The sequence below is a fragment of the Sphaerisporangium rhizosphaerae genome (assembly GCF_042665155.1).
GTDB classification, from domain to species: domain Bacteria; phylum Actinomycetota; class Actinomycetes; order Streptosporangiales; family Streptosporangiaceae; genus Sphaerisporangium; species Sphaerisporangium rhizosphaerae.
In genome coordinates, this window is sequence record NZ_JBHTCG010000011.1 from 115,344 (window position 1) to 227,137 (window position 111,794).

At 71.7% G+C, this 111,794-nt stretch carries 107 protein-coding genes and 2 pseudogenes (2 of these 109 cut by a window edge); 58 read left to right on the plus strand and 51 right to left on the minus strand.

Going from position 1 to position 111,794, the window contains the following annotated elements; genetic code table 11:
* Window positions 1-9, plus strand: the 3' portion of a protein-coding gene (locus tag ACFQSB_RS18590) for a medium chain dehydrogenase/reductase family protein (protein WP_380827926.1). The gene continues 1,035 nt to the left of window position 1, outside the view; the window shows 9 of its 1,044 coding nt (coding positions 1,036-1,044); its start codon lies off the left edge, out of view; it ends in the stop codon at window positions 7-9.
* A gap of 324 nt (window positions 10-333) precedes the next feature.
* Window positions 334-1,746, plus strand: coding sequence for a M1 family metallopeptidase (locus ACFQSB_RS18595; RefSeq protein ID WP_380827928.1), 1,413 nt, complete (start codon window positions 334-336; stop codon window positions 1,744-1,746).
* A gap of 112 nt (window positions 1,747-1,858) precedes the next feature.
* Here the strand turns inward: ACFQSB_RS18595 and ACFQSB_RS18600 are convergent, their stop codons facing one another.
* Entirely contained in the window at window positions 1,859-2,137 is a 279-nt protein-coding gene (locus ACFQSB_RS18600; protein WP_380827929.1) for a hypothetical protein, read from the minus strand.
* Window positions 2,138-2,271: 134 nt separating this feature from the next.
* Between ACFQSB_RS18600 and ACFQSB_RS18605 the strand changes: the two genes are divergently transcribed.
* The 3 genes from ACFQSB_RS18605 to ACFQSB_RS18615 are packed head-to-tail and all read left to right on the plus strand — an operon-like array spanning window position 2,272 to window position 5,532.
* On the plus strand, window positions 2,272-3,447 hold the full coding sequence (locus tag ACFQSB_RS18605; protein WP_380827930.1) for a tyrosine-type recombinase/integrase: 1,176 nt from the start codon (window positions 2,272-2,274) through the stop codon (window positions 3,445-3,447).
* Window positions 3,437-5,128, plus strand: coding sequence for a tyrosine-type recombinase/integrase (locus tag ACFQSB_RS18610; protein ID WP_380827931.1), 1,692 nt, complete (start codon window positions 3,437-3,439; stop codon window positions 5,126-5,128). Before ACFQSB_RS18605 ends, ACFQSB_RS18610 begins: the two co-directional genes overlap by 11 nt.
* Complete coding sequence (locus ACFQSB_RS18615; RefSeq protein ID WP_380827933.1) at window positions 5,125-5,532, plus strand: DUF6262 family protein; 408 nt, start codon at window positions 5,125-5,127, stop codon at window positions 5,530-5,532. Before ACFQSB_RS18610 ends, ACFQSB_RS18615 begins: the two co-directional genes overlap by 4 nt.
* A 95-nt stretch (window positions 5,533-5,627) precedes the next feature.
* Here the strand turns inward: ACFQSB_RS18615 and ACFQSB_RS18620 are convergent, their stop codons facing one another.
* The 5 genes from ACFQSB_RS18620 to ACFQSB_RS18640 form a co-directional block, all read right to left on the minus strand.
* Window positions 5,628-6,710: a protein kinase family protein gene (locus ACFQSB_RS18620; RefSeq protein WP_380827934.1), complete on the minus strand. Its 1,083-nt coding sequence runs from the start codon at window positions 6,708-6,710 to the stop codon at window positions 5,628-5,630.
* A 156-nt stretch (window positions 6,711-6,866) separates the two neighbouring features.
* Window positions 6,867-7,265: a hypothetical protein gene (locus ACFQSB_RS18625; protein ID WP_380827936.1), complete on the minus strand. Its 399-nt coding sequence runs from the start codon at window positions 7,263-7,265 to the stop codon at window positions 6,867-6,869.
* Between the two features lie 326 nt (window positions 7,266-7,591).
* Window positions 7,592-9,250: a carbamoyltransferase C-terminal domain-containing protein gene (locus tag ACFQSB_RS18630; RefSeq protein WP_380827938.1), complete on the minus strand. Its 1,659-nt coding sequence runs from the start codon at window positions 9,248-9,250 to the stop codon at window positions 7,592-7,594.
* Window positions 9,251-9,737: 487 nt separating this feature from the next.
* Window positions 9,738-10,964 carry an arabinan endo-1,5-alpha-L-arabinosidase gene (locus ACFQSB_RS18635; protein ID WP_380827939.1) on the minus strand — a complete coding sequence of 409 codons (1,227 nt, stop codon included), beginning with the start codon at window positions 10,962-10,964 and terminating at the stop codon, window positions 9,738-9,740.
* Between the two features lie 748 nt (window positions 10,965-11,712).
* Window positions 11,713-12,141, minus strand: coding sequence for an HflX-like GTP-binding protein (locus ACFQSB_RS18640; RefSeq protein ID WP_380827940.1), 429 nt, complete (start codon window positions 12,139-12,141; stop codon window positions 11,713-11,715).
* A gap of 302 nt (window positions 12,142-12,443) precedes the next feature.
* Between ACFQSB_RS18640 and ACFQSB_RS18645 the strand changes: the two genes are divergently transcribed.
* On the plus strand, window positions 12,444-12,632 hold the full coding sequence (locus tag ACFQSB_RS18645; RefSeq protein ID WP_380827941.1) for a hypothetical protein: 189 nt from the start codon (window positions 12,444-12,446) through the stop codon (window positions 12,630-12,632).
* 250 nt (window positions 12,633-12,882) lie between these two features.
* Here ACFQSB_RS18645 and ACFQSB_RS18650 read toward each other — a convergent pair whose 3' ends face one another.
* From ACFQSB_RS18650 to ACFQSB_RS18665, 4 genes are all read right to left on the minus strand, one after another.
* Window positions 12,883-13,284 carry a DUF3147 family protein gene (locus tag ACFQSB_RS18650; RefSeq protein ID WP_354845685.1) on the minus strand — a complete coding sequence of 134 codons (402 nt, stop codon included), beginning with the start codon at window positions 13,282-13,284 and terminating at the stop codon, window positions 12,883-12,885.
* The gene (locus ACFQSB_RS18655; protein ID WP_380827943.1) at window positions 13,281-13,622 is read right to left on the minus strand and encodes a DUF3147 family protein; all 342 of its coding nucleotides are present in this window, start codon (window positions 13,620-13,622) and stop codon (window positions 13,281-13,283) included. Before ACFQSB_RS18655 ends, ACFQSB_RS18650 begins: the two co-directional genes overlap by 4 nt.
* Before the next feature lie 247 nt (window positions 13,623-13,869).
* On the minus strand, window positions 13,870-14,715 hold the full coding sequence (locus tag ACFQSB_RS18660) for an SDR family oxidoreductase (protein WP_380827944.1): 846 nt from the start codon (window positions 14,713-14,715) through the stop codon (window positions 13,870-13,872).
* On the minus strand, window positions 14,712-15,011 hold the full coding sequence (locus ACFQSB_RS18665) for an antibiotic biosynthesis monooxygenase (protein WP_380827946.1): 300 nt from the start codon (window positions 15,009-15,011) through the stop codon (window positions 14,712-14,714). The genes ACFQSB_RS18660 and ACFQSB_RS18665 overlap by 4 nt, the downstream gene beginning before the upstream one ends.
* 93 nt (window positions 15,012-15,104) lie before the next feature.
* Here ACFQSB_RS18665 and ACFQSB_RS18670 point away from each other — a divergent pair, with 93 nt between their 5' ends.
* On the plus strand, window positions 15,105-15,572 hold the full coding sequence (locus ACFQSB_RS18670; RefSeq protein ID WP_380827948.1) for a MarR family winged helix-turn-helix transcriptional regulator: 468 nt from the start codon (window positions 15,105-15,107) through the stop codon (window positions 15,570-15,572).
* 34 nt (window positions 15,573-15,606) lie between these two features.
* On the opposite strand, the gene ACFQSB_RS18675 is transcribed toward ACFQSB_RS18670, so the two are convergent.
* Entirely contained in the window at window positions 15,607-16,089 is a 483-nt protein-coding gene (locus tag ACFQSB_RS18675; protein ID WP_380827950.1) for a metallophosphoesterase family protein, read from the minus strand.
* Window positions 16,090-16,319: 230 nt separating this feature from the next.
* On the opposite strand from ACFQSB_RS18675, the gene ACFQSB_RS18680 reads away from it, so the two are divergent.
* Window positions 16,320-17,018: a TetR/AcrR family transcriptional regulator gene (locus ACFQSB_RS18680; protein ID WP_380827951.1), complete on the plus strand. Its 699-nt coding sequence runs from the start codon at window positions 16,320-16,322 to the stop codon at window positions 17,016-17,018.
* Window positions 17,015-17,803, plus strand: a complete 789-nt coding sequence (locus tag ACFQSB_RS18685) for a VOC family protein (protein WP_380827952.1) — start codon at window positions 17,015-17,017, stop codon at window positions 17,801-17,803. Before ACFQSB_RS18680 ends, ACFQSB_RS18685 begins: the two co-directional genes overlap by 4 nt.
* 137 nt (window positions 17,804-17,940) lie before the next feature.
* Here the strand turns inward: ACFQSB_RS18685 and ACFQSB_RS18690 are convergent, their stop codons facing one another.
* From ACFQSB_RS18690 to ACFQSB_RS18700, 3 genes and pseudogenes are all read right to left on the minus strand, one after another.
* Window positions 17,941-18,144, minus strand: a complete 204-nt coding sequence (locus ACFQSB_RS18690; protein ID WP_380827954.1) for a DUF397 domain-containing protein — start codon at window positions 18,142-18,144, stop codon at window positions 17,941-17,943.
* A pseudogene (locus tag ACFQSB_RS18695) lies at window positions 18,134-18,603 on the minus strand (Scr1 family TA system antitoxin-like transcriptional regulator). Before ACFQSB_RS18695 ends, ACFQSB_RS18690 begins: the two are co-directional and overlap by 11 nt.
* A gap of 168 nt (window positions 18,604-18,771) precedes the next feature.
* Window positions 18,772-19,461, minus strand: coding sequence for a GntR family transcriptional regulator (locus tag ACFQSB_RS18700; RefSeq protein WP_380827956.1), 690 nt, complete (start codon window positions 19,459-19,461; stop codon window positions 18,772-18,774).
* Between the two features lie 187 nt (window positions 19,462-19,648).
* On the opposite strand from ACFQSB_RS18700, the gene ACFQSB_RS18705 reads away from it, so the two are divergent.
* The 5 genes from ACFQSB_RS18705 to ACFQSB_RS18725 all read left to right on the plus strand — a co-directional run bounded on the left by ACFQSB_RS18705 (window position 19,649) and on the right by ACFQSB_RS18725 (window position 24,281).
* On the plus strand, window positions 19,649-20,932 hold the full coding sequence (locus ACFQSB_RS18705; RefSeq protein WP_380827957.1) for an MFS transporter: 1,284 nt from the start codon (window positions 19,649-19,651) through the stop codon (window positions 20,930-20,932).
* A 31-nt stretch (window positions 20,933-20,963) separates the two neighbouring features.
* Window positions 20,964-21,776 (plus strand): LamB/YcsF family protein, encoded by an 813-nt coding sequence (locus tag ACFQSB_RS18710; protein WP_380827958.1) that lies wholly within the window; start codon window positions 20,964-20,966, stop codon window positions 21,774-21,776.
* A complete protein-coding gene (locus ACFQSB_RS18715) occupies window positions 21,773-22,504 on the plus strand; it encodes a 5-oxoprolinase subunit B family protein (protein ID WP_380827960.1) in 732 nt (243 codons plus the stop codon). Before ACFQSB_RS18710 ends, ACFQSB_RS18715 begins: the two co-directional genes overlap by 4 nt.
* A complete protein-coding gene (locus ACFQSB_RS18720; RefSeq protein WP_380827962.1) occupies window positions 22,497-23,393 on the plus strand; it encodes a 5-oxoprolinase subunit C family protein in 897 nt (298 codons plus the stop codon). The genes ACFQSB_RS18715 and ACFQSB_RS18720 overlap by 8 nt, the downstream gene beginning before the upstream one ends.
* A 105-nt stretch (window positions 23,394-23,498) precedes the next feature.
* A complete protein-coding gene (locus tag ACFQSB_RS18725; protein WP_380827964.1) occupies window positions 23,499-24,281 on the plus strand; it encodes a putative hydro-lyase in 783 nt (260 codons plus the stop codon).
* 397 nt (window positions 24,282-24,678) lie between these two features.
* On the opposite strand, the gene ACFQSB_RS18730 is transcribed toward ACFQSB_RS18725, so the two are convergent.
* A complete protein-coding gene (locus ACFQSB_RS18730) occupies window positions 24,679-25,542 on the minus strand; it encodes an SGNH/GDSL hydrolase family protein (RefSeq protein WP_380827965.1) in 864 nt (287 codons plus the stop codon).
* Between the two features lie 216 nt (window positions 25,543-25,758).
* On the opposite strand from ACFQSB_RS18730, the gene ACFQSB_RS18735 reads away from it, so the two are divergent.
* From ACFQSB_RS18735 to ACFQSB_RS18755, 5 genes are all read left to right on the plus strand, one after another.
* A complete protein-coding gene (locus ACFQSB_RS18735; RefSeq protein WP_380827966.1) occupies window positions 25,759-26,739 on the plus strand; it encodes a (2Fe-2S)-binding protein in 981 nt (326 codons plus the stop codon).
* Window positions 26,736-27,578 (plus strand): helical backbone metal receptor, encoded by an 843-nt coding sequence (locus tag ACFQSB_RS18740; protein ID WP_380827968.1) that lies wholly within the window; start codon window positions 26,736-26,738, stop codon window positions 27,576-27,578. The genes ACFQSB_RS18735 and ACFQSB_RS18740 overlap by 4 nt, the downstream gene beginning before the upstream one ends.
* A gap of 61 nt (window positions 27,579-27,639) precedes the next feature.
* The gene (locus ACFQSB_RS18745) at window positions 27,640-28,359 is read left to right on the plus strand and encodes an MgtC/SapB family protein (protein WP_380827969.1); all 720 of its coding nucleotides are present in this window, start codon (window positions 27,640-27,642) and stop codon (window positions 28,357-28,359) included.
* 111 nt (window positions 28,360-28,470) lie between these two features.
* Window positions 28,471-28,974 carry a DUF6789 family protein gene (locus ACFQSB_RS18750; protein WP_380827970.1) on the plus strand — a complete coding sequence of 168 codons (504 nt, stop codon included), beginning with the start codon at window positions 28,471-28,473 and terminating at the stop codon, window positions 28,972-28,974.
* A 133-nt stretch (window positions 28,975-29,107) separates the two neighbouring features.
* Window positions 29,108-30,559 carry an N-acetylmuramoyl-L-alanine amidase gene (locus ACFQSB_RS18755; RefSeq protein ID WP_380827973.1) on the plus strand — a complete coding sequence of 484 codons (1,452 nt, stop codon included), beginning with the start codon at window positions 29,108-29,110 and terminating at the stop codon, window positions 30,557-30,559.
* An 84-nt stretch (window positions 30,560-30,643) separates the two neighbouring features.
* On the opposite strand, the gene ACFQSB_RS18760 is transcribed toward ACFQSB_RS18755, so the two are convergent.
* Complete coding sequence (locus tag ACFQSB_RS18760; RefSeq protein ID WP_354921747.1) at window positions 30,644-30,886, minus strand: hypothetical protein; 243 nt, start codon at window positions 30,884-30,886, stop codon at window positions 30,644-30,646.
* Window positions 30,887-31,090: 204 nt separating this feature from the next.
* Between ACFQSB_RS18760 and ACFQSB_RS18765 the strand changes: the two genes are divergently transcribed.
* From ACFQSB_RS18765 to ACFQSB_RS18775, 3 genes are all read left to right on the plus strand, one after another.
* Window positions 31,091-31,300 carry an EF-hand domain-containing protein gene (locus ACFQSB_RS18765; protein WP_380827974.1) on the plus strand — a complete coding sequence of 70 codons (210 nt, stop codon included), beginning with the start codon at window positions 31,091-31,093 and terminating at the stop codon, window positions 31,298-31,300.
* A 204-nt stretch (window positions 31,301-31,504) separates the two neighbouring features.
* Window positions 31,505-32,104 (plus strand): RNA polymerase sigma factor, encoded by a 600-nt coding sequence (locus tag ACFQSB_RS18770; RefSeq protein WP_380827976.1) that lies wholly within the window; start codon window positions 31,505-31,507, stop codon window positions 32,102-32,104.
* Window positions 32,097-33,245 (plus strand): CU044_5270 family protein, encoded by a 1,149-nt coding sequence (locus ACFQSB_RS18775; RefSeq protein ID WP_380827978.1) that lies wholly within the window; start codon window positions 32,097-32,099, stop codon window positions 33,243-33,245. Before ACFQSB_RS18770 ends, ACFQSB_RS18775 begins: the two co-directional genes overlap by 8 nt.
* Here the strand turns inward: ACFQSB_RS18775 and ACFQSB_RS18780 are convergent.
* The 4 genes from ACFQSB_RS18780 to ACFQSB_RS18795 all read right to left on the minus strand — a co-directional run bounded on the left by ACFQSB_RS18780 (window position 33,200) and on the right by ACFQSB_RS18795 (window position 37,482).
* Window positions 33,200-33,895, minus strand: coding sequence for a hypothetical protein (locus ACFQSB_RS18780; protein ID WP_380827980.1), 696 nt, complete (start codon window positions 33,893-33,895; stop codon window positions 33,200-33,202). The two genes, ACFQSB_RS18775 and ACFQSB_RS18780, sit on opposite strands and share 46 nt — an antisense overlap.
* Window positions 33,896-34,008: 113 nt before the next feature.
* Window positions 34,009-35,286: a hypothetical protein gene (locus tag ACFQSB_RS18785; protein ID WP_354845614.1), complete on the minus strand. Its 1,278-nt coding sequence runs from the start codon at window positions 35,284-35,286 to the stop codon at window positions 34,009-34,011.
* Window positions 35,287-35,560: 274 nt separating this feature from the next.
* Window positions 35,561-36,169 (minus strand): histidine phosphatase family protein, encoded by a 609-nt coding sequence (locus ACFQSB_RS18790; RefSeq protein ID WP_380827982.1) that lies wholly within the window; start codon window positions 36,167-36,169, stop codon window positions 35,561-35,563.
* Between the two features lie 128 nt (window positions 36,170-36,297).
* A complete protein-coding gene (locus ACFQSB_RS18795) occupies window positions 36,298-37,482 on the minus strand; it encodes a PEP/pyruvate-binding domain-containing protein (RefSeq protein ID WP_380827983.1) in 1,185 nt (394 codons plus the stop codon).
* 58 nt (window positions 37,483-37,540) lie between these two features.
* Here ACFQSB_RS18795 and ACFQSB_RS18800 point away from each other — a divergent pair, with 58 nt between their 5' ends.
* Complete coding sequence (locus ACFQSB_RS18800) at window positions 37,541-37,936, plus strand: DNA-binding protein (RefSeq protein WP_380827984.1); 396 nt, start codon at window positions 37,541-37,543, stop codon at window positions 37,934-37,936.
* Complete coding sequence (locus ACFQSB_RS18805) at window positions 37,933-38,568, plus strand: transcriptional regulator (RefSeq protein ID WP_380827985.1); 636 nt, start codon at window positions 37,933-37,935, stop codon at window positions 38,566-38,568. Before ACFQSB_RS18800 ends, ACFQSB_RS18805 begins: the two co-directional genes overlap by 4 nt.
* Before the next feature lie 17 nt (window positions 38,569-38,585).
* On the opposite strand, the gene ACFQSB_RS18810 is transcribed toward ACFQSB_RS18805, so the two are convergent.
* Window positions 38,586-39,230: a helix-turn-helix domain-containing protein gene (locus ACFQSB_RS18810; protein ID WP_380827986.1), complete on the minus strand. Its 645-nt coding sequence runs from the start codon at window positions 39,228-39,230 to the stop codon at window positions 38,586-38,588.
* A gap of 325 nt (window positions 39,231-39,555) precedes the next feature.
* Between ACFQSB_RS18810 and ACFQSB_RS18815 the strand changes: the two genes are divergently transcribed.
* The 3 genes from ACFQSB_RS18815 to ACFQSB_RS18825 all read left to right on the plus strand — a co-directional run bounded on the left by ACFQSB_RS18815 (window position 39,556) and on the right by ACFQSB_RS18825 (window position 42,372).
* The gene (locus ACFQSB_RS18815) at window positions 39,556-40,374 is read left to right on the plus strand and encodes a hypothetical protein (RefSeq protein WP_380827987.1); all 819 of its coding nucleotides are present in this window, start codon (window positions 39,556-39,558) and stop codon (window positions 40,372-40,374) included.
* Between the two features lie 83 nt (window positions 40,375-40,457).
* The gene (locus tag ACFQSB_RS18820; protein WP_380827989.1) at window positions 40,458-41,231 is read left to right on the plus strand and encodes a hypothetical protein; all 774 of its coding nucleotides are present in this window, start codon (window positions 40,458-40,460) and stop codon (window positions 41,229-41,231) included.
* 4 nt (window positions 41,232-41,235) lie between these two features.
* A complete protein-coding gene (locus tag ACFQSB_RS18825; RefSeq protein ID WP_380827991.1) occupies window positions 41,236-42,372 on the plus strand; it encodes a radical SAM protein in 1,137 nt (378 codons plus the stop codon).
* Between the two features lie 104 nt (window positions 42,373-42,476).
* On the opposite strand, the gene ACFQSB_RS18830 is transcribed toward ACFQSB_RS18825, so the two are convergent.
* Window positions 42,477-42,821: a hypothetical protein gene (locus tag ACFQSB_RS18830; RefSeq protein ID WP_380827992.1), complete on the minus strand. Its 345-nt coding sequence runs from the start codon at window positions 42,819-42,821 to the stop codon at window positions 42,477-42,479.
* Complete coding sequence (locus ACFQSB_RS18835) at window positions 42,818-43,141, minus strand: hypothetical protein (protein ID WP_380827993.1); 324 nt, start codon at window positions 43,139-43,141, stop codon at window positions 42,818-42,820. Before ACFQSB_RS18835 ends, ACFQSB_RS18830 begins: the two co-directional genes overlap by 4 nt.
* Window positions 43,142-43,407: 266 nt before the next feature.
* On the opposite strand from ACFQSB_RS18835, the gene ACFQSB_RS18840 reads away from it, so the two are divergent.
* Window positions 43,408-44,775: a helix-turn-helix domain-containing protein gene (locus ACFQSB_RS18840; protein WP_380827995.1), complete on the plus strand. Its 1,368-nt coding sequence runs from the start codon at window positions 43,408-43,410 to the stop codon at window positions 44,773-44,775.
* A 370-nt stretch (window positions 44,776-45,145) separates the two neighbouring features.
* Here the strand turns inward: ACFQSB_RS18840 and ACFQSB_RS18845 are convergent, their stop codons facing one another.
* Window positions 45,146-45,583 carry a TIGR03618 family F420-dependent PPOX class oxidoreductase gene (locus ACFQSB_RS18845; protein ID WP_380827996.1) on the minus strand — a complete coding sequence of 146 codons (438 nt, stop codon included), beginning with the start codon at window positions 45,581-45,583 and terminating at the stop codon, window positions 45,146-45,148.
* 360 nt (window positions 45,584-45,943) lie between these two features.
* On the opposite strand from ACFQSB_RS18845, the gene ACFQSB_RS18850 reads away from it, so the two are divergent.
* The 3 genes from ACFQSB_RS18850 (at window position 45,944) to ACFQSB_RS18860 (ending at window position 50,667) form a co-directional block, all read left to right on the plus strand.
* The gene (locus ACFQSB_RS18850; protein WP_380827998.1) at window positions 45,944-49,243 is read left to right on the plus strand and encodes a glycosyl hydrolase family 95 catalytic domain-containing protein; all 3,300 of its coding nucleotides are present in this window, start codon (window positions 45,944-45,946) and stop codon (window positions 49,241-49,243) included.
* Window positions 49,244-49,480: 237 nt separating this feature from the next.
* Window positions 49,481-50,047, plus strand: a complete 567-nt coding sequence (locus ACFQSB_RS18855) for an RNA polymerase sigma factor (RefSeq protein ID WP_380827999.1) — start codon at window positions 49,481-49,483, stop codon at window positions 50,045-50,047.
* Window positions 50,048-50,049: 2 nt separating this feature from the next.
* Window positions 50,050-50,667 carry a hypothetical protein gene (locus tag ACFQSB_RS18860; protein ID WP_380828000.1) on the plus strand — a complete coding sequence of 206 codons (618 nt, stop codon included), beginning with the start codon at window positions 50,050-50,052 and terminating at the stop codon, window positions 50,665-50,667.
* Here the strand turns inward: ACFQSB_RS18860 and ACFQSB_RS18865 are convergent.
* Window positions 50,664-51,446 carry a GbsR/MarR family transcriptional regulator gene (locus ACFQSB_RS18865; RefSeq protein ID WP_380828002.1) on the minus strand — a complete coding sequence of 261 codons (783 nt, stop codon included), beginning with the start codon at window positions 51,444-51,446 and terminating at the stop codon, window positions 50,664-50,666. The genes ACFQSB_RS18860 and ACFQSB_RS18865 overlap by 4 nt on opposite strands.
* A 287-nt stretch (window positions 51,447-51,733) precedes the next feature.
* On the opposite strand from ACFQSB_RS18865, the gene ACFQSB_RS18870 reads away from it, so the two are divergent.
* The 5 genes from ACFQSB_RS18870 to ACFQSB_RS18890 all read left to right on the plus strand — a co-directional run bounded on the left by ACFQSB_RS18870 (window position 51,734) and on the right by ACFQSB_RS18890 (window position 58,197).
* Complete coding sequence (locus ACFQSB_RS18870) at window positions 51,734-52,963, plus strand: serine hydrolase domain-containing protein (RefSeq protein ID WP_380828003.1); 1,230 nt, start codon at window positions 51,734-51,736, stop codon at window positions 52,961-52,963.
* A gap of 176 nt (window positions 52,964-53,139) precedes the next feature.
* Window positions 53,140-54,315, plus strand: a complete 1,176-nt coding sequence (locus ACFQSB_RS18875; protein WP_380828004.1) for a homogentisate 1,2-dioxygenase — start codon at window positions 53,140-53,142, stop codon at window positions 54,313-54,315.
* An 860-nt stretch (window positions 54,316-55,175) separates the two neighbouring features.
* Complete coding sequence (gene fahA / locus ACFQSB_RS18880) at window positions 55,176-56,381, plus strand: fumarylacetoacetase (RefSeq protein WP_380828091.1); 1,206 nt, start codon at window positions 55,176-55,178, stop codon at window positions 56,379-56,381.
* A 293-nt stretch (window positions 56,382-56,674) separates the two neighbouring features.
* A complete protein-coding gene (locus ACFQSB_RS18885) occupies window positions 56,675-57,106 on the plus strand; it encodes an NfeD family protein (RefSeq protein WP_354845546.1) in 432 nt (143 codons plus the stop codon).
* Between the two features lie 2 nt (window positions 57,107-57,108).
* Window positions 57,109-58,197 (plus strand): SPFH domain-containing protein, encoded by a 1,089-nt coding sequence (locus tag ACFQSB_RS18890; protein ID WP_380828006.1) that lies wholly within the window; start codon window positions 57,109-57,111, stop codon window positions 58,195-58,197.
* Window positions 58,198-58,575: 378 nt separating this feature from the next.
* On the opposite strand, the gene ACFQSB_RS18895 is transcribed toward ACFQSB_RS18890, so the two are convergent.
* On the minus strand, window positions 58,576-60,357 hold the full coding sequence (locus tag ACFQSB_RS18895) for a GTPase (RefSeq protein WP_380828008.1): 1,782 nt from the start codon (window positions 60,355-60,357) through the stop codon (window positions 58,576-58,578).
* Window positions 60,354-62,210 (minus strand): ABC transporter, encoded by a 1,857-nt coding sequence (locus tag ACFQSB_RS18900; protein WP_380828009.1) that lies wholly within the window; start codon window positions 62,208-62,210, stop codon window positions 60,354-60,356. Before ACFQSB_RS18900 ends, ACFQSB_RS18895 begins: the two co-directional genes overlap by 4 nt.
* A 561-nt stretch (window positions 62,211-62,771) precedes the next feature.
* Between ACFQSB_RS18900 and ACFQSB_RS18905 the strand changes: the two genes are divergently transcribed.
* From ACFQSB_RS18905 to ACFQSB_RS18945, 9 genes and pseudogenes are all read left to right on the plus strand, one after another.
* Window positions 62,772-64,064 carry a condensation domain-containing protein gene (locus ACFQSB_RS18905; protein WP_380828010.1) on the plus strand — a complete coding sequence of 431 codons (1,293 nt, stop codon included), beginning with the start codon at window positions 62,772-62,774 and terminating at the stop codon, window positions 64,062-64,064.
* Window positions 64,065-64,142: 78 nt separating this feature from the next.
* Window positions 64,143-66,629, plus strand: coding sequence for an ATP-grasp domain-containing protein (locus ACFQSB_RS18910; RefSeq protein ID WP_380828011.1), 2,487 nt, complete (start codon window positions 64,143-64,145; stop codon window positions 66,627-66,629).
* Window positions 66,626-67,912, plus strand: coding sequence for an MFS transporter (locus tag ACFQSB_RS18915; protein WP_380828012.1), 1,287 nt, complete (start codon window positions 66,626-66,628; stop codon window positions 67,910-67,912). The genes ACFQSB_RS18910 and ACFQSB_RS18915 overlap by 4 nt, the downstream gene beginning before the upstream one ends.
* A gap of 63 nt (window positions 67,913-67,975) precedes the next feature.
* Window positions 67,976-68,326, plus strand: a complete 351-nt coding sequence (locus tag ACFQSB_RS18920; protein WP_354845528.1) for a hypothetical protein — start codon at window positions 67,976-67,978, stop codon at window positions 68,324-68,326.
* Window positions 68,327-68,392: 66 nt separating this feature from the next.
* A complete protein-coding gene (locus ACFQSB_RS18925; RefSeq protein WP_380828014.1) occupies window positions 68,393-69,079 on the plus strand; it encodes an SDR family NAD(P)-dependent oxidoreductase in 687 nt (228 codons plus the stop codon).
* A 1-nt stretch (window position 69,080) separates the two neighbouring features.
* Window positions 69,081-70,439: an ANL family adenylate-forming protein gene (locus ACFQSB_RS18930; RefSeq protein WP_380828016.1), complete on the plus strand. Its 1,359-nt coding sequence runs from the start codon at window positions 69,081-69,083 to the stop codon at window positions 70,437-70,439.
* Window positions 70,436-71,080: an LbetaH domain-containing protein gene (locus ACFQSB_RS18935; RefSeq protein ID WP_380828018.1), complete on the plus strand. Its 645-nt coding sequence runs from the start codon at window positions 70,436-70,438 to the stop codon at window positions 71,078-71,080. The genes ACFQSB_RS18930 and ACFQSB_RS18935 overlap by 4 nt, the downstream gene beginning before the upstream one ends.
* Before the next feature lie 26 nt (window positions 71,081-71,106).
* Window positions 71,107-72,807: pseudogene (gene cmlS / locus ACFQSB_RS18940) on the plus strand (chloramphenicol-biosynthetic FADH2-dependent halogenase CmlS); the annotation flags it as partial.
* 2 nt (window positions 72,808-72,809) lie between these two features.
* Window positions 72,810-73,379: an RBBP9/YdeN family alpha/beta hydrolase gene (locus ACFQSB_RS18945; protein ID WP_380828019.1), complete on the plus strand. Its 570-nt coding sequence runs from the start codon at window positions 72,810-72,812 to the stop codon at window positions 73,377-73,379.
* An 83-nt stretch (window positions 73,380-73,462) separates the two neighbouring features.
* On the opposite strand, the gene ACFQSB_RS18950 is transcribed toward ACFQSB_RS18945, so the two are convergent.
* From ACFQSB_RS18950 to ACFQSB_RS18980, 7 genes are all read right to left on the minus strand, one after another.
* The gene (locus ACFQSB_RS18950) at window positions 73,463-73,981 is read right to left on the minus strand and encodes a hypothetical protein (protein WP_380828020.1); all 519 of its coding nucleotides are present in this window, start codon (window positions 73,979-73,981) and stop codon (window positions 73,463-73,465) included.
* Window positions 73,982-74,099: 118 nt separating this feature from the next.
* Complete coding sequence (locus ACFQSB_RS18955) at window positions 74,100-75,665, minus strand: sensor histidine kinase (RefSeq protein ID WP_380828022.1); 1,566 nt, start codon at window positions 75,663-75,665, stop codon at window positions 74,100-74,102.
* Between the two features lie 48 nt (window positions 75,666-75,713).
* The gene (locus ACFQSB_RS18960) at window positions 75,714-76,403 is read right to left on the minus strand and encodes a response regulator transcription factor (RefSeq protein WP_380828023.1); all 690 of its coding nucleotides are present in this window, start codon (window positions 76,401-76,403) and stop codon (window positions 75,714-75,716) included.
* A gap of 117 nt (window positions 76,404-76,520) precedes the next feature.
* The gene (locus ACFQSB_RS18965) at window positions 76,521-77,168 is read right to left on the minus strand and encodes a hypothetical protein (RefSeq protein WP_380828024.1); all 648 of its coding nucleotides are present in this window, start codon (window positions 77,166-77,168) and stop codon (window positions 76,521-76,523) included.
* A gap of 27 nt (window positions 77,169-77,195) precedes the next feature.
* A complete protein-coding gene (locus tag ACFQSB_RS18970; RefSeq protein ID WP_380828026.1) occupies window positions 77,196-78,500 on the minus strand; it encodes an ABC transporter permease in 1,305 nt (434 codons plus the stop codon).
* Window positions 78,497-79,255, minus strand: coding sequence for an ABC transporter ATP-binding protein (locus ACFQSB_RS18975; RefSeq protein ID WP_380828093.1), 759 nt, complete (start codon window positions 79,253-79,255; stop codon window positions 78,497-78,499). Before ACFQSB_RS18975 ends, ACFQSB_RS18970 begins: the two co-directional genes overlap by 4 nt.
* Before the next feature lie 95 nt (window positions 79,256-79,350).
* A complete protein-coding gene (locus ACFQSB_RS18980) occupies window positions 79,351-80,544 on the minus strand; it encodes an efflux RND transporter periplasmic adaptor subunit (protein WP_380828027.1) in 1,194 nt (397 codons plus the stop codon).
* A 224-nt stretch (window positions 80,545-80,768) separates the two neighbouring features.
* Here ACFQSB_RS18980 and ACFQSB_RS18985 point away from each other — a divergent pair, with 224 nt between their 5' ends.
* Window positions 80,769-83,270, plus strand: a complete 2,502-nt coding sequence (locus ACFQSB_RS18985) for an efflux RND transporter periplasmic adaptor subunit (RefSeq protein ID WP_380828029.1) — start codon at window positions 80,769-80,771, stop codon at window positions 83,268-83,270.
* Window positions 83,271-83,360: 90 nt separating this feature from the next.
* On the opposite strand, the gene ACFQSB_RS18990 is transcribed toward ACFQSB_RS18985, so the two are convergent.
* The 4 genes from ACFQSB_RS18990 to lhgO form a co-directional block, all read right to left on the minus strand.
* Window positions 83,361-84,425, minus strand: a complete 1,065-nt coding sequence (locus ACFQSB_RS18990) for a cobalamin-independent methionine synthase II family protein (protein WP_380828030.1) — start codon at window positions 84,423-84,425, stop codon at window positions 83,361-83,363.
* A gap of 264 nt (window positions 84,426-84,689) precedes the next feature.
* Entirely contained in the window at window positions 84,690-86,447 is a 1,758-nt protein-coding gene (locus ACFQSB_RS18995; RefSeq protein ID WP_380828031.1) for a sensor histidine kinase, read from the minus strand.
* Complete coding sequence (locus ACFQSB_RS19000; RefSeq protein ID WP_354845490.1) at window positions 86,444-87,145, minus strand: response regulator transcription factor; 702 nt, start codon at window positions 87,143-87,145, stop codon at window positions 86,444-86,446. The genes ACFQSB_RS18995 and ACFQSB_RS19000 overlap by 4 nt, the downstream gene beginning before the upstream one ends.
* A gap of 23 nt (window positions 87,146-87,168) precedes the next feature.
* Window positions 87,169-88,353, minus strand: coding sequence for an L-2-hydroxyglutarate oxidase (gene lhgO, locus ACFQSB_RS19005; protein WP_380828032.1), 1,185 nt, complete (start codon window positions 88,351-88,353; stop codon window positions 87,169-87,171).
* 160 nt (window positions 88,354-88,513) lie between these two features.
* On the opposite strand from lhgO, the gene ACFQSB_RS19010 reads away from it, so the two are divergent.
* The gene (locus ACFQSB_RS19010) at window positions 88,514-88,906 is read left to right on the plus strand and encodes a hypothetical protein (protein WP_354845485.1); all 393 of its coding nucleotides are present in this window, start codon (window positions 88,514-88,516) and stop codon (window positions 88,904-88,906) included.
* A 160-nt stretch (window positions 88,907-89,066) separates the two neighbouring features.
* Window positions 89,067-89,939 (plus strand): hypothetical protein, encoded by an 873-nt coding sequence (locus ACFQSB_RS19015; RefSeq protein ID WP_380828033.1) that lies wholly within the window; start codon window positions 89,067-89,069, stop codon window positions 89,937-89,939.
* 238 nt (window positions 89,940-90,177) lie between these two features.
* On the opposite strand, the gene ACFQSB_RS19020 is transcribed toward ACFQSB_RS19015, so the two are convergent.
* Window positions 90,178-91,335: a hypothetical protein gene (locus ACFQSB_RS19020; protein ID WP_380828035.1), complete on the minus strand. Its 1,158-nt coding sequence runs from the start codon at window positions 91,333-91,335 to the stop codon at window positions 90,178-90,180.
* A 196-nt stretch (window positions 91,336-91,531) separates the two neighbouring features.
* Here ACFQSB_RS19020 and ACFQSB_RS19025 point away from each other — a divergent pair, with 196 nt between their 5' ends.
* Window positions 91,532-92,503: an aldo/keto reductase gene (locus tag ACFQSB_RS19025; protein WP_380828036.1), complete on the plus strand. Its 972-nt coding sequence runs from the start codon at window positions 91,532-91,534 to the stop codon at window positions 92,501-92,503.
* A gap of 261 nt (window positions 92,504-92,764) precedes the next feature.
* Here the strand turns inward: ACFQSB_RS19025 and thpR are convergent, their stop codons facing one another.
* From thpR to ACFQSB_RS19050, 5 genes are all read right to left on the minus strand, one after another.
* On the minus strand, window positions 92,765-93,328 hold the full coding sequence (thpR, locus tag ACFQSB_RS19030) for an RNA 2',3'-cyclic phosphodiesterase (protein WP_380828037.1): 564 nt from the start codon (window positions 93,326-93,328) through the stop codon (window positions 92,765-92,767).
* Window positions 93,282-94,766 carry an MFS transporter gene (locus tag ACFQSB_RS19035; RefSeq protein WP_380828039.1) on the minus strand — a complete coding sequence of 495 codons (1,485 nt, stop codon included), beginning with the start codon at window positions 94,764-94,766 and terminating at the stop codon, window positions 93,282-93,284. Before ACFQSB_RS19035 ends, thpR begins: the two co-directional genes overlap by 47 nt.
* A complete protein-coding gene (locus tag ACFQSB_RS19040; protein WP_354928474.1) occupies window positions 94,763-95,224 on the minus strand; it encodes a MarR family transcriptional regulator in 462 nt (153 codons plus the stop codon). Before ACFQSB_RS19040 ends, ACFQSB_RS19035 begins: the two co-directional genes overlap by 4 nt.
* Before the next feature lie 168 nt (window positions 95,225-95,392).
* Window positions 95,393-96,664 carry an MFS transporter gene (locus ACFQSB_RS19045; protein ID WP_380828094.1) on the minus strand — a complete coding sequence of 424 codons (1,272 nt, stop codon included), beginning with the start codon at window positions 96,662-96,664 and terminating at the stop codon, window positions 95,393-95,395.
* 282 nt (window positions 96,665-96,946) lie between these two features.
* Complete coding sequence (locus ACFQSB_RS19050; RefSeq protein ID WP_380828041.1) at window positions 96,947-97,573, minus strand: TetR/AcrR family transcriptional regulator C-terminal domain-containing protein; 627 nt, start codon at window positions 97,571-97,573, stop codon at window positions 96,947-96,949.
* Window positions 97,574-97,728: 155 nt separating this feature from the next.
* Here ACFQSB_RS19050 and ACFQSB_RS19055 point away from each other — a divergent pair, with 155 nt between their 5' ends.
* Together ACFQSB_RS19055 and ACFQSB_RS19060 are read left to right on the plus strand one after the other, a co-directional pair.
* On the plus strand, window positions 97,729-98,340 hold the full coding sequence (locus ACFQSB_RS19055; RefSeq protein WP_380828043.1) for a peroxiredoxin-like family protein: 612 nt from the start codon (window positions 97,729-97,731) through the stop codon (window positions 98,338-98,340).
* 182 nt (window positions 98,341-98,522) lie between these two features.
* On the plus strand, window positions 98,523-99,740 hold the full coding sequence (locus ACFQSB_RS19060) for a cellulose binding domain-containing protein (protein WP_380828045.1): 1,218 nt from the start codon (window positions 98,523-98,525) through the stop codon (window positions 99,738-99,740).
* 59 nt (window positions 99,741-99,799) lie between these two features.
* Here ACFQSB_RS19060 and ACFQSB_RS19065 read toward each other — a convergent pair whose 3' ends face one another.
* Genes ACFQSB_RS19065 through ACFQSB_RS19075 form a run of 3 tightly spaced genes read right to left on the minus strand, consistent with a single transcriptional unit; the run spans window position 99,800 to window position 101,813 of the window.
* The gene (locus ACFQSB_RS19065) at window positions 99,800-100,855 is read right to left on the minus strand and encodes a PIN-like domain-containing protein (protein WP_380828047.1); all 1,056 of its coding nucleotides are present in this window, start codon (window positions 100,853-100,855) and stop codon (window positions 99,800-99,802) included.
* Window positions 100,856-100,881: 26 nt separating this feature from the next.
* Window positions 100,882-101,310, minus strand: a complete 429-nt coding sequence (locus tag ACFQSB_RS19070) for a VOC family protein (protein ID WP_354845454.1) — start codon at window positions 101,308-101,310, stop codon at window positions 100,882-100,884.
* Entirely contained in the window at window positions 101,307-101,813 is a 507-nt protein-coding gene (locus ACFQSB_RS19075; protein ID WP_354928490.1) for a helix-turn-helix transcriptional regulator, read from the minus strand. Before ACFQSB_RS19075 ends, ACFQSB_RS19070 begins: the two co-directional genes overlap by 4 nt.
* 194 nt (window positions 101,814-102,007) lie before the next feature.
* On the opposite strand from ACFQSB_RS19075, the gene ACFQSB_RS19080 reads away from it, so the two are divergent.
* The 3 genes from ACFQSB_RS19080 (at window position 102,008) to ACFQSB_RS19090 (ending at window position 104,984) form a co-directional block, all read left to right on the plus strand.
* Window positions 102,008-102,571, plus strand: coding sequence for a PadR family transcriptional regulator (locus ACFQSB_RS19080; protein ID WP_380828049.1), 564 nt, complete (start codon window positions 102,008-102,010; stop codon window positions 102,569-102,571).
* Between the two features lie 56 nt (window positions 102,572-102,627).
* Window positions 102,628-103,440, plus strand: a complete 813-nt coding sequence (locus ACFQSB_RS19085; RefSeq protein WP_380828051.1) for an SGNH/GDSL hydrolase family protein — start codon at window positions 102,628-102,630, stop codon at window positions 103,438-103,440.
* Between the two features lie 125 nt (window positions 103,441-103,565).
* Window positions 103,566-104,984: a B12-binding domain-containing radical SAM protein gene (locus ACFQSB_RS19090; RefSeq protein ID WP_380828053.1), complete on the plus strand. Its 1,419-nt coding sequence runs from the start codon at window positions 103,566-103,568 to the stop codon at window positions 104,982-104,984.
* Here the strand turns inward: ACFQSB_RS19090 and ACFQSB_RS19095 are convergent.
* Window positions 104,958-105,398 carry a GNAT family N-acetyltransferase gene (locus ACFQSB_RS19095; protein ID WP_380828054.1) on the minus strand — a complete coding sequence of 147 codons (441 nt, stop codon included), beginning with the start codon at window positions 105,396-105,398 and terminating at the stop codon, window positions 104,958-104,960. The two genes, ACFQSB_RS19090 and ACFQSB_RS19095, sit on opposite strands and share 27 nt — an antisense overlap.
* A 231-nt stretch (window positions 105,399-105,629) precedes the next feature.
* On the opposite strand from ACFQSB_RS19095, the gene ACFQSB_RS19100 reads away from it, so the two are divergent.
* On the plus strand, window positions 105,630-106,043 hold the full coding sequence (locus ACFQSB_RS19100) for a VOC family protein (RefSeq protein ID WP_354845437.1): 414 nt from the start codon (window positions 105,630-105,632) through the stop codon (window positions 106,041-106,043).
* 42 nt (window positions 106,044-106,085) lie between these two features.
* Here ACFQSB_RS19100 and ACFQSB_RS19105 read toward each other — a convergent pair whose 3' ends face one another.
* The gene (locus ACFQSB_RS19105) at window positions 106,086-106,841 is read right to left on the minus strand and encodes a GNAT family N-acetyltransferase (RefSeq protein ID WP_380828057.1); all 756 of its coding nucleotides are present in this window, start codon (window positions 106,839-106,841) and stop codon (window positions 106,086-106,088) included.
* Window positions 106,842-106,845: 4 nt separating this feature from the next.
* Window positions 106,846-107,838, minus strand: coding sequence for an RNA polymerase sigma factor (locus ACFQSB_RS19110; protein ID WP_380828059.1), 993 nt, complete (start codon window positions 107,836-107,838; stop codon window positions 106,846-106,848).
* Window positions 107,839-108,036: 198 nt separating this feature from the next.
* On the opposite strand from ACFQSB_RS19110, the gene ACFQSB_RS19115 reads away from it, so the two are divergent.
* Window positions 108,037-108,582, plus strand: a complete 546-nt coding sequence (locus ACFQSB_RS19115; RefSeq protein WP_380828061.1) for a PadR family transcriptional regulator — start codon at window positions 108,037-108,039, stop codon at window positions 108,580-108,582.
* A 48-nt stretch (window positions 108,583-108,630) separates the two neighbouring features.
* The gene (locus ACFQSB_RS19120) at window positions 108,631-109,953 is read left to right on the plus strand and encodes an FAD-dependent oxidoreductase (protein WP_380828063.1); all 1,323 of its coding nucleotides are present in this window, start codon (window positions 108,631-108,633) and stop codon (window positions 109,951-109,953) included.
* A gap of 33 nt (window positions 109,954-109,986) precedes the next feature.
* On the opposite strand, the gene ACFQSB_RS19125 is transcribed toward ACFQSB_RS19120, so the two are convergent.
* A complete protein-coding gene (locus tag ACFQSB_RS19125; protein ID WP_380828065.1) occupies window positions 109,987-111,177 on the minus strand; it encodes a hypothetical protein in 1,191 nt (396 codons plus the stop codon).
* A gap of 328 nt (window positions 111,178-111,505) precedes the next feature.
* On the opposite strand from ACFQSB_RS19125, the gene ACFQSB_RS19130 reads away from it, so the two are divergent.
* Window positions 111,506-111,794, plus strand: the 5' end (the start) of a protein-coding gene (locus tag ACFQSB_RS19130; RefSeq protein WP_380828067.1) for a hypothetical protein. Its footprint extends 374 nt past the window's final position; the window shows 289 of its 663 coding nt (coding positions 1-289); the start codon lies at window positions 111,506-111,508; its stop codon lies beyond the right edge, outside the window.

The window sequence follows — 111,794 nt, forward strand, 5'->3', positions numbered from 1 at the left end:
TCGGAGTGAGATCCGGCGAGGGGCGGCGGCCCGGCCGAGGACGTAACGAGAAGTTCACAACCGGCGGGACGGGGTGCGGTGACCCATGGGAGCCTGGACGCCTCGGGGTGCCGTACCCCCTGCGGACCAGCGCTTCTCGCGGACCGCACCCGTGCGGGCGACCATCCGTTCTGGGGTAGAAAGCGGGGAAAGTTGCTTTTCGGGGGGTTCAGTGGATCTTGACCGGTTTAAGGGGGGTTTGTACGATCCGACCTGGATCGCACGTGGCGTCCACATGCTCCGCTCCCTCAGGAACCGGCCGGTTCCGGCCGGGAGCGTCCAGAGAGGAATTCGATGAGGTCTCGTGGTCTGCGGGGAGCCGCCGTCGTGGCGGGGCTGTCCGTCCTGGTCTGCGCCCCACCCGCCTTCGCCGCCCCCGGCGACCCCGGCGGGCCGCGGTACTCGGCTGGCGCGCCCAGCGTCGGGGACCCGTACTTCCCCTCCGAGGGCAACGGCGGCTACGACGTACGGCACTACGACGTCGTCTTCTCCTACGACCCGGCCACCAAGCGCATGGACGCCACCACGACGATCACCGCGGTGGCGACCCAGGACCTCGACCGGTTCGACCTGGACTTCCGCGGCCCCGAGATCGGCTCCCTCACCGTCGGCAAGCACCCGGCGTCGTTCAGGCGGGAGGGACAGGAGCTCGTCGTCACCCCGCGGCCCAAGCTGAAGAACGGCGAGCGGTTCACCGTCCAGGTCAAGTACGCGGGCACGCCGCCGGTCATCACCGACCCCGACGACTCCATCGAGGGCTGGGTGCCCACCGACGACGGCGCGTTCGTCCCGGGCGAGCCGCAGGGGTCGCCGGCCTGGCTGCCCGGCAACGACCACCCGACGGACAAGGCGACGTTCACCTTCCACGCGACCGTGCCCGAGGGCATCACCGTCGTCGGCAACGGGCAGTTGCTGTCGCAGACGACCACCGGCGGCAGGACGACCTTCGTGTGGGACTCCACCGAGCCGATGGCGACCTACCTGGCCACGGTGACCCTCGGCAGATTCCAGGTCGCCAGGTCGGTCACCCCGAGCGGCGTCCCGGTCTACACCGCCGTGGACCCGCAGCTCGCGAGCCAGTCGGCGGCCACCGTCGCCCGCATCCCCGACATCGTCGAGTACTTCTCCTCGCTGTTCGGCCCCTACCCCTTCGCCTCGACCGGCGCGATCATCGACAAGGCGCCGGACGTCGGCTACGCCCTGGAGAGCCAGACCAAGCCGATCTTCTCCAGCGCGCCGAGCCTCGGCACCATGGCCCACGAGCTCGCCCACCAGTGGTTCGGCGACAGCGTGTCGCTGAAGCGCTGGTCCGACATCTGGCTCAACGAGGGCTTCGCGACCTACGCCCAGTGGCTGTGGACCGAGCACAACGGCGGCGCCACCGCGCAACAGACCTTCGACAGCGCGAGCAACTACGGGCGCGCGGCCACCTCGTCGTTCTGGCAGACCGTCCTGACCGACCCCGGGCCGGTCGACATGTTCGGCAACGTGCCCTACAACCGGGGCGCGATGACGCTGCACGCGCTGCGCGGCAAGATCGGCGACGCGGCGTTCTTCACGCTGCTCAAGGACTGGGCCACCACGCACAAGTACGGCAACGCCACCACCGCCGACTTCGTGGCCGCGGCGCAGAGCGCGTCCGGCAAGGACCTCAAGGGCTTCTTCGACGTGTGGCTGTACCAGAAGGGCAAGCCGGCCACCTGGTGACCGCCGGCCCCCGCGCGACGGCGTCCCGCACGAGCGGGGCGCCTTTCGCCTTCCACGGGCAGGCGCCGCCCACCCCTCGCGGGCGTGGGCGGCGCCGCGGCGTCCGGGACGGTCAGCAGGAGTTGAGCATGGAGGTGAGCGCGGACTTCTCGGCGCTCTGCAGGGTGAGGCTGTAGTACCACTTCACCTGGATCCAGGCGCGGGCGTAGGTGCACCAGAACGCGGTGCGCGAGGGCTTCCACGTGGTCGGGTCCTGGTCGCCCTTGGCCTGGTTGACGTTGTCGGTGACCGCCCACAGCTCGGGCCCGCCGAGGTCGTTGGCGTAGGTCTGCCGCTGGGCCGTGGTCCAGGCCCACGCCCCGGACCGCCACGCCTCGGCGAGGGGCACCATGTGTTATCCGCACCCTCGTACTGCTGCCGTTGACGTATGTGACGGCCACCTTAGCCGTCGATTGCTCTCTGTGAGCGTTGCGTTATCCGGTGTAGCGATATGCTCCGCTGACAGCGACGACATGGGGAGCGGAGTTGGCAACCACACAGCGGGTGACAACCGGGGAGGGACCTACGTGGACGGTCCTCGCCGGCGACTTTCGAGTCGCGGAGCCGGTCGAGCAGTACTTGGAGTACCTGCGGTCGACTGACTGTTCACCCAACACGATCAAGAGCTACTCGAAGGGCCTTGCGCTGTGGTGGTCCTTTCTGGAACAGCGTGTGCAAACGTGGGACGCGGTCGGCGTGACAGAACTCGGCACATTCGTCGGGCACTTGCGTCGTAAGAGCGTGGCGGAGGATGTCGTTCTTCTTCGTAGTCAGGAGCGGGTGGCTGACGCGACGGTGGCGAGCCGGGTTCGGGCGGTAATGGGTTTCTACCGGTACCACGCTGCGCGTGGCGTGGAGGTCGCGGGCCGGTTGTACGAGACGGTGCACTCCCGTCCGGGAAGCTACCTGCCGTTCCTGGAGCATGTGGCGCGCAAGCATGGCCGACGTTCGAGCGTGGTGAGGGTACGGGTCAGGACGAAACCCGTCCCGATCCTCCTGCCGGAACAGATGGCGTCACTGCGAACAGCGGAGGCGTCCTGGGATGCCGCTGAGGGGGCGTGGTCGGGCGAACTGCGGTACCGGTTGCTGTGGACGCTGCTGGAGGAGACCGGACTGCGACTCGGCGAGGCTCTCGGGCTACGCCATTGTGACTGGAAGACCGGTACGGGTACGACTGCGCAGGTCGAGGTCGAGCGACGCGAGGACCACCCACGCGGGCTGCGAGCCAAGAGCGGCTACCGGCGGATCTTCATCGGCTCGGCACTGGACCGTCTCTACGGCGACTGGGTGTGGGCGCTGTGCGAGGCAGGCGCCGACGTGGAGCTGGATAACTGGGACAGAGCGTACATCTTCTGCAATCTCCACCGTGGGCGTCGTTTCGCCCCGCTGAGTCCCGAGAGCGTCTACAAGCATCTGGGCGCCAGGAAGCGCCAACTGCCTTCCCTGCCGGCGCAGATGACGCCTCACTGGTATCGCCACACGCATGCTACAGCGCTGCTGTTGGCGGGAGTGCCGATGCACGTGGTCAGTCGGAGACTCGGACACGCCGACATCCAGACCACGATCAACGCCTATGCCCACGTGACCGAGGACGCAGAGCTTCGAGCGTGTGCGGACTGGCAGAAGATCACCGAGTCCTGGGGAAGCTCGCATGAAGGCTGAACCGACCATCACGTCTGCCGCACGGGCTCGAGCGCTGCCGTCGCCGCGGACCGCGGAGCGCAAGCGGCACGACAAGCGGGATCCGCGCCTGCCGATCGCCAAGCTCTTCACCGAAGAGAGCACGGATTGGTTCCGTGAGGCCGCTCAGTGGTGGCTGTCGGTGCAACTCTCGACGGAGCGGTACGTATGGTCGTCCGTGAAGAGCAGGCTGGACCATCTCAAGTGGTTCCAGTGGTACATCGACCAAGTCGGATGTGCCGGGCCTCAACTCGTTGACTCCCCGGAGAAGCTGCGGCCGTGGCTACGTGGATTCGTGGACTCCCTGAACAGCCACACCGCGATGACCGGGCCGAACAAGGGCGGCAAACTCGCGAAGAACAGCCGCCGGGGCCCGCTGGTGACCGTCGAAGCGTTCTACCGCTGGATGTACGACAATCGCGCTGAGGCCGTCTCGGTGCTCGGCGATCCGCGCTGGTCCAGACTCGGACTCCAGCACACCGTCCTGTTCCGGCTGGAGGACAAGCCCAGGCTGACCAACAAGCTCCCGGACGACATGGTGCTGGAAGACGAGGTGATCAGCCAGATCGCCGCAGGCTCTGGCGTCCTGGCCGCCCCTAAGGACGAGGACGGCCAGGACGATCGGCAGGCATTTCACGCGCTCATGTTGCTGATCCGGACCGGCCGCCGGATGAACGAGATCCTGATGATGGACTTCGAACCCCTGCTGCCGCTCCTTACCGTGGGCAAGCAGGACGGCAAGGAGCCGGACGGCTTCGTCGCCCGGCTCAAGTATCAGCAGACGAAGATCGTCGGCGGTGATCCGCCGACGATCCCAGTGGACCAGGAGATCGTCGACATCATCCGCCTCCAACAGCAGTGGGCCCGCGAGTTCATCGCTGCGCACGGCGCTCCGGAGGCCACGGACCCGCGCTACCTCTTCCTGCAGACCAAGAACAATCGCCTCGGACTCAGGCCCTATGCCTCAGCCACGTTCCACAGTCGGCTCAGCGCGCTGACCGAGAGGCTGTCGATCATCGACAGCGTCGGCCGCGCGGTCAAGATCTCCAAGACGCACACCTTTCGGCACACCCGAGCGACCGACCTGATCAACGCCGGAGTTCCGATCCACGTCGTCATGCGCTACCTCGGGCATCTCACGCCGACCATGACCATGCACTACGCCAAGACTCTCGCGGTCACCGCGGAGCGCGAGTTCCTGCGCTACAAGAAGGTCACCGCCGACGGCAGGACGGCCGCCGTCGAGCCGAGTGACCTCTACGACCTCCTCCACTTGAACCAGCGCGCTGACAGAGTGCTCCCGAACGGCTGGTGCATGCTGCCACCCAAGCAGGTCTGCTCCAAGGGAAACGCCTGCTTGACCTGCGACAAGTTCGTCACTGACGCCAGCCATCGCGACGAACTCGGGCACCAACTGGCCCAGACGGAGGCCCTGATCACCCACCGCCAGACACAGTTCACCGCCCGCCACGGCCAACCCATGGGCGAGGACAACATCTGGCTCGCCAGCCGCCTCGCGGAGATGCGTGCCCTGAACAAGGTGCTGGTCACTCTCGACCAGATCGGCGTCCACGACGACGGACAACTCCGTGCGCTCCGGGGAGCGGGCGCGAGCGACCGGCCAGAGCTACCCACCGCGCAGACGAGGGAGCCCACCGTATGAGCCCGCTGCCGGAGCACCTGCAACAGGCCACCCGCTCGCGCACCGAGGCAGCGGAGAAGCACGCCCGCGCCGCTCTCACGCAACTGGCCAAGGCCGGGGAACCCGTCACTTTCACCGCGGTCGCCCGCGAAGCAGCGGTGAGCACCGACTTCCTCTACAAGCATCCGGAACTCCGCACCCTGATCGAACGGCACCGCATGAAGGGTGGTCACGTCCCCGGCACACGTCCTCCCGAGACCGGGCCTCCATCGACATCGGCCGCCGTACGAGCGCTGAGCGCTCGTCTCGCTCAGCAACGGCAGGCCTACCAGGAGGAGGTCTCCCTGCTGCGCAAGGCCCTGGAGGTCGCGCAGGGCGAGAACCTCACGCTGCGGCGGCGACTCGCTCAATACGAGGCGGACTGACTGCCCGCTGCGTTTCGCCGCTGTTCAGGCATGGCCCTGCGGAGACCTGCGGGCCCGGCGCGGCCATGCCGTGCACGAGCCCAGAAGATCTCGCCTCAGTGGGGAGCTGTGGCCACCGTGTCCAGGGCGCGCTTGATCTGGGCGGCCGGAAACGGCGTCCGCTTGCTCTCTACGTGCAGACGGCGATGGAACTCGTCCAAGATGACGACGGCTCGAGCATGCCGGTCGATGATCGCGGCGATCTCGAGCGGGACGCCATCGGGCTGCCGGCCCGTGACCCACTCACGGAGGTATGCCTCGTGTCCCGTCTCGCCGCGCAGGCCCTCGAGCAGATGGTGGCGGAGGAGATGACTCGCGGTGTAGCAGCGGTCGTAGGCCAGATGGCTCGACAGGAACTCGGCCTCAACCGGTGAGAGTTCGAATCCGGAGCTCAAAGCAAGTCCGAAGTCCGCGAAGTAGAGAAGTCGGCCGTCGGTCAGGACATTGGAGAAATGGGCGTCGAAGTGGATGAGCCCACGCGAGCTCATGAAGGCGCTCCCACGGGCCAGGGCTTGCTCCACCCACGTGTAAGGCGAGCCGTCCCCACCCTCGGTCGCGGCATCCCTGTGGCCGTCCAGCCATGCGGCGAGTGTCTGCGGTACGTGTTCCAGGAAGAGCACCAGGCTGGACGAAGACAGGCTGATGGCCTCCAAGCGCCGGCGAACGGCCGACGAACCCTCCCAGTGCGTGACCATCCCGTCGACACCCCCGAACTCGTCAGCGAACCCCCCGGGAGGAGAGTCGGGCAGGATCCGCCAGTGGTACATCAGCGGAAAGCCCTCGTACTCGTTTCCGAGGACCCAATTGGTGGTCATGCTGTGTACAGCCAGTTCCCGCCAGGCCCCGAACCCGGCCGAGCCCACCCCGTACTGATAGAACATCGGCAGCCCGAAGAGGTTCGCCGTCGACCGTGCGTTCTCCGGCCGCAACTCGATGTCCGTCAATGGAACCCGCTTGACGAAGACCCGCGTCCCATCGATATCCAGCTCCGCCGACCTGCCGCCGATGCCGGACCCGAGCGGGGCGGCGGCGGCCACGATCTCGGCGAGCCGGCGGTCACTCAGCAGGGACAGGCGTGTGGCTACGGTCCCATAAGCAGCGAGGCGCGCGGCATACCGCAGGTCTGAGCGGTGCGACATCGACGGCCCCTCGGTGCCCCAACCAGGGCGTCGGTGATCTCGCGAACGTGACCGACCGTATCAATCGAGGTGCCGTTCAGGCGCCGGCCGCCGTGCTCGCTCTTGCGTATGGGCCTACTCGGCAGAGTTGTCAGCGGTATGCCGACGAGACTCTGATCAGGGTAAATGCATGATCCAAACTGTCGCAGGCACAGATACCATGTGGTCGATGTCGACGTCCGCGGCCGAGCTCCAGGTGGCCCCGTCGTAGGGGCTGTACCAACTGCCCGAGACGGCGGCGCAGCTCGAGTCGGTGCCCACGTTCGTGCCGTCGCGCTTGAGCACGGTCTCCCGGGTGTTGCAGGCGCCCGAGATGGTGATCCAGTGCGGGAACAGGTCCCGGTTGTAGGTGGACTGGTGGGACTCGGCCGCGACGGTCAGCGCGGCCAGTCGCGAGGCGGCGGTGGCGGCGGAGGGGATGTTGGGCGGGGTGGCCCCGGCGGGGCCGGTGGTGAGGGTCAGGGTGAGGACGACGGTGGCGAGGGCGGCGAGGGCGCCGGTGAAGACCCGTCTCACGAGCCTCTCCTTCTGCCTGCTCTCCGGCCAGGTGGGGGGTCCTGGTCGTGAACGGAGAAGTCAGACAGCTCGGAGAGTCGCTAAATCTGACAGACGTTGAAATGTCAGCTTTTTATTGCGCAAGCGCTCCACATTCATTACATATCGCCCTTAACCGTCAGACCACCACAACTGGCCTCGTCATTCGCATGATGCGGCGCCCGCCGCGCGCCGCCGGGAGCGGCCAACGGCATGTGAAAGTTGGGTGAACCGGCGGTCGCCGGCCGCCCCGAGCGCCGCCCGGCGGCGTCCGGGCGGTGCGACGGGTGCGTGGCGCCTCGCGCCGGTCAGCCGTCGCCGCTCAGGTCCACCAGGCGGTCCTCCAGGATGAGGAAGTCCAGGCCGATCGCCCGGGCGGAGCGCACGGCGCCCTCGGCGTCGTCGACGATCGGCTCTTCCCGGGTGTTGAAGGAGGTGTTGATCGCCACGGCCGGTGCGCCGCTCGCGCGCAACCGGTCGAGCACGTCCCACACCACCCCGTCCTCACGGCCGATCATCTGCGGGCGCGCGGTGCCGTCGACGTGCACGCCGGCCGGGGCCTCCTTGGCGCCGAGGTCGGTCATCAGGCTGGCGCCCACCATGTAGCGGTGCAGCGGGCTGGCCTCCCAGTGTCGTCCCTCGCTCTCGGCCAGGCCCACCGGGCCGAGCGGCCGCCACAACTCGCGGCCCTTGGCGCGGTTGAGCCGGTCGCGCATCCGGTCGTCGGTGGCCGCCGCGATGATCGAACGGTGGCACAGCGCGCGGGGGCCGATCTCGGCCCGCCCGGTGACGACGCCGCCCATCCGGCCGGCCAGCAGCCAGCGGGCGACGGTCTCGGGCAGCACCTCCCGGGCCGCGAGCCCGTGCCGCGCGAGCGCCTCGTCGATCTCCCGGGGCCGCACCCGCCGGCCCAGGTACGGGCTGAGCGGGGCGCGGGGACGGGCGGGCGGCGCCACCGCCCAGGCCGAGCCGAGCGACACGCCCGCGTCGTGCGGCACCGGCGGCACGTACACCGGCGGCGGCAGCAGGCCGTTGGAGGAGCAGTTCAGCGCGACGCCGCCGGACAGGCACAGGACGTCGTGCCCGGTCACCTCCCTGGCCCGGCGCGCGAGCATCGCCATGACCTCCTGCAGGCTCGCCTGGGCGCTCCAGGCGAGCCGGACGGCGTCCTCGTCGCCGTCCAGCGTGGCCGGGTCGCCGTCGCGCCGCCGGAAGCCGATGCGGGCGAAGTGGTCCCACCAGGCGCGCATCACGTCGCGGTGCGGAGCGCCGGACGGCAGGTGGAAGGGAGGCGAGAAGGCGCCGGCGCACACCTCGAAGATCGGCCAGCGGTCGGCGCCGCGGGCCTTGCCGTACGCGGCGAGCCCCATGGTCTTGCCCGCCTCGAGGAACGACAACCCGATGGTCCTGGAGACCGCGTCGTACATCAGCCCCAGCGAGTGCGGGATGGGCCAGCGCTCGCGACGCACCAGCATCCGGCCGTAGCGGGCGTCGTAGATCGAGACGCTCTCGTCGTCGCCGTTGCCGTCGACCACCAGGACGGCCGCCTCGGCGTGCCCGGAGGCGTAGAAGGACGCGCAGGCGTGGGCGAGGTGGTGCGGGACGAAGACGACCTCGGGGTGGCGGGCCGCGTCGACCCGCCATCCGAGCGCGGTGGCGAGCCAGTCGCGGCTGTCGCCGAACCGCCACGGCCGGCCGAGCACCGGCGGGTCGAGGCCGAGGTCGTCGCGCGCCGAGTGCCGGGGCATGTCCCAGCCGACGGTGACGACGTCCACGTCGGCCGCGGTGATGCCGGCCATGTCCAGGCACGCCTGGGCCGCGCGGGCGGGGTACTCGCGCAGGCCGTGCTTGACGCGGCTGACCCGCTCCTGTTCCACCAGCGCGTGGACCACCCCGTCGCCGTCCACCAGGCAGGCGGCCACGTCGTGCCAGCCGACCGCGGGTGCGTTGAGCCCGAGGACCCACATGTCACTGGGGCGCGCGGACGTGGCCGCGGGAGGGGAGGTGGAGCGCCACCGTGAAAGGCTCTCCGCTTTCCGGCGTCGCCAATTCGGGCCGGTCGATTTCATGCACGAGTCGAAGCACCCCTGTGTCGGGAGAATCGGAGGGCGGGCACGAAGAAAGCGCCGGCCGTCGCACTGTCAAGGCGGAGGCGGGCACCCTGTCGGAGGGCGATCATCCCGAGGCTACTCCGCATCGAGGGATCATAACGACGGCGTCACGCTCCGAGCAATATGGATATGACACAGGAAAAGCGATATGTGTTGCATTCATGGTCAAAGGGGTGGTGGACGGCGCCGTCCGATGAAAACTACATGCGGCCGGACACCGTGCGGGTTCGTGGCCGCGTCGGTGATCGCCACCTGGTGGCCGGCCACCGTCCCGGCCGGCCATGGCAAGGGCGTCGGCCGGGGCAACGGGGGACCGGACCGGGCCCGGTCCCCCTCATCCCGGTCAGTAGACGTAGGGCCAGCCGGCGGAGTCGTAGGCGAGAAGGTTGATGCCGAGCCGCGAGGCGCCGTTGTCGGCGTAGTAGTGGTAGACCAGCACGTCGGCGTCGACGTCGGTGAAGACGGCCTGGTGGCCGGGGCCGTGGATGCTCCCGTGCCCGGCGAGGATCTCGGTGCCGCCCCCGGAGGTCATCGCCACCCCGTTACGGTCGACGTAGGGTCCGGTGACGCTGGTCGAGCGGCCGACCATGACGCGGTAGGTGCTGGACGCGCCCCGGCAGCACAGGTCGAACGACACGTACAGGTAGTAGTACGAGCCGCGCCTGAAGATGTACGGCGCCTCGATCGCGCCGCCGTTGCGCCCGGCGATGGACCGGATGGTGGAGTCGGCCCGCTTGCCGGTGGCCGGGTCGATCCGGACGAGCTTGACGCCCGACCAGAACGAGCCGAACGACAGCCACCAGGCGCCCTGGCCGTCGACGACCAGGTTGGGGTCGATGGCGTTGAAGTTGTCGGAGGTCCGGGACTCGATGACCAGGCCCTGGTTGGTCCAGCTTCCCGAGGCGCCGGTCGTGCTGGTCGCCAGGAAGATCGCCGAGTGGTTGGAGCCGAAGGTGGAGGCCGAGTAGTACAGGTAGTACCGGCCGTTGCGGTAGGAGATGTCCGGCGCCCACAGGTTGCGGCTGCCGCCGGTGTAGGCCGTCGTCCAGGACGCGCCGCCCGGGAACACCGTGCCGGCGTCGCGGAAGGCCGTCCGGTCGGTGGAGGTCTTGATGGCGATGTTGTCGCCGGTGTGCACGAGGATGTAGCCGCCGGCGGGCGTCTTCACCATGGACGGGTCGTGCACCGAGATCGATCCGGTGACGTACCCGGGGTTGGGGTAGGCGGCGCGGGCCGCGAAGGGGGCGCCCCCGGCCGTGGTCCGCCGAGCGGCCTGTCCGAGGGGCGCACCGGCCGCCGACGCGGCGGTCGTACCTGCCGCACCCGTCGCGGACGCGGGCAGCGCAGCGGTCGCCTTCCCGGGCAGCGCAGCGGTCGCCTTCCCGGGCAGGGCAGCGGTCGCTTTCGCGGGCAGCGCAGCGGTCGCCTTCGCGGGCAGGGCGGGCGCGGACGTCGCGGCGTGCGCCGGGGCGGAGCCGCACAGGGCGGCGACCGCGACGGCCGCCGCCGCGAGCGTTCGGCGGAGGCGGCGGCGCGGGCCGGTTCTGGGCATGGAAGTCGAGGAGTTCATCCCTGGTCCTCATCCGTGGTTCGAGCGGCGCCGCCCGCGCCACGGCACAGGGCGAAGCGGGGCGGCAGGGACTCACCGGGGCAGGACGGCGGTCCGGCGCACAGGCGTGCCCGCGCGGGCACGCCGGGTCGGCGCCGGAGGAGGCGCGCCGCAGGTGGCGGGGCGTCGTGCCGGTGCCCGGCTTCCCGCGCCAGGCCGTCGCCCGCGGCCGTCGGTGCGGCCGGAGGGCGCCGTGAAGGGCCCGCCCCTGTCGGTGGAGGGGTGAGGCGGTGGCGACTGTACGTCCGCGATCACCGGCGCGCAACGGCCGGCGTGCCCCCGTCCCGCCATGCCCGCGTCGTCGCCCAGGCATGAGCCCAGATGCCGCCGGGGCGGCGCGCAGGCGGTGAGCGGCGGGTTCTCCGGCCGTCGGCGGCGCGTTCCGCGTGCGCCCGCAGGCGGCGCCGCGGCCGGGCACGGCCCGGCCGGCGGCTGTAAATTTCAGCCGCGGCGGACGGCGGGTTGACAGGCGCGCCGAGCCCGGGTTACGAAAAGGGCCCGCGCCAGGAAAAACGACGCACCTCGAGACTCTCGAATGTTAGCGCTAACAAAGCCGGTGTGACCCACCGGTCAGCGCCTACGCCCACCGGGACCCGTCCATCACGGCGTCCCCGGCGGGCGTCCCCCGGCTCCCGGCCGAGACCGGCCGCGACGGCGGCGCCGCTCGCCGTAGCCGCGTTCCCGGCAGTGCCCCCGTGAGGACGCCCGCCTATGGCACCAGGTCCTGCGAGGAGAGCACGGGGCAGTTGAACAGACCGGTGAGGGTCTCGACCTGGTGCGCGGTCAGCGGGTTGAGAAAGATCACAGCGTCGGCACGGGTCCTCTCCCGCACCAGCGCGATCTCCTCCACCTTGCCGGCGCTGACCAGCGTGCGGGACGAATAGGGCGCGTCCATCGTCCGCGCCCCGCCGTCCGAGACGCCCCGGCGCTGGACGAAGCGTCCCACCACCTGCGCGCCCAGGGCCGCCACCGCGCTCGCGAACTCGTCCATGATCACCAGGTAATGCCGCTCCTTGGCGGAGAAGTAGCCGACGAGCACGACGTCCATGCCCGTCAGCTCCCCCGGCGGCGGCACCTTCGCCGGCCGGGCGCCGCGCTCCGCGCGGCCACCGCGCCGCATGCGTCGATGTGGCTTCACGACCGACACGGTAGCGACCGGACGACCGGCCTCCTACCTTCCTCGCCCAGCTCCCTGCCGCCGTCGCCCGTCATCGCCGTTCCCCGACCTGGGGCGCGACGCCCATGGCCGACCTTCCCCCGCGGCGCGACGCCCCCCGGAAAAAGGCATTCGATAACCGCTATCGCCGCCCCCTACTTCGGCGGTGGTGAAACAGAAGCGGAGCGATAAGGCATGGATAGCGACCCCCCATACCTTCGTAAATGTCACCAGGAAAACGGTGAGGGAAACAAGCCGAAGGCCACAAAAAAGGGGTCAGCGAAATGATGAAGAACATGAAGTCCGCCGCCGCCCGCATCGCCGTCATCGCCATCTTCGCCACCGCCGGAAGCGCCGCCGTCGCGGGCATGTCCATGGCCGACGCGACGCCCCCGGCGGACACGCAGACCCAGAGCTCGACCCCGACTCCCACCCCCACCCCCACCAGTGACAACAGCACTCCCTGGATCTGATCGACCGCTCGTGGCAGACGGCTGAGGTGCGGCCGGAGACAACGTCTCCGGCCGCATCAGTCATTTTCCGGGAATTATTGGGGGAACAGCCGAGCAGTTCCACGGAAACAGCGCATCGCACTCTTATCGCCGACCACCCCTACCGCGCTATCGGGCCCCCTATTCGCCCGGCGCCCAGCGTTTTCCCACCTTCGGTTCCCGGCGCCCTGAGGTGAGGGATCTCCATCCTCCCGGTGACAGCCCGGCACACCTATCTCGTGTGACGCCGCACCGCCAGGTAGAGGACCGCGGAGACGATCATCCAGGCCACGGTCGCCAGCGCCAGCGCCGGCACCGCCGGGACGCGGCCGGCCAGCGCCCAGACGCACACCGCGAAGACGATCATCCCGATCGCGCCCAGCACCGCGCCCCTGGCGTCCTGCGCGACCGGGACCCGGCTGTGCTCCTCGTCCTGGATCAGCGTGAGCGTGGCGGCCATGACGGCGGGAAAGGCCAGGAACACCCCGCCCGCGGTGACCCCCCAGCGCTGCCCCACCAGGCCGGCGATCACGGAGACCACCATGCCGAAGGCGAAGCGCAGCCCCATCCCGGGCAGCGAGATCTCGCGGATCTTCTCGGGGTGCACGCGGATCCTGCCGGGATCGTCGTTCACGTGATCAGCTCCCAGCCGAGGGCCGCGACGGCCGCCCAGATCACCATCGCCACCGCGCTGCCGGCGGTGGCGCCGAGCCGCCGCGTCAGCGGGACCGCCGAAGCGCAGTAGGCGACCAGCGCCACCGCCCCGACGACCATGCCGTGCCCCGCCTCGGCCACCTGGCGCTCCCCCAGCACCAGCAGCGTCACGGCCATCCCCGCGAGCGCGACGGCGGGGCCGGCGGCGAAGATGCCGGCGAACCGCTTCGGGCTCACGATCTCGCCGACGAGGGCGAAGGCCATGACCAGCAGCCCCCCGCACAGCCCGCGCACGGCGATCGTCCACACCTCGCCCATCCGCCCACCTCCCCCGGCCGGGAGCCGCCCCTCCCGGCTCGATCCCGGGTACATTCCCCTCCCGGCGCCACGGATCCGCCCGGCGGAGCCCATCGATGCTCCGGAACCGATGGACGGGAGCACGGAACCGCCGGACGAGCGTCGCGGAACGGCCGGCGAAAGGCTCAGCGCCGCGGAACCGGTCGGACTCCTCGGGCGCCGCGGAACCGGTCGGACTCCTCAGGCGCCGCGGAACCGGTCGGACTCCTCAGGCGCCGCGGATCCGGTCGGCGTAGTCGCGGGCGAAGTCGCCGAACGACCGGGCGGGCCGCCCCATGACGTCGGGGAAGTCCGATGTGGTGAAGTCCCCCCAGCCACGTGCGTACGCGGTGCCGTACTCGGCGTTGACCGCGGCGATCCAGTCGGGCAGCCCGGCGCCGAGCATGGCCTCGTAGGCCTCCCTCTCGCTCAGCGCGTGGTAGTCGACCGGCGTGCCATAGATGATCTGGAGCCGCTCGGCGGCCTCCTTGAGCGAGATGCCGGCCGGCCCGGTCAGGGTGTAGACCTTCCCCTCGTGGGACTGCGGCTCGGTGAGGACGCGGGCGGCGAAGTCGCCGATGTCCCGCACGTCGATCATGCCGACCCGCCCGTCGCCGAGGCCCCCGTACAGGGTGCCGCCGTTCACCGAGCCGAACAGGTTCTGCATGAAGAAGTGCGGCCGGATGATGGTCCATCGCAGGCCGGAGGCCATCAGCTCGGCGTCGGACAACGCGTGCAGCCGGCCGTTGCGGGTGGGGGCGTCATGGCCGGCGCCGACGGCGGACATGCGCACGATGTGGCGCACCCCCGCCTGACGGGCGGCCCAGACGGCGTTCATGGAGGCGTGCGGGGCCTGCGGGCCCATCGCGGTGAGCAGCCACACGGTGTCGGCCCCGTCGAACGCCGGGCCGAGGGTGCGGGGCTGCTCCAGGTCGCCGACGACGACCTCCGCCCCGGGAAGGTCGGGCGCCTGGCTAGGGTCGCGCACGAGCAGGCGGACGCCGTCCGTGGTCGGCAGCGAGCGCAGGAGCGCGCTGGAGACGGCGCCGGTGGCGCCGGTGATCAGGGTGGTCATGACTGTTCCTCGTCTTCGATGGTGCCCTCCTCGGCGGACACCACGTGGTCGATGGCCTCGAAGAAGGCCTTGATGCCGGGCAGGTTCGCACCCTTGGCCCGCGATTCGGCGAAGTCCTCGGCGGTCCGCCAGTGCACGATGTCCAGCCAGTCGTCGCCGGGCAGGCGCACCAGCCGGGCGCCGAGGAAGCCGGCGCGGTCGGCGCGGAAGTCGGCGAGCATGGCCGGACGGGCGGCGAGCAGGCGGCGCACCTGATCGGGTGCCACATGGAATCTGGTCAGTTCTACGGTTGTCATCGCTGTCTCCTGATGTGAGCAGGCGACTTCGACGTTATAGTAAGAATCAGTGACTATCAAGTTCAGTGACTAGTTGACGGACGGATGGCCCCCATGCGGCGCAGCGAACGCAAGAAGACCGACCCCGATCTCGGCATCATGGCCGGCCAGATGCTGTTCGCCGTCCAGCGGGAGATGTTCGAGACCCTCGCCCTGCACGGCCACCCCCACCTGCGGCCACGGCACGGCGCCGTCCTGGCGTACCTCGACGAGGAGGGCAGCCGCGCCACCGACCTGTCACAGCAGTCCGGCCAGCACAAGCAGGTGATCGGCACACTGGTGGACGAACTGGTCGAGCTCGGCTACGTGCGCCGCGAGCCCGACCCGCAGGACCGGCGGGCCAAGCTCATCGTCCCCACCCCGCTCGGCCTGGACGAGATGCGACGGTCGGACGCCATCGTCGCCGACATCGAGCGCCGGCACGCCGAGGCCGTCGGCGAGGACGTCTACACCGTCTTCAAACAGGCCTTCCGCCAGATCGTCCACCTCCAGCGCACCCACCCCCCCGCCTCCGCCGACTAACGGGCACGGCAGGGCGGACGCGGCCGCGTGTTCGTCAGGTGACCGGGATGATTTCGGCGGTCAGCAGGCGGCCGTCTTCGATGTGGAGGACGCCGATGGTGCCGTGGGGCTGGCGGCGGCGGTCGGTGGGGGAACCGGGGTTGAAGACGCGCAGCCCTTCCTCGGCGTGGTCCAGCGGGATGTGCGAGTGGCCGAACACCACCAGATCGGCGGACGGGAAGCGCCTGCGCATGCGGGCCCAGCGCCCCTTGGCCGCGCCGCTGTCGTGGATCATGGCCACCCGCAGCCCGCCGAGGTCGAGTTCCAGCGTCTCGGGGGCGTCCACGTCCGGGCCGTCGTTGTTGCCCTTCACCGCGTGGACCGGCGCGTACGCGGCCAACTCATCCAGGACGCCGGCCGTGCACACGTCCCCGGCGTGCAGGATGACGTCGGCGCCCCGCAGGTGATCGGCCACCCGAGGCGGACACGACTTCCAGAACCGCGGAGCATGCGTGTCGGACAGAACGACGACCCTCATGAGACACCCCTTGCCCCACGCACCCACCCCCCACTCCCGAGCGCCCCGGCACGATGACCGTCATCAGCCCACTGAGCCATGCCGTGCGATTATTCGTGACTTTCGGTAGCTGTTGAGTTCGATCGTCCAGCAGAGCCTTCATGTGGATACCGCTCACCCGGGACCGGGGCGTCGATGTCGCTCTGCGTCAGAGATTGACTATGGGGCAGCCATAGTCAATTCTGTCGTCTGTGGAACCAGTACCACCAGGCGAGCAGGCACCGGCGCGTTCCTATCGTTCGAGCCGCCGGGAGGAGCAGGCACGCCGCACCGAGCGCCGGGTGATCGAGGCCGCGACCTCGGTGTTCGTGGCGAAGGGATATGCCGGCACCACGATGCGCGCCGTGGCGGCGGCGGCCGGTGTCTCGGTGCCGACCGTCGAGTTGCTGTTCGGCACCAAGGCGCGCCTGCTCAAGGCCGCCATCGACGTCGCGATCGCCGGTGATGATGAGGCGGTCCCGGTGCTGGAACGCGGCTGGACGGTGGCAGCGCTGAACGCCGCCGGCGCGGAGGAGTTTCTCGATGTCGTCGCCGGCGTGCTCGGCCCGGCCCAGGCGCGTTCCGCCGGCCTGGTTCTGGCGGTGTTCGAGGGATCCGCGGCCGATCCCGGGCTGGCCGACGTCGCCGAGCAGATGATCGCGCAGCGCGAGATCACCGCCGACTGGGTCGTCGACGGGCTGACCGCCAAGGCGGCCCTGCGCAGCGGCCTGGGCAGGCAGGACGCCATCGACACCGTGTGGATCCTGATGGACCCCGCACTGTTCGACCGACTGGTCCGTCGCCGTGGCTGGACGGTCGAGCGCTATCAGGACTGGTTCGCCCGCTCCGCCGGCCGGCTGCTCATCGACGACACCCCCGGATCCGTCCACCACCGAAGGAGAACGACGTGACCCGACCCACCCCCGCCATGGGCCAGTACCCGCCCGAGGGCGGCATCGCCTACCTGCAACTGCCCGCCACCGACGTGGCCCGCTCCGCGGCCTTCTACCAGGCGGCCTTCGGCTGGTCCGCCGACAGCGAGCACGGCGGCTTCGAAGCACCCGGGATGATCGGCCAGTGGACCACCGATCTGACGCCGGCCCGCGATGCCGGGCCGGTCGTCTGGGTCTGGGTCGACCAGTTGTATCCCGCGCTGCAACGGGTGGAGGCCGCCGGTGGCCGGGTTCGTGGCCGCCCCCAGCCGGACGGCGGCGAACGCTGGCTGGCTGAGATCGACGACCCCGCGGGCAACCGGCTCGGCGTCGTCGCGCCGGCCCGCACCGCCCAGGCCCAGACGATGCTCGCCGTCAGCGACGTCGAGGCATCCAGCCGCTGGTACCAGCAGCTCCTCGGCCTGCGCAGCGACCACGGCGGGCCGGAGTACGAACGCCTGCTCGCCGACGGCGTCCTCGTGCTCCAACTCCACCAGCGGCGCGTCGAGCACCACCACGGCCTGTTCACCGACGTCGGCGGCGACGTCGGCAACGGCGTCCTGGTGTGGTTCGGGGAAGTCAGCGACTTCGACGGCGTACTCCAACGCGCAGCCGACCTCGGAGCCACGGTGGTCCGACCGCCGCACCGCAACCCCCCGCAGGGCCAGGGCAACGGGCCGGGCCACCGCGAAATCTGGCTCAAGGACCCCGACGGCTATACGGTCGTGGTCGCCAGCACCGATGGCGAGGCGTACGAGGTGTGATCACCGTCGTCGATCACGAAGCGCTGCACATCGTTGCGCGGAAAGGCTCACTGGGACGAGAGCCGGACTGCCAGAACGGCGGACGAGAGCCCTCGTCGTTGAGAGCTCTCGTCCTGGGGACGGACGCTCCGGAGGGATCAGCCGTCGAAACGGCCGGCCCTCACGCCGGCCAGGAAAGCGGACCACTCGCCGGAGACGCAGGCCAGTACGCCACCGCCGGGATTCTTGCTGTCGCGCACCCCGACCAGACCGGGAACGTCCGAGGCCACCTCGACACATTCTCCGGAGTCGCTACTGAAACTGCTCTTACGCCACCGCGCGTTCGAAAGATCAGGCGCCAATGCGGTTCACCGCTTCCTCTATCAGCCGGAGGGACTGTTTAAACGGTACGGCCTCCGCCCGGATCGCGTCATATCTCTGGATCAATTCAGATATGAGTCGGCGGTCATCGAAGGTGCGACCGAGCGGCTGAGCGTCGGCGAAAGCGGCATAGGGATGACCGTTGCGTTCGGCGATGATGAACCCGCCCATCGCGCCGCAATGCGGCCTGGCCGCGTACGGGACGACCTGGAGCGTCACCTGGGATGACGGGCTATCTCCAGCAGGTGCGTGAGCTGCTCGCGCATGATCTTCGCGTCGCCGATCACATGGCTGATCACGTCCTCGTCGATGACGACGGTGAAGTCCAGCGGCATCTCATTGATCGCACAATGATCGCGAATCGCATATGACACGGATGCGTGCAGGACGATTTCATGAACAAAGGAATGGGACACAGAGCGCTGGGAGGGCTCACCCATCGGCGGAAATACACCCCCGACGGGAATCGCGGCTTGGACCGAATGGCGGGGAGCTCGAGGGGCGGGCCCCTCGATCGGGGGTCGAAGGGGGCTTGCCCCTGGGAAATACAGCCCGAGCCGGAGCGCCCCCAGGGCGCGGAGGCGAGGACCATGGGTGACCGGTGGCGGTCAGGTGTGGGCGGTGACGAGTTGGTGTTCGGCGTCGGTGAGGTAGTCGCTGAGGGCGCGTTCGGCGCCTTCGGTGTCGCCGGTCTCGATGAGCTGGAGGATGTCGCGGTTGCGCCACAGGTACGGCTCGTGGAAGGCGCGGGGGTTGGCCATCTCCAGGAAGCTCAGCCGTAGCTCGGCGAGCAGGCGGCGCATGGTCTCGTCCAGGCGGGGACTGCCGGTGAGGTGCACGATCGCCTGGTGGAAGCGGATGTTGGCGGTGCCGACGTCCTCCCACCGCTCCTCGGCCGCCGCGCGCCCGGCGGCGGCGACGGCCTCGCGCAGGTCGGCGAGTGCCTCGGCGGAGGGGCGGCCGGACTGGCGGATCGCCGAGCATTCGATCAGGCGCCGGACGCGGTAGAGGTCGACGACGTCCTCGGCGGTGAGCCGGCGGACGAACACGCCCCGGTTGAGTTCGTGGACGAGCAGCCGTTCGTGGGACAGCAGGCGGAATGCCTCGCGCAGCGTGTTGCGGGACACCCCGAGCGCCGCGCCGATCGACTCCTCCGACAGGCGGGTGCCGGGCGAGAACATGCCCTCGGTGATGCGCTCGCGGAGGATGGCGGCGACGCGCTCGGCCGTGCTGGTGCGCCCGAGCAGGGCGCGGTCCTCGGCGAGGCGCTCGGTGACCCCCGCGGCACCATCGGTCACGACGGTTCAGCCCCTTCAATCCCATCGGTGTGAGGTGAAATCCTAGCACGAGGCTATTGCCAGATCGTTGAACGATCCTTATGTTGAATCCACTGGCTCACAGAGCCATGAGGCGCTCGGGGACACCGCTCCGGCCCGCCGGATCCGGTGGCGCCTCCCGTCTGGCAGAGTGGCAGCGAGGTGCGCCATGACGACGTCCAAGCCGGAACCAGCCGCATACCTCCCCCACGACGAGCAGCCCCACAAGGGCGCGTTCGCCTGGTACTCCACGCTCAGCACCAAGGGCCGCAAGGCGTTCGCCGGGGCCTTCCTCGGCTACAGCCTCGACTCCTACGACTTCTGGGTGCTCCCGCTCGGCCTGGTGGCCATCGCGGGCACCTTCGGCCTCGGCACGGCCCAGACCGGGCTGCTCGCCACGGCCACGCTGGTCTGCTCCGCGCTCGGCGGCGTCATCGCGGGCGTGCTCGCCGACCGGGTCGGCCGCGCCCGCACGCTCATGATCACCGTTTCGGTCTACGCGCTGTTCACCGCGCTGTGCGGCATCGCGCCCAACTACGAGACCCTGCTCGGGTTCCGCGCTCTGCAGGGCCTCGGCTTCGGCGGCGAGTGGGCGGCCGGGGCCATCCTGGTCGCCGAGTACGCCCAGGCGCGCCACCGGGGGCGGGCCGTCGCGGTCATCCAGAGCTCGTGGGCCATCGGCTGGGGCCTCGCCGTCCTGGTGTACACGCTGGTGTTCCAGTTCCTGGACGAAGACCTGGCCTGGCGGGTGCTGTTCTGGACCGGCGCGCTCCCGGCGCTGGCGGTGATCTACGTACGGCGCAACGTCACCGACGCGCCGATCTTCACCGAGCAGCGCGCCACCGGCGACCGGGTGTCACCGCTCGCCGTCTTCGGCGACGGCCTGCTGCGCACCACGGTCTTCGCGACGATGCTCGCCACCGGCGTGCAGGGCGGCTACTACACCCTGGCCACCTGGGTGCCCACCTACCTCAAGACCGAGCGCGGCCTGTCGGTCATCGGCACGGGCGGCTACCTGGTCTTCCTCATCACCGGCGCGTTCTGCGGCTACCTGACCGGCGGCTACTTCACCGACAAGATCGGGCGCAAGCGGACCTTCGCCATCTTCTCGGTGCTCAGCGGCGCGCTCATCCTGCTGTACACACAGCTTCCGAGCTCGGCCGGCGAGTACGTGATGTTCCTCGGCTTCCCGCTCGGATTCTGCTCCTCGGCCATCTTCTCCGGCTTCGGGGCCTACCTGGCCGAGCTGTACCCGAGCGCCATCCGCGGCACCGGGCAGGGCTTCACCTACAACGTCGGCCGCGGCCTCGGCGCCTTCTTCCCCACGATCATCGGATACCTCGCGACCGCCTACAGCGTCGGTGGCGCCATGGCGTTCGGCGCGCTGGCGTACGGGCTCGCGGTCGTGGCCCTGCTGGGACTGCCCGAGACCCGGGCCCGGCGCCTTTCCTGACCCACCCGCACGAGTCAATTGGGAGCCCATCGTGTCAGGCCCGATCGCGACGGCCGGCCGCCCAGGCCCGGTCACGACCGTCGACCTCAACTCCGACCTCGGTGAGGGGTTCGGCCGCTGGAGCCTCGGCGACGACGAGGCGCTGTTGTCGGTCGTCACCAGCGCCAACGTGGCCTGCGGCTTCCACGCGGGCGACCCGACGATCATGCGGCGCACGTGCGCGACCGCGTCCGCGCTCGGCGTCGCGATCGGCGCCCAGGTGAGCTACCGCGACCTGGCCGGCTTCGGGCGGCGCTTCATCGACGTGCCGCCCGAGACGCTGACCGACGAGATCGTCTACCAGATCGGGGCCCTGGACGCGTTCGCCCGGCTGGCCGGGACGCGGGTGAGCTACGTCAAGCCGCACGGCGCCCTGTACAACGCGATCGTCCACCATGAGGAGCAGGCGGCCGCGGTCGTCGCGGCCGTCCGCGCCTACGATCCCACGCTGCCGGTGCTCGGCCTGCCCGGCTCGCAGTGGCTGCGCCTGGCCAGGGAGGCGGGCCTGACCGTCGTCCCCGAGTGCTTCGCCGACCGGGCCTACACTCCCCAGGGCACCCTGGTCCCGCGCGGCGAGCCGGGCGCTGTGCTGGACGACCCCGGCGAGGTGGCCGAACGCTGCCTGCGCATGGCGCGCGGCGAGCCGATCACCGCGATCGACGGCACGCCGCTGACGGTCACGGCCGCGTCGATCTGCGTGCACGGCGACACCCCCGGCGCGGTCGCCATGGCCCGGCGGGTACGGGCCGCGCTGGCCGCGGGCGGCGTCGAGGTGGCGCCCTTCATCGGGAACCGGGCGCCATGAGCCCGCGCCTGCGCAGGTGCGGGGACAGCGCCGTACTGGTCGAGCTGGACGGGGTCGAAGAGGTCCTGGCCCTGTACGAAGCGCTCGCCGCCGACCCGCCGCCCGGGGTGACCGACCTGCTCCCGGCGGCCGGGACGCTGCTGGTCCGCTTCGACGGGCCCCGGCGCCGCGAACCGGTCGAGTCGGCGATCCTGCGTGCCCGTCCGGCGGCCGGCCGGCGCGGGACGGCCGGGGAGGTGACCGTCCCGGTCGTCTACGACGGCGCCGACCTCGCGGACGTGGCGGCCCTGACCGGGCTCTCGGAACGCGAGGTGGTCCAGGCGCACACCGGGACGCCGTGGACGGTGGCCTTCTCCGGCTTCGCCCCCGGCTTCGGGTACCTGGTCGGCGGCGACCCGCGGCTGCGGGTGCCGCGCCGCACCGAGTCGCGGGTGCGGGTCCCCGCCGGGGCGGTGGCGCTGGCGGCCGGGTACAGCGCGGTCTACCCGCGCGAGTCGCCCGGCGGCTGGCGGCTCATCGGCCGCACGCCGCTCTCCGTGTGGGACCTCGCCGCCGACCCGCCCGCCCTCCTGCGCCCCGGCATGCGCGTGCGCTTCACCGAGACCGCGACCGGGATACAGACCGAGGCCGCCCCTGGCCGCGGGGAGGCCCGTACCAAGGTCACCCCCGGCCGCGGGGAAGTCCGGACCGAAGTCGCCCCCGGCCGCGGGGAGGTCCGTCGTGGGTGAGGTGGAGCGGCCGGGGTGGCTGGAGGTGCTGGCCACCGGGCCGCTCACGACCGTGCAGGATCTCGGGCGTCCGGGCCGCGGCGACCTCGGCGTGGGACGGTCAGGCGCGGCCGACCGGGCGGCGCTGCGCCTGGCGAACCGCCTGCTGGCCAACCCCGAGGGCGCCGCCGCGCTGGAGGTCACCCTGGGCGGGCTCCAGGTGCGCGCCCACGGCGACCTGACGATCGCGCTGAGCGGGGCCCCATGCCCCGCGACCGTCACCGACGCCGCCGGCCGGGCGCGGGGAGCCGGCCACCAGGCCGTCGAACGGCTGCCCGACGGAGCCACGCTACGGCTCGGCGTACCCGGGCGCGGCCTGCGCACGTACCTGGCGGTGCGGGGCGGGCTGGACGTGCCGGAGGTCCTCGGGTCCCGGGCGACCGACATCATGGCCGGGGTCGGCCCCGACCGGCCGGCGCGCGGCTCGGCGCTGCCGGTGGGGCCCCCGCCGGAGAGGTTCCCGATCGTGGACCTCGCCCCGGTGACCCCCCTGTACGCCGGGGAGCCCGTCCTTTCCGTCCTGCCCGGACCCCGGGACGACTGGTTCGCCCCCGGAGCGCTCCAGGCGCTGTGCGCCGAGCCGTACGAGGTGACCGTCGACAGCAACCGGGTCGGCATGCGGCTGCGCGGGCCGCGCCTGGAGAGGGTCCGGGAGGGCGAGCTTCCGCCCGAGGGCATGGTGCCGGGCGCGCTGCAGGTGCCGCCGTCGGGGCAGCCGACGCTGTTCCTGGCCGACCACCCCGTCACGGGCGGGTACCCGGTGATCGCGGTGGTCCGCACGTCCGACGTGGACCGGGCGGCGCAGGTCCGCCCCGGCCAGCGCGTCCGGTTCCGCCTGGTGCGCGCGTGACGCACGAGGCCCGCCCATGAAGCACGAGAGCCGCCCCCATGAGGCACGAAGCCCACCCGTGAAGCACGAGAGCCGTCCATGAGGCGCGAGGAAGGAGACGAAGGCATGCTGGATCCCGCTCTGCTGACGCCCGGCGAGGCCCGGTCGCTGTTCCGCGACGGGCTGGTGACGCCCACGTCCGGCTGGTCGGCCGGCTGGACGCAGGCCAACCTGCTGGCGCTCCCCCGGGACCGCGCGTACGACTTTCTGCTGTTCGCCCAGCGCAACCCGCGCCCGTGCCCCGTGCTGGACGTCACCGAGCCGGGCCAGGTCGCCGCTTCCATCTTCGACGGCGACCTGCGCACCGACCTGCCCGCCTACCGGGTGTACGAGAACGGCGAGCAGGTCGCCGAGGTGCCGGACGTGACCGCGTACTGGCGCGACGACCTGGTCTGCTTCCTCATCGGCTGCAGCTTCACCTTCGAGGCCGCGCTGCTGGAGGCGGGGGTGCCCGTGCGGCACCTGGAGACCAGGACGAACGTGCCGATGTACCGCACGAACCGCGACTGCCGGCCCGCGGGCGGGCTGTCCGGGCCCATGGTCGTGTCCATGCGCCCGGTGCCCGCGCACCTGGTCGCGACGGCGGTGCGGGTCACCTCCCGCTACCCGGCCGTGCACGGTGCTCCCGTCCACGTCGGCGACCCCGGCGCGCTGGGCGTGCGCGACCTCGACCGGCCCGACTTCGGCGAGCCGGTCGAGGTGCGGGCGGGAGAGATCCCGGTGTTCTGGGCCTGCGGGGTGACCCCGCAGGCGGCGGTCATGCGCTCGCGCCCGCCGTTCGCCATCGGGCACGCGCCCGGCCACATGGCCATCACCGACGTCAGGGACACCGCCTACCTGGTCCCCTGACCCACACCGACCCGGGCCCCCTGATCGGATCCGAAGGATTCAACGGCGCGCTAATGAACCTTCACCGGCTCGGGCGCCGTAGCAGGCGCCGGCATCGCCGTACCACGACCCGCCGACCCGGCGCCGATCACTGCAGCCCATGGCCGGGGTGGAGAGCCGCGCCCGGTCAACACCTGTGGTCACTGCGCTCCTTCACCGGCTCGGGCGCCGTAGCAGGCGCCGGCATCGCCGTACCACGACCCGCCGACCCGGCGCCGATCACTGCAGCACATGGCCGGGGATGGAGAGCCGCGCCCGGTCAACGTCACCGCGCTAGCGGTCGTCGAGGGAGTCCGGGGAGGCCAGGCCGAAGGACGCCGCATAGGAGACCTCCCCGAGCACCTTTGTGGTCACCGCGTTAGCGGTCGTCGAGGGAGTCCGGGGAGACCAGGCTGAAGGAGGCCGCGTAGGTGACCTCGGCGAGGATCTTCTGGCCGTTGGTGTTGGGGTGGAAGTAGTCCCAGGTGCTGAGGTCCGCGAGCGCGAACGGGTACCCGAAGACGGCCCCGCCGTCGTACCGGCAGGCGGGCCGCTCGGCGCACACCTGCGACAGCACCGTGTTGTAATCGGCGACGCGCTGGCGCACCCGGTCGCGCCGGGCGGCGTCGGCCGCGTCGGTCGAGCGGGGACGGGCGAGCATCGACTGGCAGATGTCCAGTGCGGCCCACGCGGTGCGCGCGGCGAGGTTGCCCTTGCCGACCTCCCACAGCCGCTTGAGGTCCGGCACGCTGGCGACGAAGATCGACGCCTCGGGCAGCCCGGTGGAGAGGGTGTCGATGGTGGCGCGGAACCTCGTCTCGAAGTCGGCCACCGAGGTCATGCCGTCCTCGGAGGAGGCGCACGCGTCGTTGGCTCCGATCAGGATGGTCACGTAGTCCACGCCCTGCGAGACGGCCTTCTGCGCCTGCCCGGGCATGTCGGCCACCGTGGCGCCGGACTTGGCGTCGTTGTGGGCGACCAGGGACGGGTTGGCGGCTCTGAGGCGCAGGTAGTGGCTGTTGACCGAGCTGCTGGACCCGGTGGACCACGACCGGGAGGTGCAGTCCAGGTAGAAGCCGCAGGCGTTGAAGCCGCGCGTGATGGAGTCGCCCATCGAGGCCATCGAACCGGGGACCGGCGGGGCCGCGGCGAGGGCCGGGGACGGGAGCGCCACGGCGAAGGCGGGGAGGAAGACGAACGCTACTGCGGACAGGAGGACGAGGGTGCGGCGGCGGATGTCCAAGCTGGCTCCTGGGGTGATCCCCCGATCGGCTGTTGCTCAGACTGTCGGCCCGTCCCGGCCGGTTGACAACCTCACACCACAAGTTACTGACTTGTTGGTAACATCCGGCCGGCCCGGCCACCGGCCCGCGCCGCTTACCGGACGGGTACGTTCGCACGGGCCTGATGCGAAGATTGACCGGGTCAGGCGTACCGAAGCGGACCGGGGGTGAGGGGTGTGCGGGCGGATACAGGTCTCGTCGCCGAGACCCTCGCCGAACTCTCGGCCATCGGTCCGTACTACGCCATCTCCCCCGGCCCTGGCTTCGGGGAGGACGGGGGCTGGCGTCCGCTGAGTGAGCTCGTGACGGACACCGGAGCGCTGCGCGCGAAGATCGAGGATTACCAGCGGCGGCTCGGCGCCGAGGAGATCCGCGTCGCCGCCTCCATCCTGTTCCAGGGGCTCGCAGCCCGGCTGTGGTCGCCGATCGTCGGCGCCGTCGCCGCACGCGGCCTGATCCCGGCCGAGGCCCCGTCGGACATCCACTGGCGCCCGGCTCCCACCGGCCCCCTGCCGCTACGCGCCGCCGTCACATCCCACTGGGTCGTCCTGCCGGACGAGGGGGGCTCCTTCAGGGAGGCCCTGCCGGTCGGCGGGGGCTCGTCGGCGCGAGATGTGCCGGCCGGTGGGACCTTCTCCTGCGGCACCCTCCCCGAAGGCGGGGCCGAGTCGCAGGGCGGCGCCGGGTCGCAGGGCGAGGGCGGACCGGAGGGCGGTGGCGGGCCGCAGGGCAGGGACGGGTCGCAGGGCGCAGGAGGGGCGGCCGAGGTGGCCTATCGGGTGGTCGTGACCGAGTTGCTGGAACCCCTGCTGGGCGCCGTCCGCGAGATCGCCGGGGTCTCCGTGCCGCTCCTGTGGGGGAACGCCGCCTCTTCGCTCGCCGGGACGTTGCGCACCCTCCCCGTCGCGCGACCGGACCTCGGCCCGCGCGCCGCGCGGTTCGTGCGCGAGGTGCTCGGGCTCGGCGTGCTGGCCGACACCGGGCGCCTCGCCGAGCCCGCGCCCGGCTGGTACTCCTTCGTGCGGGTGAGCTGCTGCCTGTACTACCGCGTTCCCGGCGGCGGGATGTGCGACGACTGCGCCCTGCTCGACCCGGCGGTCCGCGAGGCGCAGTGGGCGCACGCCGCGCGACGGGCGGGAGAAGGGGCGGGGGCATGAGACTCCTCCACGACGATCTCGGCCTCGCCGTGCCGGTCCCGGGTCGGGTGCGCCGGGTGGTGTCCCTGGTCCCCTCGCTGACCGAATCGGTCGCGGCGACGGCTCCAGGGCTGCTCGCCGGCGCGACCGACTGGTGCTCGCACCCCGCCGATCTCCAGGTGACCCGGGTGCGCGGCACCAAGAACCCCGACGTGGACGCCATCGTGGCGCTGCGTCCGGACCTGGTCGTGGCGAACGAGGAGGAGAACCGCGTCCCCGACCTGGACGCGCTGCGCGCGGCGGGCGTGCCCGTCTGGGTCACGGTCGTCCGCACGCTCGACGACGCGTTCGCCTCTCTGCGCCGGCTGCTGGTCACGGCCCTTGGCCTGCCCGAGCCCGCCTGGCTCTCCGCCGCCGAACGAGCCTGGAACACCGGCACCGGCACCCGTCTCGGGCCGGATGGCGTCGCGGGCTCGACGGGCGCCGCCGGAGGGGTGCGGCGGGCGGTGATCCCGGTGTGGCGGAAACCGTGGATGGTGGTGGGGCGGGACACCTTCGCCGGGGACCTGCTGATGCGCCTGGGCGTGCGCAACATCTACGCCGGCCACGCCGAGCGCTACCCGCGCATCCCCCTTCCCGAGCTGCTGGACGCCCGTCCCGACCTGGTGGTCCTGCCGGACGAGCCGTACCGGTTCACCCTCGGCGACGGGCCTGGCTTCTTCCCCGGCGTCCCGGCCGCGCTGGTCAGCGGCCGGCACCTCACCTGGTACGGTCCGTCGCTGGCCGAGGCCCCCCGCGTGGTCGCCGACGCGCTCGCCGCCGCCCGCGCGGCTCCCCCTCCGGACGAACAACCGCGCTGACCTGCGCAGACGTGCGGCGTGCTCTCGTGGTGGGAGGGCGGGGCTGTTCTAATCTGGTCGGATGGTGGCGGCATATCTCGGCGGCCTCCCCGGGCAGGGCTGGACACAGGTCGGGGAGCTCGCCCTGGCGTTCGTCTTGTCGGCGGCCATCGGGGTCGAGCGCGAGATCCGCCAGAAGAGCGCGGGCCTGCGCACGCACATCCTCGTCGGGTTCGCCGCCGCCCTGATCATGCTGGTGTCCAAGTTCGGCTTCCAGGACGTCCTCGGGCACAACGTGAACCTGGACCCGTCCCGCGTGGCCGCGCAGATCGTGTCGGGCATCGGTTTCATCGGCGCGGGGCTGATCTTCATCAGGCGGGACGCCGTGCGCGGCCTCACCACGGCCGCGACGATCTGGCTGACCGCCGCCGTCGGGATGGCGTCCGGGGCGGGGCTGTGGCTGCTGGCGATCATAGTCACCATCGGCCATTTCATCGCGGTGTTCGTGCTGGCCCCGGTCTCGGACATGCTGCCCCGTTCCAAGTACGCGCCGTCGCGCGTCCACCTTTCGTACCTGCCGGGCCGTGGGGTGCTGCGGCGGGTGCTGGAGGTGTGCAGCGGCCAGGGGTTCACCATGAGCGAGGTGTCGGTCGACCAGCGCGCCGAGAAGGACCCTTCCGCGGTGACGCTGTGGCTCAGCGTGCACGGACCGGGGCCGGTCGCGGAGCTGACGGCCACGCTGACCGAGATCGACGGCGTCCTCGCCGTCTCCGGCCACGACGCCGACTCGGCCATCCCGTGACCGAGAACGACGGGGTGCTCACCCTCTCCGGCCGCGACGCCGGCTCGCGGCCGTTTCCCGGCCGCGCGGGCCGCCCGTTTTCGGGACCGGCCGTGAGGGCAGGTAGCGGCAATGATCCGTGACCTCGTCAAAGGCGCCGTCAGCGGCACGATCGCGACCGCCGCCCACACTGTCGTCATGATGACCGGGAGCCGGGCCGGGCGGTCGTGGAAGCCGCCGCCCAAGCACATCGTCCGAGCGGTGCTGCCCGGCTCGAAACACCGGCCCAAGCCGGGCGAGAACGTGCTGGCGACGGTCGCGCACGTCGGCTTCGGCGCGACCGCCGGCGGGCTGTTCGCGATCCCGTTCCGGCGGCGCCGTCCCCGCGTGGCGGAGGGCATGGCGTACGGGCTGGCGATCTGGCTGGTCAGCTACCAGGGGTGGGTGCCGGGCCTCGGCGCCATGCCGCCCGCCCACCGCGACCGGCCGGGCCGGCAGGCCGTCCTGGCCGCCGCGCACGTGACGTACGGGGCGGCGCTGGTGCTCGCCCTCAACGCGCTCCGCCGTGACGAGGGGAGATCCGCCGAGATGGGCCCCGTCTCCCGCGAACGCCCGCTCACCCCCACCGGCCGCTGACCCCGCCGCTCCCGGGGTACGGCCGCGTCCGTTTCATGCGGATGTATGGGTTTTGGAGCTTTCTTATATGAGTCCTCCGGACGCTGTACGGCACGGCGCTTCGCACCAGGAGCGCCCGTGTTGAGGAGGACCCATGATGGCTTTCCGCGTCCGCCGCCCGCATCGCCTGGCGGTGGCGCTGGCCGGTCTGCTCGCGGCTCCGGTCTGCCTGTTCGGCGCACCGGCGAACGCCGCGCCGGCCGCACCGGCCGACCCCTTGGGCGGCGCGTTCAGCGGCGCGGCGGCGAGGTACGAGGTGCCGCGCGATCTGCTCGTCGCGCTGGCCTACGCAGAGACCCACCTCGACGGGCACGACGGCGCGCCCAGCGCGAGCGGCGGGTACGGCGTGATGCACCTGGTCACCAATCCGACGCGCCACACTCTGGAGCAGGCCGCCGCGCTCACCGGCAGGCCGGTCGCGGCGGTGCGGTCCGACAGCGCGGCCAACATCGCCGGCGGCGCCGCGGTGCTGCGCGCCGAGGCCGACGGGCTGGGCCTGCGCGCCGCCGACCGCCGGGACATCGGCAGGTGGTACTCGGCCGTGGCCAGGTACGGCGGGGCCGCGAACCCCTCCTCCGCCCGGCTCTACGCCGACACCGTGTACGACCTGCTCGGCGCCGGCATCCACACCGTCACACCCCGCGGCGAGACGGTGGACGTGCAGGCCAGGACCGTTGAACCCGACCGGGGCGCGTACGCCGACGCGCCCGACCTGAACGCTCCGCGTCTCGCGGCCGCCGCGGACTACCCGAGCGCCCACTGGGCGGCGGCCAGTACCAGTAACTACCGGGTCGGCAGCCGGGGCGCGAGCACGATCGACCGCATCGTCATCCACGTGATGCAGGGCTCGTACGCCGGGACGATCTCCTGGTTCCAGAACCCGAGCGCCAAGGTCTCGGCGCACTACCTGGTGCGGTCGTCGGACGGCGACATCACGCAGATGGTCCGTGAGAAGGACGTCGCCTACCACGCGACCGTCTACAACGACCGTTCCGTCGGGATCGAGCACGAGGGGTACGTCAACGACGCGAGCTGGTTCACCGACGCGATGTACCGCTCGTCGGCGGCGCTGACCCGCTACGTCGCCGACAAGTACGGCATCCCGAAGGACCGCACGCACATCATCGGCCACGCCCAGGTCCCCGGGACCGACCACACCGACCCGGGGCCCAACTGGAACTGGACCAAGTACATGCAGTACGTCACCGGGGGCTCCGGCGGCAACCCGTACACCCCGGAGCAGGTGTGCGGCACCGGCTACAGCGTGATCGACTCGGCCGCGCTCGGCACGTCGGGGACGGTGTACCTGCTGTACGACACCTCCAGCGGCCGCAACTGCGTGGCCACGATCAAGAGCACGTCACTCGGCACGGCCACGGCCACCTCGGCGTACCTGGAGGTGCAGGGATCGACGAGGATCACCGACTCGGGCGACTTCGCCTACTACGCGGGCCCGGTGCGCGCTTCGGCGGCCGACAAGTGCGTGAAGTGGGGCGGTAAAGCCGGTTCGTCCACCTACGACAGCCCTTTCGAACACTGCGGCTGACCGCGCCTGGAGCACCGCGGCCGAGCGCGCCCGGGCCACGGCCGTCCGAGGCCGCCTTCCTCCGGGAGGGCGGCCTCACCGCTCTCAGGGCTGCTCGCCCAGGCGGCGGCGCAGGTCCTCGCGGCGGGCCTCCAGCGTGTTCATGAGCTGTTCCTGCTCGTCGGCCATGGCGATCAGCATGGAGACCTCGGCCGCGTCGGTCGGGGCCTCGGCACTGCTTCCGACGGTCCCGCGCAGCTCGGCCACGGTCTCGCGGAGCTTCACCAGGTCTTCCTCGACCATGTCGAGCTCTTCCCGTAGCCGGGCCTGGTCACGCTCGGCGGCCATCAGCGCTCCCTTCTTCTCACCAACTCTCACCAACCCCACATACCCATCTGCGGCACGGCAATCCCGGACGGACGTCCGGCCCGCCCTGGTACGGCGCGCGCGGACGCGGAACGGCGCCGCAGGGTGAGGTATGTGAATGAAATCCCGAAATGGTGGCAGTTGGCGCACTAAGGTGCTGGACGACATAACTCGCGAGGAGTGGCTATGAGCGATTACGCGGTGACCTTCGACCTGGTAGACGTCGACAAGGACGGGCTCATCTCGGCCGAGGAACTGCTGCGGCTGATGGACGTGCTCGGCCAGCCCGTGTCCCAGGAGGCCGCCGACGCGGCGGTCCAGAAGCTCGACCTCGACGGCGACGGGCGCATCTCGCTGGAGGAGTTCTCCCGCTACCTCGCCGCCACGACCGGCTGACCCGCCCGAACGGTCATCGAAAGCCCGTCAGGTCGCCGCTCTCACCGGAGGGCCTGGCGGGCACGCAGGTAGATCTCCACGCTCACGCCCCGTAAGAGCCGAAGGGGTGTCGCCGTACGGAGAACGGCGAAAAAGTGGGACCTGAGGATGCTCGTGCCGCCAAGTAGAGGGTGGAAGCACCGAGAATCCGAAAGAGGACCGCACGTGATAGGTGCCCAGGCGCTGCTCGAGGGCTCCGCGGCCGACGACTCGACCGTGATCGCGCGTTCGCTGGAGCAGCCCGAGATGTTCGCGGTGGTGTTCGACCGGCACGCCGACGAGATGTTCCGGTACGCCGCGCGGCGTCTCGGGGCCGAACTGGCGGAGGACGTCGTGGCCGAGACGTTCCTGGTCGCGTTCCGCCAGAGGGCACGATACGACCTCGCGCGTCCCGACGCCCGTCCGTGGCTGTACGGGATCACGACCAACGTGGCCTCGCAGCACCGGCGGGCCGAACGCCGGCGCACGCGCGCCGCCGCACGGGTCGCCGCGGACCGTCCGGGCACCTTCGACGAGCGCAGCGACGAGCGGGTGGCCGCACAGCAACTCCAGCCGCGGCTGGCGCGGGCGCTGGGCGCGCTGTCGGCCCGCGAGCGCGACCTGCTGCTGCTCGTCGCCTGGGCGGACCTGAGCTACGAGGACGTCGCCGAGGCCCTGGGCATTCCCGCCGGGACCGTGCGCTCCCGGTTGCATCGCGTCCGCGTCAAACTCCGCCGGGCGCTCGGTGGCAGCGATCCCCTCACCTTGGAGCACCAGCATGGCTGACGAGATCCAGTCGTTCAGGGACGGCCGTCCGGACGCCCCGCCGTACCGGCCCGGCGCCCGGGAGAGCGCGCGGCGCCGCCTGCTCGCCCAGGCCGCGAACGGTTCGCGCGCCCGTCCCCGCCTCTTCCGGACGGGCGTTCCCCGGCCCGGCTGGCAGGCCGCCGCGGCCTTCGGGGTGACCCTCGCCCTGGTGGGCGGCGTCGGGGTCGCCCTCTCCTCGCGTCCCGCACCCGCCTCCAGGCCGGCCACCGCCGCCTCACCCGAGCCCGCGACCGATGCGGTGTCGCTCGCCCCGTCCGTGGACGGCACGGAGCTGCACCCCCGGTCCGGCCAGTTCGTCCTGGTGGAGTCGGAGACGATGTACACGATGTCCACGGCGTCCACGGCCTCCTCCGCCGGTCCGCAGGGCGGGACGCACTACCTGTACCGGACCAAGCGCAAGATCTGGCAGTCGGCCGACGGGACGGCGCGCGGTCTGCTCTCGATCGAGGGGCTGCCGTCCAAGCCGTGGCCCGGAGAGTCGCTCCCCGCGGACGCGCAGGGATGGCCCGGCGAGCAGTGGCACGACATCGCCGGGCACTGTCCGGGCACGCCCGACGACTCCCGCACCGACTACGCCTACGTGAGCACCCTGCCCGCGGACGAGGCCGGGATGCGCGAGCACCTCTACGCGCGTCCCGGAGGGAAGGTCGGCGCCGACGACGAGGCGTTCACGGCGGTGGGCGACCTGGTGCGCGAGAGCTACCTGGCGCGCGCCCAGCGGGAGGCGCTGGTGGCCGCGGCCAAGACGATCGGCGGCGTCGAGGTGGCCGAGGGCGTCGAGGACGCGGCCGGGCGCCGGGGCACCGCGCTCGGCAGGGCGCGCGACGGGGTCCTCACCCAGCTCATCTTCGACCCGGCAACGTCGGTGTACCTCGGGGAGCGCGGCACGGTCGTCGACGCCGAGGCCGCGGGCGCGCCGGTGGGCAGCGTCCTGGCCCTGACCGCGCGGCTCAAGACGTCGGTGGTGGACGAGCTGCCGAAGGTCGGCGGCACGGAGCGCGACTCCAGCTGCGAGCAGGGCCAGGGCACCCCGAGCGGGGGCGCGACGCCGGTTCAGACGAGCCCGACCACGAACCCCTCGTCCCGCACGCCGAGGTAGAGGTTCGGCCGGTGGGCCCGCATCCCCCGGTCGATGGGGTCGATGTGCTTGGGCGCGGACCCCAGCGGGAGACGGTAGCCGTTCCGCACCCGGTGGAACTCCCAGAGGGACTCCATCTCGGGGTGCCTGACCCGGAAGCCCGGGTCGGCCGGGAACAGGTCGACCCGGACCATCACCTTGCGCGGCAGCAGGTAGTCGTCCAGCTTGAACCGGCGCTGGACGGTGCGCGAGACGGCGACCCCGGACAGCTCATGCCACGGGACCGCCCATGACGTGCCGCGCGGGTCGTCCCACCGGATGCCGACCTGCTCGATGACCAGCTTGCGCGGCCGGGTGATCTTGCGCCAGGCGAGCAGCGGGAGCAGCCCGAGGGCGATGAACACCACGCCGAGGACTCCGGCGACGACGGTCGTGGCGGGTCCGCCGTCGACCTGGCCGGTCAGCGCGGACGCCACCGTGACCACGCCGAGCGTCCCGGCGACGACGGCGGCCGCGACGGCCTTGGCCTTGGAACCGGCCCCCACGTCGACCACCACCGGCTCGGCCGTCGCCTGCGGCCGAGCGCCTCCCTGCGGGGACCGCCCCAGCGGCGAGGCGGCCTGCACGAACTGGCCAGGGGGGATCCGCTCCCCCGGTCCCGGATATGCCACAGAGGGATGGTAGAGGGAAACATTAGGGAAATACCGGAATTCGCACTGACACGCCGCAGAAATCCGGAGTTATCGCGCTATGTCATAGCCGAACCCCGCCGGGGAACCGGCGGTCACTCGGTGACGTACACCTGGCTGAAGACCTCGGAGAGCTTCTTGAGGTCCTGAGTGATGCCGACCTCGGGGGCCGCCGGGCTGTACATGGTGGACAGGCGGCGCTGGAGCGGCTGGAGCTTGGTGAGCTGCTCCCAGGCGGGCGTGGAGGCCAGGCCCGATCCCATGACGCGGTAGGTCGCCCCCGAGGTGTCCTGCCAGCGGGTCCACAGGTTGACGGTGGCGGCGCCGTCCTTGAGCGGGGCGGCGATGCGGTCCTGTGCCACGGCGGCGGCCTGCTCGGTGGTCAGCGGCGAGGCGTTCTTGCCGGCGAGCCCGGCGTCCTCGGCGGCGATCTGCGCGAGCGTGTCCCAGGCCAGGGACTTGACCTTGCTCCACTGGTTGCGCTGCGCCTGCTGCGGCGTGATCTTCCAGGTGGCGTACGCCGACGACAGCAGGCCGGAGTCGAGCGCGAGCTGGTCCACCGAGCCGGAGGTCAGCAGCGGCTCGATGTGCTCGGGGGTGAGCAGCGGGTACTTCTTGGTCATCTCGGTGCCGCAGGAGTCGTCGGCGCCGCACCCGAACGCGGGGACCACGGTGTGCACGCCGAGCTTCTTGCCCGGGGCGATCTGGTGCAGGGCCTTGGCGGCGGCGGTGACGAACCCGCTCATCTCCTCGGGCGTCTTGACCGCGCCGTTGTAGCCGAGCTGGGAGGTGAAGCGGATGCCGACGACGCCCGGCTGCGCGGCGAGCGCGCCCACCTTGCGCACCGCCGCGGCGAAGGCCGCTGCGCCGGCCTTGTAGTCGTCCAGCAGCTCGGTGTCGACCCAGACCCGCATGTTGCTCGCCGCGGCGGCGGCGATCGCCTGCCCGGCGGGGGTCTGCGCGGCGGCGGCGATCTCCTGGGGGGTCACCGAGCAGTTCTCACCGGCGGTCTGACAGGCCGGCGGGGTGCTGTCGTCCTGGTAGTCCTGGGGAGCCGGGTCGCCGTCACCGTGCGCCTGGCCGTCGCCCTCGCCCTCGGCGGAGCACTGCTCGACCGTGCAGTCGATCCAGCCGACCGGGTACTCGGTGGCCTCCTTCAGCTTCGCGCCGTCGTCCTTGGCCCAGAACCGGACGATGTCCAGCGCCTCGCCCGGGTCGGCCATCCAGAAGCACTGAGGGTCGGACTGCGAGCCGCCGTTGGTGACGTTCTTGCAGTCCTCGGCACCGTCCTCGGAGAACGCCGTGGCGGCCGGGATGCCCACCGCGAGAACGGTGAGGGCGGCGCTGAGGGCGAGGGCTCTCCTGATTCGCATCAAGCGTCTCCTTGGGCGGGGGCGATACGGCCGAGCATCGTGCAAAACGATCGAAACGACTGTATCGGGCACATCTCTACACGACCAGAGGAACCATACGATTGCTCCAGCACCAAGAATCCCGCTGACGCGGCCCACCGTGCCCTCAGCTCGCATGATCCTCCCGCACGACACGCTGGTCCGGACCCGGATTTCACGCACCCGTCCGACCCGCGTCACTCCCCGTTCCGCCACCCCCGCCCGTCCGACACGTCTACGGACGGCGGAGGCCGCCTCACGGCCTCACGCGTTCGGAGAACCCGGTCCAGCGCAGCTCGGACGGAAGGTGGCTCATGTCGTTGAACATCACGATCGCGGGCGGCAGGCCGTCGCGGTAGTCGATGACCGTCAGTGCGGTGTTGGCGCTGTTCAGGCCGAGCCACCGGGACGGCGGCGCGTCCAGCGCGTGCCGCACCAGCCAGGCGATCTGGAAGGCGTGCGTCACCAGGACCTCGTGCGTGTCGGCCCCGGCCCCCTCCGAGGCGGGGGCCCGCGCGAACCGGGCGACCAGCGCGTCGGCGAGCCTGCGGCCCGCGGCCACCTCGGCGTCGTCGTAGCCGTCGAAGAAACCGGCCCGGGACGGGGGCATCTCAGCCGCGTCGGGGACATAGGGCACGTGGTCGACGAGCTCGGCGGCCTCGGCCACGGGCACGTCCGGCAGGTGCCGGGCGAGTTCGCGCGCGCTCGCCACCGCGCGCGGCAGCGGGGAGTGCCACACGGCGTCGACCGGCACGCCGGCGAGCCGCTCGCCCAGCAGGCCCGCCTGCCGGCGCCCGACGTCGGTCAGCTGCCCGGCCGCGTCGGCCGCGCCGTGGCGTACCAGGTAGAGGTGTCGCGTCGTCATGAGCGGTGAGGATACGGGGCGCCCTGTACGGACCCGTCTCCCCTCTCCTTCCGATCGTGGGTGCGCGGCCGGCGATGGTACGGGCGCGGCGCCGCGCCACCCTCGGCCCACCGGCGGCGCACCGCCCGTCAGCCGGCGGCGGTGACGGTGCCGGCGGTGCCGTCGATGGTGAGGACGGTGTCGTCGCGCAGCCTGCTCATCGCGTCCGGGACGCCCAGGACGGCGGGAATGGCCTGCTCGCGAGCGACGATCGCGGCGTGGGAGAGCACGCCTCCGGTCTCGGTGACGACGCCCGCGACGACGCGCAGCAACGGCGTCCACGCGGGGTCGGTGAACGGGCAGACGAGGATGTCTCCCGCGCGCACGCGCGCGAAGTCGCCGGGCCCTCGGACGATCCTCGCGGCGCCGGTCACGGTCCCGTGGCTGCCGGGGATTCCGCTGAGCACGGCGGCCGTGGCAGCCGGGGCGACGCGGGGTGGCGGGGGTGTGGCGGTGACCGGCCGTGCTTGCAGGACCCAGAGGCGGCCGTCGGCGATCGCCCACTCGATGTCCTGCGGTCCGCCGAGCACGGCGGCGATCCGCCGTCCCAGCCCGGCCAGCCGCTCGGCGGTCGCGTCGTCGATCGCCTGCTGCTCACGGGCACGGATGGGCACCTCGGAGACCACGAGCCGCGCGCCGTGCCGATCAAGGCGGGTCCGTTTGTCCCCGACGGTGCGCGTGACCGAACCGTCGCCGGCGACGCGGTAGGCGTCCGGGGCGACCTGTCCCCCGACCACGCTGGGGCCGAGACCCCAGGACGCCTCGATCAGGGTCGGGTCGTCCGCGTCCGCGGGCGTGAACATGACCCCGGACACCTCGGCGTCCAGGTGGCGTTGGACGATGACCGCCATCGCGGGATCGCCGGCCGGCCGCCCGGAGGCGTCGCGGTAGTCGATGGCACGCGGAGAGAACAGCGAGGCCCAGCAGGCACGTACGGCATGGGCGACGCCGGCGGTGCCGCGCACGGCGAGAAAGCTCTCGTACTGGCCGGCCGCCGACGCCTGGCCGGTGTCCTCGCCCGCCGCCGATGATCTCACCGCCACGGGCGGATCGCCGAGCTCGCGGAGTGCGCGCCCCACCGCGTCGATGACGGCGGCGTGGACCGGACGGGTCTCCACCGCCCGCCTGTCCAGGTCGCGGACCGCGGCGCGATAGGCCGCGTACGGGAGGACGAAGCCGTCCGGCACCGGCAGGCCCGCGCGGAGCAGCGTGCCGAGCGCGCCGGCCTTGCCCCCGCAGGTGTCCGCGACGGCCTCCCCGAGGGGTACGATCACCCGTCCACCCTTCAACGTTCTGTTGACAACTTTTCGTTGATTCTGCATCCTGATCCGCATGTCACGCAAGCAGGACATCGCTCACACCGAGCGCGCCGACCACGCCCAGGCCCAGCGCGAGCGCGACGCGCGCGGGCGTCTGCTGACGCTGGGCGCCGATGCGCTCGAGGCCCGCCCGTGGCGCCCCTCACCCGTCCCGCCGTCCGCGGTGGACCTGGTGAACTTCGCCGTCTGGCGCTGGGCGGACCTGACCCCGGAGGACATCCTGGGCGCGCTCGCCCTCATGCCCGCCGCACGCGCCGAGGTCGAAGCGCTCGAAGCCGGCCTGCTGTTCACGGCCCGCGGCGCGGGGCTGACCTGGGCGCAGATGGCGCAGGCGATGGGGTTCAACTCCCCGCAGGCATGCCAGCAGCACTACACCCGGCTGACGACGCGGCGGGAGGCCGGCTCATGACGCGGGACTCCGCGCCCGACCTGCTGGTCCTGCACTCCGTGCGCGTCACCGGGTTCGCCGACACCCCGGTGATCGCTCGCCGGTACGGGCTCGACCCGGCCGAGACCGAAGAGACGCTGCGCGACGCCGAGGCGTACGGATGGGTCCAGCACACCGCCTTCGCCGGCACCGCGGGGTGGTCGCTGACCGAGCGGGGCAAGGCCGAGAACGAGCGCCGGCTCGCGGCCGAGCTGGCACATGCCGGCGGCGCCGAGGAGGTCCGAGAGGTCTACCGCGCGTTCCTCCCGCTGAACGCCCTCCTGCTCCAGGCCTGCACCGACTGGCAGCTCCGGCCCACCGCCGGCGACCGGCTCGCCGCCAACGACCACTCCGACCACGCCTGGGACGCCCGGGTCCTGCGGGAGCTCGGCGACATCGGCCGCGCACTCACGCCGCTGACGGACCGGCTCTCACGCGTCCTGGTCCGCTTCCAGGGCTACGACCAACGGTTCGCCGCGGCTCTGGAGCGGGCGCGAGCCGGGGACGCCGCCTGGGTCGACCACACCGACGTCGACTCCTGCCACCGCGTCTGGTTCGAGCTCCACGAAGACCTCATCGCCACCCTCGGCCTCGACCGCCACACCGTCCCCTGAACCTTGCTCAGGTGAGCTCAGGTGAGGGCTTGGCTCAGCTCGACGGCCGCGGCGACGACGCGCGGGCCGAGGGTGGCGGCGTCCAGGGCGCCGAAGGTCACGATGCCCACCGACGCCTCCAGCCACGGCAACCTCGGCAACGGAGCGGCGACCCCCCGGGCGCCCTCCTGGAGCTGCCCTTCGGTCACCCTGTAGTCGGTACGGCCCTCGCGCAGGGCCACGATCGCCAGCCCCGCGGCGCCGCGCGACAGAGGATGGCGGGCGCCCTCGCGGTAGGCCACATGCATGTCGGTCCACGTGGGCTCGACCACGGCGATGGCCAGCCCCTCGTCGCCCTCGGCCACGGTCAGGTGGGCGGTGGCCCCGGCGTCCTCGGCGAGCCGGCGCAGCGCCGGGAGGGCCGCCGCTCTGAGCAGGGGCTGGACGGCGCGGGCCAGCGCGAGGACGCCGAATCCGAGATGGGCGCGCCCTTCGGCGTCCCGGCGGGCGAAGCCCTCGTTCTGCAGCGTGGTGAGCAGCCGGTAGACGATCGGACGGCTCAGCCCGAGCTCCTGGGCGAGCTCGGTGGGAGTACGGGCGCGGTGGCCGTCGGCGAGCAGCCGCAACAGCCGCAGCCCCCGCTCCAGCGTCTGCGCCGACTCCGGACTCCCCTTGTGATCCACCTTCCCGATTATGCGGCTCCCGCCCCTCGCGCCACTTCTCCTTCCACCCCGCGCCGCCCGCACAACCCTGCGGGGTCGGCACACCCGGCCCCTACCTGGCTCGCCGGCGGCCGATCAGCGCTCCGCTGGAGGCGCCAGGCGACGTCGCGAATATCGCGAAACCACAGCCGATGTGTCGATGAACGCCCAGCCGAAATGAATCTGACGGTTCCATATTCTCTGCAATTTTCATACATTGACAGGCCTTTAACGGCGATGCAACATATGAGTTGAAAATCCCGCCCTGAGTGATCACCTTATCCACCATGTGAAAGGATCGCGCTCAGTGGATCGCAACGAGTTCACCGGCCCCGAGCCTCCCGCGAAGATGTCCCGTCGTAACATGGTGAATTCCATAGGCGGTGGCGTTCTGGCCGCGATCGGGGCCGCACCCTCCCGCATCGCCGCCAACGGCGCATCATCGGGTGCCACCGCTGCGGCCGCAGCAGGCCCGGGTGGCCCGTCCGAATGCCCCGGGCCGCCGTTGCAGATTTCTCCGAGCGAGGTCAGTTCCCGGCTGAGGTCGCTCTACACCACCATGCTCGGGGACAGCCAGCTACAGGCGCGGTTCATTCAGAACCCGTCCAGCGTCCTGGTCCAATACGGCATGGCCTCGTCGCTGACCTACGAGGCGGCCAGCGCCGCGAACCGGCTGCTGTTCTCCATCCTGAGCAACCCCGCCTTCCGGGAGTGGCTGCGCTCCTATGCGGCGCAGCACCTCGGCACGAGGGTGGAACCCCGGCAGGCCGCTCAAGATCTCACGGTGGCCATCCGGGACTTCGGAGATCCGAACCTGATCAGCGCGATGGTCGAGTCCGCCACCGTGGGGCAGCCCATCCCGGGTGGCGGTTTCGGACCGCTCGCGAACCAGTTGGTGGTCAACAATGCGGCCGGAACCACATTCGTCACCCCGGTGTCGAGTCCGTCGACCAGTGACCAGAAAGTCAAGAGCTCCTCCAACTTCGACGGCACAGGAGAAAGCCTCGGCCCCCCGTCCGTGATCGATCCCGTCCTCCTGCGGACTCTCGCCGAGCAGTTGACGGCCCGGGCGCAGCAACTGTCGAGTGCCGGAGCCCTGTCCGATCTCCGCACCCGAATCTTCTGACAGGAGCGCCGGCACTCCCCGCGGCGCGGTTGAGCCGAACCGATCTGAGTGATCATCCGCTTGCGTGTGGAAGAGGAAATCCAGTGGCTCGCGACGAATCCGACAGCACCCGACTCCCCGAACACGTCTCTCGCCGCAAGGCGATCGCCATGGGCGGTGGAGCCCTCGCCGCCATCGGCGGCGTTTCGGCCGCGTCCGCGCCGGCCGCGGCGGGTGCGGCGGCCGTGACCGACTGCCCCGGCTCGCCGTTGCAGATCTCCGCGAGCGAGGTGTACTCCAACCTCAGGTCGTTGTACTCGACCATGATGACGAACAACTCGCTGCAAGCGCAGTTCATCCAGGATCCGTCCGGCGTTCTGGCCCAGTACGGCATGCGGTACACGATGCCGGCCGATGCGACCACGGCCGCGAACCGGTTGCTGTTCTCCATCCTGAGCAACTCCGCCTTCCGGGAGTGGCTGCGTTCCTATGCGGCGCAGCACATGGGCACGAGGGTGCCTCCGTACCAGGCGGCCAACGACATATCGGCGGCCATCCGAAGCTTCGGGGACCCGAACCTGATCACCGCGATGGTCGAGTCCGCGACCGTGGGTCAACCCATCCCGGGTGCTGGTTTCGGACCGCTCGCGAACCAGTTGTTCCACAACAATGCGGCCGGAACCATGTTCGCCACCCCGGTGTCGAGTGCCAATGACGCCAAGAGTTCCCAGAACTTCAACGGCATAGGGGAGAGCCTCGGCCCCCCGTCCGTGATCAGTTCCACCCTCCTGCGACAGCTCGCCGAGCGGTTGACGACGCGGGCACAACAACTGTCGCAGGCCGGAGTGCTGTCCGATCTCCGCCAAGAGGACTGGTGACCTCATGGAGCAGGGAGCCGACGCCGACGGCGTCACGACGTCCGACAGCAACCCCCTTCAACCCGACGAGCGATCACTCGTCCGCGGAGTCAAAGTCCTGTCGATCATGCCGACGTTCCGCTGCACGGCGGCCTGCACCAGTTGCGGCACCTACAGCAGTCCGGCGGAGCGCACGGTCCTGAATCCGCAGGCCATCCGTGCGGCCATAGCGGAGGCCCACCGGCTGGGCTTCGGGATCGTGGTCTTCACCGGCGGTGAGGCCACGCTCCAGCGACGCGACCTGCTCGACGCCATCGCCTATGCGACGAGCCTCGACCTGCCGACCCGGTTGGTCACCAACGCATACTGGGCACGGAGCCCGCAGAAGGCCGCGCGGGTCCTCGATGAGCTCATGAGCGCCGGCCTCACCGAGATCAACTACAGCACCGGCGACGAGCACATCCGCTTCGTACCGATCGACCGCGTCGCGATCGCGGTCGTCGAGGCGGTGAAGCGCCGGCTGCCCGTGCACGTCATGGTCGAGCTGAGAGCGGAGCGCGCGGTGACGCGGGACACCGTCCTCGGCCGCCCCGAACTGCGCGCGCTGTCGGATGCGCAGCGGGACATGGTCAAGGTGGTGGAGAGCCCGTGGATGCCGCTCGATCCGCACCAGGTGGAGAGCTATCCCGATGGCCTCGCGACCGATTCGGCCAACATATCGGAGCGGCCCGGCTGTGACAGCCTGTTGCGCACCTACACCCTTCAGTCCGACGGCAGGGTCGCGGCGTGCTGCGGGCTGGGCATGCGCGCCATCAACGAGCTCAACGTCACCACCATCGACGAGCCCGACTTCCTCGGCCGCGCCGTGCAGACCGCGGAGTCCGACGTGCTCAAGCTGTGGATCCACTCTCTCGGACCCGACCGCGTCCTGCAGTGGGCCGCGGAGAAGGATCCCTCGATCCAGTGGCAGGGCATGTACGCGCATCACTGCCAATCGTGTCATCGGCTCTACCAGGATCCGAAGGTCCGCGCCGTCATCCAGGAGCACGGCCACGAGATGATCGGGACGGTCGCACAGACCCTGTGGCTGGACGAGTACCTGGCGCCGGCGGTCATCGACCAGGCGATGCCTCCGAAGGCCGGGCTCGACATGACCAGGTGACATCGCCCTGCGGTCCCACGGGTGGACGGTGACCCGGCGGTTCCGCGCCACGGCGAGAACATGACCGGCGCCGCGGGATTGCGAGTGGGCAGAGAAGCGCGCGCTCACCCTGCCGCGTCCGCTGCGATGTCCTCGGCGGCGCGGGCCGGGTCGCCCGCCGCGCACGCCCGCACGGGCAGGCCGTCGGGCCGCTTGACGAGGTACCAGGCCCCGCCGCCGGGTACGTCGACCACGGCGACGGTGGCCGCCAGCCGGCCGCACCCGTACACGTCCATCTCGGGCGGCAGCGGGAAGCCCTTGTCGAACCCCCAGCGCATGGGGAGATGGACGCGCTCGACGTGGCGGCAGCGCAGGCCATGGGACTCCAGGTACTTGGCCAGCTCACGCAGCGCCCGGCGATGCTCCTCGGCCCGCCCCTCCGGCATGCCGTACATCAGCGTGCCCGTCACCCCCGGCTCCCGGCGCGGGGACCGAGCATCCCGCGACGCGGCGTCCACAGCTCGGGCGTCCCCATCTGCGGTGTCCGGGGGCGAGGGACGGGGCGCCTGCTCTCGGAGTCGCGCATGAGGGCGCGGAGCTCGCCGGGAGTGGCGGCCTCGACCAGCGGCTCCGCGACCTCGGCCGTGCGGGCGATGGCGGAGAAGCGGCGCGAGTAGACCCCGTACATCACCAGCCACCCGGGTTCCAGCAGCCCGAGTTGCCCGGCCCTGGCCTGCTGCTTCTCGTCCCACGCCTTCCGCCCGCCGTCCGGGGCAAGAGGTTCGGGCATGGTCGCGGGCCGCCGGAGGCGGTGCCGGCCGGTGGGGGGACGTCGAGAGAACGGGAGGCGGCCGCGGCCGGGACGGCGGCGCGCATCGAGGAGGGCCATGTCGTACTCCTGATCGACCTGTGGACAACTCGGCGAACTGGCGTTCTGTAATCGACTCATCATTTAGAGTCATCAGTACGTTCGTACGCGTGCGGAGCCCGGACAAGAGCTGATCGACAGTGCTGATCCACTGACGATCGACCGGCCCTTTGGGAAGGAGAAACGGCATGCCCGCCCCCCGGAAGAGCAGCGACCGTTATCGGTCAATGGCACACTATTTCGGCGCACTGATTCGCGATCTGCGCGATTCGTACGAGTCACGGGTCGGCGAGCCGCTCACCATGTCCCACCTGGCCGCCCGCACGGGCTACTCGGCGTCGATGATCGGCCAGATCGAGCGCGGCGAGACCCTCCCCGAGTCGGGCACGCGCGTGCGCACGCTGGACAACGCGCTACGGGCGGAAGGGCAGCTGATATTGCTGTGGCCAGTGGTACAACGCCTCGGAAACCACCCCATCAACGACCTCGCCGCCGCGACAAATCGCATTACTCGGGGTTACCGTGAAAACGGACCTTGCGCCCTCATCGGAGGAGACGACATGGAACGCCGCTATTTGCTGCAATTGGCGGGCTTGGGAATGCTCGCCCAATCCCCGATCTTCAGCACCGGCGAGCACATCAGGCAGTTGCTCGAACGCTCCTTCGGCGGGCCCGACGGCGGCACCGAAGACCAGTGGGAGGCCATCTGCGCCGACCACATGCATGCCTTGGTCAACCGACCGCCCACCGAGGCGCTCGACGGCCTCATGGTCGACCTGGCACTGCTCTACCAGCAGATGTCGGTCGCTCCCCCGGAGCAGAGCGCCCGCCTGCAACGCATCGCCGCCTGGATGGCCACCATGCACGCCAACCTGCTTACCCGGCTCGGTGTGTACGGCGAGGCCGGCCGCTGGTGGCGCACCGCCCGCCAGGCCGCCGACGCCTCTCAGGACGTGGACATGCAGGTTTGGGTTCGTGGCACTGAGGCGGTGTTCGGCCTCTACTCACCCCGCTCCCTCGAAACGGTGCTCACCCTTGCCCGTGACGCCCAGACTCTCGCGGCCGGGCGCGTCGCGGCGGGCTTGTTCCAAGCCGTCAGCGCGGAGGCCCAAACCTTGGCCGTGATGGGCAGACATCAGGAGGCCCGCGAATCCGTCCAGCGGTTGCATGACCTCGTCGAGCGTTCGACCCCTGATCGCCGATTCAACTGGACAAGCGATCAAGTCTTCTTCGTCTCCTCCTGGGTCCACTCGTTCGAGGGGGCCACCGAGGCGGCGCGGGAAGCGCGCGACAGCACGCTCGCGCAGTCACCCTGCTACCAGAACGCCACGAACGTCCGACTACATGAGGCGATCAGCCTCTCCAGCAGCGGCGGCCATAACGAAGCACTCCAGCTCGTCACAAAGGTGCTCTCCGAACTGGACCCCGCCTACCGCAGCCGCATGATCACCCACACCGCCCGCAGAGTCCTCGACGCCGTCCCCTCCGACCAGCGAGCCGCCCTCCCTGCCCTCCCCGACTACCGCGCCGCCCTCAGCGCCCCCACCTCCACCTGAACGAACGGCATACGACCAAGCGATCTCCATCGACTGAGGCCGGGTCATGAGCGGACTCCGCCAGACGATCAGCGTCCCTTGCCGTCTCCGTTCTCTTCTTCCAGGTGGCGGAGCCTCTCATCGACCTCTTCGACCTCCGGCACATCGCTCTTGGCGTGACGGGCCGGGGAGCGCGAGGGGCCGGAGGCCCTTCGCCGGGGGTGTGGGGGGAACCCCCACAGAACACCGCCCTCGCGTCGATGCGCGAAGCGCGCCGCCGCGAGGACCACGACCCGAACCGCAGGCCCCACCACATAACCAAGCCGGTGGGGCGCCGGATGCCCACCAGCCCACTCAGCTGCGCCGTCGACGGTGGGCGACCGGGCGTCGTTCAGTTGCTGTAGATGCGGGTCGGGGCGAGCAGGACGACGGTGCGGCGTTGTTCGGCCATGACGCGGTCGTACTCGTCCCAGTCCTCGTGGGTGCCGCCCGCGGCGGTGAACACCTCGCGCCGCAGCAGTCGCAGCCTTTCGCCGTCGATGCCCTCGACCGGATCGTCCGGCCCGATGAGCTCGGCCGTGCCCTCGATGGTGGCCCAGGTCCAGCCTGACCGCGCCGTCACGGTCACCTGGGGGCGCGCCCGCAGGTTGGCCAGCTTGACCTTCCCGTAGGTGACGAACCCGAGCACCGGAGCGCCGGTGAGCGGGTGGGGCAGGGCGCCCGCGTTGACCAGCGACGCCTGAATCGTGCCGTCCGCCCGCAGCGTCGAGACGACGACCAGGCCCTGCTCCTTCGCCGCCAGCGCGGCGAACTCGTCCAAGGTTGTCATGCCCACCATCCTGACCCCTACCAGCCACCATGCGGGGCCATAGCGGTGCCGACACCCCGACGGCCTCGCCGGCCCGGGCGCCCATGATCTGCCGGTGTCCGGGGTCGCTACGGCGGACGGCACGCCCAGACATTGGATGTCTAGGGCTTGGCATGCGGCGTATCGGTGGAGTTTTGGCGTTAATTAGTACAACTGTTGACCCATACATCGAATGTTTGTAGCTTGGTGATCACTCCCCAGAACAGTGCTTTGTGATGCCGCCGGTTCCGCTGAGCTCGCCTTCCTCACCGATGGCGCGCTCGTCTCCGCATGCGTGCGGCGCCGGCCGCTCGCAAGGCCGCAGGCGCTTGGAGAAGCGAGATGGCAGATCTGACGCGTAGGCAACTGATGAAGTTCGGAGCGGCCGGAGCAGGAGCTCTGCTGTTGCCGATGCAATGGACGGCGGCGGCCCGGGCCGCCTCGGTGGCGCCGCCCGAGGTGCGCACCGCTGACGACCTGGCGCTGTGGTACGACGAGGCCGCCGGCACGGACTGGCTGCGCGCGCTCCCGATCGGCAACGGACGCCTCGGCGCCATGGTGTTCGGCAACGTGGACCAGGAGCGCCTGCAGCTCAACGAGGACACCGTGTGGGCCGGCGGGCCGTACGACCAGAGCAACCCGAAGGGCGCGGCGGCGCTGCCGGAGATCCGGCGGCTGGTCTTCGAGAACCAGTGGGCGCAGGCCCAGAACCTGATCAACCAGACCATGCTCGGCAGCCCCGCGGGCCAGCTGGCCTACCAGCCCGTCGGCAACCTCAGGCTGAGCTTCCCCGGCGGCACCGGCGGGGTCTCGGAGTACAACCGCCAGCTCAACCTCACCTCCGCCACCGCGTCCACGACCTACGTCCAGAACGGGGTGCGGTACCGGCGCGAAGTGCTCGCGAGCGCGCCCGACCAGGTCATCGCCATCCGGCTGACCGCCGACAAGCCCGGCTCCATCACCTTCTCCGCGACCTTCGACAGCCCGCAGCGCACGACGCGCTCAAGCCCGGACGGCACGACGGTCGGCCTTGACGGCATCTCGGGCGACTTCGAGGGCAAGAGCGGCTCGGTCCGGTTCCTGGCGCTGGCCAAGGCCGTCGCCGAGGGCGGCAGCGTGACCAGCTCCGGCGGCACGCTGCAGGTGTCCGCCGCCGACAGCGTGACGGTGCTGATCTCCATCGGCACCAGCTACGTCAACTACAAGGACGTCAGCGGGGACTACCAGGGCATCGCGCGCGAGCACCTCGACGCGGCCCAGGGCAAGGACTACGACGCGCTGCGCGCCCGGCACGTGGCCGACTACCGCAAGCTGTTCGGCCGGACGGAGCTCGACCTCGGCCGCACCGCCGCGGCCGACCAGCCGACCGACGTGCGCATCGCGCAGTACGCCTCCGCCGACGACCCGCAGTTCTCCGCGCTGCTGTTCCAGTTCGGCCGGTACCTGCTGATCAGCTCCTCGCGTCCGGGCACCCAGCCGGCCAACCTGCAGGGCATCTGGAACGACCAGATGGCCCCGCCGTGGGACTCGAAGTACACCATCAACGCCAACCTGCCGATGAACTACTGGCCCGCCGACACCACCAACCTGTCGGAGTGCTACGAGCCGGTGTTCGGCATGGTCAAGGACCTCGCGGTGACCGGCGCCCGCACCGCGCAGGCCCAGTACGGCGCCGGCGGCTGGGTCACCCACCACAACACCGACGGGTGGCGGGCCACCTCGGTCGTCGACGGCGCGTTCTGGGGCATGTGGCAGAGCGGCGGCGCGTGGCTGTCCAGCCTGATCTGGGACCACTACCTGTTCACCGGCGACGTCGGATTCCTGCGGGAGAACTATCCCGCGATGAAGGGCGCCGCCCAGTTCTTCCTCGACACCCTGGTGGAGGAGCCGACCCTCGGGTGGCTGGTGACCAACCCGTCGAACTCCCCCGAGCTCGGCCACCACCCGGACGCCAGCGTGTGCGCCGGCCCCACCATGGACATGCAGATCCTGCGTGACCTGTTCGACGGCTGCGCCAAGGCGAGCGAGGTCCTCGGCGTCGACGCCGACTTCCGGGCCCAGCTCACGGCCACCCGCAAGCGGCTGGCCCCGATGCAGATCGGCTCGCGCGGCAACATCCAGGAGTGGCTGTACGACTGGGTGGAGACCGAGCGCAACCACCGGCACATCTCCCACCTGTACGGCCTGCACCCCAGCAACCAGATCACCAAGCGGGGCACCCCCGAGCTGTTCACGGCCGCCCGGCAGACGCTGGAGCTGCGCGGCGACGACGGCACCGGCTGGTCGCTCGCCTGGAAGATCAACTACTGGGCGCGGATGGAAGAGGGCACGCGGGCCCACGACCTGGTCCGCTTCCTGGTGACTCCGGCCCGGCTCGCGCCGAACATGTTCGACCTGCACCCTCCCTTCCAGATCGACGGAAACTTCGGCGCCACGTCGGGCATCGCCGAGATGCTGCTGCAGAGTCACACCGGGGAGCTGCACGTGCTGCCGGCGTTGCCGGAGGCCTGGCCGAGCGGGCGGGTCAAGGGGCTGCGCGGCCGCGGCGGCCACACCGTGGGCGCCGCGTGGAGCGACGGGCAGGCCGATGAGTTCACCATCACGCCCGATCGCGACGGCGTCGTCAAGCTGCGCGGCGAGATGTTCGCCGGCCGCTACAAGGTGAGCGACACCCCCCACGGCCATGCCCACGTCAAGAAGACCGGGGCCGACCTGATCGAGCTCACCGGGAAGGCCGGGCACACCTACCGCGCGTACACCCTGCAGAAGATCAAGCTCGCCGCCCCCGCCGAGGTCAGCCCCGGCCAGGAGGCCAAGGTCAGTGTCACCGTGCGGGCCATCGAGATGCCGATGGCGCCCAAGGCCACCGTGGCCCTGGACCTCCCGGACGGGTGGAAGGCGACGCCCGCGCAGATCGTGCTGCGGCCGCTGAAGCCGAACTCGGAGACCACCGTCGAGTTCACCCTCACCCCCGGCGCGAGCGAGCCGGCGGGCGCGGTGGTCCTGGTCGCCACGGTGAGCGGCCATGACTGGGCCGCGTCCGCCAAGGCCACCGTCCGGGTGTGGGACGGCCGGGAGGCGCCGCTCTCGGAGAGCTTCAGCAACGTCGCCGTCACCGACGACACCAACACCGACCCCGGGAACTTCGACGGCGGCGGCGCCAGCATCTCCGCCCAGGCGCTGGCCCAGGCCGGGGTCACCCCGGGCGGCACGGTCAGCAAGGGCGGGGTGAACTTCACCTGGCCCGACGTCCCGGTGGGCACCCCGGACAACGCCATCGCCTCGGGGCAGTCCATCAAGGTCACCGGCACCGGCAAGACGCTCGGCTTCCTGCTCACCGGAACCTACGGCGCGGTGTCCGGGCCGGCCACCATCGTCTACAAGGACGGCACCAGGCAGACCTTCACCCTCAGCTCCCCTGACTGGTACGGCGCGCCGAGGCCGGAGGGCGTCGCCGCCGTCGTGGCCGCCTACCAGAACCGGCCGGGAAACCAGCGGGCCAACACCGCCGCGACCATCTACTTCGCGGGCGTGGCGCTGCAGGACAAGGAGGTCTCCCGCGTCGACCTGCCCAACATCAGCCCGCAGGCGACCTCGGGCGTCGCGACCATGCACATCTTCGCCATGGCGATAGGCGGCTGACACCACCGCACAGAGCCCGGCGCCCTGACCCAGAGGCCACGACATGGCCACGTGCCCACGTCGTGGCCCCCGGCAACACCCAACCGCTGCAGCCCTCCGGGGCTGCAGCGGTTCGTGCTTTGAGGCGGCGGTAGGGCGCCCAGCGGGGCTCAGGATCGGCGAGACGGCCCTCGTGAAGCATTTCGGCCTGGCGCGGTAAGTACGAGTGACCGCATACGCCAAGAAAGGCCGGTATGCATGACAATCCCCCGCGAAGCTGTCGAGGTCCATGATGCGACCATCATCGAGAGATCGCTCGATGATCCCGAGATCTTCTCCGTTCTGTTCGACCGGCACGCACCGCTCCTGTACAGGTACGCGGCCAGACGCCTGGGGCCCGGCGAGGCCGAGGACGTCGTGGCCGACACCTTCCTGGCCGCCTTCCAACGTCGAGGCGACTACGACCGGAGCCGCTGCGACGCCCGGCCGTGGCTGTACGGGATCGCCTCCAATGTGATCGGCAAACGGCGGCGCACGGAGATGGGCCTCTACCGCGCCTACCTCCGCAGCGGCGTGCATCCGGCGGAGTTGTCGGGCCTTCAGGTGGAGGACGGCGTCACCACCCTGGCCGTGAACCGGCCGCTGGCCAGGGCGTTACTGGGGCTCGCCCAGGCCGATCGCGACGTGCTGCTGCTCGTCGCGTGGGCGGACCTGACCTACCAGGAGGTCGCCGCCGCGCTCGCCATCCCGCCGGGAACCGTCGCCTCGCGCCTCAACCGGGCCCGTCTGCAGATCCGACGCACCCTGAACCCGCAAGGAGAATGACCATGGATGAGCTCAAGGCCATGTGGAGCACCATTCCGCCGGCCACCCCCAAGGACCTCGCCGGAGCGCGGCAGCGGCTGCTCGACGGGATGCGCCCGCGGCGGCGCCTCGTCACCGGTCCCCGGCTGCTGGTCGCGGCCGGTGTCGCGGCGGCGCTCCTCATCACGCCGCTGGTCGGCGGAACGGGGAACCCCGCCTACGCGGTGGCCGAGAACCCGGACGGTACGGTCGCCGTGACCGTCAACGAACTGCGCGATCCCTCGGGGCTGGAGGCCAAGCTGGGCGCGGCCGGCATCACGGCCGATGTGACGTTCGTGGCCGCGGGCACGCACTGCGCGGCTCCTCGTTTCGCCGGCGTGGATGGGACCTACGGCGGGCCGCCCGCCGCGGGAGCGGACGAGTTGCGTTCGACCGTGAATGAGTCGCGCTCGTCCAAGGCCGTCCGGGTGACCTCTGTACGGACGATCCGGATCTCTCCCCGCTACATCAGGCCGGGCGAGACCCTCGTGGTGGAGTTCCGCGAGAACCACGACGCACAAGTGCCCTGGCGGCTCGGCGCCTGGCTGGCTCAGGCGGGCTCCTCCGTCAAGCCGTGCACGCCGGTCGAAGACCCTCATTAGGGCGGCGGTCGCAGGGCGGCGGCGATCCCGGGATCGCCGCCGCCCACCGGCGTCTCCGGGGGCCGGGTGCCGCGGGCGGCCAGGCTTTGCCGCCACTGGTCGATGACCTGGCGGAACGCCTCGCTCACGAGGGCGAGGAGTTCGGTGGAGGACTGGAAACGGGCGCCCGCGGGGGTCGCCGCTCCGAGGATCTCGGCCCCGCGTCGCGACGCGGTCGCCAGGGCGTCGTTCATCTCCAGAGACGCGATGAGGGACCGGAGCCAGATCTCGTCGTCGATGACATAGCGTTCGCGCCGCGCGCCGGGAGCCCGTTCCCGCCTGAGCATTCCCTGCTGTTCGAGGAAGGCGATGGCGTGCGAGATCGACGCCGGGCTGACGCGGAGCCGCTGGACCAGGTCGGCGGCGGTGAGAGCGCCGGCGTCGGTGATGTACAGGCAGGCCAGCACCCTGGCCTCCATGCGGGGCAGGCCCTGTTCGACGAGCAGAGCGGTGAAGGACTCCGCGAAGTCCCGCACCACCTCAGGATCACGCCCATGGCCGCCCTCGGAGATCGGCGGGGCCGCGGGCCGCGCCTGCTTGTGCCGCCGCGCACGGTGCCGGGTGGCCTCGTGCGCACGGTCCGCCCCGTAGTCGTCGGGTCCGCCGTTGCGGGTGACCTCTCGCATGATGGTCGACGCGGGCCGTCCCAGACGCCGGCCGATCTCCGCGTATCCGAGCCCCTCGGCCAGGCCCGCGGCGATGTGCCGACGGTCCTCGGGGGTGAGTCTGCCTCCGGGCATCGGTGCCGGTCTCCCATCTGTCGACGTGCGCGGGCGCTCCGCACGCACACCCGCCGCACAGTATGCGTTCACTCGCCGCCCATTGCAATGCCGGTGCCGGTCGTCCATTGCGTTCAGCGTCATGCTCATTGCAAAGAAGGCCATCCATACCCCAGAAGTACAGGCAGAAGAAGCCTTCGCCCATCGTTGACGAATATGTGAACGCAATGTAGTGTCGCAGACGTTCAGCGATTGCCGAACGATGGTGAACACCGGCGGATCGAACGCCGCACATGAGGAGATTCACGATGGGAAACGGCAACGACGGCTTCTCCGTCACGGGGCTGCGCAGGCTGCGCGAGGTGCTGGAGCGGCATGTCGACTCCGGGAAGATCCCCGGGCTCGTCGCTCTGGTCGGCCGGGGCGACGAGACGCACGTCGAAGCGATCGGGACGATGCGCCATGACGGCGGCGCGCCGATGCGCCGGGACACGATCTTCCGCATGGCCTCGACGTCCAAGCCGGTCACGGTCGCGGCGACGATGGTGCTGCTCGACGAGTGCAGGCTGCGGCTGGACGACGTGGTGGATCCGTGGCTGCCGGAACTCGCCGACCGGCGGGTGCTGAAGCAACTCGACGGCCCGCTGGACGACACCGTGCCGGCGCGGCGGCCGATCACCGTCCGCGACCTGCTGACCTCCACGTTCGGCCTCGGCATGGACATGACGTCACTGGGCACTCCCATCATGGGCGCGGTCTTCGAGAAAGGGCTCACGCCCGACCTGCCGACGCCGATGCCCGAGCCGGACGAGTGGATGCGCCGCCTCGGCGAGCTGCCGCTGATGCACCAGCCCGGGGAGCGCTGGCAGTACCACATCAGCAATGATCTGCTCGGCGTGCTCGTCGCCAGGGTCACGGGCCGGTCGTTCGAGACGTTCCTGCGCGAACGCGTCTTCGGCCCCCTGGGCATGAAGGACACCGGTTTCCACGTACCCGACGACCAGATCGACCGGATGCCGACCCTCTACGCCCCCGACCCGCGGAGCGGAGAGTTCACCGTGTGGGACGAGGCCAAGGGAGGACGCTGGAGCCTGCCTCCGGCCTTCCAGGGCGGCGGCGGCGGACTGGTCTCCACCGCCGACGACTACCACGCGTACTTCCGGATGCTGCTCGATCACGGGATGCACGGCGGCGAGCGCATCTTGTCCCGGCCCGCCGTCGAGCTGATGACCACCAACCGCCTCACGCCCGAGCAGCAGGCCGTCCGAAGCGCCATGGCCACCGAGAACGTCCACCTGTCGTTCGGCCAGGGCCAGCACGGCGGCTGGGGCTTCGGGATGGCGGTGCGCACCTACCGCGGCGACTACGCGCCCATCGGCCAGTTCGGCTGGGACGGCGGAAGCGGCACCTCGACCTACGCCGACCCGCGGAACCGGCTCACCGGGATCCTGCTCACCCAGGTCGGAATGTCGGTCCCCGATTCCGCGCGGCTCATCCACGATTTCTGGACCACGGTGTACCAGGCGGTCGACGCCTGACCCGGCCCCTGGCCGAACGCGCGACCGCCTGACGATCCCCACCGTCGCCTGCGCCCCAGATCAGGGCAATGTCCCAGGTGTGGCGGCGTGGGCAGGTTGACATCGTTCCGGGGATGGCGGATCGTCGTACGTATAGAGGACATCGCTGTCCGATATGCGTACGCCAGGAGGGGACGATGCCGTACTACCGCACCGTCGGCGAGGTGCCGCGCAAACGCCACATCCAGTTCCGCAAGCCCGACGGCGGCCTGTACGCCGAAGAGCTGATGGGCGAGGAGGGCTTCTCCTCCGACTCCTCGCTGCTCTACCACCGGCACCTGCCGACCGCGATCGTCAAGGCGGAGGCCGTGCCGGACATGGTGCGCACCGCGCTGTCCCCGAACCTCCCCCTGTCGCCGCGCCACTTCCGCACCCAGAACCTGCCCACCGGCGGCGACCTGGTCACCTCGCGGCAGCCACTGGCCGGCAACGCCGACGTCCGCATGTCGTACGCGGCCGCCGACCGGCCCAGCGAGCTGTTCCGCGACTCCAAGGGCGACGAGTGCGTCTACATCGCCGGCGGCCGGGTGCGGTTCGAGTCCACCTACGGGGCGATCGAGGCCGGCGAGGGAGACTACGTCGTGATCCCCACCGGCACCATCCACCGGTGGGTGCCCCTGGACGGCACGACGGTGCGGGCGCTGACCATCGAGGCGTCCGGGCACATCCGGCCCCCCAAGCGCTACCTGTCGCAGTACGGCCAGTTCCTGGAGCACGCTCCCTACTGCGAGCGCGACCTGCGCGCGCCGTCCGAGCCGCTGACCGTCGAGGACGCCGAGACGCCCGTCCTGGTCAGGACCCGGGGCGGGCTGACCCGGCTGACCTACGCCCACCATCCGTTCGACGTGGTCGGCTGGGACGGCTGCCTGTACCCCTACGCCTTCAACATCGCCGACTTCGAGCCGGTCGTGAAGCGCACCCACGCGCCGCCGCCGGTGCACCAGACCTTCGAGGGCCCCGGTTTCGTCGTGTGCTCGTTCTGCCCGCGCCCGCTGGACTTCCACCCCGAGGCCGTGCCGATCCCCTACAACCACCACAACGTCGACTCCGACGAGTTCATGTTCTACGTCGGCGGCGACTACACCGCCCGCAAGGGGTCGGGCATCGACATCGGCTCCATCTCACTGCACCCGGCCGGCTTCACCCACGGCCCGCAGCCGGGCGCCGTGGAGGCGGTCGTCGAGGCGGTGCGGCAGGGCCACACCATGACCAGCGAACTGGCCGTCATGGTCGACACCTTCCGGCCTCTGGACCTCGGCGACGCCGCGCTCGCGTGCGAGGACCCCGGTTACGCCTGGACGTGGGCCCGATGACGGACACGGCGGCGGCGCTCTTCGGCGTCCTGGTCGACGACGCCGGCCTGTTCCCGCCCACGTCGCTGCCCATGTCGCGGGCGCTGGCCCGGCACTACGCCGACCAGGACGCGGGCGACCCGATGCTCACCCACCGCCTGCTGTGCCCGGCGAGCCGGCTGGACGAACTGCGCGCCGAACTGACCCGTCCCCTACGGCTCGGCGTCATCGTGGACACGCCCGAGCCGCCGGACCTGGCCGCCCTGGCGACCGCGGCCCCCGCCCTCACCGTCGACTGGTTCGAGGCGCCGCTGCCCCCGGGCTCCACCCTCGCCGCCGTGGCGCGGCGCCTGCTCACGCACGCCCCGGGCGGGCCGGGCGACGCGGCGACCGGAGCGGACCCGGCGGTGCGGCTGTTCGTCGAGGTGCCCCCCACCGACCTGCACCAGGCGCCCCCCGGGGTCGGCCTGAAGATCCGCTGCGGGGGCGTCGCGCCCGAGAATCACCCTTCCACGCACGAGCTGGGGGCCTTCGTCCGCGCCTGCGTCGAGCAGGGCACCCCGTTCAAGGCCACCGCCGGGCTGCACCACGCCGTCCGGCACCCCGACCCGAGCCTCGGGGTCTACCGGCACGGGTTCCTGAACCTCGTGCTCGCCGTGTGCGCGGCCGTCCAGGGACGCGACCCGGTGCCCGTCCTGGAGATCATGGACAAGGCCGAGCTGGTCGCGCTCGTCCGTGCCACACCCGTGGAGGTGGCGCGGCGCGCCAGGGAGCTGCTGGTCTCCTACGGGTCGTGCAACACCGCCACACCGGCCGAAGACCTGCGCGCGCTCGGGCTCGCCGTCGACCGCGGCCCGGCCGTGACCGCCAGAGAGGACAACGTGACCGCCACCTGGGTGCCCGGCGCCGACGCGACGCCCTACACCGTCGCCAACCTGCCCTACGGGGTGTTCTCCCGTCCCGGCGAGCCGGCCAGGGCCGGCGTGCGCATCGGCGACCACGTCCTCGACCTCGCGCCCGTGCTGCACGACGAGGTGTTCGCCACCGGGAGCCTGAACGCCTTCATGGCCAGGGGACGCACGGCGTGGCAGGACACCCGGCGGCTGCTGCAGCGGCTGCTGTCAGCGGACGCCAAGGAGGCCCCGGCCAACCGGGCGGCGCTCGAACCGCACCTGATCCCGCTGCGCCAGGTGCGGCTCCATCTGCCGGTGGAGATCGGCGACTACGTCGACTTCTACTGCTCGCTGGAGCACGCGACCAACGTCGGCCACATCTTCCGGCCCGGCGGCCAGGCGCTCATGCCCAACTGGCGGCACCTGCCGGTCGGCTACCACGGCCGGTCCGGCACCGTCGTGGTGTCGGGCACGCCGGTCATCCGCCCGCGCGGCCAGCGCGTCGCCACGCCGGACGGCGAGCCCGTCCTCGCGCCCACCGCCAAGCTGGACATCGAGGCCGAGCTGGGATTCGTCGTCGGTACGCCGACGCGGCCGGGCGAGAGCGCGGGCGACTTCGCCGACCACGTGTTCGGCGTGACGCTGCTCAACGACTGGAGCGCCCGCGACATCCAGGCGTGGGAGTACGTCCCGCTCGGGCCGTTCCTCGGCAAGTCGTTCGCCACGTCGGTCTCGGCCTGGGTGACCCCGCTGGAAGCGCTGGAGGCCGCCCGAATCCCCGGCCGCGCGCAGGACCCCGAGCCGCTCGCGTACCTGCGGCGGAGCGAGCCGTGGGGCCTGGACATCAGCATGGAGATCACGCTGAACGGCGAACCGGTGTCGAGCCCGCCGTACCGCGAGATGTACTGGACGCCCGACCAGATGCTCGCCCACCTGACCGTGAACGGCGCGTCCCTGCGCACCGGCGACCTGTACGCGAGCGGCACCGTCTCGGGGGACGAGCCGGCGCGGCGCGGGTCCCTGCTGGAGATCACCTGGAACGGCGCCGAGCCGGTCAAGCTGTCCGACGGGCAGTCGCGGTCCTTCCTGGAGGACGGCGACACCGTGACGATCACCGCGACCGCTCCCGGCGCGGGCGGGACGCGCATCGCCCTCGGGGAGGTGACGGGCACCATCCTGCCCGGTCTCGCCTGAAGTGACGGGCGTCATTCCACCCGGCCCCGCGTGAGGTGACGGGCACGATTCCACCCGGCCCCGCGTGAGGTGACGGGCACGATTCCACCCGGCCCCGCGTGAGGTGACGGGGCACGATTCCGCCCGGCCCGCCTGATGGGGAGCACCGCCCCGGAGGAGGTCATCGCGAGCCCTGCCGTGATCCGGGCGCCGTGACTCATTCGTCATGCCGCGCCCGGAAAAACGGAGCTACCGTGGGTTTCAGGAACCACCGGAGCCCGGAACGCGTTCTCATTCATAGGAGGGCCGGGGCTATGGAGTCATGGATCTTCTGGTTGATACTCGCGGCGGCGCTGGGGGCGGCCGAGCTGTTCACCCTCACCGCCGCGCTCGGCCTGCTGGGCGCCGCGGCCCTGCTGACCGCCGCCGTCGCCGCGATCGGCCTGCCGACCGGCATCCAGCTCGCCGTGTTCATTCTCGGCTCCATATCGGGCCTGGTCGTCCTGCGTCCCATCGCCCAGCGCCACATAAAGCAGCCGCCGGTCCAGCGCTTCGGCGTGTCCGCCCTGGTGGGCAAGGCCGCCTACGTCACCCGCGAGGTCACCGGGATGAACGGGCGGGTGCGCATCGGCGGGGAGGAATGGTCGGCCCGCGCCTATGACGAGACGCTGGTGATCCCGGCGGGCGCGACGGTGGACGTGATCGAAATCGAGGGCGCTACCGCGCTCGTGTATCCCCGGGAGTGAGCATGGACGCCGCATTGATCGCCGGAATTCTGATCGTCCTTCTCGCGGTGTTCACCGTCCTGCGGTCGGTCCGCATCGTCCCGCAGGCCAGGGCGGGGAACGTGGAACGCCTCGGCCGCTACTCGCGCACCCTCGGGCCCGGCCTGAACTTCGTGATCCCCTACATCGACCGGGTCCGGCCCCTCATCGACCTGCGCGAGCAGGTGGTCTCCTTCAAGCCGCAGCCGGTCATCACCGAGGACAACCTCGTGGTCGACATCGACACGGTGCTGTACTTCCAGGTCACCGACCCGCGCGCCGCCGCGTACGAGATCGCCAACTTCATCCAGGGCGTCGAGCAGCTCACCGTCACCACGCTGCGCAACGTCGTCGGCGGCATGGACCTGGAGAAGACCCTCACCTCGCGCGACACCATCAACAGCCAGCTACGCGGGGTGCTGGACGAGGCCACCGGCAAGTGGGGCATCCGGGTGAACCGGGTGGAGATCAAGGCCATCGACCCGCCCAAGACGATCAAGGAGGCGATGGAGAAGCAGATGCGCGCCGAGCGGGACAAGCGCGCCGCCATCCTGACCGCCGAGGGTCTTCGCCAGTCGCAGATCCTCACCGCCGAGGGCGAGAAGCAGAGCGCGATCCTGCGCGCCGAGGGCGACCGCACCGCGGCGATCCTCAAGGCCGAGGGCCAGTCGCAGGCCATCGACGAGGTGTTCCAGGCCGTCCACCGCAACGACCCCGACCCGCAGCTGCTCGCCTACCAGTACCTCCAGGTGCTCCCGCAGCTCGCGCAGGGCCAGGGCAACACCTTCTGGGTGATCCCGAGCGAGGTCACCTCGGCGCTGCAGGGCGTGTCGAAGGCGTTCACCGAGTCGCTGCCGAGGTCCGCGGCGACCCGCGAGGTGACCGAGGGCAAGACCGCCGCCCAGGCCGAGGCCGCGCAGGCGCAGAAGGCCGCCGAGGAGGCCATCGCCGACGCCGAGGAGTCCGGCCCCCGCGGCATCACCGCCGGCGCGTCCTTCCCCGACCCCCTCGCCGCTCCCGCCCCCGCCCACCAGACCGTCCGCCCCAGCCCGAACAGCACTCCCGAATCCTGAGCTCACACCGGTTCGGCCCCTGGGCGGTCCATCTGGGGGAGCCTGAGACGGCTCCCCTGACCGTCCAGCACCGGACGTCGGCCATTGCACTGACCAGAGACCTCCACCGGGCGCGACTTCCCACTCCGGCCACATGCTGAAGATGATCGGCGCCAGGGCGGCCCCCGGGCGGTCCGTCTGAGGAGTGAGCCCGAGACGACTCCCCCGGCCGTCCAGCACCGAACGTCGGCTATCGCGGTGACCAGAGACCTCCACCAGGCGGGACTTCCCACTCCGGCCATGTGCTGGAGATGATCGGCGCCGGGGCTGCGGGTCGTGGTACGGCGATATCGGCGCCTGCTACGGCGCCCGGCCCGGTGAACGTCCGCGGACGACCCACTAGCCGCGGGCGGTGGTGAGGAGTTCGGCGAAGCGGCGGGCGCGGTGGAGTTCGTCCCGCACCGGGTCGAGCACCAGCTCGCGGCCGACCTGGTCGACGCCGCCCCACAGCGCCCGCCGGGCCTTGCGCGCCCGGCGGGCGCCGCCCACGGCCGCCGCCGCGCGCGACAGCAGGGCGATCAGCAACCCGGCGAGCACGCCGCCGACGAGCAGAACGGTCGGCCAGGGGACGGTGTCCAGCGTCGGGGTGGGGACCTCGGGGAACCGCAGGTAGTCCATGACGAACAGCGCGAACAGCCACAGGGCCCCGGCGAGCATGGCGGTGAACACCAGCCACTGGAGCACGCCCACGGCCCGCCACCACCGGGGCCGCCGTCCGGCGCCCATCGAGGTGGTCGCCACCGCGCGGTCCAGGGTCTCGGCCAGGTCGTCCGCCCGTGACCGGGCCGCTCCGCGGACGACCACCGCCCACGGCTCGGGCAGGTCAGCGGAGGCGGCCGAGCCCACGTCCCTGATCGCGGTCTCCATCCGGGACCGCTGCACGCCCGAGGCCGCCGGGATGGACGTGCGCCCGCCGGCGGCGGCCGAGGCCCCGCCCAAGTGCAGGCGGCGCAGAGGGTCGGGCCGCAGCCGGCGCAGCCAGCGGGTGACCGGCCAGCCGGTGGCCGCGACCGACCGGTGCCGGTGAGCCTTGCGGACGGCCTCCACGACGGTGGGAACGCCCGCGGCCTCCGCGAGCGCGGCGGTCAGCGGCCGGGACAGCTCGTCCGGCAGTGCCTTCTCCGCGGCCTCGGCCCGCCGTTCCAGCGCCCGCGACGCCTCGGCCCACGTCTCCGGCTCCCCCGGCGGCGAGGCCGCCTCCGCCGGGACGCCGGCGGTCAGGACACCGGAGGAGGAGGCGCCGTCCGCCGGGATGCCGGAGGAGGAGGCGCCGTCCGCCGGCACGCCGGCGGTCAGGACGCCGGAGGAGGCGGCGGCGAGGACGTCGGCGGCCTGCCGCACGTCGGCCTCCAGGCGCGCGGTCCAGGCGTGCCGGTCGGCCACCCGCCTGGCCAGCGCCGACCGCAGCTCGGCGACGCCCCGGCCCTCCCGGACCGAGGTCGCGACCACCGGGACCCCGGACAGCCCGTCCTCCTCCAGCAGCCGCCGCAGGTCGCGCACGCAGCGGTCGGCCGCCGGCGGGGACAGCCGGTCCACCTGGTTCAGCACGATCAGCATGACGTCGCGGTGCCGCCGCAGCGGGCGCAGGTAGCGCTCGTGGACGGCCGCGTCGGCGTACTTCTGCGGGTCGAGCACCCACACGAGCAGGTCGACCACCGAGACCAGGCGGTCGACCTCCAACCGGTGGGCCGCCTCGATCGAGTCGTGGTCGGGCAGGTCGAGCAGGACGAGCCCGGACAGCGTGCCGTCCATCCCGCCGTCCTCGCCGACCGTGTGGCGGCGCGGGACCTCCAGCCAGTCGAGGAGCGGTCCGGCGCCCTCGGGGTCCCACATCGCGGCCTGCGCGGTGGAGGTGGTCGGCCGGGTCACCCCGACCGTGGCGAGCGAGGTGCCGGAAAGGGCGTTGAAGAGCGAGGACTTGCCGCTTCCCGTGGCTCCGGCGAGAGCGACGACCGTGTGCTCGACCGACAGGCTCCGGCGCGTCCCGGCCCGGGCGACCACGCCGGCGGCCCGCGCGACCGCCGCCGCCTGCAGCCGTCCCTCGGCCAGCTCGGCCGCCTCGGCGAGCGCGGCGAGCCGGTCGTCCAGCGGCACGCTCTTGTGCCGCCTCAGGACCTTCACGACCGGTCCCCCGAGCGCGGCCGGACGGCGGCGCCGGGCGGCTCATCCCGGACGGGCGGCGCGTCCCGGACCGGCGGCGCGTCGCCGGGCGGGCCGGTGAGGGCCGCGTCCTCCGGGGAGCCGGTGGGGCGGGTGGTGACCTCGTCGCGGTGGTCGCGGACGGCCTGGGCGGCGCGGCGTAGATCGGCCGAGACCTGCTCGGGCAGTTCGACGCCCTCCAGCAGCGAGGTGAACCGCGCGGCGTCCTCCTCCAGCAGCACGCTCACCCGTTCGCGAAGGTCGTCGCGCGCGGCCTGGGTGAGGGCGCGCACGGCCTGGTCGCCGAACACCGCCTCCAGCAGCTTCTGGCTGAGCACGCTCGTGCCTCCCGCGATGCCGACCTCGATGCCGGTCAGCCCGCCGGTCGAGGCGAAGACCATGAGCATGAGCAGCAGCCCGAGGCCGTTCAGGCTGAACGAGGCGAGCCGCGCGGTGGTGCGCTTCTCGGCCCCCTCCTTGGCGACCAGGTCGAGCACGTACGCCTGCCAGGCCCGCACGGCCGAGGCGGCGCGGTCGGGCAGCGTCGAGGACGCGCGGCCGAGCCGCCCGGCCGTGACCGCGCCGGCGCGCTCGATGACGTCACGGCCCGAGGGCATGCCCGACCACGCCTCCAGCGTGCGTTCGGCGGCGGCGTCGGCGGCGGACCTGATCAGCGACTCGACCCCGGTCTCCAGGGCGACCCGCAGCCGGGTGTCGGGCGGCGGGGTGCCCATGAACGCGGCCACGATGCGCTCGCGCAGCCAGCCGATGCGCGACTCCAGCGAGCGCATCAGGTCGCCGGTGCCGATGAAGTCCTGCCAGCGGGTGAGCACCTCGCCGCGCAGCAGCGAGCCGTCGCGGATGCCGTCGTCGAAGGTGGCCATCGCCGCCCCGTACGCCGACTCCACCGACAGCCGCAGGTCGGCGAGCCCGGCCCGCTGCCGGTCGGCCTGGTCGGCCAGGGCGGGGACCCGGGCGGCGACGCTGTCCAGCGCCCCGGACAGCGTCCTGCGCACGACCTCGGCCCGTGCCTGGGCGTCGGCCGCGATCGCGGCCAGCCAGCCGCGCACCTCGCGGACGGCCTGCTCGGGCAGGCGGGCGTTCTCCTCGGGCAGCGCCACCTCGGGGACGGTGAACAGCGGCGTCCCGCCCAGGCCGTTGGCGTCCAGCAGGCGGGTGAGGTGGGCGGTCACCGGCTCCAGCGCCTCCTGGGGGACGCGGTCCAGGACCACCGCCAGGGCCGTGCTGCGTTCGCGCGCGCTGCGCAGGAAGCCCCACGGGACCTCGTCGGCGTACCGGGCGGCGGTGGTGACGAACAGCCACAGGTCGGCGGCGGCCAGGAGCTGGGCGGCGATCTCGCGGTTGGCGGTGACCACCGAGTCGATGTCGGGGGCGTCGAGCAGCGCGAGCCCGGCCGGCAGGGTGCCGGCGGTGACGATGCGCAGCGTGCCCGGCTCGCCGCGTCCCCGCCCGGTCGTCCTGGCCAGGCCGGGCAGCACGTTCTGCGTGGTGAACCACGCCTCGTCGGCGGGACTGGCGACGAGGGTGGGCGCGAGCGTGGTCGGGCGCAGCACGCCCGGCTCGGTGACGTCGGCGGAGGCGAGGGAGTTGACCAGGGTCGACTTGCCCGCTCCGGTGGAGCCGCCCACCACGGCCAGCAGCGGGGCGTCCATGGCGGCGACGCGCGGCAGCAGGTAGTCGTCGAGCTGGCCTCTCAGCTCCTTGAGGGCACGACGATGCGACGCGACGTCCCCGATCGCGAGGGGGAACAGATCGCGATCGAGCTGACGTCGCAGGGTCGTAAGGGCCGTGAGCAACCCGTTGTTCCCTGCCATACGACCGGTCATGCCCCAGCGGGGACAAGGTATCCCCACCGGCCGCCAACGAGTGAGCACGGCGCGGTGATCGGCGCGGTGATCGCCCCGCCGCCGGCCGTCCGGCCGTCCGGCCGTCCGGACGTCCGGCCGTCGGTAACGGTCTCACATCCGGCCGGTGTTTCACGTGATGCCGCACTATTGTGAGAAGAGATTCCCGGTTTGAGGGTGAGCGAAGGCCCCGATAGCGGGCAGCCGGAATACCGGGTCGAGCGGCATCCATAGCGTCGGCTCATACCCATTGGTAGCGGCGAGCGCCCACCAAAAGCATCGATTGTCATAATCTGAGATCGAAGCAGGTAATCTGTCCGTCTCAGCTGTTGAGAACATTCTGTTCCGCAGCGGGGGCGCTGCGTTAGCGTCTTCGCGGAAGCAAGACGGTGAGCCCGTTCGCCCTCGGCGACAATTCTTTTCACTTTCTTCCTGGGCGACGAAGATGACGCCCTCCGCGAGGCATTCGGGCGGCAGGGCCGCTGCCTGTGTGCTCCTCAAAACCCATTTGTTTCGGTGAGGTTTCAGGTCGTGGAGCATCTGTCGGTCATTCGCGCACCGTTGACATTCGGCCAGCTTTCCTTATGGCGATCGATCCAAAGGCTTCCTCCGGATGCCTGTAATCTGCCGCAGATCTGGACGCTTCCGGACGGCGCGAGCCTGGCTTCGGTCGAGCAAGCGCTGGAGGCGCTGGAGCGACGCCATGAGTCGCTGCGCACCCGCTACGAACCCGCAGGCGAGGGCGACCTGATCCAGGCCGTCTGGCCGCCCGCGCCGATCCACCTGGACACCATCGACGGAGACGACGACCCCGCCCGCGTGGCGGAGGAGGCGGCCGAACGGGCCGGGGCCGATCCTTTCGACCTCGCGGTGGACCGTTCCTGGCGCGCCCGCGCGGTGACCGTGGAGAAGGTTCCCGTCCGTCTGGTCATCTGCTTCCACCACATCGCCGTGGACGCGTGGGCCATCAACCAGCTCCACCAGGAGTTCCTCGCGCTGCTGGACGGGCTGAGCATCCCCGAGCCGGCGCCCAGCGGCCGGGAGCTCGCCGCCGACCAGTGGTCGCCGGAACGGGAGCGCCGCCGCAGAGCGGCACGCAAGTTCTGGACGGGCGTCTTCGAGGCGGCCCCGGCGATGGAGCGGGAGCCCGGGACCGACGGGCCCGAGGGCAGGGCGGCGCTGTCCACCCGCTGGGCGCGGCTCGGCTCCAAGGAGGCGGCCGACGCCGCCGGCCGCATCGCCGACCGGCTGACGGTCTCGCTGCCCTCGGTGGTGCTCGCCGCCTTCTGCCTGGCCGTCCACCGCCGCACCGGCCGCGACCGGCTGCTGGTGGCGGTCTACGCCCACAACCGCAGCGACCCCCGCTGGGAGACGCTCGTCGCCGCCCAGAACCAGATCGTCCCCCTGCTGGTCGAACCGAAGGCCGGGGAGGACTTCGACGAGCTGGTGCGCCGGGTCCACTGGGACTCCCTGCGCTCCTACCGGCACAGCGTGTACAACGTGGACGACGTGCTGGAGGCCGGACGTGCCCACGGCTACACCGGCTCGGTGAACGGCACCTTCGAGGGGTCGGTCAGCGGCTTCTTCCGCTACTTCTTCAACTACCTCGGCCGGTACCAGCAGGAGCACACCTCCGTCGACGAGGAGATCCGCACCGGCACCGCCGGCCGCAACATCGGGGCTCCCCTCTACCTCCAGGTGCAGGACGGGGAGGCGCTCACCTGCACCCTGCGCGAGAACTCGGCGGGCACCGGTTTCGACGAGGTCACCGGGCTGCTGCTGCTCCTGCGGGACATCCTGGTCGCCGCCGCCGATCCCGAGTAGGCGGCGCCCCTCCCGCCGCACAAGGCCGTCCCGCACGTCCGCAGACCGATCGTCGTCCGTCAACCACAGGGAGGGTCGGTGCCCGACCAGATCATCGTCATCCATCGATGGAGCGACCGTTACGCGGACTACGCCTCCTACGCCGACCACGACGCCCTCCACGTCAGTTATGTGACGACCGGCCGTGCCGCCGGGTCACTGCCGGAGGGGGCCGCGGCGGTGCGCATCGTCCGCAGCACGGAGGACGGCAAGGAGGTACGGGCAGCCGTCGCATCCCTGGTCGAGGAGTTCGGCCGGCCGGCACGGATCATCGCGCTGCACGAGGTCGACCTGGACATCGTGGCCGAACTGCGCGGGGAGCTCGGCGTCCCCGGAGAGACCCCGGGCGAGCTCGCCCCCTTCCGCGACAAACTGGTCATGGCGCGACGCCTGGCCGAGGCCGGCGTCCCCGTGCCGGCCACCGCGCCCGCGCCGGACCGGGCGGCGGTCGCCGCCTTCGCCGCCCTCCACGGCTGGCCGCTGCTGGTCAAGCCGGTGCGCGGCACCGCGAGCGCCGGAGTGACCCGCCTCGCCTCCCCCGCGGAACTGGACGCGTACGCCTTCCCGCGCGACATGCCGATGCTGGTGCAGCCCTACCTGCCCCACGACATCCTGCACGTGGACGGCGTGTCCACCGGAACGGGCCTCGGCGCCTGGCGGGCGTCGCGTTACGTCAACACCTGCCTGGAGTTCACCGAGGGGCTGGCCCTCGGCTCGGTGGAACTGGACGATCCGCTGTTGATCGAGGCGGTGGGCGCGTTCACCGGCCGCGTGGTGCGCGCCCTGTCCCAAGACCCGTGGGTGTTCCACCTGGAGCTGTTCCTGTCGGGGACGCCCGAGCGGCCTGAGCTTCAGGTGCTGGAGGTCGGCGCGCGCCCCGGCGGCGCGGAGGTGCCGTTCATCTGGAAAGAGGTGCATGGCGTCGACCTGATGGCGGCCGCCTTCGCCCTCCAGATGGGCGAGCCCCTGCCCGGCGCCTGCCGCTCCCTGAGCGGAACGGAACGCGGCGGCTGGCTGCTGGTGCCCACTCCGGTCGCCCGGCCGTGCCGGGTCGTCGCCGCCGGGCCGCGACCGTCCGGCGGGGAGCGGGCCGGTCGGACGGCGGACGGCGAGCACGCGGGTCCCTACGCCGAGCGCGTGCCCGTGGTCGGCCGGACACTGGCCGGCCACGCCGGATACGAGCACTCCGGCGCCCGGTTCCGCTACCGGGGCCCCGGCACCGCCGAGGTCGAGGCGGCGATCCGCCGGACGATCAGCGACTTCGACTTCCGCTGCGTCCCGGTCGACCCGGACGCGCCCGAACGTGTCGTGCTCGTCGGCAGCGGCGGCCGGGCCTACCGGGAGTACGCGTTCGCCGACGCCGCCGCCCGCTGCGAGGTGACGCTGGTCGCCGCCGCCGAACCCACCTGGCAGTCGGGTTACCTCGCCGGTCACCGCACCGTGGCCGACTCCGGAGCGGACGCGCTGACCCGGGCGGTGGGCGAGTGCGTCGCCGGCGCCCCGGGCCCGGCCGGCGTGTTCACCTGGGACGAGGTGCTGCTGGAGGTGACCGCCGCCGCGGCGGCGCGGCTCGGCCTGCCGCACATGTCCCCCTCCGCGGCGCGCAACTGCCGTGACAAGCTCGCCACCCGCCGGCTGCTGCGCGAGGCCGGGCTTCCCGGCGTCCGCTTCGCCCACGTACGGAGCCGGGAGGAGGCGCTGAGGGAGGCGGACGCCATCGGGTACCCCGTGGTGGTCAAGCCGCGATCGCTCGCCGGCAGCGTCGGCGTGGTGGTCGCGCACGACGCCGGCGAGCTGACCGAGGTGTACCACCACGCGACCGAGGCGGCCTACCCGGGCCTTGACCCCCTGGACGGCCTGCTGCTGGAGGAGTTCCTGTCCGGGCCGGAGATCAGCGTCGACTCCGTCGTCCACGACGGGGACGCGCGGCCGGTGAACGTGGCCCGCAAGCGGCTCGGCTTCGACCCCTTCTTCGAGGAGGTCGGCCACCTGGTCTCGCCCTGGCGGGCCGAGCCGTGGGCGGACGACCTCATCGACCTGCTGGCCGAGGCGCACCGGGCGCTGGGCGTGCAGACCGGCCTCACGCACGCGGAGGTGCGGCTCACCGCGGCCGGGCCGCGCCTGGTCGAGCTCAACGGGCGCCTCGGCGGCGACTTCATCCCCTACCTCGGCAAGCTGGCGACCGGCGTCGACCTGACCGCCGCGGCGATCGACCTCGCCCTCGGCCTGCGGCCCGAGGCGGGACAGTCCCGCGACATCTGCGCGGAGGTGCGCTTCCTCTACCCGCCCGAGGACGGCGTGGTCGGCTCCCTGGAGGTGTCCGACGCCGCGGCCGTGCCGGGCGTGGTGGAGGTGGTCCGGCTCGCGGAGCCGGGCGCGCGCCTGCTGCTGCCGCCGCGCGGCGTGGTGCCGCGCCTGGCCGCCGTGATCGTCACCGGGGACACCCCCGGCGACTGCGGGCGGGCGCTGGACCAGGCGTCGGAGCTGGTGCGGGCGGAGATGGAGCCGATCGGGGGCGCCTCGTGAGCGGTTTCTCGGACGCGCTGCGGCGCCTGCTCGGCAGCTACATCCTGCCGAGCAGGGACGGCCGCCTCATCGTGGCCGCCGTCGTGGTCTACGCCACCGGCAGCGGCCTCTACCTGGCCGGCGGCACCGTCTTCCTGGTCAAGGGCGTGGGGCTGAACACCGCGCAGGTCGGCACCGGCCTCACCGTCGCCGGCCTGGCCGGGTTCCTCACCACGGTGCCGGTGAGCATGCTGGCCAGGCGCTTCGGGCCGCTGCAACTGCTGCGCATGGTGCAGGTGTGGCGGGCGGCCTGGCTGGCCGCCCTGGCCTTCGCCGACAACGTCTGGACCTTCACCCTCTTCGCGTCCCTGTTCATGATCTCGCAGGGGCCGGTGCTCCCCATGGTCCAGCTCGTGGTGGGCGCCGTCGCCGGCGAGCGCGACCAGACCAAGTCGCTCGGGGTCATCGGCTCGGTCTCGAACGTCGGCATGTGCCTGGGCGCCCTGGCCGCCGCGCCGTTCCTCAGCCTCGGCGGCGTCTGGATGCTCCGGTCGATCCTGCTGATCGGCGCCCTGTGCTGCATCGCCTCCGCCGGGCTCTTCGGCCTGCTCCACGTCCAGGTGGCGGCCCCCGCGGACCGGCCCGCCCGCTGGCACAGCGGCCTGCTGCCCGTCCTGCGCGACCGCCGCTACCTCGCGCTGACCACCGTGAACGGCGTGCTGTTCCTGCACACCGTGCTGTTCGGCATCGGCCTGCCGCTCTGGCTGGTGCAGTCGACCGACGCCCCGCCCGGCCTGCTCAGCGGCCTGATCACGGTGAACACGGTGCTGGCGATCACCCTCCAGGTCCACTTCGCCAAGCGGGTCGGCGACTCGCGCGGCGGCACCCGGGCGCTGCGCGGCGCCGGGGTCACGCTGGCGGCCTCCAGCCTGGTCCTGGTCGCCTCGTCGTACTCCCACGCCTGGCTGACGATCACCTTGCTGGTCGTCGCCACCATCCTGCTGACCTGCGGCGAGATGCTCCAGGCGGTCGGCGGCTGGGAGCTGTCCTACCGGCACGCGCCCCCGGACCTGCGCACGGAGTACCTCTCGGTGTTCAGTCTCGGCGGGGCGGCCGTGGGCATCGTCGGCCCGGTGCTCCTGGCCGTCGTGCTGAGCCTCGGGACCTCGGGGATGGTCGCCCTGGCCGCGCTGTTCCTGCTCACCGCGGCCGCCGCCACCGTGGTGGGCACGCGGCTCAGGCACGCGGAGCGGCACGACGCGCTCGAACAGGAACCGGAACCCGATGAGCCCGCCGTGGCGTGACCGCGGCCCCGCCACGGGGCGGGCAGGAAGTCCGCTCGCCCAGCCCGAACGAAAGGCACCGTCATGCACGACCGACTGCTCGAGCTGATCACCGGCGTCGTCGAGGAGCTCAACGAGCGCAGGGGCGAGAAGATCCCGACCGAGAACCTGTCCGGCGTGGTGCTCTACGGCGACGCGGGGGTGTTCGACTCCATGCACCTGGTCAACTTCCTCGCCCGGGTGGAGGAGGAACTGGAGGACGAGTACGACGTGGAGATCTCGCTGACCTCGGAGAAGGCCGTCTCCCGCCGGATGAGCCCGTTCAGCAGCGTCCGGCGGCTGATCGACTTCATCGAGGAGGAGATGCGGCTCGCCGGGGGCGACGCCGGCGACGCGCCCGGTGCGGACGCCGAGCCGGTGCGGCTGGGCGGCTGAGCCGGTGACCACGACGGACCGGACGGACCGGACGGACGGGGCGGGCCGCACCGCATCATGATCATAATGATCACCGGCACCCGGACCGGTATCGGCAAGGCCCTGGCCGAGCACTTCCTCGCCCGCGGCCACCACGTGGTGGGGTGCAGCCGCAGGCCCTCCACCATCGAGCATCCCGGCTACCGCCACCACGAAGTGGACCTCACCGACAGCAGAGGGATCAAGGCGATGTGCCGGGCCGTCCGGACCGAGCACGGGTACCTCGACGCCGTCGTCAACAACGCCGGGGTCGCCACCATGAACCACTTCATGATGACGCCCGAGGACGTCGCCCGGCGGATCTTCGACGTCAACTTCTTCGCGGTGCTGAACTGCTGCCGCGAGAGCGTCAAGCTGCTCCAGAAGAGCAGCGGCTCCCCGGCCGTCCTCAACGTCTCCACCGTCGCCGTCCCCTGGGCGCTGGCCGGGCAACTGGCCTACTCGGCCAGCAAGAGCGCGGTCGAGCAGCTCACACGGGTGATGAGCAAAGAGGTCGCCGACCTCGGCATCCGGGTGAACGGCATCGGCCTACCGCCGGTGCACACCGTCCTCACCCGCACCGTGCCCCGAGAGAAGATCGACGCCCTGATCGAGCGGCAGACCCTGAAACGCATGTGCACGATGGCCGACATCACCGGGCCGGTCGAGTTCCTGATCTCTCCGGAGTCCTCGTTCGTCACGGGCGAGACGCTCTTCCTTGGGGGTGTTCACTGACATGCGGGACGCGATTCTCGCCCGGTTCGACGAACTCGGCGACCGCACCGCGGTCGTCGACGCGGACGCGGCGTACGGCTACCGCGACCTGGCCGACGAGACCCGGCGGCTGGGAACGTTCCTGGCGGAGCACCGGGTGCCCACCCACGACGTCGTGGTGCTCAACGGCGACTTCTCCTTCCGCTCGATCGCGGCGCTTCTGGCGCTCTACCTCAACCGGAACGTCCTGGTGCCCGTGGTGAGCCTCACCGACCCGGTGCTCGCCACCGTCACCAGGTCATGCTCGCCGCGGCACCTGATGCGGGTGGGCGCGGAGGTGGAGATCGAGGCGATCGCCGGGGCGCCCGCCACCGGCGCCTACGACTCTCTGATCGCCGCCGGCGCCTCCGGCCTGGTCCTGCTGAGCAGCGGCAGCACCGGCGAACCAAAGGCGATCCTGCACGACCTGGACGCGATCATCGCCGAGAAGCTCGGCACCCGGGCGCGGACGGCGGGCCGCCCCGCCAACATCCTGATGTTCCTGCTCTTCGACCACATCGGCGGCCTCAACTCGCTGCTCGGCGCCCTGCGCATGGGCGGGGCCGCAATCGTGCCCCGGCGCCGCACGCCGGAGGAGATCTGCGCGCTCATCGAGAAGCACAAGATCAGGCTGCTGCCCACCAGCCCGACGTTCCTGAACCTGATCCTGATCGGCGGCTACCACCGCGAGTACGACCTCAGCAGCCTGCGCCTGATCACCTACGGCACCGAGCCGATGCCGCAGGAACTGCTCGCGCGAGTCAACGCCGCCTTCCCCGGGGTCAGGCTGCTGCAGACGTTCGGCACCAGCGAGACCGGGATCTCGACGACCACCAGCGAGTCCTCGCGGAGCACCTACTTCCGGATCGACGACGCGAACGTCCAGCACCGTGTCGTCGACGGCGAGCTGCAGCTCAAGAGCCGCACCCAGTTCCTCGGCTACCTCAACTACCCCAGCGACGCGCTCACCGAGGACGGCTGGTTCCGCACCGGCGACCTGGTCGAGCAGAACGCCGACGGTTACATGACCGTCAAGGGCCGCGCCACGGAGGTCATCAACGTCGGCGGCGAGAAGGTGCTGCCGCTGGAGCTGGAGTCGATCCTGCTCGGCAGCCCGCTCATCGACGACTGCGTGGTCTACGGCCGGCCCAACGCCATCACCGGGCAGTCGGTGTGCGCGGACGTCAGGCCGCGCGGCGAGATGACCCGCGCGGAGCTGCGCAGGCACGTCGCCGACTTCCTGACCGGCAAGGTCGACTCCTTCAAGATGCCCACCAAGGTCAACCTGATCGACTCGGTCACCGTGTCCGAGCGGTTCAAGAAGAAGAGGTCGACGCCATGACCGACGCCGCTCTCGTCGTGATCGGGGCGGGGACGTTCGCGGTCGAGGTCACCCGCTACCTCGACGACCTGGTCGCCGCCGGGCACCACGACCACCGCGTGGCACGCTACCTGGCCGTTCCCGGAGAGCCCGTGCACGCGCCCCTGGAACGCTGCCTCCCGTTCGCGGACTTCGAGCCCCGCCCCGGCGTCCGCGTCGTGCTCGCCCTCACCGACCCGGCCGAGCGGCGGCGGCTGATCGACGGCCTGGTCGACGACCACGACCTCGACGCGGTCAACGTCGTGCACCCGGCGGCCCGGGTCGACCCCGCGCAGCTCCTCGGCCCCGGCAACATCATCGGGCCTGACTGTTACATCGGCGCGGGCGCCGTTCTCGGCGGGTTCAACATCGTCCACTACCACTGCTCCATCGGGCACCACTCGCGCATCGGCTCGAACAACTTCCTGGCGCCCAACTTCCACTGCGGGAGCGGCGTCGAGATCGGTGACGACAACTTCTTCGGCCTGAGCTGCACCGTCGCCCCAGGGGTGGACGCGGGCAGCGGCAGCAGGTTCCAGGCCGGCATCACCCTGTTCGAGGACGCGCCGAGCGGCCACTCCCACCTGGTCCCCAACCGCATCAAGTCGATCAAGACGTCCTGAGGAAGGCAATGATGAAGCGAGCGAAGGTCACCGTGATCGGCGCGGGTCCCGCCGGGTGCGTGGCCGCCCTGACCCTGAGCAAGCTCGGCCACGAGGTCGAGGTCTACGAGAAGGGCCAGTTCCCCCGCTATCGGATCGGCGAGTCGTTCCTGCCCGGAACGCTGTCGATCCTCAACCGGCTGGGCCTGCAGGAGAAGATCGACGCGGCCGGCTTCGTGAAGAAGCCCTCGGCGACCTTCCTGTGGGGCCAGGACCAGGCGCCCTGGACCTTCTCCTTCGCCACCCCCAAGACGGCCCCGTGGGTCTTCGACCACGCCATCCAGGTCAAGCGCGAGGAGTTCGACGCCCTGCTGCTCGACGAGGTCCGCGAGCGCGGCATCTCCGTCTTCGAGGGCGCCGCCGTGAGCGACGTGGACATCTCCGACCCCGGCCGCGTCTCGCTGACGGTACGGCAGGGCGAGGACACCCGCGTGGTCGAGAGCGACTTCGTCATCGACGCCGGCGGCGCGGGCAGCCCGCTGGCGCGGCAGCTCAAGGTCCGCCGCTACGACGAGTTCTACAAGAACTTCGCGGTGTGGTCCTACTTCAGGTGCAAGGAGCCGTTCGAGGGCGACCTCAAGGGCACCACCTTCTCCATCACCTTCCAGGACGGCTGGGTGTGGATGATCCCCCTCAAGGGCGACCTCTACAGCGTCGGCCTGGTGGTAGACCGCTCCAAGGCGAGCGAGGTCAAGGAGCTGGGCCCCGACCGCTTCTACCGCGAGACCCTGGCCCAGGCCGTCCGGGCCACCGCCATCCTCGGGGACGCCGAGATGGTCGACGAGGTGCGCATCGTCCACGACTGGTCCTACGACTCCGAATGGTTCTCCGGCGGCGCCTACTTCCTGTGCGGCGACGCGGCGTGCTTCACCGACCCGCTGTTCTCCCAGGGCGTCCACCTGGCCACGCAGTCGGCGGTCAGCGCGGCGTCCGCGATCGACCGGATCACGCGGCACGAGGAGGAGCGCGAGGAGGTCCACGCCTGGTACAACCGCAGCTACCGCGAGACCTACGAGCAGTACCACGAGTTCCTCGCCTCGTTCTACACCTTCGCCTCCTTCACCGAGCCGGAGTCGGAGTTCTGGCGCAAGCGCCGGATCAGCGAGTCCGACGACGCCCGGCTGTCCCGCCTGCGCTGGTTCGACCGGCTGGTCCAGGACGACCTCGAGAACCCGACGACGTCGGTGGCCGACTTCCGGGACCGGGCGTCCACGATGATCGCCATCGGCCGGCACCAGCGGAAGGAGCTGAGCGACGAGTTCACCGAGAACGAGCTCGGCTTCGCCCGGATGCGCTGGATCAGCGGTCTCACCAAGCAGTTGAACCGCATCACGCGGCTGCGGTGGGCCGGCGACGAGGTGCGGCTCAAGCCGTACTACAAGGTCGAGCCGACGAGCTTCCGGCTGGAGCGCAAGCAGGTGCTGGCCAACGAGGACGGCACCGACATGATCAAGTTCCCGGTGGAGGAGGAGCAGCGCGAGATCTTCCAGGGCGTCGTCAAGGAGACGGTGAGCTACAAGACCCTGATCAAGCAGCTCAGCGACTCCGGGGTCAGGGAGGTGAGCTCGCAGATCGTCATCCGGCTGATGGAGGCCGGCCTGCTGTCCGGCTACGACAAGAACGACGAACGCGTCGCCATCCAGGACCGCCTGCGCTTCGACGGCGTCGGCGTCGAGTACGAGGTCTGAGCATGGACGCCACGCACGGTCCCGCCCTGGTGTACCTGGCCGGAATCGGCAACTCCGGCCCGGGCCACTGGCAGGCCATCTGGCACGCCCGGGTGCCGGGCGGCCTCTGGGTGGAACACTCCTCCTGGGACGCCCCGGTCCGCGACGTGTGGGTGCGCGAGTTCGACCAGGCCCTGCGCGCGGTCGAGGGTCCGGTGATCCTCGTCGCGCACAGCCTCGGCTGCACGCTGGTGACCGAGTGGGCCGCGCAGCACAAGAACGACGACGTGGCCGGCGCCTTCCTGGTCGCCGTGCCCGACGTGCACGGGCCGGACTTCCCCGCGCAGGCGGTGGGCTTCGACGCGCCGAAGCACCGGCGGCTGTCGTTCAGGACGGTCGTGGTCGCCAGCGACGACGACCCGTACGGCTCCCCGGGGCACGCCGCGGAGGTCGCCGCCACCATCGGCGCGGAGCTGGTGCCCATCGGGCGTAAGGGTCATATCAACGCCGACTCCGGCCTCGGCGACTGGCCGGAGGGCTGGGCCCTGCTCACCGGGAGCTTCCCCGGCTTCACCGGGGCGTTCCCCCGCTGACCACGTCCCGAGTACGCCGCCTCGGCCGTCCCCGCGGCCGAGGCCCGGCTGGATGAACCCCCGCGAACCCGGACGGACGGCCTCTAGCCGGCCGTCGGGGTGGCGGCCGGGGTGGGCAGGAGGGGGCGGCACTTCTCCAGGGCCTTGGCGACGGCCGGGTCCTTGGTGTCGAAACGGCGCACGCCGCCGCCGGCCGGCAGGTCGGCGCCGTTGTCCTTCATGCAGGACCGGAAGGCCGCGAGCGCCGAGGGGTCGAAGCCGCCGCGCCGGCCGCCCTGACCCGCGCGGCCCTGCGGCATCAGCGAGCGGCACGCCTCGAACGCCTTGCGGGTCTGCGGTGACATGGTGCCGAAGCCCCTCGGTCCGCCGCTCGGCCGAGCTGACGGGGAACCGCCCGGCTGAGCCGTGGGTGCGCCGCCAGGGCGGCCTGTGGGCATGTTCACGCCGTTCTTGCGCATGCACTCGACGAACGCGGCGGGAGCGCCACCGGTCCGGCCCGGTGCAGGCTGGGCGCCGGTCGTGGCGGAGTCGGAACCACAGCCGGACGCCAGCAGGACGGTGGCCACCGCCGCGACGCCGAGGACATGAGGCAACGCATTCACGAAGTGAACTCCATCGGGGGACCGAGGGACTCTGGCGGTATCCATGGAAGGCCACCAAACTCAGCGCCAGGTACGACAAAGCTGAATTTCCGCTGTCAACCACCGGGCCCCGGCGCGGTCAGGACGGGGTCGCGTCGGTGGGCAGGGCGACGCGGAAGGTGGCGCCGTGGCCGGGGTCGCTGTCGAGGGTGATCACGCCTCCGTGGGCCTGGACCAGGGCGGCCGCGATGGACAGGCCGAGCCCCGTCCCGCCCGCCCCGTTGCGCGTGCGCGAAGGGTCGGCGCGGTAGAAGCGCTCGAACACCCGCTCGGCGTCCTGGACCGGCAGCCCCGGCCCCTCGTCGGCCACCTCGATGACGACGTGCCCGTCCAGGTTGCCCACGCCGACACGGAACGCGGTGCCGGCGGGGGTGTGCCGCAGGACGTTGCCGACCAGGTTGGCGACCACCTGGCGCAGCCGCGCCTCGTCGCCGGTCACGGTGACCGTCCCGTCGGAGCCGTCCAGGCGCACCAGGTCGATCTCGCGGTCCGGCGCGAGCGTCTGGGCGTCCAGGACGGCCCCGGCGGCCACGCTGAGCACGTCGACCGGCTGCCGGTCGAGCGGGCGCTGCTGGTCGAGGCGGGCGAGCAGCAGCAGGTCGTCCACGAGGAGACCCATGCGGGTGGCCTCGTCCTCGATGCGGCGCAGCAGCCTGGCCGCCTCCTCAAGGCTCGGGGCCTCGTGCCGGTAGAGCTCGGCGAAGCCCCGGATGGAGGTCAGCGGGGTGCGCAGCTCGTGGGAGGCGTCGGCGACGAACCTGCGCATGCGGTCCTCCGACCGGCGGGCCTCGAAGGCCGACTTGCGCGCGGCGATCTCGGAGGCCTCGCGGTCGTCGAAGGCGGCCTCGATCTGGGCGAGCATGCCGTTGATGGCCCTGCCGAGCCGTCCCATCTCCGTCCGGCGGTGCCGCGGGGGCAGGCGGCGGGACAGGTCGCCGCCGGCGATGGCGCCGGCGGTCCGCTCGATCTCCCCCAGGGGACGCAGGCTGCGCCGGACCAGCCAGTTGCAGGCCAGGCCCAGGGCCAGCAGCGCGCCGCCGCCGACGCTGGCGACGATGACGGCGAGCCGGGTGACGGTGGCGTCGATGTCGTCCATGCGGACGGCGATCACGCGGATCCGCCGGTCGTCGGCGACCACGATCGCCCGCCAGCGCGTCCCCTCGCCGGACTCCACGGTGAACGGGCGGGGCCGCGCGGAGGCCGCCCCGCCGGCCTGGGCCGGTGACAGCACCGGCGGGGAGGAGCCGGGCGGCTCCTGCAGGGTGCGCTCGACGCCGCCGTCCGGCCGGAGCACGGCCATGTAGAACAGGCCGAACTGCTTGAGCGGGCGGGTCACGTCGCGTACCTGCTGCTGCACCGCAGGGTCGCGCCGCAGCTCCGCGGCCACCCGCAGTTGCTGGTCGACGCGGTCGACGAGGTAGCCGCGCAGAAGCTGGACGGCGGCGCCACCCGTCAGCGCGATCGCGAGGGTGACCAGCGCCAGCGTCCCCGCGACCAGGCGCAGCCACAACGGCGACCGGGCCGCCCACCGTCTCATCGCACGGACCGGGCTGATCGCCCAGACCGGGATCATCCTGCGGACCGGGCTGATCGCCCAGACCGGGATCATCCTGCGGAGCGCGCTCGTCGCACGGATCGGGCTCATCCTGCGGGCCGGGCTCATCGTGCGCTCATCCGAGGTGCGGGAGGACGGTCACAGGCGTGGGGCGCGCAGGACGTAGCCCACTCCCCGGAGCGTGTGGATCAGCCGCGGCTCGACGGTGTCGATCTTGCGCCGCAGGTAGGAGACGTAGGACTCCACCACGTTCCGGTCCCCGCCGAAGTCGTAGTTCCAGACGTGGTCGAGGATCTGCGCCTTGGACAGCACCCGCCCGGCGTTGACCATGAAGTAGTGCAGCAGCTTGTACTCGGTCGGCGACAGCTTCACCCGGGCGCCCCCGCGCCACACCTGGTGGCCTTCCTCGTCCAGCTCGAGATCGGCCACCTGGAGCCGCGTGGGCAGGTCAAGGTCGCCCCGCGTGCGGCGCAGCACGGCCCGGATCCTGGCCAGCACCTCCTCCAGGCTGAACGGCTTGGTCACGTAGTCGTCGCCGAGCCCGAGCCCGGTCAGCTTGTGCTCGGTCTCGTCCCGCGCGGTGAGGAAGAGAACCGGGGTGCGCCTGCCGCCGGCACGCAGCCGGTTCGCCACGGCGAAGCCGTCCATGTCCGGCAGCATCACGTCCAGAACCACCAGGTCGGGCCGGACGCGGTCGACGAGCTGCACGGCCTCGCGCCCGTCCGCGGCGGTCACGACGTCGAACCCCGCGTAGCGCAGCGTCGCCGACAGCAGCTCGCGGATGTTCGGCTCGTCGTCGACGATGAGCAGCTTGGCCTCACCGGACATGCGGACCACCCTGCACCGGGAAGGCATCGCGTGCCCAGGAGCCGTGCCGTCCTGGAAAGGCACTCCGTGCGGTGGAGGCGGGACTCGCCGGGGGGCCGGGGCGTGCTGGGGCGTCCATCAGCCGCGTCCGCGAGGGCCGGCGAAGCCGCCGGCGCCGCCCTGGTTCACCGAGGTGGCGGTGACCGAGCCGTCGCTGCCGCGCTCGCCCTGCACGACGATGGTGCTGCCCGGCTTGAGGTCCTTGACCTTACCTTCCTTGCTGACCTGCACCTTGGTGCCGTCAGAGGTCTTGACCGTGACGATGCCGCCTCCGGTGGTCTCCAGGTAGATCTTGCCGCCGTCGACGAGCTTGACCGTGCCGACCGTGAGGTTGCCGAACGCGCCGCCCGCGCCCCCGGCGCCCGCCTGTCCCTGCCCTCCGTTCCTGCCCTGGCCCTGGCCCGCGCCGGGGAAGCCGAACCTGCCGCCCCCGCCGGCCCGCTGCCCGGCGCCCGCGCCGCCGCCCCCGCCGGCCAGCAGGCCCTGGATCGCGGCCTGCCGGGAGCTCGCCGCGCCCCAGAGCTTCTGGAGCTGGATGCCCACGACCATGCCCGCCACCAGCAGCACGGCCGCGGCGAGGGCCATGGTCAGCGTGGACATCCGGCGCCGCTCGGGGCGGGCCGCGAGTTCGTCGTCCAGGTCGTCCTCGAAGGGCGAGGTCGAAAGCAGCTCGTGCGCCGTCACCGGTTCCTCCGTCGTGTACGGCTTGCGCCTGCTCGTACTCATGATCACTCCTTGTGCGACGGCCCTACGTCACTCGTGCCGCAGCGCTTCGATGGGACGCAGCTTCGCCGCCCGGTTCGCCGGGTAGCTGCCGAAGAACAGGCCGATCGCGACCGAGACGCCGAGGGCCAGCACGATCGACGTCGGCACCACGACCGGCCGCACGCCGGCGATGGTGAACCTGGTGCCGATCAGCGCGATGGCCACGCCGAGCAGCCCGCCGATCAGGCTGAGCATCGTGGCCTCGGCGAGGAACTGGCCGAGGATCGCGCCGCGCGGCGCGCCGATGGCCTTGCGGATGCCGATCTCGCGGGTCCGCTCGGTCACGGTCACGAGCATGATGTTGGTGATGCCGATGCCGCCCACCAGCAGGCTGATCGCGGCGACGGCCCCCAGCAGCACGGTGAAGGTGCCGGTCGCGGCGCTGACCGTCTCCTGCAGCGTCGCCTGGTTGAGGATCCGGTAGTCGGCGGTGGCGGTGCCGGTGATGCCGTGCCGCTGGTCGAGGGTCTGGGTGATCTCCGACTGGGCCGCGTCGACCGCCGTCGCGCTCTTGGCCTGGACGATGATCTGGCCGAGCGGCCCGAACCCGGTGAGGCTCTGCTGCACGGCCGGAAGGGGCGCGACCGCGACGTCGTCGGCGTCCTGGAAGCCGGCCGACCCGGCGGTCTTGAGCACGCCCACGACCGTGAACGGCACCCCGCTGATCGTGATCTGCCTGCCGACGGGGTCCACGGAGCCGAACAGGTCGTCGGCCACCGTCCGCCCGATGACGATGATCTTGCGGGCGGCCAGCACGTCCTCGTTGAAGAAGTACGACCCCTTGTCCACCGGCTTGTTCGAGGCCTCGAAGTAGCTGGGGTAGGTGCCGACGAGCTGCGCGATCGCGTGGCTCGCTCCCTGGTAGGTCGCCGTCTGCGCCGAGGCCGTGACGACGGGGGACACGCTTTTGACCGACGGGGCGTTCGCCGGGTCGGCCAGCGCCCTGGCATCGTCCAGGGTCAGCTCCTTGGCCTGGGTGCGCGGGCCGGTGGCGGCCTGCTGCTGGTTCCTGCCGCCCCCGCCGCCGAGGCCGAAGAACCCTCCGCCGCCCCCGCCCCCGCCGCCGCCCCCGCCACGCGCTCCGCCGCCGGTGAACGACTGCATGACGGTGAGGGTGTTGGAGCCCAGGCGCTGGATGTTCTGCTGGATCGCCTGCGAGGAGCCCTCGCCGACGGCGACCAGCATGATGACCGCCGCGACGCCGATCAGGATGCCGAGCGTGGTCAGCGCGCTGCGCATCTTGTTGGCCGTGAGGCCGCGCACGGCGAAGCGCAGGACTTCCAGGGCGTTCATCGGTCCCTCACCACCTGGGAGGACAGCCGGGGCGGCGGTCCGTCGACGGGAGCCTGCCGCCGGTCCTCGACGACCTGGCCGTCCACCAGGCGGACGACCCGCTTGGCGTGCGTGGCCACGTCGTCCTCGTGCGTGATCAGGACGATCGTGCGGCCGGCGTCGCTCAGCCGGTCGAGGATGGCCAGCACGTCGGCCGTGGATTTGGTGTCCAGGTTGCCGGTCGGCTCGTCGGCCAGCAGCAGCGACGGCGCGGTCACCAGGGCGCGGGCGACCGCGACCCTCTGCTGCTGGCCGCCGGACAGCTCGTTCGGCTCGTGCTGGACGCGGTCGGACAGCCCCACCTGGTCCAGCGCCGCGAGGGCCCGCCGCCGGCGCGCGCCCGCGCCGACCCCTCCGTACGCGAGAGGCAGCTCCACGTTGGCCAGCGCGGTCATGCGGGGGATGAGGTTGAACGACTGGAAGACGAAGCCGATCTTCCGGTTGCGCAGGATCGCCTGCTGCCGGTCGTCGAGCGCCCCGACGTCGGTGCCGTCGATGAGGTACGCGCCGGCGCTGGGCACGTCCAGGCAGCCGAGGATGTTCATCAGCGTCGACTTGCCGGAGCCGGAGGCGCCCATGATGGCGACGAAGTCGCCCCGCTCGACCTCGAGCGTGACGCCGCGCAGCGCCTGGACGCCGGTGTCCCCCTCGCCGTAGACCTTCGTGACCCGCCGCACGTCGAGGACGGGCGGGGTGCGGCCACCGGCGTGCCGCACCGGCACGCCGGACCCGTGGCGCGGCACGCCGCCGTCCGGACCACCGGCGTGCGGCGCGGCGCCGTCCCGGCCGCCGCCGGCGCTCTCCCAGGGGGTCACTGGCCTGCTCCGCCGCGGCCGATGCGGACGGCGCCGCCGCCGGGGAAGCCACCGCCGGGGAAGCCGCCCTGCAGGCCGCCCGTGCCGGCCGTCGTGCTCCGCACCACCGCGTCGCCCTCCGACAGGCCGGACCTGATCTCGGTCAGCGTGTCCCCCTTCACCCCGACCTCGACGGTCTTGGCGACCTGCCTGCCGTTCGACAGGACGGTGACGGTGTCCTGGCCGCCCGCCGTCCTGACCGCCGAGGTGGGGACGGTCAGCACGTCGTCCGCCTTGGCGACGATCACCTGGACGCTCGTCGTCTGCCCCAGGCGCACGGTCTTCGGCACGTCGGTGAGGGAGATCGTGGCGGCGTACTGCACCACGTTGTTGCTGGTCTGCGCCACCGGGTCGATCACCGTCACCTTGCCGGAGGCCGTGACGCCGGGCAGGGCGTCGAAGGTGACGGTCGCGGTCTGACCGGACTTCAGCTTGGTCACATCCGACTCGGTGAAGTCGCCGACGACCTGGAGCCTCCTGGTGTCGGCGATGTCGATGAAGCCGCCGGAGGACCCCGATGACCCGGAGGAGCCGGAGGCGCCCGAGCCCGCCGAGGAGCCGCCGGACGATCCGCTCGCCCGCGCGCCCGACACGGCCGAGGAGCCCGTACCGCCCGAGGAACCCGTGGAGGAGCCGCCCGACCCTGCGGACGAGCCGCCGACGGCGCCGTTGACCGCGGTGATGGTGCCGCCGAACGGCGCCTTGAGCACCGTGCCGTCCAGCGTCCGCTTGGCGTCCCGGTAGGCGTTCCTCGCCTGGATGTACTGCGAGTAGCCCGACGCGGTGGTGGTGTCGCCGTCCTGCGCCGCACTGAGGGAGGCCGCCGCGGCGTCCAGGTCCTCCTCGGCCGCCGTGTCGTCGACCCGGGCGAGGATCTGGCCCTTGGTGACCTTGTCGCCGCTCTCGACGTAGATCTTCTCGACCGTGCCGCTCGTGCCGAAGCTCAGCGACCGGGTGTTCGCGCTCTCCACCGCGCCGGAGGCCGAGACCGAGGACAGGACGGTGCCCCGGGTGACCGGCGTGGTGGAGGGCGCCGCCTCGGCGGAGGAGCCCCCGTTCAGGGAGGCGTACGCGACGCCCGCGCCTCCCAGCAACAGCACCCCGAGGGCGCCGTTCACGATCAGCGCTCTGCGCTTCGTCGACAACTTCACGACCACTGAGCCTGGACCACGCCGCTTGGGCCAACCTCCGCCGTCCCTGAAGGTTTGCTGAAAAGCCGGGCGTCTCGCGGGCGCCTGAGCGCCGCCGGGCCACGTCCCGCCTGCCCCTGCGCATCGAAACCGCAGCTCAGGAGGGTCGCATGCGAGGGCGATACACAGGAAACTCTCAGGCCGGGCTGAGCTTGGAGTCACGTCCGGTGACCAGGATTGGCCGCATGAGATCGAGCAATCCGCCAACCGTCGCGCGCGTCGGGGGACTCGCGCTCGCCGGGGTCGTCCTGGCGGCCGCCGGGCTGGTCTACCTGGGCGGCGGCGACGCCCCCGCGGCCGCCCGCGTGGAGCTGGCGTCGGCCAGGCGGGGCACGATCGTCAGCGGCGCCTCCGCGGCGGGCAGCACCGTGGACGCCCACATCCGCGACCTGGCCTTCGGCGCGGACGGCACGGTGGAGAAGGTGTACGTCTCGGTCGGGCAGAAGGTGCGCGAGGGGCAGGTGCTCGCGCGCATCGACGACACGATCGCCCAGGAGGACCACACGGCCGCCAAGGCGGCCCTCGCCGCCGCGGAGGAGACCCGCGACGAACTGGAGGAAGCCCAGAACACCCCCACCGGCGCCCGCGACCGAGCCGGCCCCGGCACCCCACCCCCCACCGGCCGCACCCCCACCAGCCGACCCTCCGGCACCCCCTCCGGGCGGCCCTCCGGCAGCCCATCCGCACAACCCTCCGGCGTCCCCTCCGGGCGGCCTTCCCAGCAGCCCTCGGGGAGACCGACCGGACGTCCCTCAGGTACTCCCACCGGACGACCTTCGGGCGCCCCTTCCGCACAACCCTCCGGCACTCCTATCGGGCAGCCCTCCGGAGGACCGACCGGGCGCCCCTCCACGACACCGACCGGACGGCCCTCCGGAGGGCCGTCGGTCTCGCCTACGGGAACGCCGGCGTGTCCGCAGACCAGTGCGAATCCGCGGCCTTCGGGATCAGCGGCCCCCGCCACCCCCTCGCCGAGCGCCGTTCCCAGCGTGGGGTTCACCATCACGCCGAACGCGATGCGCCTGGCCGCGGCGACCGACGTCGTCCCGCTCTCCTACTCGGGCGGCCACGGGCCCGCAGGCGGTCCGGGGGCCGGTGCGGCCGGCGGCGAAGGCCCTGTGACCGGCGGCGATCACGCCGACGCCGGGGAGCCGTCCCGTGAACACGATGCCGCCCCCCACCTTGAGCCCACCCCCACGCCCAGCCCCACCCCCACACCAAGCCCGACGCCCACCCCGACCTTGACTCCGACTCCGACTCCGACTCCGCGACCGGCCAGCACGAGATCGCCACGATCGTCCAAGCCGGCCACCCCTCGACGGTCCCTCTCCACACCACGGCCGACGGCCTCCGCCGCACGGCCGTCCGCCTCGGACGGTAGGGACGGGGGCGCCGGTGGCCACAAGGCCGCAGGACGGCACGGGCTGAAGCCGGCCGGAACCCACATCCCCAGACCGACCGGGACCCCCACCCCAGGACCGGCCCGGCCCCACACCTCCGAGCCGGCCAAATCCCCCACCCCCGGACCGGGCGAAGCCCACACCTCCGGACCGGGCGCAGCCCACGGCCCCACACCGTCCGCGCCCCCCACGCCGTCCGCGCCTCCCAGGTCCTCCGCGACTCCCACCCCTGACGCCTCGCCGTCCGGTGTTCCTACGCCCCGGCCCATGGCCACGCCCGACCACACGAGGTCGCACACGCCGAGGCCCGTTCCCACCGTCGTCCCCGTCGACCCGTCGCCGACCGGTTCGGCGCCCGGCCCGCAGGACAGCGGCACGCCGGCCCCGCGTCCCACCCCCACCTGCGGTACGCCGACCGGCCAGGACGGCCGTCCCGACGGGAACCCGCAGGGTCATGACGGGCGGAACGGCCGCGACGGCAACGGCCAGGGCGGGCGGAGCGGACGGTCCGGCCAGGCCGGTCGGTCCGGGCGCACCGGCCTGGGCGGTCAGAGTGGCCGGGGTGTCCAGGGTGGTGAGAACCGGCAGGGCGGTCAGGCGGTGACCACGGTGGCCGAGGCGGAGGCGAACATCGCCAAGGCCGAGACGACCCTGCGGCGGACCGAGGAGGCGCTGGCCGGAGTGACGATCAAGGCGCCCGCCAAGGGCACGATCTTGACGGTCTCCGGCGCGGCCGGTGCGGCGGCCACGGCCGGGTCACCGTTCATCACGCTCGGCGATCTCGACGAGCTGCAGGTGCGGGCCATGTTCTCCCAGACCGACGTGGTGCGCCTGAAGGTCGGCCAGTCCGCGACCGTGTCCCTGGCCACCCGGCCCGGCGTCGCCTACCGCGGCAAGGTCGCCCACATCGACGTGACCGCGACCGCGACCAACCGGCTCGTCCAGTACGGGGTGGACATCGCCTTCGTCCGCCGGCCCAAGGGACTGCTGCTCGGGCAGTCGGCCACCGTCCAGGTGACGCTGGACCAGGCGCGGGACGCGGTGTACGTGCCCGCGCAGGCCGTACGCACCCGGGCGGACGGCGTCGCGACGGTCCTGGTCCGCGACGGCGGGCGAACCGTCGAGCGCGCGGTCGAGCTCGGCGTGCGGGGCGACCAGTACGTCGAGGTCACCTCCGGCCTGGCGGCAGGCGACCAGGTCGAGCTGCCGGGCGCCGCGGGCGGCTTCCCCGCCGACGGATTCCCCGGCCTCCCCTCCCCGATACCGTCCCCCTCACGAACCCCCTGACCCGCTCGACGCCGGGCTTGGCCGTGAAAGGCCGCCGACCCGGTGCCCAGGGGTCCGCCGCGATCGCGACGGGACCCCTGGCCGGGTGGTTCAGACGCCCAGGGCCTCCGCTGCCAGGGCGGTGCCCTCGACCCGGGCCGCGATCTTGGCGAACGCGGTGTCGCGCGAGGTGGAGGTGTCGTCGGCGAACGGCGCGAAACCGCAGTCGTCGCAGGTGCCGAGCCGTTCGGCGGGCAGCCGCCGCGCGGCCTCCAGCACCCGGTCGCGCACCTGTTCCGGCGTCTCGACGGCCGGGTCGATGGGGTCGGTCACGCCGACGAAGATCCGGGCCTGCGCGGGGAGGTGCGCGGCGATGAGGTCCAGCACCCGCCCCGGGTCGGCCTCGCCGGCGAGTTCGACGTAGAAGTTGCCGGCCCGCAGGGTGAACAACGTGGGCAGCAGAGCGGCGTAGTCGACGTCCGCGCTGTGGGTGGAGTCCTGGTCGCCCCCGGGACAGGTGTGCACGCCGATGCGGGCCCGCTCGGCGTCGGTGAAGCGCTCGAGCACCTGGTTGTTGAGGGCGACGAACTGCTCCAGCAGCCCCCCGCTCGGGTCCAGCTTGAGCGACAGCCGCCCTTCGGTGAAGTCGAGCTGCACCACGTGCGCTCCGGCGTCCAGGCAGCCCCGGATGTCGGCCTCGGCCTCGGCGACCAGGTCGTCGACGAAGGCCTTGCGCGGATAGCCGGCGATGCCGTCGGCCGGGTAGAGCAGGCTGAGCGCCGAGGGGGCGATGACCGCCTGCTTGACCGGCAGGGCGGTGTGGCGGCGCGCGGCCCGCAGGTAGGTCGCGGCGCGCTCGCCGTAGCGGAACGGCCCGGTCGTCAGACGGGGAAGCTGCCGGGTGTGGCCGTCGGCGAACGGGATGACCGCCCCGTCCGCGGCCAGGCCGTCCAGCCCGGCGATCGGGTAGGTGGCGAAGCTCGGCTTGGACTGCTCGCCGTCGACCAGGACGGGGCTGCCGATGCTCTCCAGCCTCGCGATGGTGTCGGCGACGGCCGCATCCTGCGCCGCGGCCAGGTCGTCATCTCGTAAGCGGCCCGCCGCGTGGTCCGCCATCGCGGTCAGCAGAGCGGAGGGCCGGGGAATACTGCCAATGGGTTCGGTGGGGATGCTCATTTCGCGAGCGTAGATAACGACCGTTCGGCCGATCAATGATCGGTCCGGAACCGGACGCCCGCCGGCACCCGCCCCGCCCGCCACCCATCGACGCCCTGAACGGCGGCCCCAGCGAAGACCGCGGGAGCCCCTGATGCGCCGTCCAGGAACGTTCACCGGCTCGGGCGCCGTAACCGGCGCCGGCATCGCCGTACCACGACCCGCCGACCCGGCGCCGACCACCTTCAGCACATGGCCAGGGGGGAAAGCATCCGGCGCGGGACACTACAGGGACGGGGGCAGGACGTCGGGGGCGAGGGGGAGGGTCACGCGGAAGGTGGCGCCGGCGCCGGGGGCCGTGCGCAGGGTCACGGTGCCGCCGTGCGCCGCGACGAGGCCGGCGACGATCGCGAGGCCGAGGCCGCTGCCACCCGCGGCCGCGCGGGAACCCGCCGCGCCCTCGCCGACCGGAGACCCAGTGCGGACCGGAGACCCAGTGCCGACCGGAGACCCAGTGCCGTCCAGAGACCCAGGGCCGTCCAGAGACCCGGCGCGGACCGGAGACCCAGGGCCGACCGGTGAGCCGGCGCCGACCGGTGAGCCGGCGGGTGTGTCTTCCCGGGGGCCGGGTGGGAGGGGGGTACGGGTTCTGGCGGGGTCGGCGCGGTAGAAGCGTTCGAAGACGCGTTCGGCCTGTTCGGGGGCCAAGCCGGTGCCTTTGTCGGCGACCTCCAGGAACGCGGCGGCGCCGTCCGTCCCCGCGCGCACGGTGATCGGCGTGCCGGCGGGGGTGTGGGTGAGGGCGTTGCCCACGAGGTTCCCGATGATCTGGCGCAGCCGCACCTCGTCGCCGGAGACGATCGGGGCGACGTCACCGGCCACCTCCAGCACCAGCTCGCGGTCGGCGGCGAGGATGCGGGCCTCCTGCACCGCGTCGGCGGCCAGGGCGAGCAGGTCGACCGGGCTCATGGTGAGCGGCCGCTGCTGGTCGAGGCGCGCGAGCAGCAGCAGATCCTCGACCAGGACGCCCATGCGGGCGGCGGCGTCCTCCACCCGGCGCATGAGCCGGGCCGGGTCGCCGGCGGGATTCTGCCGGTAGAACTCGGCGAAGCCGCGGATGGAGGTGAGCGGCGTGCGCAGTTCGTGCGAGGCGTCGGCGACGAAGCGGCGCATGCGTTCCTCGGAGGTGCGGGCCGCCGCCTCGGAGATCTCCCGCGCGTGGAACGCGGCCTCGATCTGGGCGAGCATGCCGTTGAGTGAGGCCGCCAGGCTGCCCACCTCGGTGCGCGGGTCGCGGTCGGGCACGCGGCGGGCGAGGTCCCCGGCGGCGATGGCGGCGGCGGTGTGCTCCATCTCCACCAGCGGCCGCAGGCTCCTGCGGACGATGACCACGCCGAGGACGGCCAGGACGACCATGACCAGGCCGCCGCCCAGCAGTTCGGTGAGGGCGAGGCGGGCGGTGATCTGGGCGACCGAGGACATGTCGATGGCCACGACCACGCTGCCCACGCCCGCCACCGAGGCGGCGCGCAGCCGCCACTCGCCTCCGCCCGACTCGGCGGGGACGGTCTGCGGGCGCCACGCCGAGGCGGCGAGGTCCGGCAGCACCGGCCCGGGCCGGTGCTCGGCCTCCAGTCCGGCGAGGGTGGCGACGACCCGCCCTTCGCCGTCGCGGAGCTGGATCAACCCGTCGGGGGGCACGCGACTGCCGAGGCCGGGCCCGCGTTGCAGGCGGTGGGCGACGTCCTGGACGAAGGTGGCGAGCTGCTGGTCGACCCGGTCGACGAGGTAGCCGCGCAGCACCGACACGCTGCCCGCGCCGATGCCGGCGAGCGCGATGGCGACGAGCGCGAGCATGGTGGCGATCAGCTTGATGCGCAGCGGGGTCCGGGCGAACAGGGACGCGACGACCGCCCGCCGCCGGGCGAGCGCGGACGCCACCGCCCCGCCGCCGCGGACGGCCCGCGAGAGGGGCGGTGAGGAGACGGGCGGAGGAAAGGCGGGCGGTGAGGAGTCCGGCGGAGGGGAGGCGGGCGCGGTCATGGGGGCGGGGTGCGCAGGACGTACCCGACGCCGCGCAGGGTGTGGATGAGCCGGGGGGTGGTGTTGTCGATCTTCCTGCGCAGCACGGAGACGTACGACTCGACGATGCCGGCGTCGCCACGGAAGTCGTAGTCCCACACGTGGTCGAGGATCTGCGCCTTGGACAGCACCCGTCCGGCGTTGGCCATGAAGTAGCGCAGCAGCTTGAACTCGGTGGGCGAGAGCGGGACGACCGTGCCCCGCCGCCACACCTCGTGGCTCTCCTCGTCCAGCTCGATGTCGGCGAAGGTCATGCGGGGCGGCGGCGCGGCCGGGTCGCCGGCGGTGCGGCGCAGCACCGCCCGGATGCGCGCGACCACCTCTTCCAGGCTGAACGGCTTGGTCACGTAGTCGTCGCCGCCGAGGGTGAGCCCCCTGATCTTGTCCTCGGTGGCGTCCCGCGCGGTGAGGAAGACGACCGGAGTGTGCGCCCCGCCGCCCCGCAGGCGCCGCACGACGTCGAAGCCGTCCATGTCGGGCAGCATGACGTCCAGCACGATGAGGTCCGGCCGGCGGCGCTGCGCCGCCTCCACCGCCTCGGCGCCGTTGCCGGCCGGGGTCACCGAGAACCCGGCGAAGCGCAGGCTGGCGGACAGCAGCTCCAGGATGTTCGGATCGTCCTCGACGACCAGCAGGCGGGCTTCAGGCGATTCGCTCACCTTCCTATAGTGGCCTGCCCGGATTAAGCCGAGATGAAAGAAACGATGTGCCGGGCGATGGCCAGGCTGGACGTGGCGGCCGGCGAGGGGGCGTTGCGCACGAGGATCACCGGGCCGTGGACGTCCACGACGAAGTCGTCCAGCAGGCTCCCGTCCCGGCCGACGGCCTGGGCGCGCACCCCGCCGGTGGTCCGCACCAGGTCGTGCGGCGCGAGGACGGGCACGTAGCGGCGCGCGGCGGTGAGGAACGCCCGCTTGGCGAGCGAGCCGTAGACCTCGGCCAGGCCGGTCCTCCAGTGCCGGGCGGCCATCCGCCGGGTGCCCGGCCAGGTGAGGATGTCGCGCAGGTCGCCGGGCGACACCTGCCGCCAGGAGTAGCCTTCGCGGGCGAGCGCGAGCACGGCGTTCGGCCCGACGAGCACCTCGCCGTCGATGCGGCGGGTCAGGTGCACGCCGAGGAAGGGGTAGCGGGGGTCGGGCACCGGGTACACCAGCCCGCGGACCAGGCCCTTGGCGGCGCCGGCGAGCTTGTAGTACTCCCCGCGGAAGGGGACGATGCGCACGTCTCCGGCGTATCCCCCCATCGCGGCGACGGCGTCGGACTGCAGGCCCGCGCAGGCGATCAACCGGTCGAAGACCAGCCGCGTCCGGCCCGCCAGCACCTCCACGCCGCGCGCGGTCTCGCGCAGCGCCCGCACCGGCCGCCCCAGGCGCACGCTGCCGCCGCTCGCGGCGACGTCCTCGGCCAGGCGACGGGCGACGGCGGGGAAGTCGACGATGGCGGTGCGCGGGGAGTGGACGGCGCCGACGCCCACCGCGTGCGGCTCGATCTCGCGCAGTCCGAGGGCGTCCAGTTCGGCGACGTCCGGCACGCCGTTCTCCCTGGCGCGGGCGGCGATGCGCCGCAGGCCCGCGCGCTCGGTCGCGGTGGCGGCGATGACCAGCTTGCCGATCTCCTCGTAGGGGATGTGGTGCTCGGCGCAGTACTCCCGCAGCAGCGCGGCGCCCTCGCGGCAGAGCCTGGCCTTGAGCGAACCGGGCGTGTAGTAGATGCCGGCGTGCACGACGCCGCTGTTGCGGCCGGTCTGGTGAGCGGCGACGCGGTCCTCCTTGTCCAGGACCGTCACCGTGGCACCGCGCACGGCCAGCTCACGGGCCACCGCCAGCCCGAGGATGCCCGCACCGATGATTCCGATTCGCTCGCTCACAAGCGGATATTTTGCTCTGTTCGCGCAGGCCGCGCCAGACGACCGGCGTCCGGCCGGGGCCGGCCGCCGGACATGACGCGGGCAAAGGTTCGGGAAGGTCCAGGAAAAGCCGCATAACGGCCAGCAGACTATCGAACAGACATTCGATACACTTTCTGGCGTGTACCTACCACCGGGATGGCCGCCCGAGGTCCGCCCGCCGGGAAGCCCCGACTGGGAGACCTCGGCCGTGGCGTGGCTGCTCGACGCGGTCCCCCCGGACTACCGGGCCTACGGCGTGCTGCGCCGCCACCCCGTGGCCCTGGCCCGCATGGCGTCGCACCACGTGAACGCCACGGTGGAGGCCGCGCGCACCGGCTACCGGCGCGCGGCGGTCGAGCTGAAGGAGTACCTGCCTCCGCACGCCGTCGAGGCCGTCCTCGCGGCCTACCGCCGCGAAGGCCCTCGGCTCGTGAGCCTGGCCGCCTCGATCGAGCTGGTCGAGCACGCCCTGCGCGGCGAGCCGTTCGTCGCCCGCATGGACACCTCGGGACAAACAAGATCGTCCAGGTAAAACCCTGGGGCGCCGCGGCCCAAGAGTCTCCCCCTCCCCTCGGTTCGGTGTTTCCGCAGGGCATACCACGACAGGCACGCCGGCATGATCCGCACTGATGTTCCGGCGTGCCCTCCGGCCCCGACCTCCCGGGGCATGTCATCGGATCGAGGGGAAGTTCATGAATTCAGCCCATGCTCTGGCGTCCCTGCCACAGCGTGTCCTCCTTGCCGGCGCCACGGCGCTCCTCACCGTCCCCGCCCTGGGGATCTCCTCCGCATCGGCGCAGTCGTCCCCCTCCGCGCCCGCGGCGCTCCCGGCCACCCCGCCGGCGCCCGCCCCCGCCTGCGTGATCAGCAACGGAGGGTTCGAGGAGCCCACCGGCCTGCGCGGCGCCGGCAACATGCGAACCGACATCCCGAACTGGCGGACCACCTCCACCGACCGGGTCATCGAGGTCTGGGGGCCCGGCAACGCGCAGGCCACCGGCAGCGAGGTCCCCGCCGACTCCGGCACCGGTTTCGCCGCGATCAACGGCGCGCAGGCGTCCGGCCTCTACCAGGACATCGCCACCACCCCGAAGACCGTCCTGGTCTGGCGGCTGGCGCACCGCGCGCGCAGCGCCGGTCCCGACCAGAAGGACGTCATCCGCGTCAGGATCGGCACGCCGGGCGGCACGACGGCCCAGATCCCGCTGGGGCAGACCGGCACCGACATCGCCGACGGCGGCGACTCGTGGGGCCACCACACCGGCATCTACCGCGTCCCCAAGGGCCAGAAGCTCACGCGGTTCTCCGTCGAGGCGGTGTCGTCGGCCGAAGGCACCCCGAATCCGGGCAACTTCCTGGACTCGGTGGAGGTGACCTGCAGCCCGCCGTGCCCGAAGGGCCGGCTCCTGCACCGGGCGTGCGACGCCTGGGGCCTGCCGCTGTACCGCACCCCCGTCGCCCGGCCCTGGCACACTCACCACGGGCGCCCGTCGCGTCCCGAGCCCATCACTCCCGTTCCCGGGCCCATCGGCGCCGACTCGATCCTCCCGCGCCCGGCGCGGTGAGCCGGCGCCGCTCCGCGACGGCACCATGGACGCGTAGCGGCTGATCCCGGCGCGAGAGCCGGGGCCGCCCTCCGGGACCGCGTGCACCGGCCCCGGAGGGCGGCCCCACGGCACGAGCCCACGCGGCGGGTGCGGGCCACGCGGGCCGCGCGGGTCGCGGCGAGCTCGCCTGACGCAGGGAGTTCTCCCGACGGTGCGAGTTCAGCCGACGCGGCGGGTTCGGCCGACGCGGCGGGGTTCAGCCGACGCGGCGGGCGATGACCGCGATGATGCCGGTGGCGCCCAGGGCGACGCCGAGCCACAGGACGATGAGCTCCGTGGGCACTCCTCCGTCGTCGCCGTCGCTCGCCGCCGCGTGGGAGGCGGCGACGTCGGGCGCGGTCGCGGCCTCGGACGGCGTGACGCTCGGCCGGGGCGACGCCGTGCGCGCGGGCCCGCCCGCAGCCCTGCCCGGCAGGGCCGCCGCCGGGAGCGGCACCTGGTACACCGGGCTGCCGGCCCCCTCTGTGCCGGTGAGCAGCGACCTGCCGTCCCTGGTGTAGGCGATCGACTCGGCCTGCTGCAACGACGGCATGGAGACACGGGTGATCAGATCGCCGGGCGCGCGGTAGACCGACGCCGAGAAGTAGGTGCGGATCACGAAGCTCGACCCGTCGGGCGCGTAGGCGGCGTCGGTCGCCATGATCGGCGCCGGCGCGACCCGGCGCAGGATGTTCACCCTGTCGGTGCGCAGCTTGGCCGGCGCGGCGTACACCGAGCCGGCGAACTCCTTGCTCACGACGTACAGCCGGCCCGTGGTGGGGTGGACCATGATGCCCTCGGCGTTGCGGTTGCCGTCCTTGTACCGGAAGCGGTAGCGGGTCGCCGGCAGGGTGGCGTCCCGCAGCACCTTGGGCTCCTCGACCTTGTAGATCGAGTAGTCGGGCCAGCCGCCGTTGAGGTTGTCGCCGATGTCGGCGAACCACAGCACGCTGCGCCCGGTCGCCGGGTCCACGGAGGCGGCCATGGCCTCCCAGTCGCGGGCCGCGGCGCCGGCGACGGTGAACGTCGCCAGCGTGCGGCCGTCGGTCCCGACGGCGTAGAACTGCGGCCCGGCCCCGCTGTCGTTGTGGGTGTAGACCACGTTCTTGTGCGTCGGGGACACCGCGAGGCCGCTGGACTCGCCGATGCGCGGGTCCTTGAAGCGGAACAGCAGGCGCGGCCTGCCGTCCTCCGGCCGGTCGCCCCCCGTGCCTCCCGTGCCGCGCGGCCGCGCGGCGCCGTGCTCCGCGGTGTCGGTGGCGGTGGAGGTGGAGGCGGTGCCGGTGGTGGCGGCGGACGCCGCGACCGGCCCCGCCACCGACATCCCGAACGCCGCCAGGACCGGAACCACCGCGGCCACCCGTCTGCTCCCCATTGGCACATCATGCCCCGCGGTTCCCACCGGCGCGCCGCAGCGACCGCGCGGTTCGGTACTGAGTTGGGATAGGTCTGGTCGGGACACCGTCCGGGCCCGAGCACGGCACAGGGCACGGGCACAGGGCACGGGCCTGAGCACGTCACGGGGCACGGGGCTGGGCTGGAGTGCACTCCAGGTGTTTAGGGTGAGTGATATGGAATACGTACACCTTGGACGCGCCGGACTGTCCGTGAGCCGACTCTGCCTCGGCACCATGAACTTCGGGCCGGTCACCTCGGAAGAGGACTCGTTCGCCATCATGGACAGGGCGCACGAGCTGGGGATCAACTTCTTCGACACGGCCAACGTCTACGGCTGGAAGAAGGGCGAGGGCGTAACCGAGCAGATCATCGGACGCTGGTTCGCCCAGGGGGGCGGCCGCCGCGAGAAGACCGTCATCGCCACCAAGCTGAACGGCGCCATGGGCGACTGGCCCAACGACGGCAAGCTGTCCGCGCTCAACATCCGGCGGGCCTGTGACGCCTCGCTCAAGCGGCTCCAGACCGACTACATCGACCTGTACCAGATGCACCACGTCGACCGGAACACCCCGATCGACGAGATCTGGGAGGCCATGGAGGTCCTGCGCCAGCAGGGCAAGATCGTCTACGTCGGGTCGTCCAACTTCGCCGGGTGGCACATCACCCAGGCGCAGGAGGCCGCCAAGCGGCGCCACTTCACCGGTCTGGTCTCCGAGCAGTCGCACTACAACCTGCTCACCCGGACCGTCGAGCTGGAGGTGCTCCCCGCCTGCGACGAGTACGGACTCGGGGTGATCCCGTGGAGCCCGCTCGCCGGCGGCCTGCTGGGCGGCATCCTCCGCAAGATCGACAAGGGCCGCTCCGCCTCCGAGCACGTCACCGCCGCGCTCGAGAAGCACCGCGACAAGATCGAGCGGTACGAGGCGTTCTGCGACGAGCTGGGCGAGCAGCCGGCCGACGTGGCGCTGGCCTGGCTGCTGCTGCAGCAGGCCGTCACCGGGCCGATCATCGGGCCGCGGACGGCCGAGCAGCTCGACGGCAGCCTGCGCGCGCTGGAGATCGAGCTGGACGACAAGGCGCTCGCCACCCTCGACGAGATCTTCCCCGGCCCCGGCGGCCCGGCCCCCGAGGCCTACGCCTGGTGACCATCGGGGAGCGCGCCACTGCGCCGCTCACCATCACGGGCCTCCGGCGCCGCGCGCCGGGGGCCCGTCGCCGTTCCCCCACCCAGGGCTCTCGCCGTACCGCCCACTGAGACGTCTCGCCGTGCCGCCCACCGAGGCGGAGGACCGCGGGCCCGGACCGGTGCCCGCTAGGACAGCAGCGCGCCGATCACCACGATGACCACGAGAAGCGCGAGCACGGTGGGCAGCAGCCAGCGACGGGGACGGTCCACGCCTTGGAGCCTAGCCGCGTCCGGTGAGTGGCCAGGCCCCGAGGGCCTCGTAGCGCACCGACGGCCCCTGGTGGCTGCGCATGAGATGGACGGCGTCGGCGCGCCACGGCGTCCCGGCGAAGGAGGCGAGCGCCTCGACCAGCGGTCGGACGTCGGCGCCCGTGCGCGGACGGGCCCGGGCCAGGGTGAGATGGGGGCGGAAGGGCTTGTCGTCGGGCGGCCCGGCCCCGGCGCGCCGGGCGCCTGCGGCCAGCGAGGCGGCCAGGCGCGACAGGCCGGGACCACCGCCGTACACGCCCAGCCACACGACCTTCGCCTGCGCCGGAGAGGAGAACGCGCCCGCGGCCCCGAACGACAGCCTCATCGCCGGGTGGCGTCCGGCGGCCCGCGCCAGCCGCACCGACAGCTCGGGCACCACCTCCCCGGCGACCTCGCCGAGGAAGCTCATCGTGATGTGCCACAGCTCCGGCGCGACCCAGCGCAGCTCGGGCCAGCCGTCCCGGTGGGGCTCGAGGGCCGCGGCGACCTCAGCGAGCGCCTCCGGGGGCGGCGACAACGCCACGAACAGCCGCATCGCGCGTCCTTCCCTCGGCGAACCGGGTGAGCAGCATCGCCAGACCGACGCCCAGCAGGCACATCACTCCGCAGATCACCACTCCGAGGCGGGGCCCGGCGAGCTCGCCGACCCAGCCGATCAGCGGTGCGCCGATGGGGGCGCCACCGGTGAACACCAAAACATAGATTCCCATGACCCGGCCGCGCATCTCCGGTGAGGCCGCGAGCTGGACCGAGGAGTTGGCGGCGGTGTTCGTCGTGATCATCGCCATGCCCGCCGGCATGAGCAGGAGCAGGAACACCGGGTAGGCCGGCGCGAGGCCCGCGGCGATCTGGGCGACGCCGAAGCACACCGCGCCACCGATCAGCAGGCGGCGGCTCGGCCGGGCCCGCCGGGCGGCGAGCAGCGCCCCGCCGAGGGCTCCGACCGCGAACACGCTGGAGGCCACGCCGAAGGAGGAGGCGTCCTGGCCGAACACCTGCTTGGACATCAGCGCGATGCTCATGGAGAAGCTCGTCGCGAACATCGCCACGAACGCCACCAGCAGAATCGGCATCAGCAGCTCCGGCCGGCCCCACACGTGCAGCAGGCCCTCGCGCAACTGCCCCTTGGCCCGGGCGAGCGGTTCGGGAGTGCGCAGCTCCGAGCCGCGCATCATCACCAGGCCGGTGATCACCGCGGCGAAGGACGCCGCGTTCACCAGGAAGATCGGCCCCGTCCCGCCCAGCGCGTAGATCAGCACGCCGGCGATCGCGGGCCCGACGACCCGGGCGAGGTTGAAGGTGGAGCTGTTCAGCGCGATCGCGTTGGACAGGTCCTGGCGGCCGACCATCTCCACCACGAACGACTGGCGCGTCGGGACCTCGACGCACGAGACGCAGCCGAGCATGAAGGCCATCACGTACACGTGCCACACCTGGGCGTGCCCGGTGATGGTCAGCAGGCCCATCGTCAGCGCCAGCAACCCCAGCAGGGACTGGGCGACCATGAGCAGCGGGCGCTTGGGGTAGCGGTCGGCCAGCATGCCGCCCCACAGCCCGAACAGGACCACCGGCAGGAACTGCAGGGCGGTCGTCACGCCGAGCGCGGCCGAACTGCCGTGGGCCAGTTCCAGCACCAGCCAGTCCTGGGCGGTGCGCTGCATCCAGGTGCCGACGTTGGACACGACGCTGCCGGAGACGAACAGCCGGTAGTTGTGGTTGCGCAGCGAGCGGAACATGCCGCCGCCGGTCCGCTGCACGGTCTCGGCGCCGCGGGTCTCCTCGGCCTGCACCTCCGCGAGCTCCGAGCGGCGTACGGCCTCCGCCCGGCGACCGGCTGTCCACCGGCGCACCGCTCTCGACCGGCGCACGGCCTTCGCCCGGGAGCCGGCCGCGAGGCGATCGGGCGCCGCGGCCGGCGTGCCGGGTTCCAGAGGGTCGGCGGACCCGTCGTCCGCGGCCTTGGGTTCGGTCACATCTGCGAGAGCTTCTCCAAGATCGGCGCCGCGGCCCGCAGAGCCGCCCGTTCCTCCGGCGTCAGCTCCATCAGCCGCTGGGCGAGCCACGCCTCCTTGCCCCGGCGCTCCTGCTTGAGCAGCCCTCGCCCGGCTTCGGTCACGCTGACGGTCACCTGCCGCCGGTCGGTCTGCCGCGGAGCCCGGGCGACCAGGCCCCGCTCCTCCAGCGCGGCGATCACCCGGGTCATCGAAGGGGGTTGCATCTTTTCGAGCTCGGCCAATTCGCCAGGGGTGATCCCTGAGTGCCGTTCTACGGCGGCGAGCGTCGCGGCCTGCGTGGGGGTCAGCTTGTGGGCTCCGCCCTGACGCCGGAGCCGCCTGGTCAGCCGCGCCAGTGACACGCGTAGCGCGGACGCCAGCCCGGCGTCGCTGCGCAGGTCCAACTGGCGCTCCGTCTTTGGGGTGTTCGTTAGCATAGGTCATTACCTTCGCTAACTATATACGACAACACATGATTCCCGATGGCTAGGAGGGATTCCGAGACGCGCGTCACCACGGAAAGCGCCGAGCGGCCGTGGCCGCAGGTCAGAGGGAGCAAGGACGGCCGACCGCCACGGGGTGGTGAAGGCGGGAGCGGCCGGCCATCACGGCGCGGTGGAGGCGGGAGCGGCCGCCAGGTCCTCCGCCGCGCCCCCCTCGGAGGCGCGCATGGTGCGCACCTGGCGCGAGAGCAGGGTGAGCGCCGAGGCCACGACGATCAGCGCCGCGGCGCCGTACTGCGTGGGCGACAGCCCGATGTGCTCGGCGATCGGCCCGGCGAGCAGCGCGCCGAGCGGCATCGCCATGACCGAGCCCAGCGCGTCGTAGGCCGAGACACGGGCCAGCCGCTCGGTGGGGATCCTGCGGGCCAGGGCGACGCTCCACTGCACCATCATGACCTCCATGCCGAGGCCGAGGAGCCCCGCGGCCACGCACACCACGGGCAGCGGCCAGTGCATGGCCAGCGACAGCGGGGCGACGGCTATCGACGCGCCGATGATGGCCACCGCCAGGATGGGACGCCGCGGGGTGTAGCGCAGGGACACCACGCCGCCGAGGATCAGGCCGAGCGCCTCGGCCGAGTTGATCAGCCCCCACGCGGCCGGACCGCCCATCTCGGCCTTGGCCACGGCGGGGCCGAGCACCATGAAGCCGCCGTACCAGGCCATGAGGACGACGCAGAACTGCACCACGATGGCCCACAGCCACGTGTGCGAGACGAACTCCGACCAGCCGTCCCGCAGGTCGCCGATCATGCTGCCGCCCCCCGCGCGCCCGTGCCCGGTCGCCCGGATGGAGAGCAGCATGGGGATCGTCCCGAGCAGCCCGACGCCGCAGACGGCGAGCGCCCACCCGGGCCCGGCGACCGCGACGACCACGCCCGCGACCGCCGCGCCGCCCATCTGGGCGAAGTTCATCGCCAGTCTGCTCACGGCGTTCGCCTGCTGCAGAACCCCGTCGGGCACGATCTTGGGCAGCAGGGCCTGCGAGGCGGGGTAGAACACGGCCAGCCCCACGCCGGTCAGCGACTCCAGCACGATCATGTGCCAGAGCCGCACCTGGCCGGTGAGCACCAGGATGCCGAGCAGTCCTTCGGCCACCGCGATCATGACATTGGCCGCGACGATGACCCGCTGCGGCGGGACGCGGTCGGCGATCACCCCGCTGATCAGCGTGAAGACCAGCGACGGCGCGATCTGGGCCGCGAGCACGTACGCCAGGTCGGCGGTGGACCCGGTGAGGTCCAGCACGGCGAACGAGACGCCCACCAGCGAGAACGCCACGGCGGCCGGCGCGAGGAAGCGATCGGCGAGCAGCAGCCGGAAGTCGCGGATCTCGAACACCGGAAAGCGGCGGGCAAGGGCGCGCCAGAGCATGACCACGGTCCGATCGGGTTGGAAACGACTTTCGACGGTAACCGGGCCCGCGCGCGACGGGCAATCGATTTACCGCCCGGTACGTCAGCCCAGCCGGGCGGCCTGCGGACCAGACGATTCACCGCCCGGCACGCACGTCAGCCCAGCCGGGGGCCCGCGGACCAGAGTACGCGCCCCGCATGAGCTGCGGTTCCTCATGGTGCCGGTCTCCGTCACGCGGCCGTCCCGCACGGGCGGGCGTCCAGTGCGGCGCCCGTGTGGCCGGCGGGCGGCCCCGCCGGCTCACTCCTCCCCGCGAGCCATCGCGCGCAGGCCGGCCAGCATGACCGCCAGCCCCTCGCCGAACTCCTCGGCGACCGGGACGCGGCGCCCCTCGACGGCCGTCTCCGCCAGCAGGGGGAACTCCTCGCGCGGCAACTCGGCCATCCGCGCGGTGCCGGCGCCGGACAGCGGCCCGAGGTGCTCCATCTGGATGGAGCCGATCAGGTAGCCGAGCAGGGCGCGCAGGGCGACGACGCGGTGGCGGCCGGTGAACCCGGCGCCGGCGAGCACGGCGAGCACCGCCTCCGACCAGCGCAGCACGGCGAGGGAGGTGTGGCGGTGGGTCAGGGTCAGCGGCACGACCTCGGGGTGGGCGCGGACGGCCGCGCGCACCCGTTCCACCAGGGCGGTCAGCTGCCGCGTCCACGAGCCGTGCGGCGGCCGGACGTCCACGCCGGACAGCACGAGCTCGACCACCAGCCCCTCCAACTGCTCGCGGTCGGCGACGTAGCGGTACAGCGACATCGTGCCCATGCCGAGCCGCACGGCGACCGCGCGCATGGAGAGCGCCGCGAGGCCGTCCCGGTCGATCACCGCCAGAGCGGCGGCGGCCAGGTCGTCCTGGGTCAGCGAACGAGGTCGGGGCACGGCTTGACAGCGTACAACATACGCTCATAGCGTCGTAGGCGTACACCGCACTCCTACGTCCCCGGCCTTCCCCTCGGCGCTCGCCACGCCCCCCACGGCTACCCGGCCACCTCAAGGGCCCCTGGGCCCGCGTCCCGCTTCTGAGAAGGTGCACCATGTCCCGACCCGCGAACCCCCGGCGCGTCACGCCCGGCATGTCGATCACCGGGCGCCGCCTGGCCACGGTCACCGGCGGACCGGTCGCCGTCCCGGAGGCCGGACGGCTCACCCACCTGCAGTTCCGCCGCTTCGCCGGCTGCCCGGTGTGCAATCTCCATCTGCGCTCGGTGGTCGCACGGCACGACGAGATCCTCGCCGCGGGGATCCGCGAGGTCGTCGTGTTCCACTCCTCCGCCGAGGACCTCCGCCCGCACGTGGCCGACCTCCCCTTCGCCGTCGTCCCCGACCCGGGAAAGCGGCTCTACGCCGAGTTCGGCGTCGAGGCCGCGCCGCGTTCGCTCCTGCACCCCCGCGCGCTGTGGGCGATCATCCAGGGGGTGCTGCGCGACCTCGGCCCCGTCCTGCTCCGGCGCCGCCCCGCTCCCTCCCTCGTCCCGCCCGGCGGAAACCTGGGCCTGCCCGCCGACCTCCTGATCGACGGCGAAGGCCGCGTCCTGGCCGTCAAGTACGGCGACCACGCCTACGACCAGTGGCCCGTCGACACCCTCCTCGCCCTCGCCCGCGCCCACTCCACCACCCCTCCCTCCAGCACGCGACAGAACCGGTGAACCCCTCCCCGGCGCGGAGCCACACCGGTGAAACCGCTCTCCTAGCAGGGCCGCACCGGTGAACCGTTCACCCGCGACCAGCGCGTCCGCCGCCGCGACCGGTCCCGCCCTTTACGCCCCGCCGGAGCCGCCTCACGCTCGGTGCTGACACCCACGGGCCGTCCTTGACCGACAGGGGAACGATGAGATTCCGCACACCGCCCTTGTGCGCCGCCCTCGCCGCCGCATTCCTCACCGCCGTCCTGGCGGCCACCCCCGCGGTACAGGCCGCCGCCTTCACCACGACGTCCGCCGAACGCGCGGCCGGCACCTCCGCCGAGAGTGCGGCCGGCGCCCTCACGGCACGCGCGGCCGACACCACGCCGCCGTCCCGGCCGACCGGGCTGGTCAACTGCCCGGTGCCGAGCGCCACCACCGGGTACGTCGCGGTATGCTGGACCGCCTCGACCGACGACCAGGGAGTCACCGGCTACGACATCTACCGGCTGGAGACCGGCGGCTTCGTGCGGGCGAGCAGCACGACCGGCACGGTGGGCGGGTTCTCCGGGGTCCTCGGCCGCGCGTACACCCTGTACGTCGTGGCCAAGGACGCGGCGGGCAACATCAGCCCGCCCTCCAGTCTGATCACCGTCGGGGCGAGCACCGGCATGACGCCCAGCCCGGGACCCTCGCCGAGCCCGACGCCCACCGGCGACGTCGTGCCGCCGTCCCGGCCGACCGGGCTGCGAGAAGGGTGCCTGGCCGACTTCCCCGGCGTGGCGTTCTGCTTCGACCCCTCGACCGACAACGTCGCGGTCACCGCCTACGACGTGTACCGCGAGACCGCGACCGGGTATCTCAAGGCCGGGACGGTCAACCCCTCGTCCTACCTGATCTTCACCGAGGGCGGCCTGGTGACCGGGACGCGCTACACCTATGTGGTGGTCGCCCGGGACGCGGCGGGCAACCTCAGCGCGCCTTCGGTCCCGATCGTGGCCACCGCCCGCTCGGGCCTCCCCGTCCCGACCCCCACGCCGACGCCGACCCCGAAGCCCACCCCCACACCGACGCCCACCCCGACGCCGACGCCGACGCCGAGTCTGTCGTGCGCCGTGACCTACGCGGCCACCGTGTGGAACACCGGGCTCAGCGCCTGGCTGTCGATCAAGAACACGGGCGCCACGCCGATCGACGGCTGGACGCTGACCATCGAGTACGCGGCGCCCGACCTGACCCTGACCACGGCCCATTCGGCGATCTGGGCCCAGACCGGCTCCCGGATCACCGCGACGAACCTGCCGTGGAACAAGGTCATACCACCGGGCGGCTCGGTGCTGATGGGCTTCAACGCCGCCCACAACGGACACCCCCCGGTCCCCACGCGATTCCTGGTCAACGGCGTCCCCTGCGCCACCGTCTGACCGGGCCCGGCCCGGCCGCCGCCTCCCGGAGGTCCCCCCGGGAGGCGACGGACCGCCGCTCAGTCGACCAGGTCCGCCTGGTCGTCCAGCCCGCCTGTCAGAGGGAGCGGAGGCGCAGGGACGTCCGCGCCCGGGTACCGGTCCTCCTCCGCCGCCTCGGCGAGCGAACGGCCGACCCTCTCGACGTTCTCGACCGACTCCTCCCGCACCGCGACGCGCAGGATCGACCGGGCCCGCCTCAGCAGATCGTCCGGCCTCAGCATGAACAGCCCGACACCGGCGACGGCCGCCATCTCCTCGGCGAGCTCGTACCGGGGACCCCGCGGCTCGCCGCCCTCCCGCCGCCACCAGTCCTCTTTCAGGTCGCCGGTGACCAGAAGCACGTCCACGCGCCGGCGTCGCGCCTCGCGGAGCGTCTGGACCCAGATCAGGTAGTCGCCGGCCGCCGCCTCAGGGTCCTTGGCCGCGTCCATGTACCCCGGCGGGATTCTCGCCTGCCCGCGCCGCCGGGCCTCGGCCAGCGCCTCGGCGTGCTCATCCTCGCCCAACGGGGCGCCCACCCGGCCGCGCAGGATCTCCTCCAGAGCGCTGAGCACCCAGTCGTCGCTGGTGTTGCCGACGAACGCGGCGGCCTCGGCGTCGTCGAGTTCCCCCACCGCGGCGATCACCGTTTCGAACGCCCGGGAGAGCCCGTCCGTGAGTTCCGCGCAGCGCTCGTGCGGCAGATCGACCCGCCCGGCCCAGCCGCGCAGGACGCGAAGAGCGCCCTCCCGCCTCTGCTCCAGGTTCTCCGTGGTCTTGGCGGACTCGCGCGGGTCCGCCAGCACGGCCTCGCGGTTGCGCCAGAACTCCACCACGACCTGCCGGGGCACCCACAGGGTCTTCCCCAGGCCGCGCAGCACGTCCAGCAGGTCATGCCGGGTGCGGTCGTTGTACCGGTACAGGTTGAGCAGGACATTGGTGTCCGGCACCACCAAGCCGGTCGTGAGCAGGTCGCGATGATCCTGCTCGGTCGGAGTGCGGTAGGCCTCGAAGCCGTCGAACAGACCGAACGGCGTGCCGACGTCGGCGGAAGGCGCCTCGGCCTTCCCGGCGGTGCTCTCGGGAGTGGTCACCGAGCCATAATGACCCCCTGCCCGGCTCAGCCGCCGGTGTTCTGCGCGTACTCCTTCGGCTCGACGAGAACCAGCCAGTTGCCGGAGTTGTCGCGCATGACGGCCTCCACGCCGTACGGGCGCTCGGACGGCTCCTGGAGGAAGGTCACGCCCTTGGCGGTGAGCTCCTCGAAGGTCTTGCGGCAGTCGTCGACCCGCAGGCCGAGGCCGCCCATCTGACCCTTCTCGAGCTGGCGGCGGACGAAGTCGGCGGCCTCGGTGTCGAGCGGGGGGCCGGGCTTCATGAGCGTGACCTGCAGTTCGGGGTGGTCGGGGTGGATGACGGTGACCCAGCGGAAGTCGTCGCCCATGGTGACGTCGGCATTGGCGGCGAAGCCGAGGACGTCCACGTAGAAGTCGCGGGCCTGGTCCTGGTCGAGGCAGTAGACGGTGACGAGATTGACGTTCGTAATCATGCCGAGAAAGTTACTCCCTGCCCCTCACCAGGGACTTCTCCAATATTGCACAAATCGCGATCTTGCTCGCGCGGGGCCACGGTGCCGGCCGGATCGAGCGCTCCGGACATGAACAGGTAGCACCCGGGGACCGTCGGGGCCCCGTGGGCGGCCCACCGGTCGCGGTAGGCGCTCGGGCTCTCGCCGACCACCTGGGTGAACTTGGAGGAGAACGAGCCGAGGCTGGTGAAGCCCACGGCCATGCAGATCTCGGTCACCGTGAGGTTGGCGAAGCGCAGCAGATCTTGCGCCCGCTCCAGCCGGCGGCGCAGGACGTAACGGTTGGGCGTCTCGCCGTAGGCCGACTCGAAGCAGCGGACGAAGTAGAACTTGGAGATGCCGGCGACGGCCGCGAGCCGGTCGAGGTCGAGCTTGGACTGGTAGTGCCGGTCGATGTGGTCGCGCGCCAGCCGCAGCCGGGGCAGCAGTTCCACCGGCACCGTCCGTTCCCCCTTGGCGGCCACCCGCCGACACTAACCGACGGCCCCGACACTTTTCGTCATGGCAGGGTGCGGCCGGAACATCACCAGACGCGCACGCCGGTCGCCTGCGGCGCTCCCACCCTCGGCTGTTGATCGACTTCGACCGCCATGTGCATATACACAATTAATTGACTATGAAACGGGACAAGTAATCAACTGCGCGTTATCGTGATGCCATGTCGTTGCGCCACGCGGTGATGGCCGCGCTCCTCGAAGGCGAAGCGTCCGGGTACGACCTGGCCAAGGGGTTCGACGCGTCCGTGGCCAACTTCTGGATGGCCACCCCGCAGCAGCTGTACCGCGAACTGGACCGGATGCAGGTCGAGGGCCTGGTCCGAGCACGCGTCGTCCAGCAGGAACGCCGCCCCAACAAGCGGCTGTTCTCCCTCACCGAGGCCGGGCGCCGGGTGCTGCGCGAGTTCACCGCCGCGCCGCCGCGCCCCGGCGCGATCCGCGACGAGCTGATGGTCAAGGTGCAGGCCGTGGACGCCGGCGAGACCGGCGCCGTGCGCGCCGCCATCGAAGAGCGCATGGCCTGGGCCGAGGCCAAGATCGCCCGATTCGAACGGCTCCGCGCCCGGCTGCTCGACGGCCGCGAGGAGGAGGAGTTCCTCGCCCACGCCGAGCGCATCGGCCCCTACCTGACGCTGACGCGCGGCCTCGCCTTCGAGCACGAGAACGCGCAGTGGTGCCGGTGGGCCATGGCCGTGCTGGAGCGGCGCTCGGCCCCCGCCACCTGACCCGCCTTTCCCCGGCATCCCACCCGCGTTCCGTTTCTGACGATGAAAGTGGACTGATGAGGTACCTGAGATACGTCGCGGTCGGCGACAGCCAGACCGAGGGCCTCAACGACGGCGACGAGCGGACCGGCTACCGCGGCTGGGCCGACCGGCTGGCCGAACTGCTGGCCGCGCAGGAGCCGGAGTTCCGCTACGCCAACCTGGCGGTCCGCGGCCGGCTCGCCGCGCGGATCCGCGCCGAGCAGACCGGCGCCGCCCTCGCGCTGGAACCCGACCTGGTGACCGTCATGGCCGGGATGAACGACCTGGTGCGTCCCGGGTGCGACGCCTCCGCCGTCGCCGCCGACGTGGAGGCGATGCTGGCCGCCTTCACCGCCTCCGGCGCCCGCGTGGTCACCTTCACCTTCCCCGACGTCGCCGCGATCTCCCCGCTGACCCGGCACCTGCGCCCCCGGGTCGTGGACTTCAACCAGCGCGTCCGCGACGCGGCCCGCCGCCACGGCGCCCTGGTGGTGGACACCTTCCCCCACCCGGTGACCACCGACCCCCGGCTGTGGAGCCCCGACCGTCTGCACGCCGGCCCGCTGGGGCACGCGCTCATCGCGGCGGCGGTCGCCGAGGCGCTGGCCCTGCCCGGCAGCGACTCCTCCTGGACCGCCCCGCTCCCCCCGTTGCCTCTCCCGCCGGCCTGGCGCCGCGCCCACACCGAACTGACCTGGGCCGCCGGCTTCCTCGGCCCGTGGCTGGTCCGCCGCCTGCGCGGCCGCTCCTCGGGCGACGGCCGCACCGCCAAACGCCCCGACCTCCACCCCGTGTACGGCCCCGGCCCCGACCGTGCGGCGGAGCCACAACACACAGAAGGCGCTTGACCGAAGGCCTACGGGAGACGGCGGGACGAAGGCCGCCATGAACCGATCAGGCCGGACGCAGATCTCCACAGGATCTCGACAAAGGCCCCACCCGGTCGCCATGCCGTCCGTTCATGCTTGGCCGCATGCGCGTGAAGATGATCCTCCCTGCGCTCACGGAGGCGACCAGTCCGCTGTTCCGCCCGGTCAAGTACTCGCTGTTCCCCCCGCTCGGCCTGGCCACGCTGGCGGGTTACCTCGGGGACGAGGACGAGGTCACCCTCGTCGACGAGCACGTGGAGAAGGTCCGCACCGACGACGAGCCCGACCTGGTCGTCATCCAGGTCTACATCACCTCGGCCAGGCGATCCTACGAACTGGCCGACCACTACCGGGCCCGCGGCGCCCACGTCTGCCTCGGCGGCCTGCACGTCACCTCGCTGCCCGCCGAGGCCGCCGAACACGCCGACACGATCTTCACAGGGCCGGGCGAGGACACCTGGCCGCGGTTCCTGGCCGACTACCGGGCCGGACGGCCGCTCGCCCGCTACGACTCCCGGGAACGGACGCTCGCCGCCCTGCCTCCCGTCCGGCGCGACCTCATCAGGCGAGGCCGCTACCTGGTCCCCAACTCGATCGTGGTGTCCCGAGGATGCCCCCACGTGTGCGACTTCTGCTACAAGGAGGCGTTCTTCGAGGGCGGCAAGTCCTTCTACACCCAGACCGTCGACGCCGCGCTGTCCGAGATCGACCGGCTGCCCGGACGGCACCTGTACTTCCTCGACGACCACCTGTTCGGCAACGCCAGGTTCGCCTCGGCGCTGTTCGACGGCATGCGCGGAATGGGCAGACTGTGGCAGGCCGCGGGCACCGTCAAGTCCGTCCTGGCCCCCGACCTGCTGGAGAAGGCCGTCGAGTCGGGGCTGCGCAGCCTGTTCGTCGGCTTCGAGACGGTCAACGCCGGCAACCTGGCCGCCCAGCGCAAGTGGCAGAACATCGACCGCGACTACGACGCGGTGGTGCGGCGCCTGCGCGACCTCGGGGTCATGGTGAACGCCAGTTTCGTGTTCGGCATGGACTCCGACGACGCCTCGGTGTTCGAGCGCACCGTCGAATGGGCCGTCGGCCAGGGCGTGGAGACCGCGACCTTCCACATCATGACCCCCTACCCCGGCACCCGCCTGTACGAGCGGATGGCCGCGCAGGGACGCCTGCTGCACAGCGACTGGGATCGCTACGACACCCGGCACACCGTCTTCCAGCCGGCCCGGATGACCCCCGCCGAACTGGAGGAGGGCTACTGGCGGGCGTACCGCGACTTCTACCGGTGGAAATCGATCTGGCAGGGCGCGAGCGTCAAGCCGACCCTCCGCGGCCAGGCCAGGCACCTGGCCTACGCCGCGGGCTGGAAGAAGTTCGAACCCCTGTGGGACCTGCTCATCCGCGCCCGCCGAACCAACCAGGCCCTCCCCCTCCTCGAAGCCATCCTCTCCCGCCGTTCAGCGATTCGACCGACCCATGTCGGCATGCCCAGCGCTTCAGACGGCGGCGTCCGCTCCCGGTGACCGGACCATGTAGACGTCGATCGGGTCCTGCGTCTCCACGGTGAACCCGTGGCGCTCGTACAGCCGGCGGGCGGCGCTGCCCTGCAGAACCTGCAGGCGGACGGGCACGCCGTCGGCGTCGGTGCGGCTCAACAGGCCGCGCAGGACGGCCGAACCGAGCCCCCTGCCCTGGAGGTGCGGCGCGAGATAGAAGTGCTCCAGCCACCGTCCGTCCTCGGCCGGTCGCAAGGTGACACACCCCGCGAAAAGGCCATCGGCCGAGATGACCGAGGTGTACTGCGGGGTGAAGGCATCCCGCAGCCGCTGCCGCACCCGGTGCTCGTCGAACCGGCCCAGCCGCTCCAGATCAGGACGCATCACCATGGCCCGCAGCTCCGCGATCACCTCGACATCCCCCGGCTCCGCAGGCCGCATGGCCAATCCCGTGGACCGACCCGACTCACGGCCGGCCACCACTCCCCCGGCCGGCACCCCGTCCGCCCGCGTCCTCCCATCCACGATCGAATCATCTCAACAAGCCACCGCGATGACGCCACAGCGCTGCGAGATGACCGAACCGGTCAGGAATGGAGAAGCGCCGGATCAGGGGGCCTTCGTAGCCTGAGCCGCATGTGCACGATCCCTTACGCATCAAGGAGACAAGGCATGAAAGCACACGTCAGCTCGATTCTTCTCGCTGTCCGCGACATGGACCGGGCCAAGCGCTTCTACACCGAAGGGCTCGGCTGGAAGATCCAGAACGACTACGGCATCTCGGTGTTCTTCGAGTCGGACGGAGCCTCGCCCGTCGGCTTCTACGGCCGCGAGGGCCTGGCCGGTCAGGTGGGAACGAGCCCGGAAGGCAGCGGCTTCAGCGGGCTCGTCCTCACCTACGTCGTCCGCAGTGAGGCGCGGGTCGACGAGATCCTCGCCGAGGCCGAGAAGGCGGGCGCCACGATCCTCAAGCCCGCCGGCGCTCTGCCGTGGGGCGGCTACGGCGGCACCTTCGCCGACCCGGACGGCTACATCTGGAGCCTCGGATACAGCGCCCAGGGAAAGGACCAGCCCTACGCCGAGTAGCCGCCGGAGGTCGCGGGGCCGTGGTCGAGCGTGTGCGGGTGCTCACTCGGAGAAGGTGAACAGGCGGTAGCGCGTCACCGTCTCGAAGCCGATGTTCCGGTACACCGGTTCCCCTTCGCTGCTCGCCTGGAGAGTCGCGACGCGCCGGCCGGACTCGCGGATGATCCGGAGCGCCTCCCGGGTCAGTGCGGTCGCGATCCCACGGCGGCGGTACGCCGGGTCGGTGGCGATGCAGTACAGGGCGCCCACGTCGCCGGTTCCGAGCGAGACGGTGCAGGTGCCGACGGTCTCACCGTCGACGATGCCGGCGAGGCGGATGACGTCCGGGTAGCTGAACCTCAGTTCCCGGTCGACCACCAGGTCGAGGTCACCCTCGAGGCCGAGGGGGCCGGCGTAGGCGTACACGTAATCGTGCACCTCGGAGTCGCCGGCCGCGGGCCGGATGGTCAGCCCCTCCGGCATCCGGGCGTCGCGAACGGTCGTCACGTCGATCGCCATGACCGGCATGTCGCTGATCAGCTCGCCGCCGCGAGCGGCCAGGCCGTCGGCGGTGCCCTCGTCGCTGTCCGCGCTCACCCACCAGCTCCACCGGGTGCCGGCCAGGTGCTTCTTCGCCTTCTCGACCGCCTGGTCGAGCGGTTGGTCGCATACTCGCAGCACTCCATTGAAGAGCACGTGATCGACGTCGGTGCGGTAGAGGGTCAGATCGGTGTCGGGCCGGTCACCGGCCCAGCCGCACCAGAACCGCCGGTTGGCGGCGAGCTGCGGTTCCAGATCATGGATGGAAAGTGTCGTCATACCCTCAGGACTTGGGGCGGCGGGCGAAAGTTCGATCCGGCGGACCACCGATTTCCGGACAGGCCGGGCGCGGCGCGTGGAGCAGGCGCACCTCGCTCACCAGCCCCCTGTTCTCCCGCAGCAGGAAGGTACCGCCGGGCGGGCAGTGGTCGGGGTCTTCCGGCGGGTTGACGAAGACGTTCTCCCACACCGTGATGCCACGCCCGGCGACCAGCCCGGTCAGCCGGGCGAGCACGCCCGCGTCGTAGTCGCGCCGCATCACGGCGAACAGCGACGCCAGTCCGGTCAGCCGCGCGCCGCTGGGCCACCAGATGGTCACATCGTCGGCCCAGCGTCCGCTCACCTGGCCCAGCGGCACGCCGTTCACGATCGCGGACAGGATCGTCGTCGCCTCATCGCGGCGTTCGGCGACCAGGGTCGCGGCGCTGTCGTGCCGCTCGTCCCGCACCCGGGGCAGGACGACGGCGAGCTGCCGCCGCGCTTCGCTCAACCGGCTGCGCACGGTGCCGACCGGGATCCCGCACAACATCGCGATCTGCTCGTAGGAGTTCTGAACCGTGAAGTAGCGCAGCAGCGCGACGGTCCGCGCGGCCGGCGAGAGCTGCTGGAGGCCGTGCCAGATCCAGTCGCGCTGGGCACTTCGCTCGACGTACGCGGCCGGGTCGTCCAGCTCCGGGGCGAGGAGATCCATTCCGGCCACACCGACCGGGATGGGCCTTCGTGTAATCAGCATCGTGCGGCAGTTGTTGCGGACGATCGCGTGCAGCCAGGGTCGCACCGCGGCGAGGTCGCGCAGTTCACCGATCCGGCCGAACGCCGTGATCGCCGCGTCCTGGCAGGCGTCCTCGGCGTCGGGCCCGTAGCCGAGGATCCGATAGGCGACGGCCAGCATCCCGGCATAGTGCTGCTCGAACAACTCGGCGAAGCTTGCGCGATCGCCGAGCTGGGCGGCCCGGACCAATGCCTGAGTCTCCCATTTCGATTCGAGCGACGGCATGGCACGACTCTAATCCGCCCGCTGGACAGGTTCTTCCGCGTCACGAACATGCGTTCGATCATTCATCGCCCAGTCGTCAGCGCGAGAGTCGTCGCATGCGACTCAGCGTAGGCGGCCCTTGCCTCACAGTCACTCCGATCACTCACATTTGAGTACTCTCTCTTGACCTTGAGAGGATGCTCGTGTTTGAGTACTCGCATGCGAGCGACACGCCTTTTCATTCTCGGCGCCCTGGCCGACGACGGCCCCATGCACGGGCACAAGATCCGGGCCGCCGCGCAGATGGACCGGGTGGAGCTGTGGGCGGACATCAAGCCCGGATCGTTGTACGGCGCGCTGCGCCGGATGGCGGACGAAGGCAGCGTCGAGGTGGTCCGCACCGAACAGGAAGGCAACCTGCCTGCCCGCACCGTGTACGGCATCACCGACAAGGGCCGCACCGAGTTGGTCTCGCTGATCAGATCCATCCTCGCCGACACCAGGCTCCGGCCGGATCCGATCCAGGTGGTGCTCCTCCACGGCGGCGCGATCGGCCCCGGCGAACTGCACACGGCCATCCAGCAGCGCCGCGATGCCTACGCCACGCAACTCCACTTCTGGCGCACCTTGCGCGTCGAAGCCCAGCCATACCTGACCAGGCTGGAGGCCATCGCCTTCGACTACACCCTGATGCGGCTGGAGACGGAGCTGACCTGGCACGACCGCCTGCTCACGGAACTCGCGGACACGGCCGAGCCGGCCTGACGGCACGGGCACCGCGAAAAGGCGCCCTCTACCAGAAAGCGAAAACCAATGTCACCTGGGCGTTTACACGTCGCCGTCATCGGCGGCGGCGTCGGCGGGCTCTGCTTGGCACATGGCCTGAGGCAGGCCGGCGTTGACGTCACCGTGTACGAACGGGATCTCACTCCCGACTCCCGGCTCCAGGGCTTCCGGCTCAACATCGAGCCGGCCGGGAGTCTCGCCCTGCACGCCTGCCTACCGCCCGCGCTATGGGAGGTGCTGGTGGCCAGCGCGGGCGACCCTGGGCCTGGGATCGGCTTCCTCGACGAGCGGATGCGACCGCTCGTCCGCATCGGCCAGGACGGCCGGGTCTCAGACCCGCTGGACCCTGCGACCGGCCGGCACGCGGTAAGCCGCGTCACACTGCGCAAACTGCTACTGGCCGGCCTGGGGGACGTCGTCCGCTTCGGCAAGGAGTTCACCGGTTTCACCCGGGTGGACGACGGGACGGTCACGGCGAAGTTCGCCGACGGCACCACTGCGACCGCCGACGTGCTCGTCGCGGCCGATGGCGCCAACTCCCGGGTGTGGGCGCAACTCCATCCCTCGGCCGGCCGGACCACACTGCCGGCGACGGCCGTCGCCGGCAAACTCTTCCTCACCGAGGAGAACCGGCGATGGCTGCCGGAGCGGCTGCTCGCCGGCATGAACGTCTTCTGGCCACAGCAGGACTTCCTGTTCACCGCGATCTTCCGCAGACGCGAAGACCCGGCGGCGATCACCGCCAGGCTCGGTGACCGGTTACGGGCGCTCGGACTGGAGCCGGAGCAACTGCTGGCGAACTCGCATGACGACGACTACGTGTTGTGGGCGTTCATCGCGCACCGTGACTCCCTTCCGGGCGACTTCACCACCAAAGCCCAGGCCGACCCGGCCGCGGTGCGGCAGATGCTGGCCCAACGGACCGCCGGGTGGCATCCCGACCTGCGCCGGTTGCTCGCCGAATCGACACCGGACACCCTCTACCGGACCGCGTTCACCGCCGCCGAACCACTCCGACCGTGGAAGACGGGCAACGTCACCGGACTCGGGGACGCCGTCCACCACATGCCCCCGGTCGGCGGACTCGGCGGCAACACGGCGCTGCGCGACGCGCACCGACTCTGCGCCGCGCTCACCGCGGCCGACCGCGGCGAGGAGCCGTTGCCACAGGCGTTGCACGCCTACGAGGCGGACATGCTGCGCCACGGGTTCCGCACCGTCCGCGACGTCGTCAGGAACACCAACGCCGCGATCATCCGCAACCCTCTCAAGCGGTCGGCGACCCGCTGGTTCTTCCGCACCTGCGGAGCCATCCCACCCCTCGGCCGAGCGGTCTTCGGAGAGCGCTGAGGGGGTAGTGGGCATCCGACTGATCGCGGATTTCTAGGTATTGAAGCGAGAGGCCGTCACGCTTCCGAGTCCATTACTCCCCCCGTCTGTCAGGTACGCGGTTATCCCATCGCCGTGGAGGTTGATCCACGAGTAACGGTGCTCGGAGGTGTCCTTCGCATAGATGAATTCGGTGTACACGGCGCCGGTTTTCACGCCGTTGAGGCTGGCCATGTCGGCGTACACGTTTCCCCAGTCCTGTCCGTACCCCTGGCGCACGTGTACGCCATCCTTCCGGAAGCCGATCCATCCGTCGTCAACGCTGCTCCCCTGCACCCATTCGGTGTGCACCCCGGTGAAGGTGGCCTTGTCTGCCAAGAGAGCGCCCCGATCCTGCGAGTCTCCTGTCCGCCGTACGGTCACCCCGCCCTGCAGGAAGGCGATCCCTCCCTCGCCGCTGTTCGGCCCCACTACCAATGGGGTGATGACGGCGACCTTGGCGGTGAGGGATTCCAGGACAGGGTTGCGCACCTGAACGGTCGTGGTGAGGACGTGTTCTCGCTTGGGCGTGGTGCGGGAGGTGGCGACCAGGGTGTAGGTGGTGGCCCGCTTGGGGGCGTCGTCGGCGGCCGGTGACCAAGAACCGCCCGAGAGGTTGGTCGCCTGCCCGTCCGGGAACAGGATCTTGTAGTCGAAGTCGTCGGACCCCTCCCAGCGCAGCGTGATGTCCGCTCCGGCGGCCACCATGGCGTCGTCCGCGCGGAAGTCGCGCGGCGCCGGGATCTCCTTCGGGGCGGTCTTCACCACCGCCAGCGCGGCCGAGCGATCATCGAGGCGCAGGTTCCCTCTTTTGGCATTCTCCTTCACTCCTAGCACGGCCAGTCCGGCGGTGGCGGCTACGGTGATGTTCTCCAGCGTCAGCACCAGGTGGTCGCCGGGCGCGAAACTCGCACCGGCGGGCGCGGTGACCAAGAAGGCGTCGGGGTCCTGCCGCTGGACGTCCACCGGCTTGGTGCCTGACGAGGTGGTGTACCGGCCCTGGGCCGTGACCGTAGTGATGTTCGGGGTGAGGTGGCCGGCGCCGTCGCCAACGGGCACCTGCACCCGGAACGTTCGCCAGGAGACCGATACCTGCCCGGTGTTGGTGACGACCAGGTACACCGTCCCCGTGGACGGGGAGCGCCCGGCCGCTGACGCCTCCAGGGGCGCCGGGTCCGTGAGGAGGGTGTAGGTCAGCAGGGTCATGGTCACGACTCCTTCTCTTGCAGGACGGCGCACACCGATGAACGGCGCACAACGAAAGGACCGGGCCGGACAGGCGGTGACACAGGAGATGCATCCGGGACCTGACGCCTGTGCCCCGCCACAGAAGTTCGCCTCCCTAGATCCAAAGCGCCGACATAGGGGCATTACAAGAGCACTAAAGGAGGCCAATCGGCGATATTCTCACCGTCTTGACAAACATTCGGACGACGTCTCACCGACCGCCCAGCACCACCGCGGCGGGGTCCTCGCGGCATCCCATCCGGGCCTGGCACAGGGGCGACGATGAAACGACGTGAGGCCGTCGCGAGTGACCGTTCAGGTCATCGCGACGGCCTCACGGGCCAGCGCATCCGACGCCTCCTGGCACCTCGACCCGCTCGTCGAAGCCGCGGAGGCACTCGATCTGGCATCCGCCGCATACGCCGTCCGCTGGTCGGCAGCCCAAGCGCTGTCCTCCGTAGATCACGAGCGTGCCCTGGATCCGCTGCTCCGCTTTGGCGCCGACCCGGCCTCGGACGTGCGATGGCAGGTCGCCGCCGGCGCATCACCCGCCGGACTCTGTCTGCTCCCGGACGAGGCGGTCACGGTACTGCTGC

What these genes read in the sequence shown, in the direction of transcription:
- ACFQSB_RS18595 (WP_380827928.1), top strand. Translation starts at nt 334, where the DNA reads ATGAGGTCTCGTGGTCTGCGGGGAGCCGCCGTCGTGGCGGGGCTGTCC.
- ACFQSB_RS18600 (WP_380827929.1), bottom strand. Translation starts at nt 2,137, where the DNA reads ATGGTGCCCCTCGCCGAGGCGTGGCGGTCCGGGGCGTGGGCCTGGACC.
- ACFQSB_RS18610 (WP_380827931.1), top strand. Translation starts at nt 3,437, where the DNA reads ATGAAGGCTGAACCGACCATCACGTCTGCCGCACGGGCTCGAGCGCTG.
- ACFQSB_RS18615 (WP_380827933.1), top strand. Translation starts at nt 5,125, where the DNA reads ATGAGCCCGCTGCCGGAGCACCTGCAACAGGCCACCCGCTCGCGCACC.
- ACFQSB_RS18620 (WP_380827934.1), bottom strand. Translation starts at nt 6,710, where the DNA reads ATGTCGCACCGCTCAGACCTGCGGTATGCCGCGCGCCTCGCTGCTTAT.
- ACFQSB_RS18630 (WP_380827938.1), bottom strand. Translation starts at nt 9,250, where the DNA reads ATGTGGGTCCTCGGGCTCAACGCACCCGCGGTCGGCTGGCACGACGTG.
- ACFQSB_RS18635 (WP_380827939.1), bottom strand. Translation starts at nt 10,964, where the DNA reads ATGAACTCCTCGACTTCCATGCCCAGAACCGGCCCGCGCCGCCGCCTC.
- ACFQSB_RS18645 (WP_380827941.1), top strand. Translation starts at nt 12,444, where the DNA reads ATGATGAAGAACATGAAGTCCGCCGCCGCCCGCATCGCCGTCATCGCC.
- ACFQSB_RS18655 (WP_380827943.1), bottom strand. Translation starts at nt 13,622, where the DNA reads ATGGGCGAGGTGTGGACGATCGCCGTGCGCGGGCTGTGCGGGGGGCTG.
- ACFQSB_RS18660 (WP_380827944.1), bottom strand. Translation starts at nt 14,715, where the DNA reads ATGACCACCCTGATCACCGGCGCCACCGGCGCCGTCTCCAGCGCGCTC.
- ACFQSB_RS18665 (WP_380827946.1), bottom strand. Translation starts at nt 15,011, where the DNA reads ATGACAACCGTAGAACTGACCAGATTCCATGTGGCACCCGATCAGGTG.
- ACFQSB_RS18670 (WP_380827948.1), top strand. Translation starts at nt 15,105, where the DNA reads ATGCGGCGCAGCGAACGCAAGAAGACCGACCCCGATCTCGGCATCATG.
- ACFQSB_RS18675 (WP_380827950.1), bottom strand. Translation starts at nt 16,089, where the DNA reads ATGAGGGTCGTCGTTCTGTCCGACACGCATGCTCCGCGGTTCTGGAAG.
- ACFQSB_RS18705 (WP_380827957.1), top strand. Translation starts at nt 19,649, where the DNA reads ATGACGACGTCCAAGCCGGAACCAGCCGCATACCTCCCCCACGACGAG.
- ACFQSB_RS18715 (WP_380827960.1), top strand. Translation starts at nt 21,773, where the DNA reads ATGAGCCCGCGCCTGCGCAGGTGCGGGGACAGCGCCGTACTGGTCGAG.
- ACFQSB_RS18725 (WP_380827964.1), top strand. Translation starts at nt 23,499, where the DNA reads ATGCTGGATCCCGCTCTGCTGACGCCCGGCGAGGCCCGGTCGCTGTTC.
- ACFQSB_RS18740 (WP_380827968.1), top strand. Translation starts at nt 26,736, where the DNA reads ATGAGACTCCTCCACGACGATCTCGGCCTCGCCGTGCCGGTCCCGGGT.
- ACFQSB_RS18745 (WP_380827969.1), top strand. Translation starts at nt 27,640, where the DNA reads ATGGTGGCGGCATATCTCGGCGGCCTCCCCGGGCAGGGCTGGACACAG.
- ACFQSB_RS18750 (WP_380827970.1), top strand. Translation starts at nt 28,471, where the DNA reads ATGATCCGTGACCTCGTCAAAGGCGCCGTCAGCGGCACGATCGCGACC.
- ACFQSB_RS18755 (WP_380827973.1), top strand. Translation starts at nt 29,108, where the DNA reads ATGATGGCTTTCCGCGTCCGCCGCCCGCATCGCCTGGCGGTGGCGCTG.
- ACFQSB_RS18760 (WP_354921747.1), bottom strand. Translation starts at nt 30,886, where the DNA reads ATGGCCGCCGAGCGTGACCAGGCCCGGCTACGGGAAGAGCTCGACATG.
- ACFQSB_RS18765 (WP_380827974.1), top strand. Translation starts at nt 31,091, where the DNA reads ATGAGCGATTACGCGGTGACCTTCGACCTGGTAGACGTCGACAAGGAC.
- ACFQSB_RS18775 (WP_380827978.1), top strand. Translation starts at nt 32,097, where the DNA reads ATGGCTGACGAGATCCAGTCGTTCAGGGACGGCCGTCCGGACGCCCCG.
- ACFQSB_RS18785 (WP_354845614.1), bottom strand. Translation starts at nt 35,286, where the DNA reads ATGCGAATCAGGAGAGCCCTCGCCCTCAGCGCCGCCCTCACCGTTCTC.
- ACFQSB_RS18790 (WP_380827982.1), bottom strand. Translation starts at nt 36,169, where the DNA reads ATGACGACGCGACACCTCTACCTGGTACGCCACGGCGCGGCCGACGCG.
- ACFQSB_RS18800 (WP_380827984.1), top strand. Translation starts at nt 37,541, where the DNA reads ATGTCACGCAAGCAGGACATCGCTCACACCGAGCGCGCCGACCACGCC.
- ACFQSB_RS18805 (WP_380827985.1), top strand. Translation starts at nt 37,933, where the DNA reads ATGACGCGGGACTCCGCGCCCGACCTGCTGGTCCTGCACTCCGTGCGC.
- ACFQSB_RS18825 (WP_380827991.1), top strand. Translation starts at nt 41,236, where the DNA reads ATGGAGCAGGGAGCCGACGCCGACGGCGTCACGACGTCCGACAGCAAC.
- ACFQSB_RS18835 (WP_380827993.1), bottom strand. Translation starts at nt 43,141, where the DNA reads ATGCCCGAACCTCTTGCCCCGGACGGCGGGCGGAAGGCGTGGGACGAG.
- ACFQSB_RS18840 (WP_380827995.1), top strand. Translation starts at nt 43,408, where the DNA reads ATGCCCGCCCCCCGGAAGAGCAGCGACCGTTATCGGTCAATGGCACAC.
- ACFQSB_RS18845 (WP_380827996.1), bottom strand. Translation starts at nt 45,583, where the DNA reads ATGACAACCTTGGACGAGTTCGCCGCGCTGGCGGCGAAGGAGCAGGGC.
- ACFQSB_RS18850 (WP_380827998.1), top strand. Translation starts at nt 45,944, where the DNA reads ATGGCAGATCTGACGCGTAGGCAACTGATGAAGTTCGGAGCGGCCGGA.
- ACFQSB_RS18855 (WP_380827999.1), top strand. Translation starts at nt 49,481, where the DNA reads ATGACAATCCCCCGCGAAGCTGTCGAGGTCCATGATGCGACCATCATC.
- ACFQSB_RS18860 (WP_380828000.1), top strand. Translation starts at nt 50,050, where the DNA reads ATGGATGAGCTCAAGGCCATGTGGAGCACCATTCCGCCGGCCACCCCC.
- ACFQSB_RS18865 (WP_380828002.1), bottom strand. Translation starts at nt 51,446, where the DNA reads ATGCCCGGAGGCAGACTCACCCCCGAGGACCGTCGGCACATCGCCGCG.
- ACFQSB_RS18870 (WP_380828003.1), top strand. Translation starts at nt 51,734, where the DNA reads ATGGGAAACGGCAACGACGGCTTCTCCGTCACGGGGCTGCGCAGGCTG.
- ACFQSB_RS18875 (WP_380828004.1), top strand. Translation starts at nt 53,140, where the DNA reads ATGCCGTACTACCGCACCGTCGGCGAGGTGCCGCGCAAACGCCACATC.
- ACFQSB_RS18885 (WP_354845546.1), top strand. Translation starts at nt 56,675, where the DNA reads ATGGAGTCATGGATCTTCTGGTTGATACTCGCGGCGGCGCTGGGGGCG.
- ACFQSB_RS18890 (WP_380828006.1), top strand. Translation starts at nt 57,109, where the DNA reads ATGGACGCCGCATTGATCGCCGGAATTCTGATCGTCCTTCTCGCGGTG.
- ACFQSB_RS18900 (WP_380828009.1), bottom strand. Translation starts at nt 62,210, where the DNA reads ATGGCAGGGAACAACGGGTTGCTCACGGCCCTTACGACCCTGCGACGT.
- ACFQSB_RS18920 (WP_354845528.1), top strand. Translation starts at nt 67,976, where the DNA reads ATGCACGACCGACTGCTCGAGCTGATCACCGGCGTCGTCGAGGAGCTC.
- ACFQSB_RS18925 (WP_380828014.1), top strand. Translation starts at nt 68,393, where the DNA reads ATGATCACCGGCACCCGGACCGGTATCGGCAAGGCCCTGGCCGAGCAC.
- ACFQSB_RS18930 (WP_380828016.1), top strand. Translation starts at nt 69,081, where the DNA reads ATGCGGGACGCGATTCTCGCCCGGTTCGACGAACTCGGCGACCGCACC.
- ACFQSB_RS18935 (WP_380828018.1), top strand. Translation starts at nt 70,436, where the DNA reads ATGACCGACGCCGCTCTCGTCGTGATCGGGGCGGGGACGTTCGCGGTC.
- ACFQSB_RS18945 (WP_380828019.1), top strand. Translation starts at nt 72,810, where the DNA reads ATGGACGCCACGCACGGTCCCGCCCTGGTGTACCTGGCCGGAATCGGC.
- ACFQSB_RS18955 (WP_380828022.1), bottom strand. Translation starts at nt 75,665, where the DNA reads ATGAGCCCGATCCGTGCGACGAGCGCGCTCCGCAGGATGATCCCGGTC.
- ACFQSB_RS18960 (WP_380828023.1), bottom strand. Translation starts at nt 76,403, where the DNA reads ATGTCCGGTGAGGCCAAGCTGCTCATCGTCGACGACGAGCCGAACATC.
- ACFQSB_RS18965 (WP_380828024.1), bottom strand. Translation starts at nt 77,168, where the DNA reads ATGAGTACGAGCAGGCGCAAGCCGTACACGACGGAGGAACCGGTGACG.
- ACFQSB_RS18970 (WP_380828026.1), bottom strand. Translation starts at nt 78,500, where the DNA reads ATGAACGCCCTGGAAGTCCTGCGCTTCGCCGTGCGCGGCCTCACGGCC.
- ACFQSB_RS18985 (WP_380828029.1), top strand. Translation starts at nt 80,769, where the DNA reads ATGAGATCGAGCAATCCGCCAACCGTCGCGCGCGTCGGGGGACTCGCG.
- ACFQSB_RS18990 (WP_380828030.1), bottom strand. Translation starts at nt 84,425, where the DNA reads ATGAGCATCCCCACCGAACCCATTGGCAGTATTCCCCGGCCCTCCGCT.
- ACFQSB_RS18995 (WP_380828031.1), bottom strand. Translation starts at nt 86,447, where the DNA reads ATGACCGCGCCCGCCTCCCCTCCGCCGGACTCCTCACCGCCCGCCTTT.
- ACFQSB_RS19015 (WP_380828033.1), top strand. Translation starts at nt 89,067, where the DNA reads ATGAATTCAGCCCATGCTCTGGCGTCCCTGCCACAGCGTGTCCTCCTT.
- ACFQSB_RS19020 (WP_380828035.1), bottom strand. Translation starts at nt 91,335, where the DNA reads ATGGGGAGCAGACGGGTGGCCGCGGTGGTTCCGGTCCTGGCGGCGTTC.
- ACFQSB_RS19025 (WP_380828036.1), top strand. Translation starts at nt 91,532, where the DNA reads ATGGAATACGTACACCTTGGACGCGCCGGACTGTCCGTGAGCCGACTC.
- thpR (WP_380828037.1), bottom strand. Translation starts at nt 93,328, where the DNA reads ATGCGGCTGTTCGTGGCGTTGTCGCCGCCCCCGGAGGCGCTCGCTGAG.
- ACFQSB_RS19040 (WP_354928474.1), bottom strand. Translation starts at nt 95,224, where the DNA reads ATGCTAACGAACACCCCAAAGACGGAGCGCCAGTTGGACCTGCGCAGC.
- ACFQSB_RS19045 (WP_380828094.1), bottom strand. Translation starts at nt 96,664, where the DNA reads ATGCTCTGGCGCGCCCTTGCCCGCCGCTTTCCGGTGTTCGAGATCCGC.
- ACFQSB_RS19055 (WP_380828043.1), top strand. Translation starts at nt 97,729, where the DNA reads ATGTCCCGACCCGCGAACCCCCGGCGCGTCACGCCCGGCATGTCGATC.
- ACFQSB_RS19060 (WP_380828045.1), top strand. Translation starts at nt 98,523, where the DNA reads ATGAGATTCCGCACACCGCCCTTGTGCGCCGCCCTCGCCGCCGCATTC.
- ACFQSB_RS19070 (WP_354845454.1), bottom strand. Translation starts at nt 101,310, where the DNA reads ATGATTACGAACGTCAATCTCGTCACCGTCTACTGCCTCGACCAGGAC.
- ACFQSB_RS19080 (WP_380828049.1), top strand. Translation starts at nt 102,008, where the DNA reads ATGTCGTTGCGCCACGCGGTGATGGCCGCGCTCCTCGAAGGCGAAGCG.
- ACFQSB_RS19085 (WP_380828051.1), top strand. Translation starts at nt 102,628, where the DNA reads ATGAGGTACCTGAGATACGTCGCGGTCGGCGACAGCCAGACCGAGGGC.
- ACFQSB_RS19090 (WP_380828053.1), top strand. Translation starts at nt 103,566, where the DNA reads ATGCGCGTGAAGATGATCCTCCCTGCGCTCACGGAGGCGACCAGTCCG.
- ACFQSB_RS19095 (WP_380828054.1), bottom strand. Translation starts at nt 105,398, where the DNA reads ATGCGGCCTGCGGAGCCGGGGGATGTCGAGGTGATCGCGGAGCTGCGG.
- ACFQSB_RS19100 (WP_354845437.1), top strand. Translation starts at nt 105,630, where the DNA reads ATGAAAGCACACGTCAGCTCGATTCTTCTCGCTGTCCGCGACATGGAC.
- ACFQSB_RS19105 (WP_380828057.1), bottom strand. Translation starts at nt 106,841, where the DNA reads ATGACGACACTTTCCATCCATGATCTGGAACCGCAGCTCGCCGCCAAC.
- ACFQSB_RS19110 (WP_380828059.1), bottom strand. Translation starts at nt 107,838, where the DNA reads ATGCCGTCGCTCGAATCGAAATGGGAGACTCAGGCATTGGTCCGGGCC.
- ACFQSB_RS19115 (WP_380828061.1), top strand. Translation starts at nt 108,037, where the DNA reads ATGCGAGCGACACGCCTTTTCATTCTCGGCGCCCTGGCCGACGACGGC.
- ACFQSB_RS19120 (WP_380828063.1), top strand. Translation starts at nt 108,631, where the DNA reads ATGTCACCTGGGCGTTTACACGTCGCCGTCATCGGCGGCGGCGTCGGC.
- ACFQSB_RS19125 (WP_380828065.1), bottom strand. Translation starts at nt 111,177, where the DNA reads ATGACCCTGCTGACCTACACCCTCCTCACGGACCCGGCGCCCCTGGAG.